Genomic DNA, 115,343 nt, shown 5'->3' on the forward strand with positions numbered 1-115,343 from the left:
TTTTTCAAAGTTTAGAAAAGATTTTAACTACCGACATGGATACAGCCCTGATTTGTTCAGAAAATTCACTGCACTACGACTATACCCTCGCCTGCGCTTTTCATAAGATGCATGTCATTGTCGAAAAGCCGCTAGCCTTAGAACCAGAAAATGCTAAACGCATGATTCTTTCATGTCAGGAGAATGGTGTGAAGCTTTTCGTGGCACAGCCTGTTCGCTATGCTCAAACTATCATTGATTTAAAAGAAAAATTTGATAGTGGCGAGTTGGGTAAAATCATTGCCATTGTTGGAACCAATCACGGCAAAAATCCAGGCGGGTGGTTTTTGGACAAAGAATTATCCGGCGGAGGCGCTTTGCTGGATCATCTGGTCCATATCATCGACTTATCAAAATGGCTCTTTCATTTTGACATAAAATCTGTTTATGCCCGGACTAACTGTCACAATTATTCAGATATTGAGGATTCTGCCTTACTGCATATCAACTTTACCAATGATGTTTTTATGAGTCTTGATACATCTTGGAATCGACCAGATAATTATCCTGTTTGGGGAGATGCTGCCATGAAAATCATTACCGAAAAGGGTTACCTTTATGTCGATGGCTTTGGTCGTCGTTCTGAAGTTTATCAGCAAGGAAAGTTACCTATTTATAGTTTTTATGAAAAAAGTATGGACTACTCCATGTTAGAGGACTTCCGACGGTGTATTGACGAAGATCTTCCTGAGACAATTAATGGTGCCGATGGTCTTTATCCAGTAGAAATAGCTAATTTAGCGTATCAATCTGTCCAACAAAAACAATTAATCACTTTGTCAGCTACCCAAGCGACTGACAAAAAATAGCTAAATAAGTCTTGAAGCATCTAGTCCAATAAGTGCAAATAAAAATGCGAGCTGACCACATCTTTAAGTGTAATCAGCTCGCATTTTTCATAGTAACAGGTGCTAATTTCTCATTTTGCACCCGTCATTAGTTACTTTAAATATGTTCAATCGTTTCTTGATCGATAGATCGTTGGGCTGCTAAGGCCAAACGCCCAGCTTGAACACTGGAAGTCAGATTGGAAACTGGACTTTTCCCAGTGTTGATAGCCGCCAAAAAGTCTGCCAACTGTTCCTCATCCCCTGGTTCCATTTGTTGCTCCAAGTGCTGGTTATCATAGGTCAACGTCTCTGCTTTTAGACGATCATGGATCACAATTTGATTGGTAACATCATCAAAATACAGTTCTCCCTTGGTCCCAAAGAAATGGAATTCTCGCTTGTAATAAGCCGCAAATTGGCAAAGCTGATAAGTCGCTTTCGCGCCATTCTCATATCGGATCATCACAGTTTGATGATCATCTACATCAATTTCACTGTTGAAGACACAACTATCAGGCCAATTATCAGACCAATTGATATTTTTTTCCTTGGCTAAATTTTGAATACTTTCTTCACAGACATCACGGATTTCACATTCATGACAATGCAACGTATCAGGAACCGGCCGGCCAAATTTTTCAATGGCCCCCACTTCTCCAAAAACAGCCAAATCTCCAAAAGCTACAACATTTTTCGGATCACTATCTAAATACCAGTTGATTAAATCTAATGAGTGAGTCGCTTTTTGTAACAAAAGCGAGGTCGCCTTTGCTCTAGTACGATGCCAATCATGAAAAAAGGCATAGCCACCATACTGAATATGATCAATGACATCTGCCATAATAACTCTGCCAATGATCCCACTAGTTAGAAAATCTTTAACTCTACTAAAAGTCCGCGCATAGCGTAAAACATAGCCGACTTCAAATACCTTATTATAGCCCTGTAATTTCTCTTCAATCAATGTGATTCTTTCATCACTGATTTCTAACGGTTTTTCACAAAGAATGTGCTTATCTGCCTCGATTGCTGCCAAAATGATCTCGGCATGCGTATCATCTGGCGTTGCAATAAAAATCGCATCAACTTCTGGATTTGCCAATACTTCTCGGTAGTCCGTAGTGTTAAGGACCCCTGGAAATAAATCAAAATGGTGGCCTAACGCATCACAAACCATCTTAATTTCCACATCTTTATGTGCTTGAATCGTTCGTAATGTGTATTTATAGCCGCGGTTACCCAAACCGATAATACCAAACTTTACTGTCATACCACTACCTCCCATCTTTTTCAAGATAGCGCTTTCTCCATATGGTGTCAATCAGAATTAGAAAGATTATAGGGTTTCCTTAGCAAACTCTCTCAGGCCAATAAAAAAACAGCTTATTCGTTGCTCAAAAGCATAACGAATAAACTGTTTTAAAAAAATCTAAGTAAGCTTAGCGCCCTATTATTCCGCTGGTGTTGCTTCAAATTCACCGGTTTTGCCGATTTCAGCGTAGTCGTCTAAAATCATTTCTACATAGCTTTTGAAGGTATCAGAAGAATGTGTTGCTCCAGTCACGGCTTCGACTGCGCTAACTTTTTGGTCTTTCAATAAGGCATCGGTTAATTCTTTGCTATATTTTTCAGGATATGTTTTAGTTTCTTTTTCCATATTGGCTTTGTAATCTGCATCTGTTGATTTCAATTTACCGTCTTTATTGACACTATCGAAAGTTACGGCAGCGATTTTATGGTCTTTGATGGTCAATTCGACAAAGTCTTTCCAGCCTTGTTCGCTGAATTCTGGTGCAGTCAATTTGTAAGTGCCATCTTGATATAACGGTACGATTGCTTCATCAGTCGTACCTGCTTCAGCATTTTTAGCTGCTGCTTTAGCTAATGTATCGAAGTTACGGCTCGAGTGAGTGGCCCCGCTGACTACATCAATGCGGTTAGCATCTTGGGTTGCCACTAATTCTTCCCCTAAACGAGTAAAGGCTTCTTTCGGTGTGAATTTGTTAGCTGCTGCGAAAGCTTCTTCATAGTTTTTATCGTCAGAACGAATTGCGCCATCGGCATTCGTATAATCATATTTTGCCGTGGCAATTTTACCGTCTTTAACTGTCAATTCGACAAATGCCTGCCAGTCCCGGACATCGGTCCGGTCGAAGGTCGCTTTGTACGTGCCATCCTTATAAGCAATATCAGAAGCACTGGCTTCCGTCATCGCTGGCAAACCACTGGCAGCGCTAGACGCTGTTGTTGATTCTGCCGTTGAAGCTGTTCCCTTATCATTTCCGCCACATGCTGCTAATAACCCAACACTTAGCAATGCGACTAATCCTAATCCAACCTGTTTTTTCATGTTTCTTCCTCCTTGTGATGTTATGAACAACTCATTCTACCAAGGAGCGACACCGCTCTCAATCTCAATATTTCACAGAAAAAATCGAAAAATAGATCGCTTCTAATCGACTAAGCTCCCCTCAAGTTGCTTGACAATGTCGATCAGAAACGATCTACTGTTATTTTTTGAAAAAGTAAATTGGTATCCCAATCAAAGTTAAGGCAATGCCTGTTAACGCTAAAAGGGGCGTTTTCAGCAATGTCATCACCAAAATAAAGAGGCCTCCACCAATTGCGATCAATGGGACTACCGGATAAAGTGGGACTTTATAAGGTCTCGGGCGATCAGCCTCTCGTTTTCTTAAAAGAAAGACCGCGATAAAAATCAAAATGCTAAAGAGCCACATGACAAAAACTAACATATCCGTCAAAAGATCAAAACTGCCTAGACACATCATAATTATCGCAATTGTCAGTTGGACCAAGGCGGTATTACGCGGAACCGCAAACCGATTCAGTCGGCTTAAAAAACTGCTAAAAGGCAATTCATGCTCCAAAGCCATGGCGTAAGGTACACGGATTCCAGTCATGGTGTAGCCATTCAATGCACCATAGACGGAGATCAGAATACCAATCATGACGATTTTCCCACCTTGTGTACCAAATAGACGGACAGCCACATCAGAGGCGGCGTTTAGATTGCCACTGATAGCACTCAATGGTAGGGTCCGCAAAAACACAAAATTGATGACTAGATAGACGAACGTCACAAAACTCAAGCCGATAATAATCGCTCGTGGTAAGTCTTTCTCTGGTCGGCGCATCTCGCCAGCCATCGCTCCTACCCCCAGCCAACCATCATAAGCAAATAATGTTGCTAGTAAAGCCCCACTCAGACCGCCCCAAGAATTTCCGGCAGGTAGTAGTGAAAAAGTCACTGGCGTTTGAGGAGCGAACAGTAAGCCGGCAATCACGATGGCGCCAATGGGCAAGAGTTTAATCAGCAAAGTGCCTGACTGGACCCAAGACGCTGCTTTCGTTCCTAGTAGGTTGATGCCGGTCACACTGACGGCTGTAAGAATGGCTAAAGGTATTAGCCAGCCAAGGGACCAGCCAAACAAGTTAAGTAGTTGGGTGGCAAAAATAATACTAAGTGCCGCAATATTGGCTGGAAAATAAACAATCATTTGCGCCCAGCCTAGCAAAAAAGCGGGCAATTTACCATAAGTCAATTCAATGTATTTGATGGCACCACCAGTTTCTGGAATAGCCGTTGCTAACTCAGCTACCGTCAAGCCGGCGCAGATTGTCAAAAAACCGGCTAAGAGCCAGACTAATAGCGTCATACTGGCTGACTGGGTTAACGCCACAACTGCCGCTGCTTTAAAGAAGACTCCGGCACCAATAACCGTCCCCATCACGGTTGAAAAAGCGCCTAAAAAGCCAATTTCACGTTTCAATTTTTTTGTTGTCACCTGCTCGCTCCCTTGCTCATTTTTTAGTTATATTGTCGTAATAAGCAATAGTATACAGAAAATATTCTGAAAACACCACTTTGAACAGACACAACTTATTTTATTTTTCTCATACTTTCTGCTTGCTCTGGGACGCGTTTCATACTTTACACTAAGGCTACCAATAAAGAGGAGGCACTATCATGAACACCTATCTTAAAATCGACGGACCAAAGGAAACCCTGCTTTACGCACAAATCACCTGTGAAAATGGTCAACTGCATATAACCAATACCGATCCTCTACGTAAATCCTATCAAGAAGTGATTCCCTTAACCGCCATCCAACGCCTTACTAAAGATACCTTCTGGGGTGGGCAACGGATTACTTTCCAATATGAAGGAAATTTTTATACCTTCTATGAATGCGGCTTAGGTGTGGTAGACTATTTAGTAGAAAGTCTCAATCTGTAGGTGAAGAAAATGGCAAATATTCGTGATATCGCTCGTTTGACTGGCTATTCCGTCTCTACTGTCTCGCGGGTGATCAATCAGCATCCCTATGTCAGTGAAGAAAAGCGGCAGCATATCTTGCGGGTTATGAAGGAGTTAAATTACATTCCTAATTCCACCGCGCGCCAATTAAGCTATGGCAAAACGAAAAATATTGGCGTGATTATCCCCTTTACGAATCACCCTTATTTTGACCAGCTATTAAGCGGGATCACGAAAGCTGCCTTTGAGTCACAATATAAAGTCACTTTATTGCCCACGAATTACGATAGTGCAATTGAAACCGATTATCTTGATCAGTTTGCCGCCAAAGAGTTTGATGGCTTAATCATTACGTCTAGAGCGAATGCCTTTGAAAAAATTCTGAGTTATCAACAATATGGTCCGATTATTTTTTGTGAGGATCTAGACGAAGAAAATATCGGGTGTGTCTTCATTGACCGAGAACGCTCCATCCGCGAAGGCTTACTCTATCTCCGGGACCAAGGTTGTCAAAAAATCGGCGTCACGTTAGGGCGGAGTGGCAAATTAAGTAAGAACTCCAAAATCACGGTCCGACTTTGTCAGGAATTACTACCAAATTTTCAAGCGGAAGATATTTTATGGGACTGCTTGGATTTTGCTGATGGTCAAAGGGCCGGCAACTATTTTGCCAATAAGGGTGTCGATGGTATTTTTACCAATGGGGATGGCGTTGCAGCTGGTATCGTGGACACACTTGAGGAAGCTGCACCACTTTTGGTAGGACGCGATAATCTGATTATTAGTAAGTTTCTAAACATTACCACCATTGATCACCATTTGCCCCTTTGCGGCGAATATGCCTTTAAGTTATTTATTACCAACAGCCAGGAGCATCTGCGAGTCCCGTACACCTTTATCAAACGTAACGCACTGTAAAAAAACACAAGTATGGTCCTCTGACCGTACTTGTGTTTTTTGCTAATGTGTAAAGCCGTAACGTTTAATCTCTTTTTTCTCATGGTAACGTAGATGCGCCTGCTGCAATTCTGCCAAAGCCGCGTTGAGATCTTGGATAAAATCATTGGCCATATTCATACCAAAATCACCGCGAACTACTAACCGCTGAATCACTAATTGATCGAGATTTTTAGGTAGCGGATACGCCGGTACTTGCCAGCCACGCATTAAGAGACGGTCGGCTAAATCATACAACGTCCATTGAATCTTGTCCGGATCCTTCAGTTGATAGCAAACCAAGGGCAACTCTTCTCCGCGATTGATGAGCGTAAAAAAGCCCGTATCTTCGATGGCTTGCGCCAGGTAAAGGGCCACTTTATGCGTCCGTTCATGAATCAAACGATACCCTTCAAAACCATAGCGGATAAAATTATAATACTGTCCTAAAAGTTGCGAGGCACTATGGGAGAAATTGATGGCCATGGTAGGCAATTCGCCGCCTAAATAGCTGACTTTAAAGACCAGTTCCTCCGGTAAAAAGCGTTGCTCGCGCCAAATCACCCAGCCAACACCTGGATAGACCAAGCCATACTTATGACCCGAAGCATTGATAGACACAACGTTTTTCAACTGAAAATCCCAAACAAGGTCAGGTGACAGAAAGGGTGCGTAAAACCCGCCTGAGGCTGCATCAACATGGATACCAAGAGGGAACTGACTTGTTTGGTTATGAGCCTCCACTAAGGCATCTAAGCCTTTAATATCATCGTAACAGCCAGTATAAGTGATTCCTAAGATTCCTACGATACCGATTGTATAATCGTCCACTAAATCCATTACTTGATCCAGATCCAGTGACAAATGCGCTTCGTCAATGGGAACTGTCCGTAATTCAATATCCCAATACACACAGAACTTTTCCCAGCAGACTTGATAACCTGATGAAATAATCAAATTAGGCTTACGATCCATTGCTAAGCCTTGTTTCTGAGCATTTTCCCGCCATCTAAATTTCATCGCCATGCCTGCCAGCATGCAGGCTTCTGATGAGCCGATTGTAGAAGTGCCAGTAAAATCATCTGGTGCATGCCATAGGTTGGCGATCATATTGACGCAACGATTTTCAATCTCAGCCGTACGAGGATACTCGGATTTATCAATCACATTTTTTTCTAAGGTCTGACTCATGAGCTGGATAGCTTCCGGTTCCATGTAGGTTTGACAAAAAGTTGACAGATTTTGTCGCGCATTCCCTTCATCCAACAACTCATCTTGAATCAATTGGTAGGCAATCCGCGGTTCAATTGATTGATCGTTCAACCGATATTTTGGTAGATCCTTGCCTTCCATTTCTGAGCCAAAAATCGGTTCTAAATAATCCGCTTCTTGGCGGTCGCTTTTCCCATATAACATTTGATCACTCCTCTCATATTCTACCTTACGCTACTTTGAAAACTTTTTCAAAAGATAACAAAATGGAGCGGATGATAACGGGGAGAGTCCAACAAAAAAACAGTTCTAGCACCGAATCATTGCTGAAAATTCTTCTAAAAAAGACCTGCGACAATCGTTGTCACAGGTCTATTCTTACGCAGAATGAGCCGAATCGAGTAATTCTTGCGCATGTTCTAATGCTAATGGCGTGATTTCGGTCCCTGCCAACATGCGCGCGATTTCCCCTACCCGTTCTTGGGGTTTCAAAATATGCACGCGAGTTTCCGTCCGCTCACCGGTGATTTCTTTGGCAATAAAATATTGTGCATCAGCCACCGCCGCAACTTGAGGTAAATGGGTGATACATAAGACTTGCGAATTCTCAGCAATTTGATGAATCTTGTCTGCAATTGCTTGGGCAACGCGTCCGCTAACGCCAGTATCGACTTCATCAAAGACGATACTGGTAACACCTTGGCTTTTAGAGAAAATCGTCTTCAACGCTAGCATCACGCGGGATAATTCCCCACCTGAAGCAACCCGCACCAAGGGTTTCAAAGGTTCCCCCGGATTTGTGGTGATGTAGAATTCGACTTGGTCTAAGCCGTCCTCATGAAACTCACCCTCAGGAACAGCCGAAAAACGAACCTCAAACACCGTTCGCTCCATATACAACTCTTGTAGTTCTCGCAAAATATCCTTTTCTAAGTGTCCGGCAATTTCATGACGTAAGTTTCGTAACGCCACTCCAGCAGCCTGTGCTTGCTGCTCTTTTTCTGCCAACAAAGCGGCCAGCTGTTCTGTCTTGCCTTCCAGAAAATCCGCATCAGCCAATTCACGAGAAATTTCTTCTTGATAATCTAAGATTTGTTGAATACTGTCGCCATATTTGCGTTTCAATAAGCGAATGACTTCTAAACGGGATTCCACCTCATTCAAACGATTTTCATCCCACTCTAGTCCATCCATCTGCCGCGAAAGGTCCGTCGCCGCTTCTTGCAGTTGATAGTAACTGCTTTGGATTGCATCTGAAATCTGTTGATAAGCAGGATCGAGGGTTTCAATGCTGCTCATTTCATTCATGGCAACCCCAATCTGGTCCAGACTGCTGCTATCACTATTAAGGGCCTCATAACTAACCGCTAAAGCTGAAACGATTCGTTGATAGTTCGCTAGTTTTTCCCGTTCCTCCATTAGCTGGTCATCTTCCCCAACTGTCAAAGCGGCACTGGTGATCTCATCTAACTGAAAATGCAGCATATCCATGCGTTGAGCAAATTCTTTTTCGTTTTTTTGACGATCCCGGACTTTCTTGCGAATCAGTTGCAACTCTTCATAGGCAATATGATAGCGTTCCTTCAATTGTAGGAGTGGTTTGCCACCAAATTCATCCAGCATCGCCAAATGACGATCCGCATGCATCAGCTCTTGGTGCTCATTTTGTCCGTGGATATCGACTAAATATTCACCAATCCGGCGTAAATTGGCAATATTTACCAAATGACCGTTGACGCGACAGACATTCTTGCCAGAGGCGGTAATATCCCGCTGCACCACCAATTGGTCTTCATCAAATTCAATCCCCAGCTCCACTAATAGATTCTTGATTTCTGGATTTTGCGGTAGGCTAAATAGCCCCTCCAAGGTACATTTACTGGCGCCTTGGCGAATAAAATCAGCCGAGCCACGACCACCAGCCAATAAACCCATCGCATCAATAATAATTGATTTTCCGGCCCCCGTCTCACCAGTCAAAACGGTCATACCTTGCTGAAAGCTCAACTGTAACGAAGAAATAATGGCAAAATTTTTAATAGATAATTCTTCTAACATTTCAACACCTCATTATAGGTATTCCAAAAACGCATTTTTCAACTTCTCAGCGCCCTCTTCGGTACGCGCCACCATCAAGATATGGTCATCATCCGCCACGGAGGCGAATAACAGCTCACCAAAACGTTTATCAATTAAGTTGGCGATAGCTGAAGCATTACCAGGAATCGTTTGTAACACGACAAACTTTTCCATTTGATCAACGGCCACGAAGGCATCCCGCATGATTTTCTCTAAGCGCTGGGTCACATCTTCCTTGGTTTCAGCCGGTAAACTGTAATGATAGCTCCCATTTGGTCCCGGTACTTTGACTAATTTCATTTCCTTAATGTCACGGCTGATTGTCGCCTGGGTGACTTCAATACCCTGCTCTTTTAAAATACGTACAAAATCTTCTTGTTTCTGTATATCGTACTCGGATAATAATCGCGTGATCAAGCGATGTCGATCTTTCTTTCGCATGTCATCCGCTCCTTTACTTCATTCTCGCATTTATCATAACGTATTTTTATACAGAAGGAAAGCTGCGACGGTTGCTTTTATGACTGTTTAAACAAAAAGAAAACCTTCGTTTCTGCCATAAGTTGCAGGACAGACGAAGGTTAGCGTTTATTTTTCTAAAGATTGGTGTGCCGCTTGCACCACTTGCGAGGGATCAACCAGTACTTCCTCATCGGTGGCAGTTGGCTTCACTAAATGCAGTAAAAACTCAATGTTCCCTTCACCACCTGTGATGGGGGAATAATCTAGGCCTTGAACCATAAAGCCGGTTTGCTGCGCAAAGGCGATAATTTCTTTGATGACCATTTCATGGACTTCAGGATCACGCACAATGCCCTTTTTCCCTACTAACTCTTTGCCGGCTTCAAACTGAGGCTTGATTAAGGCGATGACGGAACCACCTTCTTTTAAAATGGCAAAAAGTGGGGGGAGGATTAAGCGCAGTGAGATAAAGGACACATCAATAGTCGCGATATCTGGGGCACCCTGGTCAAAATCTGCCGGTTGGCTGTAACGGAAATTTGTCCGTTCCATCACCACAACCCGCGGGTCTTGCCGAATCTTCCAAGCTAACTGATTGTAGCCGACATCTAGGGCATAGCTCATTTTTGCGCCATTTTGCAGTGCCACGTCGGTAAAGCCGCCAGTAGAAGCGCCAATATCTAAAACAGTCTTATCCTGCATCTCAATGCCAAAAACTTTTAAGGCTTTTTCCAGCTTCAATCCACCACGGGAAACATACGCTAAGCCACCGCCTTTAGTATGAAGGGGTGTTTCCAAAGCAATTTTTTCCCCCGGCTTGTCCAGACGTTCATTTTTATCGTTATACACAAGTCCCGCCATCACGCCGCGTTTGGCTTTTTCCCTTGTTTCAAACAAACCTTGTTCAAATGCCAATACATCGACACGTTCTTTTTTCATCTCAATACTCCTTCAATTCCAATTCCTGTAAAACTTCTCGTAACAACTCGCCTTGAAAACTAGGTGCCTCTTCTAAAGTCAGAACCAGTTGGCGGGCCTTAGCTAATTGCTCTTGTAATGCCTCTTTAGCACCAGTGATTCCTAGTAAACTAGGATAGGTACTTTTGGTCAATTCCGCATCACGTCCAGTATTTTTACCTAGCTCCGCTGAACTAGCTAAGACATCTAACAAGTCATCGCGAATTTGAAACGCTAGTCCAATAATTGCGCCTAAATTAGCCAGCTGTTGAACGACTTCTTCCGGTTGCTCAGCTAAAATACCACCCGCTAATAAAGCAAAACGTAATAATGCACCGGTTTTGCCTTCATGAACCGCCATCAACGCCTCAAGATCCAGCTGCTGCTCTTCACCTAAAATATCACCCATTTGGCCGGCTACCATGCCCCCAATACCTGCCGCCTGTGACAATTGCTGAATCAAAAGAATTTTCTGTTCTGCTGGTAAAATCGCCAACGATAACTGTTGAAAAGCCGCCGTTAACAAGCCATCCCCGGCCAAAGTAGCGGTAGCTTCGCCAAAAACGACATGGTTGGTCGGTTTGCCGCGTCGTAATTGATCGTCATCCATCGCTGGTAGATCATCGTGGATCAAAGAATAGGTATGGATCATCTCTAAAGCTGCTGCCGTTTGATACATGCCCACCGTCAATTCTTTTTGAAAACTAGCAGCGGTGGTCAAGACTAATAAGGGCCGCAGTCGTTTGCCACCCGCCTCAATAGAATAGGACATTGCTTCCGTTAGCCGCGGACTTTGACTATATTCCTGTAAAAAAGACAGCATTTCCTTTTCGATTTTAGGAATTTGTTCTTGGCGAAAGCTAGTCAAGCTCATGCTTCTGCTCCTTCAAAAGGAACCTCTTCCTGTCCGTCCATCATTTTAGCTAAGGTTTTTTCAGCCTTCTCAAGGGTATCTTGACATTGTTTACTTAATTCCATGCCTTTTTGAAAAGCTGCTAAAGCTTCTTCTAGCGGCACATCGCCTTTTTCTAAACGGGTCACAATTTGCTCTAGCTCATTTAGAGAGGCTTCAAATGATTGTTCACTCATGATTTTGCTCCTTTTCCATTACTTGTGCTTGCACTTGGCCATCGGCAAAATGAACCGTGATTTCATCAGCTACGGCAAGCTCCGCAACGCTTTTTAATACTTGGCTCTCCTTCGTCGTATACGTATAGCCCCGTTGCATGATTTTGAGGGGACTTAAGAGATCCAGTGCTTGAATGTCTTGATAAAATGCTTCCTTTTTCTTTTCTAAAAGTCGCTCCATCGCATCTCGTAAAGCCTTGTCAGCATATAAGGTGCGCTGTTTATTTTCTAAAACTCGGTTTTTAGGAGTCGCTAATTGCAAGCGATGATTACCAAGTTGCCAATCCTCACGCTTTTGGAGAAACAGCTGGCGCATCGTTTGGCCTAAACGTAAGCCTAATTGATCCAGCTTTTGACTTTGTGCCTCATAAAGCCGTTCCGGTTGCCGAAAGACATAAGCATCCCGCAAGCGTTGATATTGTTGCTCTTTTTGTTTGATTAAATGCAGCAATGCTTGTTCTAAACGTGTACGTTTTTCTTTGATCTTCACGACCTCTTCCGTCAAAACCGGTACCGCTAATTCAGCTGCGGCGGTAGGCGTAGCCGCTCGAACATCTGCCACTAAATCCGCAATGGTGGTATCTGTTTCATGACCGACAGAAGAGATGATGGGCGTCTTAGCCTCGGCAATCGTTCGTGCCACTAGTTCTTCATTAAAGGGCCACAAATCCTCAATTGAACCACCACCGCGCCCAATAATCATGACATCAAAGTCCGCTTCATCTGCGCGCTTGATATTTTTCGCAATATCATCTGCCGCTTGCTCCCCTTGAACCAAGGTAGGATATAGGACGATTTGAGCAATGGGATACCGCCGCCGGGCAGTGGTAATAATATCTCGGATCACCGCACCACTAGGGCTAGTCACTACTGCGATTCGTTTAGGAAACCGTGGTAGTGGCTGTTTAGGCAAATCAAATAAGCCTTCTTGTAACAGCTTGGCCTTCAATTGCTCATAAGCCTGATAAAGAGCCCCCACACCGTCTGGCTCCATATGTTCAATATAAATCTGATAGTTACCACTGGCTTCGTACAAGGAAATACGGCCAACTACCAGCACCTTCATGCCTTCTTCTGGCTTGAATTTAATTTTTTGAAAGGCGCCTTTAAACATGATGGCTGAAATTTTAGCACCATCATCTTTCAGGCTGAAATATTGATGCGCATTGGCCCGCGGGCGAAAATTGGAGATTTCCCCCGTAAGATATACGCGCTCAAGATAAGGATCTGCTTCAAATTTTCGTTTTAGGTATTTCGTCAATGCCGTGACGGTTAAATAATCTTGTGCCATAATTGCCTCACTTTGCTGCGTCAATCGTCTGTTTTAACAACATCGTAATCGTCATCGGTCCAACGCCTTTAGGGACCGGCGTGATCAGACTGGCGATTTCGGCCACTTCGTCAAACGCCACATCTCCCATCAACTTGCCATTTTCATCCCGGTTCATGCCCACGTCGATGACCACTGCCCCCGGTTTAACAAATTCTTTGGTAACAAAGCGTCCCTTCCCAATAGCCACAACTAAAATATCGGCTTCTCGCGCAACTGCTGGTAAATCTCTCGTACGGGAATGAGTCATAGTAACGGTGGCATCTACCATTAGTAACAGTTGTGCCATCGGCTTTCCGACGATATTACTCCGACCGATTACCACGGCATGTTTCCCTGCTAAAGAGACATTATAGGCCGCCAACATTTTCATAATCCCATAAGGCGTGCAAGGAATCTTATCAGGATCTCCAATCAACAAACGCCCCATATTGACGGGATGGAAGCCATCCACATCTTTTCGAGGATCAATGGCTAGTAAAACCCGTTCACTGTCGATATGTTTTGGTAAGGGTAACTGTACTAGAATTCCGTGGAAGGCTGGATCATTGTTGTAAAGGTCGATTTCAGCTAATAATTCTGCTTCTGAAATTGTCTCCGGCAAACGTTCCACGCGTGAACGAATCCCAACTTTTTCTGCAGCTAATTCCTTATTACGGACGTAGATCTCACTAGCAGGATCTTGTCCCACGAGGAGGACCACCAATCCTGGTCGAATTCCGCGTTTCTCCAACGCGCGTACTTCTTCTTTCATCTCTGCTTGCATTTTATCCGCTAGTTCGCGGCCATTCATAATCGTCATGCAGCGACACCTCCTCAACTAATGGCTTTATTCTATCATAGCTTTCCTAGAAAAAAGATAAAGTTGCGTTAAAATACCGCCTTTATTCCAAATTTCATTAAGAAACTCCGTTTTTCAGGTCACGAAAAAAGACTCGAAATTATTCCGAGTCTTTCATTACATTTGACAACACACCATTGATAAAGCGGCGTGATTGATCATCACTGAATTCTTTAGCCAATTCTAAGGCCTCGTTTAGAGCGACCGTAGCGGGCACATCGTCCACATAACGCATTTCAAAAATAGCCATGCGTAAGATCACTAAATCCATTTTAGCTAAACGATTTAATGTCCACTTAGCACTTAGATGCTTCGTGATTTCTTCATCCAATTCATGCTGCTTTGCACAAACGCCGCCTACCAATGTATCCAAGTACACGGGGACAAAAGCATCGCCTTCTTCATTCAGTAATTCTTCATGATCCAGCAAAAGTGCTTCCCGGATCGCATCTTGTTTTGATAAGTCCACATTGAAATCCAGTGGGAACAATGCTTGTAGGGCTTTCTCACGAATTTCGTGACGGCTTAATTCTTTACTCATTTTCTTCCTCTTCATCATTGAATAATTCATCATAGTCAGGTGTTGCTAGTTTTTCTGGCACAACAGCTACGATATGAACATTGACCTCTGCTAAATCGAGATCGGTCATAAATAGAACTTGCTGTTTCACTCGTTCTTGCATTTCCAGTGCTACTTTAGGCACTGAAACGCCATAGTTTAGGTAGCAATAGATGTCGATTTTCAAACCATCTTCTTCGATTTTCAAGTAGACTCCTTTACCGTGGGAAGCACGACCCAACAATTCGGTCACATTGGAAGCAAATGTCCCTCGCATCCCATAAACACCTTCAACTTTAGAAGCTGCGATCCCAATAATGATCTCGATGACTTCTGGCGCGATGACGATTTCGCCCAAGTTGTCTTTATTTTCAATGACTAAGTTACGTTCTTCTGCCATCTTGATCCTCCTATGCGCGAGACACGTAAGTCCCGTCGGTTGTATTAATAATCAATTTATCGCCCTGGTTTACAAAGAATGGCACGTTGACATTCAAGCCTGTTTCCATTGTTGCCGGTTTTCCTCCACCAGAAGACGTATCCCCTTTGATGTTTGGCTCTGTTTCAGCGACTTCCAACACCACCGTGTTTGGCAAGTCTACTCCTAAAATTTCTGAACCGTACATGATGACATTGACTTCCATGTTTTCTAACATATATTTCAACTCATCTTGAATTTGTTCTGTTGGGATCTCAATTTGTTCATAAGATTCTAAATCCATAAACACATGGTTGCCACCAGATTCATACAAATATTGCATTTTACGATTATCGATCTGGGCTTTTGCCACTTTTTCACCGGCGCGGAATGTTTTTTCCTGAACAGCACCTGTTCGCAAATTTTTTAATTTCGAACGGACGAAAGCAGCTCCTTTGCCGGGTTTCACGTGTTGAAAATCTACGACACGCCAAATTCCGCCATCAACTTCAATAGTTAAACCTGTTTTAAAATCATTTACTGAAATCATGATCGTTTCCTCCTACTCTCCGACTAGGCAGCAGACTGCCTCCTACCCTCTTAGTTTACCATTTCTTCAGATAACACGCTATAACGAAAGGTGCCTTAGAGAATGATCAATTCTTTCGGTGAATGTGTCAAGACCTGGTTCCCTGTTTCTGTGATTAGCAAATCATCCTCAATCCGAACGCCGCCAATACCTGGTAAGTAAATTCCGGGTTCATCTGTGATGACATTGCCAACAACAAATTGTTTTTCAGCCAAACGAGAAACGTTAGGACCTTCATGGATCTCTAACCCGATACCATGACCAGTGGAGTGACCAAAAGCATCTCCATAACCTTTTTCAGTAATATAATCCCGCGCAATGGCATCTAATTGGACACCAGTTAAGCCAGGTTGCGCCGCATCTAGAACTTTTAGCTGAGCATCCAATACGATTTGGTAAATTTCTTTCAATTTTGCGCCTGGATCGCCAATAGCAAATGTCCGCGTCATATCAGAAACATACCCTTGGTAGTAGCAACCAAAATCTAACGTGATCAAGTCGCCTTTTTCAATGACTTTTTCACTGGCAACCCCGTGAGGCATAGCCGAACGCAAGCCGCTAGCGACAATCGTGTCAAAGGAAACGCCGCTGGCACCTAAAGAACGCATATAGAAATCTAGTTGGTTCGCCACTTCGATTTCAGTCATGCCTGGTTTAATCATCTTCAAGACATATTCAAAACCTTGATCCGCAATCGCACAAGCTTTTTCAATAATGGCGATTTCGTCTTCATCTTTGACTTCCCGTAATCCTTCAATCATGCCCGCTACTGGGATCAAATCGCAAGGAACGATTTCTTCTAATTGACTATACGCCGCAAAAGTCACTTGAGTTTCTTCAAAAGCCAAATTTTTCAGTTGGTCTTGTTCAGCAATTTTTACGATTTCATCAAAGATAGGTCCTTGGTTTTGCACGATTTCATAGCCTTGTGCTTGGGCGGCCGCTTGTTCGGTATAGCGGAAATCAGTGACAAAATAAGCCTTCTCTTGGGTGATAACGGCTAAGCCAGTTGTTCCAGTAAAGTTAGTCAAGTAACGCAGGTTGTACATGCTAGTCACTAAAAAAGCATCCAACCCATCTTTTTTCATTGCTTTACGTAAATTATCTACTCGGTACATATTCTCCATCCTCTCTTAAACAATTCATGGCTATTATAACAAAGTTTCGCGTTTTAAGGGGAAAGAGTTGTCCGAAGCTGTATGTTTTCTTAAAAGTTTTAAGAAAGAACCAAGTCCAGTGACAAGATCTTAGGGTTAGCTTATGCTTAAAGTAAGGAGGTCTTTATGAAAGGACGACAGATTATGACGCTAATTATTAGCTTGCTGCTAGTAGGATGCAGTCTCATCCTCTACGCACATTTTATTGAACCCAAACGACTTGTGGTGGGGCAACATTCCTTAACAGCCAACAAACAATCCAGTGAAACGGTGCGCATCGTTCAGTTTTCCGATGTCCATCTTAGCCGGTTCTTCACTTTAAACGATTTTGAAAAAGTTATTCACAAAATAAATGCTCAAAAGCCTGATCTCGTTGTTTTTACCGGGGATCTTTTTGACAATTTCAGTCAATATGGTCCTAGCGAAGCAGCTGATTTGCTAGGACAGTTAAATGCACCCTTAGGCAAGTTTGCCGTCTACGGGAATCACGATTATGGTGGGGGCGCCGCTCAAGGATATCACCAAGTAATGAATGCCGGCGGTTTTACGGTCCTTTTAAATGAAGGACGGACAGTCGCGACAACTGGCGGGCACCAGCTATTTTTAGCGGGCGTGGATGATGGTCTGTTAGGCAATGCCGCCTTACAGGAAACTTTTTTGACAATGCCCAAAAGTGATTACAGTATTTTATTAGCCCATGAGCCCGATTTAGCCGACTACTTGACTAACGAGAATGTTCAGCTGGTCCTCTCAGGACATAGCCACGGTGGTCAAGTCAAACTGCCTTTCTTTACCGTCAAAAACCAGTTAGCCAAACACTATACTGCAGGCTTTTACACATTAGAACGACCTCAACCTACCAAGCTTTACGTTTCCAGCGGTATCGGTACTACCGCGTTACCACTACGTTTTGGAGTGCCTCCTCGCATTGAATGCTTCGATATCAACCTATAAAAAAAGCGACTGTTCAGTGAACAGTCGTTTTTTTACCAACTTGCTTTTTTGACGCCAGGAATCTCACCTAAGTGAGCGTGTTGCCTGAAGTTGACCCGAGACATACCAAATTTACGCATATAACCACGCGGACGACCATCAATCAAATCGCGATTTTTCAAACGATTAGGATTAGCATCCTTAGGTAATTTTGCTAAACCAGCATAGTCCTTGTTGGCTTTTAATTCTTGACGTAATTCAGCGTATTGAGCAACTAAAGCTTGTTGTTTTTTAAATTTTGCAATTTTTGATTTTTTTGCCATAAAAGCTCCTTCTTTATAAAGTGTAATTGTTCCGTTTTGCAACTATACTACGAAGTAAGCTTTTTGGCAATCATTCTGTCTCGCTACACTTAAACTGTTTCTTTGACCATCAAATAGAGGAAATAAGGTGCCCCAATAATCGCCACGACTGTCCCTGCTGGAAGTTCGCCAGTTCCCGGCAAAAGGCGGCCGACTGTGTCAGCAGCTAACAAAATCAACGCGCCTAAAATAGCCGCCGCTGGAAAAAGCTCCCAATGTTTTTTGAAGCCTAAACGACGGGCGATATGAGGGGCAATCAAGCCTAGAAAACCGATGCCACCTGCCACTGAAACGGCTGCTCCAGCTAAGGCCGCCGCCAGTAATAGTAAACGACTCCGACTTTTTTTCACCGCTATGCCAACAGAAATACTCGTTTCGTCCCCTAATTGCATAATGTCTAACACTCGGTGTTGGCGCCAAACTAATGGGTACAGCGCAAGCAACCAAGGTAACAAAGCCCAAACAAAGGTCCAGTTACTTCCCCAAATACTTCCGGCCTGCCACAAAGCCGCAAACCGATATTTTTCTGCGTCAATCTGACTCGTCACTAATAAGCTGATGGCTGTAATCCCGATGCTTAACACCACCCCTGTCAAAACCATACGCAAGGGTGTGATGCCAATCCGCGGTTTATAAGCAGCCGCAAAAATCAACCCAGCACTAAGCAATGCCCCTACTAAGGCAACGAAAGGGAGTAATAAGGGGACGTTGCCACTGGTTTCAACAAAACTGATGAATAGCAGCACGGCCAAACCAGCCCCCGCGTTAATCCCTAAGATACCTGAATCCGCCAATGGATTCTGTGTGATACTTTGCAGAATCGTGCCACTGACACCTAAGGCACTGCCCGCCAGAATCGCAATCAAAATCCGTGGTAGCCGAAAATCAATGACTAAGAGCTGTTGCGCTTTAGTGCCCTCACCCAGAAAAACTTGCAGCAAAGCTGAAAAGGAAATTGCCAACTTGCCATGCGTTAAACTAACTACAATCAAGAGCCCAATCAAGAGCACACTACCGAAAAGCCAAGCTTTTTTCATCCGCCGATTCCTCCTTTACGTGACAATAATAAAAAGAAAGGAATCCCAATCACCGCAATTAAGATACCAAACGGGGTTTCAAAAGGCGGGTTGATGATCCGTGCTAAAAAATCAGCCCAAATCACCAACAACGCACCGCCAGCAATCGAAAGCGGCACTAATTTCCGGTAATTATCCCCCACTAAGCGGCGCAAAAAATGAGGGACGATCAACCCGACAAAACTGATAGCACCGACTAAAGCTACTGCCGTCCCCGCTAGCAATAAGACAACCAAGCTTAGCAACAACCGCAGACGTTGAGGGTTTTTCCCCAGACTGATGGCCGCCTCATCACCAAATCGTAAAATGGTAACGGAAGAAGCATTCATAACTGCCAATAAAAGAGCAACCATAAAAATAGGTGCTGCCACTTGTAATTGTGACCAGGTAATAACAGCCACGCCGCCTAACGTCCAAAACAGTAAATCTTGGCCCAAATCAAATTGTAGGGCTAGTGCCTGACTTAAGGCTACAAATAGCGCACTGATACCGGCACCAACTAATGTCATTCGTAGGGGTGACATTCCGAGCTTCGTCTGCTTGGCTACAAAAAAGATCAAGCCAACACTAATCCCGGCTCCCAGAATGGCAGCCACAAAAACCAGACTTTGCGAAGGGGTATGAAAAAAAACGAAGGTTAAGGCCAGGCCTAAGCCCGCACCAGCGTTGATGCCCAACAAACCTGCATCCGCCAAAGGATTATGCGTAACTCCCTGCATCAAGGTGCCACTAGTGGCCAAGGCTGCGCCAACTAACATACCACCTAATAATCTTGGCAGACGCAGATTGCGAATAATCTGATGAAGCTGATTACTTTTATCGAAGTCAGTGAAGGACTGCCAGACTTCTGCCGTTGGCACTTTAACTGCTCCATTCACCAGAATCAAAATGCTAGAAACAGCTAATAAAACAAGCCCCACCAGCAACCATAAAGCCAGATTGCTGCGCCATTCTCGCATCATACCGTCGACCCCACTTCGTAGCTCACCATAAGCGGACGCTGACTTTTAGCATGACAAATAATTTCCGCCGTAATATCAAAAACTTCTTTTAACAAGGGCTCAGTAATCACTTCACCAGGTGTCCCTTCTTTTACAATCCGCCCCTCTTTCATGGCGATAATCTGATCAGAAAAACGTGAAGCCAAGTTAATGTCATGGATTGTCATGATGATTGTCTTTTTCCGTTCCATATTGATCATCTTCAACACATTTAAAACTTCTAATTGATGCGCCGGGTCCAAATAAGTAGTCGGTTCATCTAGTAAAACGATGTCGGTATCCTGCACTAAGGCCATTGCAATCCAAACCCGTTGCCGCTGTCCTCCTGAAAGAGTTGCTACCGATTGCCGCGCAATGGCCGTCAAGCCCGTCACCTCAAGAGCCCATTGAATCGCCTTTTCATCTTCCTTATCTAAACTGTGCCAACCAGATTGATAGGGGTAACGACCAAAAGAAACCAAATCAAAAACTGATAAGTCGATTTGCGTCTCAGAAGTCTGTGACAAGATTGCCAACTCTTGGGCAATTTCTTTACTAGAATATTGATTCAATTGCTTACCATTCAATAAGACTGAGCCTGACAAATTTGGCAAAATTCGAGCAATGGTTTTTAACAATGTGGTTTTGCCACAGCCATTCGGACCAATAATGCTGGTAATTGTGTCGCTTTCAAAATGATGGTCCAGCCCTTGACTTACAACTGTCCGATCATAGCCAGTCTCTAATTGATTGATCGATAAAATATCCACAAAAAGTCATCCTTTACAATTATGTACAACATTGAGAATTATTCTCAATACTCGCCTTATTATAAAAGAGCCTGGGATAAAAAGCAATTTGAGCTAAACTCCAAAACAAATTGACTTTTCTTCCGCCATAATAGATAATGAGAATCGTTATCAATTAAAAAATTTAGAGGAGTTTGTTATGAAGAAAATAGTATTTGGGATTGCTGCGTTTGCAGCTAGCGCCTTACTTTTAGCCGGTTGTGGCGCTGGTAGTTCTGGTAATTCTAGTAGCTCCACCACTGAAAGCTCGGCGGCTACTGAGCGCACCTTGACGGATAGTCTAGGACACGAAGTCACTGTTCCAGCAAAACCGAAGCGCATCATCGCGAGTTATTTGGAGGATTATCTAGTTGCGTTAGATGAAAAGCCCGTTGCACAATGGACAGTCAACAATAGCAGTATCCAACTCTATCTACAAGATGAATTAAAAGATATTCCCACGATTGACTATGCCTTACCTTATGAAGATGTTTTAAGTTTTGAACCAGACCTTCTTTTAATCAGCAGTTCCGGTTTGGTAGAGGGTGGCAAATATGATGAATATAGCAAAATCGCGCCAACTTACGTGGTTAAAAATGGCGAAACTGTCAATTGGCGTGAACAATTAGCCGATGTCGGAAAAGTTTTAGGGAAAGAAACCGAAGCAAAACAAGTCGAAGCTGATTATGACGCTTTAGCGAAAGAAACTAAAACAGCCCTTGAGAAAAAAGGCGATCAATCCGCGGCTGTTTTATGGATTGTCAATAATCAAGCCTTTATGGTGAGCGAAACACGTTCTAGTGGGGCGGTTTTATACGGTGATTTGGGGATGACCGTTCCTGGACTTGTCAAAGAAATCAGCCAAGAAGCCACTGCTGACTGGAATGCTGTTTCTTTAGAAAAATTATCGCAACTTGATGCCGATCACCTTTTCATCGTCAACAGCGATCCTAAAGCCAGTCTTTTCCAAGAGGATCTTTGGAAAAATATTCCGGCCGTTAAAGCTGGCAATGTGCATGAATTTGGTCCAGAATCAAGCTGGCTATACAATGGTCCAATTGCCAATACTAAAATGATTGAAGACGTGAAAAAGAGTCTCTTAAACTAAAAAAACTGTCAGGTACGGCTTTAACAGCACGTTCCTGACAGTTTTTTTATTATTTAGAAAAGATTACTGAACCAATTGCCAAGGCCTCTAAAGAAGTCTTGGATTCCTTGCCAAAGATTGGTGAAGAAACCTTGATTATCCTGTAAGGTTCCTTCTAGCTTTTCACCAAAGGAGCCTAATTGGTCTCCCAATTGATTGACGGTATCTTTAAAACCTTCGCTGATTTTATCCAATTGAGCTAACGATTCTTTATCTAAAACACCATCGGTTGATTGATATCCTTCAGCTAAGGTCGTCAATTTTTGTATATCTGCCTCACTGGCATATTGGCTAAGATTATTTTTAGCTAACGCATCATTGACGATTTTTTCAATGTCAGCTTTGGTGGCTAGTTCGCCTTGCTTTTCTTTGATTTCAGCTAATTCTTTTTTGATGTCTACTAAAGCTTGACTGACTTGCGCTTTCCAAGCTTCTTCCGCTTTCGCTTTTTCATCAGCACTTAGATCGCTATTTTCAGAATTTGCCTTATCAATAATATTGCTAGAAACTTCAGTTGTCGTGTCCAGCTCATCTTGGGCCAACTGAGCCCGGTCTGCATCAACAGTCTCTCCATTGACTTGGAAAGCCTTATAAACCCCCGTTAAGGCACTTTCTCCCGTGACAGGGACAACACTGGCGACTTTAACCGTAGCATCCGTGATACCGGCGGTTACTAGGGGATTTTTGTATTGGTCAGCGGTAATGACTGTGATATTTTTAGGGGTTACAATCTCAACGTTAATCCCTTTGCCCTTGTCTTCTCTTTTTACGACCACGGAACTGATCATGGCACTATCATCGCCACTACCTGAACCAAGATAATGGATCAAATCAGCGCCAGTCGCCGTATCGCTTTTGACCTCATCTTTAGTAATCCCTAATAATTTCATGGTTTCGTCGATTTGGCTTTGTGAAAGCCCGGCACCAGCTACAAATGTTGGTTTCCCCCAGCGCTCATCGATTGCGGTGGTTTGACTGTCCTGACTATCCGCCCAAACTTGACTGGTGGGAACCGCGGTTGCTATTAAAAGTAGGGCAGCCACGCCTAATACTATTTTTTTCATGATAAATCACACTCCTCCTCTTTATCATAACGAACCTATGGAAAATTGCCACGAACTCAGGCAGTCTTTTAGTAATCATTTACTTTCGTTATAAATACTTAAGAAAAGAGCAGGACCCGCGACTCTTGACAAGCCTCGGATCCAGATTCTTAGTAATATTGCAGATCGCTTCCTACCGAAGGATAGGCCATAATCAGCTGATTGATTTTTTCAGTTGGAACTTTCAAATTGATGATCATGGTCATTAAATTGATCCATTCATCTGCTTTTTCGTTTAGGGTAGCTGCGCCGACAATATTGCCAGCCTGATCTTTGATGATCGTGGCAAATGCCGCTGGGTCATTTGTTCTAAAATAATTGTACCAGCTAGTCATATCCACTGAAGAAATCGTATACTCTTCGCTTTGTTCAGCTGTTTGCCGGGTAATCCCCACCTGCGCCAGTGTTGGAACCGTAAAGACGGCAGTCGGAACTTGTGGGTAGTGAATTGGTTCGGTATTACCGGCAAAGTATTGGCTAAGGTAGCGACCTTCAAAGCCCGCAACAGGTGTCATCTTGGGTTCTTTTTTGGCGATACAGTCCCCCATGGCAAAAATATGTGGTTGCGTCGTTCGTAAATATTCATCGACAACGACGCCTTTAGCGCTATGCTCAATGCCTAATGCCGTTAGACCTAAACCGTCTACATTGGCAATCCGGCCAGTTGCACAGACAACAGCGCCCACTTCGTAAGTTGCTTGATCGGTCTTTAAACGGAAACCAGTGGCTGTTTTTTCCAGACTTTCCGTTTGTTCATTGTAGCGAAAATGGATACCTGCTGCTTGCAATTGCGTTACTAATTTTTCAGCCAACTCTTGATCAAAGCCCCGCAATGGTGTCGCATTATGATGAACTATGGTTACCTCAGCACCGCAGACATTGGCTATGGCGGCTAATTCAAAACTAATATAACCGGCCCCTAAAAAGACGATTTTTTTAGGCAATTCTGCTAAAGCTAAGAAATCTGTGCTGGTAAGAAAATGTTCTTTTCCAGGAATATCTAGTAACCGTGCCCGCTGTCCCGTTGCTAAAATGATGGTTTCCGCTGTCAGTTCCTCAGTACCTATTTGGATTGTGTGGGCATCCTTTAAGACAGCACGTCCTTGGTAATGATCAATGCCGCTCTCTTCAAAGCCTTTGATTCGATCGGGCGAAATAGGATCCGTGTAAGTCTTTTTAAAAGCCATTAACTCTGACCAATCAATCGCCGGAACTTCCCGAAAACCTTTCCCAACTAAGTGCTGAATTTTCCCTCGTGCTTCTTCCGCAGCCATCAAGATTTTTTTAGGATCACACCCTCGGTTAGGACAAGTCCCGCCCCAGAGATTTTCTTCTGCCACTGCTACTGTCTTACCGGCACTTTTTAGATCGAAGGCCAACGATAAACACGCTGGTCCGCTACCGATAATGGCTACATCAACTTTTTTCATTGCGCATCCTCCTTTGAATCTGCTAAATAACGTAAGACATCTTGCGCCGTCAGAACCGTTTCTGCATCCAGGCGTACGCCGCCAGCTTGGGCCAGTTGACTAAATAATCCGCTAATTGGGGTCGTAGTCTGAGCTAGTGGCAGCTCGCTAGCCGTATCGTGACTAACATAACCTTGCTCTTGTAAAAAGCTTACGGGTTGTCCTTCTGGTTGCCAAGTTTTTTCTGTTCCTTTGAAAAATTCTGCTACAAAGGCACTCTTAGGGTGTAACGCGATATTTTCAGGCGTATCACACTGGATCAACTCTCCTTCATGCATCACCGCAATGCGATCGCCTAATTTCATCGCTTCATTCATATCATGCGTGACAAAGACGATGGTATTTTTAAATTGTTTGTGCAGATCCAACAATAAATTCTGCAGCTGATCCCTGGAAATCGGGTCCAAGGCACTGAAAGGTTCATCCATCAAGACCACATCTGGTTCGGCTGCCAAAGCGCGCAAAATCCCGACTCGTTGTTGTTCCCCACCTGATAGTTCACTTGGCATGCGTTTGGCATAAACGTCAGGTTCTAAATGGACCGCCTCTAAGAGACTGCGCGCTTTGGCGTTGCGTTTTTCTTTGGACCAGCCTAGCATTTCGGGGATAACTTCGATATTTTCCAAAACCGTCATAGTCGGAAAAAGCGCAATTTGTTGCAACACATACCCCATCTGCCAACGCAGTTTTTGAATATCGTACTCTTTGACACGCTTGCCTTTAAAATAAATATCGCCATCCGTCGGTACTTGTAAGGCATTCATCATTTTAAGTGACGTCGTTTTGCCACTACCAGATGAGCCCACTAAGACAAAAATTTCACCGGTTCTAATTTCAAAGGAAACGTCAGCTAAGGCCTTTTTGCCATTAAATGTTTTGCCGACATGATCAAAAACAATCAATTCTTTCATTGCTGACCACCTCCGATCAAGCCTTTTTTCACTAAATAATCATGAGCTACTTGGTCTGGTTGCTGGCCTTCTACATTGACCGCATAGTTCATATCAATCATCTCATCCTCGGTAATCTGTCCCTTTAATTTTTCCAAACTAGCTACGATTTTAGGATGCTTTTCCGCAAAATCTTGCCGTAATACGGGAGCTCCCTGGTATGGCGGGAAGAGATGCTGATCATCTTCTAAGGTAACTAAATCATACTGCTTGATTTCACTATCAGTCGAGTAGGCATCGATGAGGTTGACATCGCCATTGTTAATGGCGGTATAGCGTAATGCCGGTTCCATTGAACTGACTTCAAAATTCAATTGATATTTTTCTTGGATACCCTTGTAGCCGTCACTACGATCAATAAACTCTAACGTAAAACCGGCATGCAGCTGATCCTGCACTTTAATCAAATCTGAAATTGTTTTTAGCTCATGCTCTTCTGCAAAGCTCCGCTTAACAGCTAAAGCATAGGTATTTTGGTAGGCCATCGGAGCCAAAAAGTCCATCTGGTATTGCTCAGCTAACAATTTTTTGGCTAGCTCATAGGTCTCCTCCGAACTGAAAACCTGTCCTTGTTGGGCCTTAGGAACCTCAACTAACGACTCCAGCACGGTACCTGTAAACTCTGGATAGATATCAATTTGATTATGCTCCAACGCACTAAAAAGAAAAGAAGTCTTCCCAAAGTTAGGCTTCAGCTCGACCGTCACATCTTCTGTCTCCGCTTCAATCAATTCTTTATACATGTTGATTAAAATATCTGGCTCTGCTCCCAGTTTGCCGGCAATCGTGACGGTTTCTTTTTGGAACATCTGTGATTGAGATAACCCGATCCCACCTAATAAGAGAAACAGTGCCGCTAAACTGATTAAGGTCGTCCGAGGACGCGCTTTTTGCAGCAAACGGATAGCTGTACTGAAAATGATTGCTAATAAAGCGGAGCTAATCGCCCCAATCAAAATCAGATTCGTATCATTGCGGTCGATTCCCAGTAGGATAAAGGTCCCCAAACCGCCAGCCCCAATCAAAGCCGCTAAAGTAGCTGTCCCAATAATTAGGACCAACGCAGTCCGAATCCCGGAAATAATCACGGGTAACGCAATTGGTAGCTCTACTTTTCGCAATTTCCGCATGCGGCTCATCCCGAAAGCATCCGCCGCCTCCTCTAAGGATGGATCAATTTCACTTAAGCCAATATAAGTATTTTGAAAAATTGGTAATAGAGCGTAAATCACTAACGCAATAATAGCTGGTGGCGTTCCGATTCCTACAAAGGGAATCAATAGCCCTAGTAACGCCAGTGACGGAATCGTCTGCAAAACACCAGTGACTTGCAGCATAACTTCGGCCATTTTTTTATACCGTACGAGCCAAATCGCCAAGGGAATCGCAATCAGCATCGCTAAAAGTAATGCAATCAGCGAGATACTAATATGTTCAATTAAGGCACTTGCCAATTGTTCTTTACGTTCAGTAAAGGTTTGTATCAATGAATTCATAATTGCCTCCTGTCTTCAATAATCTGCTAATGTAGACTACTCCTTCATTGTATCGTAGAGGCTTAAATAATTCGAAAGATACGGTTTATTCAGGACACAAAAAAACGCCACCCGGCAGGTAGCGTTCAACAGTGAGCACCAACCGTTAGACTTCGACTAACGGAAGGCGAAAACTTTTTATTCTGGCAAAGCATTACGCTCTGCTAATTCTTTGAACCAGTGACCGCTTTTTTTCACGGTCCGTTTATAATTATCCTCTAAATCAACACGGTAGAAGCCGTAACGATTACGGTAACCATTCAGCCATGACCAGCAATCAACAAAGGTCCAGGCTTGATAACCAAAGCACTGACTGCCGGCTTCAATCCCTTGATGCAGGTAATTTAGATGGTCGATCATAAATTCAATGCGATAGTCATCTTGAATTTCTCCTGACTCATCCATAAAGCGCTCCTCGTCAGCGACACCCATCCCATTCTCAGAAACATACCAAGGAATATTTCGGTACTCATCTCGCATCATGATTGCGACATCGTATAACGCCTCTGGATAGATTTCCCAGCCGCGGTAAGGATTGATTTTCTTATCCGGCCAGTCATAATGTGCAAATAAATCACTCACGTCTTGGGCTGGCTGTTTAGGATTCGTCGGTGCTTGTACGCGACCTGGCTGATAATAGTTTAAACCAATAAAGTCGACAGTATTCGCTGCCATCCGTGCTTTATCTGCCGCTTCCGTTACCGGCAACAGCTCATTTTCAGCTAAAAGTGTCACTAATTTTTCCGGTACTGTCCCAAAAACAGCTGGGTCTAAAAAGCTCTTGATATTTAATAAATCAGCATTTTCTTTCGCTTTTAAATCAGCCGGCTCGTCACTACGACTGTAGGCTGGCGAAACATTCAGGATAATACCGATTTGGCCCTTTGGCATTACTTGTCGGAAAGCTTCAACTGCCGCAACATGCGCCATCAACGTATGATAGCCAACTTGGACAGCTTTTTTAAAATCATGAATTGCGGGATAATGGTAGCCGTACAAATAACCGGATTCAATATGCACCATTGGTTCGTTGAATGTCGTCCACATATCAACTAAATCACCAAATTGTTCAAAAGCTGTTTTGGCATAAAAACCAAAGGCCTCGACAGATTCCCGGTTTTCCCAGCCACCTTTTTCCATCAACCACCACGGCATATCAAAATGGAACAGGTTCATGATTGGTTTCACGCCGGCCTCATTCATTTTGGTAAAATAGTCTCGATAAAATGCGACTGCCTCTGGATTTAGCGTTTTACCATCAGGTAATAAACGGGTCCAGGCAATCGACGTCCGGAAAGAATTCATGCCGATTTTCCGCATCCGCTTAATATCATCAGCATAAAACTCGTACATGTTGGACGTGTTTTCAGGCCCTTGATCAGCGTTGAATTTTTCAGGTGCTAGTTCAAACCATTTGTCCCAAGTTGAAGGTGACTTGCCATTTTTAGAACTATGGCCTTCTGTTTGCGGTGCTGAGGCAGCTGCGCCCCATAAAAAGTTTTCTGGAAATTGTTTCATGTTGGTTCCTCCTATATTAAATCGGCTGGATTGATTCCTGCCAAAGAATATCATTTTGTAGTGTAACCGTAACGGGTTGCTCACCTTTTAGCTGAGCCAAAACCATCAACGTCGCTTGACGACCCATTTCATTTAACGGCTGCCGAATAATCGTCAACTTAGGCGTAAACAGCTCACTGGCGTCAAAATAGCCAAAGCTAGCGTAAGATAGCTCGGTCCCAATGGGAATATCCGCCTCTCTAATTGCCCGTAAGGCTCCCAACGACATATTATAGTTGCAGACAAAAACAGCAGTGACACCGGCGGCTAACAGCTTCGTCATTTCTTGAAAACCGCTTTGGCGAGAATAATCACCAAACCCTACCCACTTTGAAGCTACTGGTAGCTCGGCCTGTGCCATCGCATCATAATACCCTTTCAAACGTTCTTGGGCCGTATAATCACTTTGTGGAGATGCGATGATACCAATTTTACGATGGCCAACTGCAATCATCTTCGTAATGACTTGTGCCACGCTTTCCCGCTCATTTGTCAACACACTAGGAAAGAGTTGCTGCGCTGGATTAACGATGGAAACACCGACATTTTTCTTAGTGGTAAGCCAATGATCTTCCGTTTCAAAGGTAATCAGACCATCTACACCACGAGATTCTAAAAATGCTACTTTAGCCTGGGCCCGCACTGGATCACCATTATGACTTGTAATCAATAAACCATAGTCATGCTCATCGCAAACCTTTTCGATTGCCCCAACTACCCCAGCACTAAACTGACTTTGGAGATTATGCACCAGCAGTCCTAAGGTCATACTGTGATTGGCTTTTAAGCTTTTCGCAAAAAAATTTTCTTGATAGCCTAACTCTTCGATGGCTTGTTTAATTTTTTCGGCGTTTTGCGCCCGAAGTTTCTGCCCGTTCAAATAGTTGGAGACACTGCCTACCGAGACTCCCGCATGCTGAGCAACCTCTTGAATTGTCGCCATGCCAACGCCTCCTTTCGCAAGCTTAGTATAAACGATAACTTGAAACGATTCAAGTTTAAGTTAATTTCTCTTCATGTTTTCTTAAGCATCTTCAAAAACTCTTCGCATATTTTTTAGCTTTCGTTTAGTTTTATTGGTTATAGTTAGCACATAATCAATTGGTGGATGAAACTTGGTGTTAGACTTCATGAGACAAAGCCCATTGTTTCATTTATTAGGTGCAGGTTCGATTCCTGCCATCCACGTTCACCGCATTCATTCAAAATGAAAGAAGGACTCCCTATGAAATATTGGCTCTCGCTCGTTTTTCTGCTATTAACAATTGGACTTTTCTTAACCTCCGCTTTAGTTGGAAGTCATATCGATCCTAACGGAATGTTAGTAGAACCAGCTTTTTTCTGCATTCCTTTGGGCTATCTCAATTTGTTCCTTTTTGTACTGACTTTTGTAGGCGCCCTACGATCAGCAAAAAAACAGCCTCATTCTCCCAAAAAGTAACGCTGCATGGTATACTTTCTCTATTAAGGAGTGAGTCTATTGACACTGATTGCAATCATTACCGGCATTGCTGCGCTAGTTCTTTACAGCTTCGTTACCAATGCTACGATCCCTTTGATTCTGGCCTGCGTGATTCAAGGTGCGCTTTTACTATTTACGATTATCGCTGCCTTTCTTTACCATGGTCCCCGCTCGCGCCGTAGCTATGATGGTGGCTGGTACTCTATTTGGACATTACGCTTTGGTCTGATTATGTTTTCGCTACTAGGCAATTTGGCGATTTTTGTCGTCTATCTGCTAAAGCTAGCTGGTATTATTACCGGAATCTAAAAAAAGCCATCCTACCGCGGTAAGATGGCTTTTTTCATTTGACCACTAATACATCACAAGGGGCATGGTTAACGATATAGGCCGTGGTTGATCCCGTAAGATTTTGCTCGCTTTCTCCCGTGATACCCATGATAATTCGATCCACAGGTTCCACATCTGCCGCGAACTGTTGGATACAGCGGGTAGGCTTACCTTCTTGTAGATAATAGCTCACTTCTAATTCTGGGTATTGCTGCTTCAGCTCTTGTTGCAAGTCTGCTAAAGCCTCTTCCAAGAAATCACGCGTTTTCTGAATGATTTTAGGATAACCAGTAACTTCAAATAAATAATCTGGCGTTTCCAATACTCTAAATAAAATCAGGCGTGCCCTAGACCGTTGCGCTTCTGCTACTGCCTTTCTCACCACTTTATCTGCTTGCTGCGACCCATCTAACGCCACTAAATAAACTGCTGTCATGACACTCCCTCCTCACCTTTATTATAACGTGTTTTATTTAAAAAGAGAGAATTTTTTTCGTAAATATGATGTATTTATCAGTTTCGAGTGACTTCTGGAAAGAATAGCAAGAATATAGCAAAAAAAACAGCTCTAACTCTCATATATCAAGAGTTAGAGCTATTTAATAATTAAGCTTCTTGTGCTACTGGATAAACTGAAACTTGTTTTTTGTCGCGGCCTTTACGTTCAAAACGTACGACGCCGTCAACTTTAGCAAACAATGTGTCGTCTCCACCAATACCAACGTTTACGCCTGGATAGATTCTTGTACCGCGTTGACGGTAAAGAATAGAACCACCTGTAACGGTTTGGCCATCAGCGCGTTTAGCACCTAGACGTTTGGATTCAGAATCACGACCGTTGGAAGTAGAACCGCCCCCTTTTTTGTGGGCGAAGAATTGTAAATTCATTTTTAACATAGGTCTGCACCTCCTAATGGATTGTTTTAATGTCGATAAATTCAGGATTTTCCGCTTGGACAGCTTGTAATCCCAATAATAAATTTTCTAATAAGATCTGTGAAATGTTGGTCTGTTCTCCCGTGATGTCACGGCGCATTTCAACATAGAGCTGACCACCATTTTCGTTGTCCATCTCTACCAATGGTTCGATACCAGACAACGCTTCAATCCCATTTACGGTACTGAAAGCTAAAGCAGAAACAGCAGCACAGACAATATCACTTCCGTAAGGACCCGCTTCTGCGTGGCCACTTAACTCAAACGATGTGATGTGTCCTGACTCATTACGTTTAAAAGAACCTTTAATCATAGGAAGGCCTTCTTTCACAAGAATTTAGAAATTACGCGTTGATCGCGTCAATCACAACTTTTGTGTATGGTTGACGGTGACCTTGTTTACGGTGAGAGTGTTTTTTAGGTTTGTATTTGAAAGTTACGACTTTCTTTTGTTTGCCGTGTTTTTCAACAGTACCTACAACAGTTGCACCTGCTACAGTTGGCGCACCAACTTTAGTAGATTCACCACCAACTAAGATTACTTCGTCAAATGTTACTTTTTCGCCAGCTTCAACGTTTAATTTTTCAACGTAGATTGCTTGACCAACTTCAACTTTGACTTGTTTACCACCAGTTTTAATAATTGCGTACATGCGTAAAGCACCTCCTTCATTAGACTTAGACTCGCCATCCCAAGTGACATTCCGTGCTTAATACTTGTTCTGAGCGGTTGTAGCTGTGGAGTCCACAATTACAACATTAGTATCATATCAAAATTAGCCTGCAACGTCAACTGCTTTCGATTTTCAGCTATGCAGGCAACCTATTAAAGAAAAATAACAGCCAAACATAGAAACTTGATTGACATCACGGCATTGTTTTTCTATAATATTCATGTTGCGTCTGTTCCAGTAGCTCAGCCGGATAGAGCATTCGCCTTCTAAGCGAACGGTCGGGGGTTCGAATCCCTCCTGGAACGTTTTTAAACGTCCAAAAGTCTTTCATATCAGCACTTTACCTTATGCGTGTGCCAAATATGTGCCAAATGACTTCCTTTTTTTTATCCACTCTCTTGCGTATCTATATGTAGGAGGGATTGCAATGGTAAAAATATTTGGACGCAAAATCTACATCGGAACGTCTTGATACTTATCAATAAGGCAGATACTTCACTAGTAGTGAAATATCTGCCTTATTTTTTTATAAAACGACTCTACTAATTGGTTCAGTAGAGTCGTTTTAGCTTCAGCCTATTCATCTAACAAACGCTTTTGTCCCTCTAAGTTCATGATTTCAGAAACTTCTTGCGTCACTTCTAAACAACCTAAATACTCATCAGCTTCCCGCAGAGCAAAGTAGCGGATATAGATTTTTTTACCCCGCATATCGATCCAAAAATCAGCGGTATCACGGACACCACTACGAAAATCATCCAAAATTTGTTGGACCATGTGCATACTTTTTGGTGGATGACAATTCACCACTTCGCGACCAATAACCGATTTCGTACGAGGAAAGACCCGTTCTTTCCCTTCTGAATAGAAACGCACCCGGTCCTGGGCGTCCACAAAGGTCAGATCCACCGGCAAGGTTTGAAACATAGCAATCAATTGATTCATTTTCAATACGCCCGTTGGTAAGACAATACTATCTTGGCTTCCTTGTGTTGCTTCCCAATCAAAATGAGGCTCTTCTGGCTCAGAAAGATTTTCTTTAATGGCTTCCGTCGTCATCTTTGCCCGCTGAATCGCTGCTTGTCGCTCAGGCTCAACTTCCTTTTCTTTTGCCAGAGCCGCTGCACTGGCTTTCCATGGTAGTGGTTCTGGAATAAAAGCATAGCCAATGTCTTCGCTATCACGGGCAATTTTTTCCCAATCTGCCAAAGAAAAGACATCTAGGGTCATAGGAATCATGATTTCTTCTTCTTTGAAAATCATTTCTTCAATTTCGGTCAACGCGGCCTCCAGCTTTTCTCTCAGTGGATTCACTGCCGCCCGCTCGTTTTCCCCATAGGCAATTACTTCTTTAAGGGCTTCACGAATACTGTCATCGACACCCCACATAACTTTGGGCGGTGCGCTAATACCGTATTTTTCCATGTAAGAAAAAATCAGCGTTTCTTTACGAGTATAGTGCTTGTCAATCTGTTGCAAATCCTTTAGGGCTGTCAATAACCGTTCCTTAACTGACCAGTCGCCTTTTTCTAATTTAGCAAATGTCCAGCGGATCTCATCATCAATTAGTGACTGAATCACTTTATTTTCTAGCTTCAGCGTGTGAACCGGATGTCCTGGTTGTTCATGTTCGTAATTGGAACGATGGATATCGGTAATTGAGCCTTTAAAGACTGCAGCGTGCACATTACATAAACGCTGAATTTCACTGGGATTTAAGCCACTTTGAATCAGCTCGCGTTCGGCTGCCGTGATTTCGGTGACATCAACACCATCAAAGGATTCATTAAATAGGCGTTTCGCCTCTTCAAATTCACCGCCGGCGTGTAGTAGTTGCAATATTTCAACGATTTTTTTCTGACGTGCTACTGTGTTGGTTTCCATCAGGTCCTCCTATAATGACGAAGCCTTGTGCTTCGAATGTGGCAATAATTTCAGGCAATGGGATTTTTTTAAGCCGCGCTCCTTTGGGAAGCGTCATATATCGCCCCACGGTATTCAGCATTGCCGGGTTTTCTAAATCCTTAAAGCCTAACCCCACCATAATCGTCTTAATTTCGGGGTATTGGCTAATTAAGGCGTAGACAGATTGATTCAGATCAAGTTCTTTCAAAACAGCTGCCTCCTCATAGCAATTGATTCTAATTGAGAATCATTCTTACCATACTGCGCTTTACGAGGGAAAACAAGTCCTATCGTGCGTTCTTTCACGAATTAGAGTTTTCCCTTACAAGAGGTTACTTTCTGTCACAAATTATAAATAAATCAAATTTTATGACAAAAAAATGACAAGTTTTATTATATACTGAAAGTAACACGAGGAGGAGATGAAAATGAAAAGGGGTATTCGTTGGGTAGTATTTGTAAGTGCACTTTTTGTATTGATGGCCTGCAGCAAAAGTCCGAAAAATGAGTTTATTGATGCCTATGAAGCACTGAGTACGTCCGCCCAAAAAGGTGGCGATTTTGAGCTGACCTTTGATGACTTCCAGATGACAGATACAACGGGAACCGCTTGGGCGAATCTATTGGGTGAAAGTATCAAAAATATGAATGTAAAGGGTTCTTACCAAATCGCAGATGATAACAGCTACGCTATGGATATGACTCTAGAAGCGCTGGGTCAACAGTTACCTTTAGAAATCAGCGGTAAAGGTGAGGAAGCATATCTTTCTACTAGTTTCATTGAAGGAATGGTCAACGTCATGAATGGCTTTGGTGTTCCGATGGATGTCGATCAAGCCCAATTAACAGCATTGTCTGGCAAATATATTACGGTGGAATCAGCCGACGCGGATGGTAGTCTGGATATTACCGCAGCGGTCCAAGAAGGGAAAGAAAATCAAAAAGCCTTTATTGAAATGATGAAAAAGGCTGCAGATGATCAATTTAAAAAGGATGGCACTACCTTGTCTCATACGTTCACCAAAGAAGAGCTGACTGAGTTCGCAACCAGTGATTCTTTAGATGAAGAGACACAAGCGACAATAGAACAAGCAACCGTTATTGCCACCATCAAGGATAAGAAAACCTTAGCTTTAAAAATCGATCTGGCCGATGCGGAGGCTGGCATCACTCTGGCCATGAAAATCGCTGTAACTCCAAAAGCTGTCAGCGGTACGATTACCTTACCGAAAGCAGACGAAATCGTGTCGGAAACAGAGGTGCAACGGCTATTTGACAGTACTGGCTTAGCAGAGCCTGACACAACAGATACTGACCTGTCTGAGGCGGTCCTTTCCGATGCAGATTTTGAAGAATTTTATCAGCAAGTGGCTGACAATCTTGATTCGCTTCCACTAGACTATCAAGAGGAGTTTTTAAATGATGCCCGCAATTACTTAACCGATGAGCAATATAAAAAGTTACAAGAGCTGTTTGATCAACAACTATAAAAAAAACGCTGCTGAGAAACTATTCCCAGCAGCATTTTTTTACATGAAGTTTGTTACGATCAAATTAACCAAGAAAAGGGCCGCAATCACAAGTAAAGCTGGTTTTGTTTGACGGGCACGCCCGCCGACCAATTGCAGTAATGTGTAAGCAATAAATCCATAAGCCAAGCCATCGCCGATACTCCCAGATAAAGGAATCATCAAGCATAAAAATAATGCCGGAAACCACTCGTAGAAATCAGCAAAGTTCAGTAAGCGTAAATCCTGTAACATCAAGAAGCCCGTCATCATAATCAGCGGCGCAATCGCTTGGTCAGGGATGTAGGATAAAAATGGCAGTAAAAACAACGATAATCCAAAAAGAACAAAGACGACGGTCGATGTGACCCGCGTACGTCCGCCATTTTCAATCCCTGCTGCACTTTCTGCCGCGGGAATTGTTGGACTAGTGCCTAACAAACTAGAAATCACCACTGATACGCCCGTTAAACGATAGGCTTTTTCTACTTCTTCTTTTGGTAAAAACGATAGTAAGCCGTTTAGTAGACCGAGCGATTCAAACATCAAAATCATTAATAATGAAAAGACTGCTAGCCAAAATTGGCCTGTCCCCACAAATTGAAAGTCCATCGCAAACAGTAACTGGCCATAATCACCAAGGTGGGACAAGCTAGCTCCGGCCAAACCTTCTGCTTGAATCCCCAATAAATTTCCTACAATAGTAATCACTAGAAGAGCAATAAACATCCCACCGCGAACTTTTTTCATGACCAAAATCACCACGAATAGAAAGCCTAATAAGGTTAACAGGGTATCAATTTGATTTAATGGCGCAATACTTAAAAAGCTATGTTCGCCTGCCACAAGTAGATGTCCTTTTTCCATTCCAATCATCACTAACAATAATCCGATACCACTAGTAATACCGTGTTTTAAACTCTCCGGCACACTTTCATTGATGATTTTTCCTAATGGAGTCAAAGTGATTCCTACAAAAAGGAGCCCTGCCACAAGACTCACTGCCAGTGCCTGTTGCCAAGTAAAGCCCATCGAGCTAACTAACGTGTAGGTAAAAAAAGCATTAACGCCCATACCTGGTGTAATCACAATCGGGGTATTTGCTACGATGCCGACTAAAAAAGTCCCCGCCATCGATGCAAAAATAGTAGCAAAGATACTTAGTAACGGCGGCATACCTGCCTCAGTCAAAATCAATGAATTAACGACCATAATATATGAAATCGCAAAAAAGGATGTAATACCGGCGATCAATTCTTGTTGCATCGCTTGTTTTCTCATCATTATTCCTCTACTCCTTTCATCAGCCTTTCTAGTATACCGAGAAAAAGCCTGCACCTCTTCTTAATTTTCTTCTCTTACTGCGAAAAAAATTAAGAATTTTTCCCCAGTGCTGTATCCATAAGTGACGAAATGACAAATCTTCGTTAAAATGAAGACAAGAGTACAAAGGAGTTTACTTAAATGGCTACTTTTTTATCGAAAGCTGATCAAAAGAAAGTGCAACTGATTCATCTCTTGCTGGAATCAGATGACGCCTTACATATAGAAAGTATTGCGCAAGCGTTAAGCGTGTCCAAAAAGACCGTCCAACTTTATCTCCATGAGTTTGCAGCACGGCTGGCACCTTTCCCAGAATTCCAACTCCAACAGCAGGAAAACCGCATCTACCTTTACCGAACTGATGATGCCGCCGTTGACGAGCTTTATTTACAATACTATCGTGATTCCTATAATTATAAGCTCATTGACTGGTCGTTTCGCTATCCCAAGGCTAGTATCGAGGATTTGGCTGAAGAAGAATATACAAGTACCTCCACCATCTATCGCTATGCACGCCTGCTACCGGAATTTTTAGCGCCTTACCAGCTGGAGTTTCGTAAGAGTCTATTGCAGCTGCGGGGGAGTGAAAATCATTTGCGTGCATTTTATTACTTTTTTTACTGGGAATCGGCCTTTCGCGATAGTTGGCCCTTTCCGCAAGAGCAATCGAAAATTCAGCTACTAGTGAAAAAAATAATGGCGCTCAGTGATCAGGTTTGGAACATACTCCAAGAACGTCAAGTGGCTTTTTGGTTGGCCATTACACTACAACGAAAAGGGCAGCATTTCGAGGCGCTTTCCTCAGGAACATTTGCGCCAGTAGAATTTCAAAAAATTTTGCAACCAGTATTGCCTTTGACTGATATCCACTGGCTTTATGAACATTTAACAATGTTAGGCTTTCTAGGCAGCCAGTCATTTGATGCGCTATTGGCCCAGTTTGCTACCATGCGCTCAATAATCCCTGCCCTTAGGTTAACGGAGCGATTTCAAGAGGCTATTTCCCATTATTTTCCCCATTTCCCTTTCGAGGACAATAAAGCAGAGCTCTATCGCATACATTATCAATACACGAATATGTCTAAAGGGCAGCCTTCGCTCTTTTTTCCTATTGACTACGCAACAGTGATTGAACAGGAAGCACCCCAAGCTTATACCGTTTTACAAGCCTTTTTGAAGGAACTGTTACAAGCGACAGATGAGCCTCTGGATATGCTGCTATATCATTACTATTTCTTACTTGAAAAAGATGGTCTTTGGCAGACAGGAGCGTCTTTCGTTAACCTCTGCTTACTCCACGACCGGGACCATAGCTATAAAGCTTGGTGGCAACAAGAAGTACTACGGCGCTTTGGTACCCGACGCAACATCCGTTTTACGACAGAACAAGCAGCCGATTTGGTCGTCGCTAATTACCCAGTAGTGACCGAAAAGCCGCTTTTATTGATCCGCGACTTGCCAACAGAACGTAATTGGCAACAACTTGAACATCGAATTTTAGCGTAAAGGAGATGGATGCATGCTTTATGAAGAAATCATGATGGATAATCCCACATTGGCAAAATATTACTTGTTTCAATATCTTTCTAGCCAAGAACCTGACGTTATTCAGGTCAATGCGGTGGCAGAACGTTTTCAGCATACTTATCAGCAAACCTATAATCTATTGACGGAGATTGATTTTGAACTAGGTCAGTTAGATGCCACACAAGCTCCTTTACTGATTCGCAATGGGCGAATTGATCTGCGAAAACTCCACGTAACGTTGGACGAGTATCGTTATGCTTTGTTACTGGAAAGTCTTCCTTTTCAGTTTGTTCTCTACCTGTTACATAATGAAAAAGGTACGATTGAAGATTTTTGCCAGCAAAACTTTGTCAGCCGCTCCACCGTCAATCGAAAGCTGAAAAAAATCAACCAGTACCTAGCGGATTACGGTATGCGCTTTTCATATAATCCTGTTGATCTGTTAGGAGATGAGCGTATGATTCGCATCACGCTTTTCTATTTTACTTGGCTAGGAACACGCGGCGTTGCTTGGCCTTTTTCGATTCCTAAGGAGCAAGTCTATCCCTTGTCAGATCACTATATTCGCTATTTCTCCATGGCAAATAGTTTTATGGGACGACAAGAACTACTGTATTTTGCTACGATTTTCGAATTGCGGATTTCGCAAAATCACTTAGTAGCTTATGATCATAAATTTGATTTTCTTTTGGAAGATACCCCTTATTTTGATATGACTAGTTTGAATGATTATAAGGGTCTCTCCGCCGAGGAGGCGAAGGGCGAATCTAGCTTCATCTACTTTCTCGCTCATTTTGCGCCTTATTTTACCACCAACAAGGATCCCTTATTGCAAGATACCTTGGCAAATTTTGCGAGAAAACCCAATGTCGTATGGGACTTTTCCAAAGCCTTTTTCGATTTCGTAGAGACTTCTGTCTTAACGCCGGATCAGCTAGCTGCCGAACGAGAACTATTACTAGGTAATTTACTAAACATCACCCTAGCTTTCTATATTTTTGAGAATCGCTTTCCTAATATGCATTCATTGATGTTAAGACCAAGACCGCAATCCAATAGCACCCGCCATCTGCAGCAGCTAGTTCTGGGATTTTTTGAAGACAAATTAGCCCAGGAAGCATTTCAAGTGTACCGCAAACCAGCTGAACAGATGTGTAAATCTTATCGCAACCTCCTATCGCCTTATTACTTCGCGTTGCCATTTAACTCTAAGTTAAATGTTGCACTGGCATTGGAGCATAATCATTTGATTGTAGTGACCCTAGTGAATCTATTGGAAGACTTGAGTTTTACTGAAATTTTTGAATATGCCCCAGAAGAAGTCGAGCATTACGATTTGATTATCAGCACTTCGCAGCAATTGCGAAAAGAACACCCTCAAATTCCTTTTATCATCTGGAATTTTAATGATCAGGACACCGAAGTCTTAGAGCTCTATCAAAAATTACGAAATCTGTATATCCAGAAAAATCGAGTGGATCGGACGCTGGAATTTTAACGTTGATTCGATTTTGTCTAGTTTTAAAATAGTAGCAAGAAAGGACCCTTATGAATCAAAAATGGCAAGAGGCCTTAATTTATACCTTTAAAAGGGAAGATACCACAGTATCACAGCCCGTATATGTCATGAAAGACAGCTATGAAAGACAAGCAACAGACCCTGAATATACTTATCTTTATCAAGAGGACTTTGAATCTCTGCTACGGTTTCCTATTGCAACGAAAAATCGTCGTAGTAAACAACTGCTAAGTTGGCAAGAAAGCGAGGCCCTAATTCAGAAGATTGCCTATGGTGTATTGGCCTTTACCGCCGATGGGATTCCTTATAGCGTTGCCCTCAATCATCTCTGGTTAGAAGGCCAATTGTATTTCCATTCTGCCTTGACTGGCTACAAATTAACAGGCTTAACTGTCCCTGTCAGCTATTTGATCGTAGAAGATTTGGGAATCAATGAAGCAAAACGAACCCACAATCACGCCTCAGTTTATCTACAGGGACACTTAGAAAAGGTCAATGACGAAGCGACCAAGCAGAAAGTGATGCACACCATGCTACAGCAATTAACACCTTCCCAGAAGATGTCGATTCCACCCCAAATGTTGCAGCAGGTTATGATTACCACCTTGCGTCCTCAATATATAATTGGGAAACAGCATGTGCGGTAAGATTACTTAAAAATTACTTTTAACGGCTACTAAAAAGAAAAGACACACAAGGAGATTATTACATCTGTCCCTTGAGTGTCTTTTTGTATTCTTCTGCAAGTTTTCTTATTAAATAGAAAGTGTCATTTCTGCTAAAAGTGTTTGCGTCTGAGTCTCATTCCCGTCAGAGTGCAGGTAAACTGTTGCGTTTTCAAACCCGGTTGCTTTGACCTGTATCTTACCTTCAGAACGACTCGCAATAATCTCTGCAACTTCGTTCCCATGAGTATCATAAACTTTTTGAGCAACCTTCGCTCCTGCCTCTATGTTGAAAAGATGAACGGCTACCTTTTTACGATAATCATATTCTGCTTGTGTTGGTTCCATACCTACAACCACTATGCTATTAGGCTTAACAAGCAACGGTAAATGGAAATAATCATAAGTCTCAGAGTACCATTTTCCGCCTTCATAACTTTTTCCAGTTAAAAAGTCTGTCCAGTAGCTCGAAGTTTTAGGAACATAAAAATCAGTACGGCCTTCTTTATTAAAGATAGGTGCCACTAATAGCGAACGTCCCAGCATGTACTGTTGATCCAAATCATGTGTAGTACGGTCCTCTACAAAATCCAAGACCATTGGACGCATCATTGGACTGCCATATTTCGTACTTCTAACAGATTCAGCTTGAAGGTATGGCATTAAGGAAAGTTTTAACTTAGTAAAACTTCGTGAAACATCTACGGCTTCTTCGCCATACAGCCATGGCACTTTATACTGCCAACTACCGTGGTACCGACTATGAGAAGATAGCAAACCAAATTGAGTCCAGCGTTTATACAAATCAGGATCTGCACCCGCTTCAAATCCCGAAATGTCATGGCTCCAATAGCCGAAACCACCAAGACCAAACGAAAGACCTGCTCGTAATGATTCTGCCATTGAAGGATAATCAGACGTGCTATCACCGCCCCAATGAACGGGATATTTTTGTGATCCGACAGAAGCAGAACGCGCAAACAACACCGCTTCCCCTACCCCTTTTTCTTCTTCCAATAAATCAAAAACTACTTGATTATAAAGTAAGGCATAAAAATTATGCATTTTTTCAGGATCTGCTCCATTATAATAGACTGCATCTGTTGGTATCCGTTCGCCAAAGTCTGTCTTAAAGCAATCGACACCCATATCTAAAAGTGCTTTTAGTTTGCCAGTATACCATGCAACAGCCTCTGGGTTTGTAAAATCAACAATGGCCATTCCAGCTTGCCACTTATCCCACTGCCAAACATCGCCATTTTGTCGTTTTAAGAAATAGTTATTTTCCATACCCTCGTCAAATAATGGAGACTTTTGTCCAATATAAGGATTGATCCAAACGCAGATTTTCAGCCCTTTTTCCTTCAAACGACGTAACATTTTAACTGGTTCCGGAAAAGTCCGTTCATCCCAAGTAAAGTTACACCATTCATATTCTCGCATCCACAAACAGTCAAAATGAAAAACTTCGAGAGGAATGTCACGTTCAATCATCCCATCAACAAAGGAATTAACCGTTTTTTCATCATAATCAGTTAAGAAGGATGTACTTAACCATAGACCAAATGACCATGCTGGTGGCAAGGTTGGCTTTCCAGTTAAATCAGTATAATTATTTAAAACTGTTTCCAGTGTATCCCCAGCAATCACAAAGTATTCTAAGCTTTCACCCGGTACACTAAACTGAACCTTCGATACTTTTTCACTGCCAACTTCAAAACTAACTTTATCAGGGGAATTTACAAATACACCATAGCCATTATTGCTAACGTAAAACGGGATATTTTTGTATGCTTGTTCGGTCCCAGTACCTCCATCAGCATTCCAAATATCAATTGTTTGACCGTTCTTCACAAAATTGGTGAAGCGTTCACCTAATCCGTAAATTTTTTCGCCCACACCAATTGATAACTGGTCGCTAATATGAGCCCCTTTCGACGGGTCTGTTACGTATGCTTTCGCTCGCGGATCACTAGAAACAATTCGCTTACCTTTATAGTAAAAGGTCGAAGTCAATGATTCTCCTTTAGTGATCTCAACTGTTAGGTCCCCAGATGAGTAACGATAGACCTCCGCCGTTTCCTCAATATCTGGTGTAATGGCGCGAGTCACCAATTCAAAATCGGGTGTTTTTGGTTGAATACCTTTATAGTTGTAAAGTTTTACACCAATAACATCTTCATGAGGAGTAGAGATTTCCATTGTCAAGAGACCCCCATCCAAAGTTGCCCCACGATGTGCAATATAAGAGTATGGCAAATAGAATACCATCTTATTTTCTTTTACTAACATATCATATACATGAACTGCATATTTTACATCATAACCCGGCTGGATCATCCAGCCGCCATCTGAATATTTCATGAATTTTCCTCCGTTCGTGTGATAAGATAAAGTGCCCCAATCAATCCTGCGTCATTATGGTGAAAACAAGTTGTAACTGGCACTTTAAAATCTTGCCAATAAGGAATTTTGCCTAACCCACATTCAATATATGGCACAAGCCGGCTATTTTGGCTAATACCACCGCCAATCAAAACTTTCTCTGGATTCAGACTGACAACAATGTTAAAAATACCTATTGCAACTTGATCTGCCCAATCCTGAATCATATCTAATGTTTTCTCGTGATTATCGGCAAAAATCATTTCCCCAGTAACATTTTCTATTGAATGAATTTCTTGATATCTCGCTACTAAGGCTCGAGTTGAAGCTAAGTCATGTATGGTTTTATAGCCCGAATTACCGAAATCAGTAATCATCATTCCTAATTCGCCAGCCCGAAAAGACTGACCATGCAGAATTTCATTATTTACATAGATTGCACCACCCACTCCAGTTCCGAGAGTGATTAACACAAAGTTTTGATTGTTTTGAGCAGCCCCATTAAACTTTTCGGCTAAAGCAGCGCAGTTCGCATCATTCTCTATATATATAGGGTAGCTATAATCTAGAACTGCTAATAATTCTCTTTTAACATTCGTTCCATGTAGGGACGTCAAAGCCCCCGCTAGAATAGCTTCTCCTGATACAGGATCAACGAATCCTGGAAAACTAATCCCAATTCCTTCTATTGAAAAATTCTTTTCAAATTGTGCTATTATACGGGCTAGCGATGAGAAGAAAGCAGATTTAGTCGCCTGCTCTGTTTTTAGTTTTCCTTTCACAATGACTGTTCCGTAACGATCAAAGGCTCCATATTTTATAAACGTGCCACCTATATCAAAGCAGACATACGTCATCTTGGAATCTCCTTCCTTTATAATGTTAGCGCTTTACAAACTGATTATACTGAATTTTCAACTTCCATTTATACCGACTATATTAGTCTTGTTTCAGTCAAAATTAGTCATAAAAAAACAGCAGCTTACTGACAAGCTGCTGTCAGACTATCGATTACAACTTACTTCGAAAGTCATTGGGTGATTGTTGATAAAACTGTTTAAATTTTTTATAGAAGTAGTCCACATTTTTATAGCCTACTTGTTCCGCGATTTCATAAACCATCAAGTTTGAGTTTTTTAATAATGCCCCGGCTTCATCCATACGAATCTTTTCTAGATAACCCAAAAATGTTTCACCAGTCTTTTTCTTAAATTTTTTCCCAAGATAGGCACTGTTATACCCAAACTGATCAGCTACTGATTTTAAATTCATATCTTGTTGATAATTTTCTAGCATGAATCGTAAGATATCTGTGATAATATCCACATTATTCAGAGAACGAGCAATCTCCCACGAAAGTTTTTCAAGCGTATTTTGTAATAACTCAAACAACTCTGATAAATTTTCAGTTTCAAACAATTCTGTTTGTAGCTGTTTATCCGAAAGCGGTAAATCTTCAGTTGTATGTTTCTGGAGCTCTTTTAGCAACTGACTCATATCCTGACTAACCTGCCATTTGAGATCTTCTTCATAAGCTAAATCGTAAATAAAATTATTGCAATAAGACCTTAATGTCACGGGGATATCGGTATTGGCTAAAACCGCTTCAACAAGCTCCAGAAGGCAATTGTCATTATACGTTACGGATTGTTTTTCTCTCACAAGGAACTCCGGCGTAATTAGCTGGTGAGGGAAAAGAAACTCCATTTTTCTAAGATGTCTGAGTTCACCTGCCAATCCTTGTAAACTTTGTTTTGCCGAGACCCAACCAATTCCCACTATGGAATCTCCATGAGGAAACTTCAGGGACAAGCGCTCTTCTAAAGCTTGATTCTCTGCTAGTAGAATCAAATAGTTGCAACCAAAATTATTCAGCATTACCACAGGATAACGTTCCACTAGACTTGTATATGTTTTTTTAGGCAATTGCCCTTTAAAACTAAAACAGTAGAGCTCTTCAAAGTTATCTAGCCCCGTTTGATCATTGCCAAAAAGTTTAGCAGATAACTGATGCTTTAAGTGTTCTTCATTCATAAGCGCGTCTTGTTGTGCTATTTTATCTAACAACGCCATTAGCTCTTCCTCATCCACGGGTTTTAAAAGATAAGAAACAAAGCCTAATTGGATTGCCTTGCGTGCGTATTCAAAATCTGAATAACCTGAAAGAATAATGGCTTGAAAGTTTGCGCCAGCTTCTTTTGCTTGCTCGATCATTCGTAAACCATCGATTTCTGGCATTCGGATATCTGTAATCACCAGATCTGGTTGCCATTCTCGAATTTCTTTTAATCCTTTGCGTCCGTTTTCTGCTACTCTAATGTCTTGATAGCCATAATACTCCCAATCAACAATCCATCTCAAGCCTTCTCTGATTGCCTCTTCATCGTCTATAATCAATAGTTTTTTCATTTTTATCCCCCATGATTCGCTATTACAAAAAGCCCATTACATGAAGCCAAGTCTCGAATAAATTGATCCAAGACTGAACATTAGGTTCGATACCATAACCTTCTTTAGTCATCGTTTCAGTTGTCCCTAGACCAAGCCCATGTCCTCCTTTAGCAAAAATATGCAATTCAACAGAAACACCATTTTGCTGCAATGCTTCCGCAAATGTTAGACTGTTTTGCATTACAACCAGTCCATCCTCCGCAGTATGCCATAAAAAAGTAGGCGGAGTGTCAGGTGAGACCAATTTTTCTAATGACTGGGCATGACTATCTTTTTCATAGTTGCGGCCTAAAAGATTTTTAAACGAATCCTGGTGTCCCCATGGTTCTGATGAAATCACAGGATAAGAGAGTAACAAACCATTTGGACGACAAGTTGGAAAGTTTAAATCACTCAAAACTTCGTCTTGCCACATGACACCAAGACTAGCAGCTAAGTGTCCCCCAGCAGAGAACCCAGCCACAATAATTTTGTCGGGATCTATATGCCATTCTGCAGCATGCTGGCGAATCAACTGGATACTTTTAGCCAATTGTCGCAAGCTTGTGGGAAAAACAGTTGGTGCAACACTGTATGTTAGCACAAAAGCATGCAGTCCCTTTCCGATCATTGCATTCGCAATCGGTTCTGCTTCCCGAGCTGAGACCATCCCATAACCACCCCCAGGACAGATTACAATAGCGGGTCTTTTTCGCTCTAAATCCATTTCTGCATAATTCTCAATAATATATGACTCTAATTGTGCCTCATGATTCCCACTTACGACAGGAATGGTTTTTCTGATCATTTTGTTATTCCTCATTCAATTTTTATTTGATAAGCTATAGGATAATCTTCTTCTATATTAGGAACAGTTACTTCAAGTCCATCTTTATTCTGACGCCAACGGATCTTTGCAGAACTACCTAATAATTGAACATCTTTTATAATACCATGAAATCCAGGTGAATTTTGGTCGGATGTTATTTTTAAAGCGCGTATCACTGCCTTCTCAGTCGTTGGGGGTTCCATAAAGAAAGCATAAACCGAGTCACCGTTGCTAGTAAAACGAATGTCTTTTTCGGAATAAATAGTCCTGCTTTGTTCCAGAAATTGCCCATCATACGTTAGCGTTGGTCCTTCACCTTGGCAGCGCCATACTTTGCTTTCATAGATTCCTTCCCCATTTTTTGCTAACCATTTTCCTATTTCTTCTAATATTTCCCGATCCTTTAGCGGGAGAGAACCATCTCCTTTGGGACCAATGTTCAGCAACATATTGCCATTTTTTGCGACAATATCAATTAGGTTTTGTAAGATTTCTTTAGCTGACTTATAATCTAACGTTTCTGTATAGCACCAAGAATCACGTGCAATGGCTGTGTCCGTCTGCCAATAAAAGGGTTGCGCATTCGCAAATTTCCCTCGTTCAATTTCTGGGATACCACTGCCGAACATCATGGCGTCGTGTTTATAGCAAATAGCTGTAGGTATGCCCCATGCTACTCCGCGATTATAGTAATAAGCTGAAACGATTTTTAGATTTTCTTTAAATGCTTCATGTTGAATCCACCAGTCGAAATATAAGCATTCAGGTTGGTACTGATCGATAATTTCACAAGTGCGTAACAGCCAATCATCTAAAAATTCTTGTGTCGGATATGGTTGACTAAATAGCTCTTGATTATCTGGTTCTGGCATAGCCGGCCAATAAAAATCACCCTTTTTTAAAGGCTCTGTTACATCACTATTAAACTCTTTGCCATGTCCAAAAAAGAACCAGTGCTCCGCTCGATGGGAGGAAGTGCAGAAGTGTATATTCCGCTTTTCAGCTGACTGCTTTAATTCTCCCAAAATATCTCGATGTGGTCCCATATTTACGCTATTAAATTCAGATAGCTGGCTTTGATATAACTGAAAGCCATCATGATGTTCTGCTACTGGAAAAAAATAACGTGCACCAGCTGATTGAATTGCATCTAACCACTCTTCTGGATCAAACTTCTCTGCCGTAAACAAGGGGATAAAATCTTGATAGCCAAATTGATCTTGCGGGCCGTATGTTTCACGATGATGGTAATATTCCGGTGAATTTTGGATATACATATTTCTGGAGTACCACTCATTATTAAACGCAGGAATGCTGTATAAACCCCAGTGGATAAAAAGACCAAATTTTGCTTTAGTGAACCAGCTTGGAACTTGAAATTTAGCTAAGCTTTGCCATTCTGGCGTGAATGGACCTTGATGAGCTACTTTCAATATCTCTTGCTTATATTCAGCTTCCGACTTCAATAGGCTAACCCCATTCCCTCTAACCAACTTTTCGCAATCAATTGATGACCAGCTAATGAAGGATGAACGCGATCCATACTAAGTACATAAGATGATTGCACTTGTAAAAATCGATCGATTGCGTCTTGTACATTAATAAACTGACATTTGTATTCAGATGCCGTTTTTTCAGTAATTTGATTATATTTAGTCAGCATTTTACGCATTGGATCATCTAAACTGGCTTCCATCATAAAGGCAGATAAAAAAATGATTTTTGTTTTATCTCTATCAACCTTTCTTATTATTTTAGCAATTGTTTCTGCAAACATCTCCTCCGAAATTTGTGACTCCTGGCTAAAAACACTGTCAAAGTGTCGCCAAACGTCATTTATTCCGATCATGATTGTAACAATATCTGGATTCAAAGCTGTCACATCAGTATCCCAGCGCTCAAATAAGTCAGTAACACGGTCACCACTCACACCTTTATTGATAATCATTAGCTCTTTTTCAGGAAAAAAAGCGGTTGTAATACTATTAATTAAATTAACATAGCCTTCTCCCCATGAGGACCAAGTTCCTGGCTTTGCCTCATAATTACGATTTGCATCCGTGATAGAGTCCCCCACAAAAAGAATACGATCACGATTAGTTGTCATCATCTGTCCGTTCCTCCAATAAATATCGTTATCTTTTTCTGCAAAGAAAGATCATGAGGCGTATAAACAGTTTGTAACTGCTCAATGCCTCATAATCTATTCTTAAAAGATATTCTTAGTTTGCCATAACTTCTTCTCGCGCTTTATTTTGATCCTTAGCATTCTGCATATCGACTGCTAAAACATCTTCATAGCCTAAGCCATTTGCTGTATCTTGCATTTCTTTTTTCAGTTTATTGAATTCTGACTCATCTTTGGCAAAAATCATTTTCCATGAATATTCTTTTATTGATGAGCCTACTTGATTCCGTAACGTGGCAATTTCAGAACTGTCCTCTGGTGTAACGTAGCTGGCACCTGGAGCCACTGCAATTTCCTTTGTCTTTTCAAGATATTCTACAGCATTAACTGCGCCATCCATTTCTTTCGACCAATTCTCTTTTAGTTTATTCGTTGTTGCTGCTGCATAACTATCCCATTGATTGAAATTGTATGGTGCTTTGGTATCAGGATTTTCATCAATCAATAATACTGTATTCACATTTAATGCAGATCCGCCATCTTTATAACTGCCGCCGCCAAATTCTTCTGGCACGTCTGCGTCACCATCAATCAAAGCTTTCTTCCCAAGATCTGTCAGTTGCGGTTTACCATCTTCGCCTTTTTCCCAAGTCAAGCCTTCAGGTCCAGAACCGCCTACTGTTTGAGAAGCATTATCCATAATTCCTTCTGGAGAATATAACCAATCAACAAATTCAGCGATGCGCTCAGGATCGTCTGCTTTTGATCCTATTCCGATGAATAAGTTTCCGCCATTAGCTTTGGCACCGTTTGAGTAAATTGTTTGATCTTTGATAGGTGCCAACATGTAACCAATTCCTTGATCCATTCGTTCCGTCGAGTTAAAAGCCGATTGACCTAGCCAAGGGAACCATGAATATAAAACTTGTCCTGCTTGGAATTTTGAGAACAACGTATCGTAGTTTTGTGTTGTTGATTCTGGGTCTACAAGTCCCATTTGATTAGCATCAAAATATAGTTTAAGTGCCCGCATATACTCGGAGTCGTCCGCCAAAACGCTTTGATAGTCAGAACCGTCTGCTTTCGCTAGAGTATAGCCAACTGTGTCATAACCATATAGCTGTGCTAATTGAACTGCACTAGACATGTAGTTTCCATCCCAGTCACTAAAGAGCGAGAAACCGTACACTTTTTTACCTGCTTCTGTTTCGCTATTTGCTTTTTGCATATCAGCCAAAACAGGCAAGAGATCTTCCAACGTTTTCATTTCTGGATATCCTTGTTGCTCATATAAGTCCCAACGCAAGTAAGCACCGATGTTCAAGTCTAAGCCTTCAGAAGGAGTATTTGCAGGTAAATTTGATACCTCAGTTGGAAATCCGTATACGCCATCTTGGTCTTTATTTAGATGTTTCACTGCTCCATCATAATTTTTCAGATTAGACATTTTTTCGTAAAGATCCGAAGAATCGTATAATAGGCCGCCTTGTACCAATTCATTATATTCTTTTCCTGTATTGATAATAATCAGATCTCCTAAATCCCCCGCTGCGGTCCGCGTTTGATATAATGTATCACCATTCCCCGCTACGTTGGGCGCGATAATATTAAGCTCGATATTGAACTTGTCCTTAACAATTTTAGCAAACCAACCCTTTTGAATTCCCATATAGTTGGCAACACTATCATATACATCAATTGTCAACGTTTCGTTTTTGTCTACTGAACTACTACTTTTCCCCGATGCGCCAGTGCTACAAGCGGCTAGTCCCGTTAAAGAACTTAAGCCTAATAAACCTACTGCTACAATTTTTGCCCATGTTTTTCTCATTTGTTCTCTCCCTTTCGCTTTAACCTTTCACCGCACCCAACATAATACCTTTAACAAAGTAACGTTGGAAAAGCGGATAAATGAACATGATTGGTAATACAACAATAACTGAAACAGTCATTCGAATCGACGTTGGCGTCTGAGCGGTTGCAGCCGAAGCAATACTAGCCACTGCGCCGCCAGAGTTTTTCACCATTTGTGCTAACGAGTTCGCTTGATTGATATAGGTGTATAGCAGGTACTGAAGCGAATATAATTTTTGATCTGTAATGTAAATTAACGTATCTTGGAACGAATTCCATTGTGCAACCGCCGAGAAAATTGCGACTGTTGCCAGGATAGGGGTACAGTTAGGTAAAATTACCTTAAAAAATACTTGTAGGATGTTGGCTCCATCGATTTCTGCAGCCTCTTGTAGAGAGCGCGGAATCGATTCAATATAGGTTTTTACCAAGATAATGTTAAACGGCTGCACGATTGCAGGTAATACATAGACCCAAAAATTATTCGTCAATCCTAAAGTCTTCATCGTAATAAACATCGGAATTAGACCAGCATTAAAATACATAGTAATGATAATGAAACGATACCAAAAAGTCCGTTTCCACATTTTTTCTTGTGTGAACATAAACCCTAGAAAAGCAGAAGCTAAAACGGTACAAGCCGTCCCAATTACTGTCCGAGCTAGAGAGACAACCGCCGCCAGACTTAACCCATCTAACTGAAGGACTTGTTTATAATTTTCAATATGAATACCCGCTGGCACAAAACGAATATCGCCTAATGCGCTTAACTCATTATTACTGATTGAGTTGATAATCAGATAATAAAATGGATACGCACATATCAATGTAATTACCGCAAAAAATGTATAGTTAAGAATATTGAATAGGATATCTTCTTTGGTACGAGTGACTTTTTTTGCAGTTTTCTTTTTACTATGCCCTTGCTTTAATGATATTTCCATTTCTCTACTCCTTTACTAAATAATTGATGTGCCACGGATTTTTTTAGAGGCAAAGTTTACAACCGCTAATAATGCCACACTAATTACACTTTTCAGCATACTAATAGCCGTTGCCAACGATAAACTATTTCCGCCAAGACCAATATTGTATACATATAAATCTAGAACTTGAATATGTTCTTTATTGAAAGCATTTTGAAAAACAAAATATTGATCCATTCCATTGTTCAATAAATTAGCGATAGAAAGCATCAACATAACAAGATAGGTGGGTAAAAGAGCCGGTAGAGTGATGTGTCGCATCAATTGAAAACGATTGCCGCCATCGATTCGAGCCGATTCATATAGCTCCGGATCAATTCCTGCAATTGCCGCTAGGTACATGATGGCCCCCCAGCCAAGTCCTTTCCAAACATTCCATAAGCACATCATCAACCAAGTATGATTGTCACTATCCAAAAACTTTAAAGGATCCGTAACAAAACCCCATTCTTGTAATAATGTATTGACTAGCCCAGTGTTAGAAAACAAGCTGAATGCAATGGTATAAACCAGTACCCAACTAATGAAGTTTGGTAAGGTTGTAAGTGTCTGAACAATATTTTTAAACCACTTACATTTTACTTCATTTAAAAGAATTGCAAATCCTACCGGTAAAACTGAGGTAGCAATTCCTAAAAAGCTCATTGCAAAAGTATTTTTCATCACTTGCACAATTTGATCAATCTGCGTTTGACTAGATACCAACATTTTAAACCACTTCAGACCTACAAATTCACTTCCTGATAATCCTAATGCCGGTTTATAATCATACAAAGAATAAATCCACCCATGAAGTGGAAAATAGGCAAACAAGAAAACAAGTACCAGAAATGGTACGATCGTAAAGAACATGATTTTACCTTCGCGACTCACTCGTTTGCTAATTTTCTTTTTTGGGATTTTTTGTTGCAGTTCCATCTTTTCTCCCCCTCATCATTTGTAACCGCTTTACATAAATGATAATATCATCTACTTCTCACACTGCCACCCGACAAAATAGTACTTGTTTACCATACAAAATAGACTTCTTTTGCTATAAAAATAAGCTCAAACACCCCAAAGTATTGGGTTGTAAGCGTTTGTAAAAGGTATTCTTTAAAAGGGAGACAATTCTAATTGACGTCTAAAGATGCTAAAATGGAAACAACTTTTAGAAGAGGTGACACAACTATGAAATTCAATCCTGACAGTTCCTTTTTCAAAGGAATCACACTTGCTAGTCAATTTATCGCACTTAATTTTCTGTTTATTTTAAGCTGCCTTCCAGTCCTAACAATTGGTGCCGCCACAGCGGCTATGCTGGATGTCAGTCTGCGATATGCAGATCACGAACAAGGGTATCTTTTAAAAGGCTACTTTAATAGCTTTATAAAAAACTGGCGTAGAGCTACCATCATCTTTGCCTGCTTTGGAGTTCCCATCGTTCTGCTAGTTCTTGCCTCATTTTTCTGGTTTTCCTTACAAAATATCTTGGGCACTATTATTGGTCTGTTAGCTGCTTTCATCGCGGTGTATTTTTTTATCTGCTGGCTAGTAGCCACTAGTCTAGTTGTTCGTTATGAAACGCCCATCAAACAGCTACTAAAAAATGCGCTACTGCTTCCAATTGCTCATCCAGTGAAAATCGGTGCACTCTTTTTGATTCCCCTGACACTGTTTTGTTTAATGATTTTAATGCCTGGATTTAAAATTCCGATTCTATCAGTCGGATTTGCCTTTTCCTTTTATTGCAGTGCATTTTTACTGCTTTCAGTCTTTCAACAGCACAGCTAAAGGAGCACTGCTAATATGATAAAACGAAAATGGATACGCTCTTTATCTGACTATTCCATTCGCCAGCAGCTGTTTATTATTTATCTACCAATTATTTTTCTTTCAACCTTAGTGATTGGTGGAAATCTCATTTATGATTCCTATAAACAGCTTAAAAATAGTTATCAAGATTTAGCTATGACTGATGCACTACGCGTCCGTTCCGTCATTTTTGAATCAACTAATACATTCAAGAATATTGCGCATTCGATGTCTACAGATACTGATCTCCGAAATCTATTGAGTCATAACTATCAAGATTATGGGGAAGCCATTCAAGCTATTAATCACTATACATATATTGATCGCTTGCAAATTCAAGAAACTTCAATCCATAGCTTGAAAATTTACACTAGTAATACTACTTTAGCTAATCATAAAAATTTCTCTTTATTGACAGATGCTGATAAGAAATCAACTTGGTTTCAACAAGCTTCGGCTCGTTCTGATGAATTTTGGCGTCTGCAGCCCTCCACAGATTCTTTAAACCGGCTGATTTTATACAAAGCACTACCTTTGCCTCTCTCAGATAAAAAAGCCATTTTAGCTATTACGATGGATTACAATTTTCTGCGAAATCGCATCAATAATTCTAACTATGAAGATCAGATTTATTTAAATAGTTCACATCTTTTTTATAGTGATTTTTTGCATAATCTAGGGGAAAGGCCTGTTAAAGTCACCAAAGACAAAGTTGACCAAACTCAATTTATTGAAGTTAATAACCAACAACTACTAGTTGCCTCGACAGCACTCTCACTTGGAAACGATACTGACACTTTATATATCAACTCGATTGACCGACTAGCTTACGCTAACCTACAAAGTAATATTTTGAAGTGGGCTAGTCTTTTAGGTCTTGTACTATTTACAACTTTTATTCTAGTATTAATTTTTGCGAATTTCTTTGTTGATCGCGTCAAAAAGTTACAATCAGCCGTCTACCATGCCGCGCTTGAAGACTATGAGTTCTTCGGCAATATCTCTGGAAATGATGAAATTTCAAAAATTTCTTTAGATTTTCATACGATTGTCCAAAAAATCAAAAAGAACGAAGAAGCGATTTATCAATCACAAATCCATGAACAAGAGCTGTTAAACCAGCAACAGCAGATGGAATTTAGTATTTTAGCTAGTCAGATCAATCCTCATTTTCTTTTTAATACATTAGAAACGATTCGTATGACGGCTTTGAAAAATCAAGATCGAACAGTTGCAGACTCAATCAAGTTATTATCTAAATCTATGCGGTATACATTAGATAATGAAGGAAAAAAAATCACCCTTCTGGCGGATGAACTTCAGGCAATTGAAGTATATGCTGCTATCCAGAAAATGCGATTTGGTGATCGCGTTAATCTCTATTATCAAATTGATAAACAAATTGACCCCACGAAAATGGTACTTTTGCCGCTTTTGATACAACCTTTAATAGAAAATGCCATTAGCCATGGACTCGAAGGATTAACACGGCCTGGAAAAATTCTTCTGCAAATTCAGAAGGATGGGGAAACGTTGATCATTACTGTTACGGACAATGGTGGCGGCATCCCAGCTGAACGCTTAACACGCTTACAAAAGGATATTGAGCAAAATGATCTTGAAAATACCAAAAACATTGGACTCCGAAATGTTAATAATCGAATTAAACTCTTTTATGGTAAAGAATATGGTATGCAGATTAGTAGTCAGCTTAATGACGGAACCACGGTCAGACTCCAGATAAAAATAATGACTACTTCATTCCAATAAAAAAGTATCAGAGCATTTATAAACTGAAGCGCCCCCCAAAAGTAAGATTCATAGTCTAACTTTTGGGGGGCACTACACTTGCTCTGATGCTCTTTATTTATTTATTTACAATGATTTTGACATCATAAGGTGCCAGCTCAATATCTCTCTCAATATTTTTCCCAGTAAGTAAATCGATTCCGTCAAAAGGTAATGTGCATGCTACATTCTGATCTAAATGATTCAACACAAAAGAAAAAGTTTGACCATTCTTTTCCCTATGTTTAATTTCAATTCCAGTCGGAGTGTTGATTTCAGGGATATCCAGCTGATTTAGAACTTGTTCAACTAAATACGTCATTCCGGTACCCGTCAACATGGTCCCAACATAGTAGGCCTGACCCGCGCCAACGCGATTGACTGTAATTACGGGACTATCTTGGTAAAATTCCCCCGGCCCATATTTTGCCAAACAAGTCGCCCCTCGCAAATGCAAAATATCACAGAGCATTCGACAACCAGATTCCGTACCATCCTTAAAAATAACCTGATATTCTCGCTCAGGAGGCAACGCGTCAAACTCTTCAACCCAGATTCCCAAAAGGTCTTTTAAAGGACCAGGATAACCACCTAAATGAACATTATCCGTTTCATCCACTAAACCACTCATCATTGTTGTTACAAAATGACCACCATTCATAACAAAATCGGTTATTTTAGCTGCTTGTTCGTTGGTTATCATATACAAACATGGTGCAATCACAAGCGTATACTTACTAAAGTCTTCATGAAGCCCAATCATATCAATATCAATATTTCGTTCATAGAAGCTCTGATAGTAATGATGAATTTGTTCCACATATCTTAACTCTACTGTTGGTCCACTAGCATACTCTAGTCCCCAGTATGTCGGCCAATCAAAAATAATTGCCACTTTGGCAGGAGTTCGGCTATCCAATAACGTATCTCCCAACTTAGCAAGTTCGGTACCTAGTTGTGCCACTTCACCAAAAACACGAGTATGTTCAGTCCCTACATGATCGATAACTGCCCCATGAAATTTTTCACACGCACCTACTGAACGTCTCAATTGAAAGAACTGTACCGTGTCTGCACCATGAGCGACAGCTTGATAACTCATATTGCGCATTTGTCCCGGCCGTTTGAGGGAGTTATATGGTTGCCAATTTTGCTGACTAGGGGTTTGTTCCATAAGCATAAAAGGTTGCCCTGATTTTAACCCTCTCATTAAATCATGAGTCATAGCAGAAAAGCTTACTGGCGTATTATAACTAGGATAACTATCCCAAGAGACGATATCCATCTCTTTGGCAAACTTAAAATAGTCTAGTCCCTTATACGTTCCCATCAAATTAGTTGTTACTGGTGTTAGTAAATCATAGGCACGTATTGCAGCCTTTTCATCTTTAAAGTTTTGAAGAATAGCGTCTGACATAAATCTGCGATAGTCTAGAGAAATTCCCGCAAAAGCGGTTTTTTCAGTTCCAATCGCATCACCCAGTGCATTAGGAACTACGATTTCCTCCCACGAATAAATAGTATGGCTCCAAAACGTCATATTCCATGCCTTGTTTAAGGCGGAAAGCGTCGTATATTTTTTCTTTAACCAAACGCGAAACGCTTTAGCACAATTTTCGCAGTAACATTCCCCACCATATTCATTGGAGATGTGCCAACAAGCGAGATTATCCAAGTTTGCATAACGTTCCGCTAACTTTCCGGCCAATTGCGCACTATACTTGCGGAATACTGGGCTATTGGGACAAGCATTATGTCGATGACCAAAGCGATGTGCTCTACCTTCAAAATCAGTGCGGTTCACATTGGGATAGCGATGGCTCATCCAGGCTGGTAAGGCCGCAGTGGACGTTCCTAAAACGATTTGATAATTATGAGCTATCAACATCTCGATAATTTTATCTAACGTAGAAAAATCATATTGTTCCTCACTTGGTTGTAATTGAGACCATGAAAAGACGTTTATTGTAGCAGAATTAATCGATGCTAAATTCAATATTCTCATGTCTTCTAACCAAATCTCCTCCGGCCATTGTTCCGGATTATAATCCCCACCAAATAGCATATTTTTGAAATAGGACATTTTATGATTCAGCCTCCTGTAATAATTCCCCATTTGTAGCAATAATTTTTTGGTACCAATAAAAACTATCCTTAGGTATACGTGCTAAATTCTTCTCATCATGTTCATCACGATCAACATAAACAAAACCATAACGTTTCTTATAGCCATTGAGCCAACTTAGCAAATCTGTAAAGGACCAAGCACAGTAACCAATGATTTCAACGCCATCTGTAATCGCCTTTTCCAGTTCTAATAAATGTTCTTCTAAGTATGCAATTCGGTAAGAATCGTGAATATGCTTATCAGGAGTTAGCAAATCAGCAGCACCTAGCCCATTTTCCGTAATAAAGATAGGTAGATCGTAACGTGATTGGATTCTTCTAAGTGCAATTCTGAATCCAACAGGGTCAATTTCCCAACCCCAATCCGTCTTCGTTAGATATGGATTTTCTACACCATTAAACATCGGCGTTTCTGGAGTCAAAGCTTGTTGGGATTTAGGCTGCATCAAGTAGGGATCGGTCTTCGAAAATTGCTTCTCCGTATCATCTTTTTTTTCTAATCTATTGGTTTTAACGGTCCCGCCATGATAATAGTTAATACCTAGGAAGTCTGGTCGTACACTCTGTAAAAGAACTTCATCCTCGGGTGAGACTTCCGGGGCAATGCCTAGATTTTTCAATTGTTTCATGACGAATTTAGGATATTTACCTGTACAATACACAGATAACCACCATTCGTTGTTGAAGGCTTCAGCATTTTCCGCCGCCAACACATCACTAGGGTCTGCAGTCAAGGGATAGATAGGACCATACCCATAACTAGGGCCAATTTTTCCTTGAGGAACAAGCTCTCTAAATAACTTAATGGCAGCTGCATTTGCTAAATTCACTATATGATTTGCGGCATACATTCTTTTTAGGTCTGTAACAGCTGGTGGATGAGCAGCCCAACGATAACCCAATGGAATGAAAACATTTTGTTCATTCATTGTAACCCAATACTGGACTTTATTCCCCAACCGTTCATAAAGCGCCCGACAGTATTTTACAAATGCATCGATTGTTTTTCGTGACTCCCAACCACCATAGCGTTCCTGCAATGATGCTGGCAAGTCCCAATGATACAGAGTAAGAACTGGTTCAATATTATTTTCAATTAACGCATCGACTAACTTTTCATAGAAATCTAGTCCTAGAGGATTGATTTCACCATCCCCATCTGGAATGATTCGGCTCCAAGCGACACTGAATCGATAAGCTTTTAGCCCCATTTTTTTCATTAATGCTACATCTTCCAAAAAAAGATGATAATGGTCTACCGCTACATCGCCATTCGTGCCTTCAAAGGTTTTACCATCAATACGAGCGAAATCATCCCAAATAGACGGCCCCTTCCCATCTTCCCTCCAAGCGCCTTCTATTTGATAAGCAGCAGAAGCAGCACCCCACAAAAAATTTTCGGGAAATACATCTAGTTTTTTATGATACATGATTTTCCTCCTGTACGTTTCTTTGCTGATATTCAAACCATTCACAATACACGGGTGCTTTCATATCTTGACCATTTCCTGTCGCATACAAGGCAATATAGGGCCCTGTAAAAACACCGCTAACTTCTGTTGTTAAGTATTTTGTTTCTCCAGCACTTAACTTCGTTAATCTATTTTTGTCCATTCCAGCATACAACTGGTAGCTATCTGTACTTCCTACTATTCTAAGGTAAACTGATTCACCAGAGTATTCTTCCATTTTTACATTAGAAAAAGGACCAACCTGTTGTCTGGTACCAACCAGCAAATTACCATCTCTTTTGCATACGAAAATATCGTAGTGCGCTTGTCGATTCAAATAAATGCTTAAACCAAACTCTTCCTTATCTATCAAATCTGGAAATTTGAATTTTGCAGTAGCAGAAAAATCAAAGTGTTGCTGACGACGACCCAGCCAAGATACGTTTGCTTCTTGGTTGAGATCAGCAGCCTGACCTTGCAGTACTAGTCCATTTGAAGAAGGATGGACATTTTTCTTATCATACTCATACAGCGAATTCCACTCCATGCCAATTGTGGTTTGAAAGTCATCATAGTGGACAGTCTCTAAACTCTGCTCCGACTGAATAGCACTTGTTTCGACAACTTGTTCTAGGCTGCCCTCATTGCCAAACTTAGGCCAGTCACCATACCATTCAACAGGTACTAAATTTGTTTCTCGTCCTAGCAAATGCTTTCTTGGGAAAAAGGGTAATGGTCTGATACCTAGACAGACAGCCCACCAATTTCCCAATATATCCTGAAATAAATCAGCATGGCCAACCGCTTGAATTGAATTTGGCAAACTTCTATTTGTTAGTACTGGATTACTTGGACAGCTCTGATATGGCCCGTAGATGGATTTGCTTCTAGCCATGGTGACCATGTGTCCATAGCCAGTTCCTCCCTCCGCGATCAAAAGGTAATAAAAGTTGTCTTTTTTATACAAATGTGGCCCTTCAGGATCAGCCGCTCCGGTTCCGTTCCAGATTTTTTTAGGTGAGGAACAGTGACCATTTGTTAGATCAATTTCACAAGCAAAGATTCCTTCTGATGCCCCACAATAATAGACTTTCCCATCATCATCTAAGAAAAGTGAAGGGTCGATACCTGGCAGATCCAACCAAATCGGATCTGACCATGGACCGGTTGGATCCTCTGCCCAAATCAGAAAATTGCCAGACTTAGGCATATCTGGAGAGACATTCGTACAAATAATATAAAACCTACCAGCAATATAACGAATTGTAGGTGCATACAAACCAAATGCATTTGGTATTTTTTGCGATAGTTGTAACTGCTCTTTTCGTGTGATTGCATGACCAACTTGTTGCCAATTCACTAAATCTTTACTATGAAAAATAGGGATACCTGGAAAATATTCAAATGAACTCGTAACTAGATAATAGTCCTCTTTTACTAAACAGATGCTAGGATCAGGATAAAATCCTGTTAATATTGGATTTTCATACTTCATGTAAGCGCCTCCTTTATAAGTTATAAAGTATCATGATTTACAGATGATGATTACCAACAAAGGAGACATCTTTATGTATAAATTAGACATTTAGTAACATCTATTTCCCGTCGGCGAATAAATATTTTGCGAAACAAAATATGTGCCCTATCAGTATATTCAAATACTAATAGGACACATATTTTCAGTTTAGACTTATTTGCTTTCTATTAAGTTCGGTAAAGCGAGCCTAGTGCATGCTGTTGCATACTAGGTAACTTCTTATTTCTAAAAATAACAGTTACGTTTTCTAAATTTTTAGATTCTACACTATAGCTATCCGTCGTTGGCTCAATCGTAATCTCTCCAATTAATTTGCCAGTATTATCGCATACCGTAGTTGAAACTTTTTCAGTAATTTCAAATGCGTGAACAGTAATATCTTTTCCATAATCATATGATGCAGTGGTCTCATCATTCCCCACAACAATTAGACTGTTCTCCTTAGCCAATAGCGGGAGATGGAAATAGTCGTAATTTTCTTGGTACCATGCGGCACCACTATATTGTTTATTCGTCAGAAAATCCGTCCAGCTACCGGCAGGCAGATAAAACTGTACATTTCCTGTTTCGTTAAAGATAGGGGCCACCATAAGATTTTCGCCAAACATATACTGTTTGTCTATCGTATGAACAGTATAGTCACCTTCAAACTCCATAACTAATGGCCGCATCAGCGGTACCCCAGTCTTAGAAGTAACTACCGCTTCTTTATAGATATACGGCATCAGAGAGTTTTTCAAGCTCGAGAATTTTTGGGTAACTGCCGCTGCCTCTTCTCCAAAATTCCAAGGCACTCGGTATTCAATATTCCCGTGATACCGACTATGTGTTGATAGCAAGCCAAACTGCGTCCACCGCTTGTAGATGTCCTCTGAGGCATTTTCTTCAAATCCGCCGATATCATGGCTCCAAAAACCAAACCCAGACATGACAAAAGAAAGTCCACCACGTAAGGATTCCGCCATAGATGAATACACAGATAAATTATCGCCACCCCAATGAACTGGGAATTTTTGTGATCCCACAGAAGCTGATCGTGCAAAAACAACCGCATTGCCTTCCCCTTTTATTTCTTCTAACAGTTCAAAAACAACTTCATTATAAAGATAGGCATAGTAGTTATGCATTTTTACTGGATCTGAACCATCATAATAAACTGCGTCTGTCGGAATACGTTCTCCAAAGTCTGTTTTGAATGAATCAACACCCATGTTAACCAATTTTCTTAGCTCTTCCTTGTACCATGCTCTAGCTTCTGGATTCGTAAAATCGATAATTCCTTGGCCAGCTTGCCAAAGATCCCATTGCCAAACATTGCCATCAGCTTTTTTCAAAAAGTAGCCTTTTTCTTTACACTCTTTGAAAGCTGTGGCTTTCTGCCCAATATAAGGATTAATCCAAACACAAATTTTCAAACCTTTGTCATGTATTTTTTGTAATAATCCTTGAGGATCTGGAAACATCTTGCGATCCCATTCAAAACCACACCACTCAAATTCCTTCATCCAAAAACAATCAAAGTGAAAGACATCAAAAGGAATCTCACGCATTTGCATTTCATTGATGAATTTCATAACTGTTTCTTCACTGTAATCCGTCGTAAAAGAAGTAGATAACCATAGTCCAAACGACCAAGCAGGTGGCAATGCTGGTTTCCCTGTTAAGTCTGTATATTTCTGTAAAACTTCTTTCATTGTTGGTCCATAAATAATGTAATATTCAAGTTTTTCACCTTCAACACTAAATTGTGTGCGCGAAACATTTTCAGAGGCTACCTCAAAAGAAACGTTCTCCGGATGATTAACAAAAACCCCATAGCCTTTGTTTGTTAGATAGAAGGGAATATTTTTATAAGCTTTTTCACTGCCCGTGCCACCATCTTCATTCCAAATATCAACAGTTTGACCATTTTTAGTAAACGCTGTAAATCTCTCTCCCATGCCGTAAACATATTCATAGGGATCTAGAGATAGCTGCTCCCGCATATAATGCTTGCCATCTATTCCTGAAATTTCCGCCTGGGCTTGTGGTTTAGAAGAGGTTAACAGTCTATCCTGCCCAAAGAAATCTAATTGAAATGCACCAGTTTTAGCGACTTGTGCAGAAATATTACCAGATCTGAATATCAAACTATCCGTCTCATCTAAAATCTCAATTTGTGGTTGTTGATTATTCAGATTGAAATCAGGGGTTAGATCGTTAACATCATGGTGAATAAGCTGAACCTTGATAATGTCTTCTTGCGGAGATTCTAATTTCAACGTTGTCATGCCAATATTCAGCGTATCGCCCCGTTGTTCGATTTTTTTATACGGTAAATACAGGGTAAGGCTATCTTCATCAATTTGATAATCTCGACATTCTTTCGGATAGTTCAATGTATAGCCTTGTTTTGTCAGCCAGTATCCTTCTGTAAATTTCATGAGTTCCTCCTATTTAACCGCCCCATCAGATATTCCCTTAACGACGTGTTTTTGTAATAATATGAATAAAATGATAATTGGTAAAATGACAATTACTAATGCTGCTAATGCTAAATGCCACTGCTTATTAAATTCACCAAAGAAATAGAACATCTTCAAAGGTATCGTATACATTCCCTCTTTGTTGATACTCAATGATGGTAGCAAATAATCATTCCAGAACCACAAGGAATTCAATACAATGATCGTAACTGTCGTAGGCTTTAGCAGTGGGAAAATAACCTTCCAATAAATTTGAAATGTACTTGCCCCATCGATGATTGCCGCCTCATCGAGTGACTTGGGTACACCGCGTAATGCACCATAATACATAAAAGTGGCCATACTTGTTGCCAAACCTAAATACATAATCATCAATCCCGGGCGATTTAGCATGCTTACCTTACCAAACAGCGAAATCAAGGGAATCATAATTCCTTGAAATGGAATCAATAGCCCAATAGCAATCACAAAATAGATGATGCCGCTCAGCCTACTTGTGTTTCTTGATAACGCATACGCTGCCATAGAAGAAACAAATATAATAAGGATTAACGACCCAACAGTAATTAAGAGAGAATTCATAGCACTTCTCAGAAAGTCTAACTTATCAATCGCAGTAGTATAATTACTGAAATCGATTCCTTTAGGCAGACTCAATGTATTTTGAAAAATCTCTGCTTTTGTTTTAAATGAGTTGATTACAATCAGGAAAAAGGGATAGAACCAAATAAGTGAAAAAATAATCCCTGTACAGATCACCGCAATTTTTTTGTATGCTCTTTTTGTTTTCATCAAGCACTGATCTCCTTCTTACGAGTAATTGAAATCTGAATCACTGATATAATGACAATAATCACTAGAAAAATAATTGCTTTTGATTGTGCAAAACCCATTTTTCGCATAGTGAATGCCTCATTGTAAATATTCATTGCTGCCATTTGGGTAGAGTTATAAGGTCCACCTTGGGTTAATGCCAAGTTTTGATCATAAATCTTAAACGCGTTGGATAACGTTAAAAACAGTGTTACCGTAAATGCCGGCATCAACATAGGCAGTTTGATTTTAAAGAATGTTTGCAAAGGGGAGGCGCCATCCATATCGGCAGCTTCTAAAATCTCTTCCGAAATGTTGTTAATAAATGACACATAAATCAACATCATATAGCCACTCATTTGCCAGACAAATAGAATCACTAATCCCCAAAACCCTGTTTCAGGGGTACTTAGCCAGCCCTTAAAAAAATCGATTCCGGTCAAATCAGCAATACTTGTAAATGCTTTATTGAAAATAAACTGCCAGATAAATCCGAGAATGATTCCGCCAATCAAATTTGGCATAAAAAAGACCGTTCTGAAAACAGTGGTCCAACGGCCAAGTTTTTGCGTTACTAACGTGGCAAGTCCTAACGCAATCACATTGATCAATATTACACTGACCACCGAAAACTTTGCGGTAAATAGGAGACTATCAATAAAACCTTGATCTTTGAATGCTTTTATATAATTATCAATGCCAATAAAGTTGCCGACAGTATTTCCATTCCAATCGGTCAATGAGTAATAAGAACCAACCACAAGAGGAATGAATAATACGATGCCCAAGCCTATTAGCGCTGGCAATAATAAGAGCCAAAATGATTTTGATTTATTTGTTAACATTGTTGTCCCACCTTTTAGAATTGAAGTCTGCTAATCTCAGTTAATAAAAGTGACAGGTTCGTCAGATTTTTGACCAGACGAACCTGTCGCTATCTATTTCAACAGCTTTCTATTCACGTTCGTCCTTCCATGTTGTTTTTAGCGTATTACTGAATTCATCCCAAGTAATTTGGTCTGCAGTATATGCTTGGATCTGTACACCAATCACATTCTGTCCAAAGCCATCAGGATATGAATTGTGAACCCACGGAACTGTTTTGCCATCTGCTAGATAGCTATAAATCTTGTTAGATAGTGGGTCGGTGATAGCGTCACTAGAGAAGTTGGTATAGGCTGGAATAAACTCAAAATCATTAATGATTACATCCATCGCCTCGCTATCGGTATACATCCAAGTTAAAAACTCAATCGCAGCATCAATTTTTTCTTGATCTTTGTCTTTATTAACGCCCCAATACCAAGCAGGTCCTGCCACAACCTTTCCTTCTGATGGATTGGCGACAAACATTGGCACGATATCAAGTTTTTCCTTAGCAAAACTTGGGTCTAAACTATTTAATGTCGGTACAATCCAGTTACCTTGATGCACAATTGCTGCTTTTTCACCAGCAAATAGTTCTTCTACTGAAGTGCTGTAGTCCATTGACTCTAATGGTCCAGCGTTATACTTAGCGGCTAAATCAATATATTGTTTCATTTGATCCCCATAAGTAAAATTCAACTCTTTTGCTTCGTAGGTATCTACCAAACTATCCTTAAATTCTGGCGCAATAAAGTTAGAACTAAATTGGCTAGTAACCCACGTTTCTCCACCACTAAAAGCAAAAACTCCTTCTAAGCCCAATTCAGATTTCTTAGAATCTAAGGTTTTTACGGCTGCTTCAAAATCTGAAAAAGATTTAATGTTTGCTACATCAATACCAGCTTTTTTAAAAATTTCTTTATTAACAAGCCAACCGTATCCTTCAATGTTCATTGGAACCCCTAGAACTTGGTCATTGAGGGTTGCACCCTCCAGTGTTCCTTCAATAGCATTTTTTGCAAGCTCGGTATCGCTTAAGTCATACAATTTATGTTCCCATGTTTGCGTGTCGGATAAACCACCTAACATAAAAATATCGGGCTCATCACCTGAAGAAAACTTAGACTGCATAGCAGCCGTAGCATCCGTGCCACCACCAACCGTTGTCATATTGATCTCAATGTCACTATGACTCTGTTCGAACTTAGCGACTAAAGCATCCATTTGCTCCGCAGTCTCCGTCTTGATATTGAATACTTCCAAGGTGGTTTTTCCTTCGCTACCACTTTCGTTTGAACTTCCACATCCTGTCAATCCTAGTAATGCTACTGCAATTGCTGATATAAATAATCGCTTCTTCATTTTTTCCCCTCCAATATTTCTTTTAAAGACATTTCCAATTATATTGATTAAGTTATTGACATGTAATCGCTATCTTAGTATAAATATATTAAAATATTGACTTTTAGAGCTTGAAGGAGACTTTTATGACCAAAACTCATGTTTTTTCACCTAATCCCAGTGAAAAAGATATCGATCACTCTCTTAAAGAAATTACCGAACATGGCAATAGTCTTTTTCCTATTGCCGTCCACTATACGAATCATGAACCTAATAGAAAAAATATGATTCATACTCATTGGCATCGAGAAATAGAGATACTTTACATTGCAAGTGGTAAAATGGAAGTCATTATTGAAGGGAAGCACTTTATTGCCGAAAAAGATGACATTATTTTTATCCCTCCCAATCTATTACATGAAGCTATAAATTTTGAACAAAATCCTTGTGCTTTTTTTGCAATCGTATTTGATTCATTTTTTATCGAAAGTCACTTTTCCGATATCGTCCAACAGTCTTATATTGATCCGATTATTCAACACACCACCTCACATATTTTCCAAGCTACAGATACTTTAATGTCAATTGAAGATATGCGCATGTCTGTTACAGCTATAATCGAAGAGTTTGCTTTAAAAGAGCCTTATTATGAGCTATCGTTAAAAGCAAATCTATTACAGTTTCTTCGTTGTATATATCGAGAAAAAGACAACTTATTTAATTTTGATCTATATTATGAAAGTAAAGATGAACTCACCTCTTATCGCTGCAAAAAAATTGTTCTATTTATTGAAGAGCATTATCAAGAACATATTTCTCTTGAGATGATTAGCAACCATATGGGTTTTAGTAAAGAATACTTCTGTCGCTTCTTCAAAAAAAATTTTCGGATGTCGTTTTTCAAATATCTAAATGAGTCGAGAATAAAAAAAGCTGAGTATTTATTATTAAATACTCAGCATAAAATTATAGACATTGCGTTTGAAACTGGCTTTGAAGATGCCAATTACTTCACCACGGTATTCAAAAAAGAAACTGGTTTAACCCCGTCCGCTTATCGAAAAGCCCCCAATAACTTGACACTTCTATAAGAAAGCGAACGAGTCCGCTCGTTCGCTTTCTTTTAAGAACAATAAGGCAACAACTTAGCGGCCATTTCTTTAAAGTTCAACTGATTGACTGCTTCTAATTGTGTCACTGTTTCTGCTGAAAAATTGGGATTCATCCCACCACAGATACTACTGCTGATGGCGCCAATCGTATCCGTGTCCCAGCCAAGAGAGGCACTCAGCTGTGCGGTTTTAAGTGGGTCTCCTTGAGCCATTTGGACAATCGCAAAGACACAAGGAATCGTTTCAATGGTTTCAACACCACTACCTACTTCTTCATACAGGCGTGCTAAAATGGTGCGTTGATCCGTTTCCTCTGCCAAGATTCTTTGCGCTTGTCGCATTCTAAACCGAAGCGATGCGGCAGGAAAATCATAGCCATACGCTTCAGCCACCGCTAAGGTATCATAGGCTAGCTGCCACAGTTCGGTCATTGAAGTGCCACCCCGGACTACATAACTCACCGCCGCTGCCACTGCACTAGCCCCAGCGATGGCAATTTTAGTATTATGCGTTGGTAAACAGATTTGATAAACCCGTTCTACTAACTGTTCTAGCTGACGATAATCACTAATGATGCCCACCGGCGCGATGCGCATGGAAGCTCCGTTAGTAGTGCCGGCAATACCGGTTTCGGTTAGCGGCATGCCCTTGGCAATCTTTTCCAAGGCTTTCAATGTCGAGGGCCCAGATACGTATGCTGAAACACCTGATTCATTGTTCCACTTTAGCAACTGATTGACATAAGCCTGTGCGTTAATCTGCCCGTTATTCGCCACAATCATCTCATAAATCATGACCGTATTGATGGTATCGTCCGTCACTTCTCCTGCCACCATTTTGCGGCCAAAGGCATCATGTTCATCTGAAGGTAGTAGCTCCTTGATACCTTCTGGATATAGACGAAAGATTTTTTCTTGCGACCAACACTCCGTTGGCATTCCCATGGCGTCCCCTAACGCACCGCCAACTAAGACACCCCAAATTCGCTCTTTCATCATCTTAGTTGCCCTCCACTGCAAATGCAATTTCCTTATTTTGAGCAAAAGGAATCACCGTTAACAACAAGTCAGTGTTTTTGACTTTTGTTTGTTCGGTCATCATCACATCTAAATATTCTTGAGCATTAGTAATTAAAATAACGGTTTCGGTGTCGTAACCAGCAGTCAAAATAGCAGCTAGATCAACTGTGCCTAACAACTGTCCTTGCTGAACTTTTTGGCCTGGCACTACTTCCACCGCAAAACCAGTACCCTTTAGTTCAACCGTATCAATTCCCACATGGATCAAAACTTCGATACCGGAAGAACTAGTGATGCCTATTGCATGTCCGCCGGGAAAAACAGTCGTAACAGTTCCGCTGACAGGTGCACGTAATTCCCCTTCAGTCGGTGTAATGACGATCCCTTTGCCAATTTCTCCTTTAGCAAAAGTGGCGTCTTGTGAAGCAGCCAGTGGTTTCACTGTACCGGTAAAAGGCGCTAAAATCTCTTCACTATGAATTAAGGAATCTTTTGGCTCATGGGCAACTTGTTCACTAAAGGTAAAGTATGTTAGCAAGAACGCCACGGCCATAGTCGCTGCCGTCGCTAAAAGTGCTAGATATAGTCCAGTCATACTGCCCGTTTCTGGATTGATGAAGGCCACAAAACCTAAGGCTCCGAATGAGAAAGTATACATTTTTGCTGAGAATAACGCTAAAATGACCGAACCAACTGCACCCCCTAGCATTGAGAAAGCAAATCGCTTTTTGACAGGTAAACTAAAACCATAAATGGCCGGTTCAATAATACAGAAAATCCCTGAGATCATCGCGGGAATTGCCAACGTCTTGGTCTCCTTAGAGCGAGTCCGCAAGAAGACCGCTAAGACTACCGCGGTTTGGGCAAAGTTAGCGGTAAAGGACATAGGAAAAATGTAATCAGAACCTAACGTCGCTAGGTTGTTGATACCAATCGCAGATAGTGGCCAATGAAGACCTAGGATAACCAGTGGTTGATACAACAGCGCAACGACGATGGAGGTTACGATTGGCGAAATAGTATAAAGACCTGAAACACCAGCTGAAATCAATTGGCTCAGGACATTGGTCACTGGTCCGATAAATAAAATCGATAAAGGAACGGTAATCAAAATCGTCAAAAATGCATTTAAATTATGGGCTAAGATTGCCGGAATCACGCGCTGCAAGAAACGTTCAACTTTAGCACCAACAAAGGTCATAAAGATAACGGGAATCACGGTATATTGATAACCATTAGCTGGGAATAAAATCGGAAGCCCAAAGAAAGTCTTATAAACCGGCGTTTCAAAAAAGGAGCCTTGAAAAAGGGTATACAGTGCCTCATTGGTGGTTAAATTTGTCATCAGTTCGGGAATCACCAACGAGGCCCCCAACATCATGCCCACATAAGGGTTCAATTTAAACGCCTTTGCACTGGTATAGCCTAGTGCTACCGGCAAGAAATAGAAAACCGTTTGGCCCATTGCATGCAAAATAATATAGGCTCCATCATCAGTATTCAAAACATTCAAAACAACTAACAATGCTAAAATTCCTTGAAGTAATCCCGAAGCCGTCAAAATACCTAATACTGGCGTGATCACTTTCGTAATCGTATCAATCAAGCTATTTAAAAAACCTTTTTGCTCCTCGGGTGCGTTATCCGCGAGTCCTAAGGTTTGTTGCAGTTCTTGATAGACTTGTGCAACATGAGTTCCGACTACAATTTGGTAGCGTCCGCCGGCAAACTGGGCCGTCATGATATCTGGTGACTTCAACAGCTCTTCTTCCTTAACCAGCTCATCATTTTTCAAAGTAAAACGCAGCCGCGTCATACAATGGGTCACGGTAAGAATATTCTCCTTTCCGCCAATTTGTTGCAAGATAAATGTGATCAATTGTTGATATTTCATTTTCTTCATCCCTTCTGAGTGATATAAAAAAGGCAACACCCAAATAAGAGAACGAATTCTCTTACTTGGGTGTTGCCTGCTTAACCAGTTACAATCCCTTATTTCATTAACCGCTGTACGTGAAGTATCAGATACATTTCCTCTTCTGGATATACCTCACAGGCCAATTTTTCCTGTAAGTAGCCAGTGACCAAGGCCACTGCTTCAGCTGCTTGTGGATAAAATGTTTGGACCTGTTCATACATGGGGGGTACTTCCTTCAGCCGTGCTTTTTGGCTGGTGATACGCTGAATAAAAAAGCGTAGATGTGTGACAAACCGCATATAGTTGAGGGAATCCTCATCTAGCTGAATACCTAGTGCATCTTCCAATAAAAGCGATACTTTTTGAATGATCTCCGTTGTTAATACGGTTTGATCCATCGCTTCTTTTTGCTGGCCATTCACAAAATGGAGGGCGATAAAGCCTGCCTCATCTTCTGGCAGTTGGATATTTTCATCATAATTGATCAGCGCCAGCGCCGACACCGCTGCTTGAAATTCCTGCGGATAGAATTTTTTGATTTCCCATAATAACGCATTTTTGACTAAATGACCTTCCCGAAAACGATGCAACGCATAATTAATATGATCCGTCAGTCCGATATACGTTAATTCACTAAATTGGCAATGGAGCTCCTGCTCCGCCTGTTTTAAAACCTTATTAACTAGTTCCAAGTGATTAACAGGTACCTCATCCAACAATTGCACAAATCGTTCACGCGTTTCCGAAGAATCCACCACAAACACTTTTTCAATCTGTCTTTCGTCAATTACTTGACCGGTTTTCTTGCCAAAGGCGATACCGCGACCTAATACGATCCGTTCCAGCCCTTTATGATCGCCTACCAAAACAGTATTGTTATTAAAAACTTTTTTGATGTACAAGGTTTCGCCACCTAGCTTTTAAAATGGAACATCAAAATCATGATGTTCATCCACTAGTATAGGGATATTTCAAGAGAAGTCAACAAAACTTCGAGGTTTTTTTGTCATTTTCTTTATGAAAACGAATAAAAAACGAACATTACTACCTGACTCGCTTTTGGTTCGTCTGTTATTTTTTAACAATTAAAAAAGCGACATCTCAAATGAGACATCGCAGTTTGCTGAATTCTTTTTAAAATGAACGGTAGACATATTGATTTGCTGGTGCCGCAACCGGCGTGACATTGGTTACTTGGACCACCGGTATTTGCCGTTTAAATGGTTCATAGTAATTCATTGCCAGAGTACCTTCCAATTGGACCCAATCATTGTCGTTAAAATCCATACTCTTAGGTGGTTGAATTAGTAAGCCAAAGACTCCGGAATCGGCGACACAGTGGATAATTCCAAAGCGAAAGGCAAATAAATCCGTCCGCGCCTCTTGCTGCGCTTTATAAATAAAGCCGGTATAACGAATCTTTTTCCCCATAAATTCACTAGGATAATTATAGATTAGCTCCATCACTTCTAAATAGTTACTATCCGTGATTTCTAACGTATCCCCTTGATAGTGACTCATGGCCTCATCCATCTGTGTTTTATAGTCATCTTTGTTGAAATACATACTGGTGTCTGGTTTTAAATATTGTGTCTGCATTTCCGGGTCCCCCACTGACTCTTTACTAACTGGAAACTGAAAACCCTTCGCTTCCACAATGGTGGTATCCAAACTAACCGTTGGAAACAGCAGCCCTACTAGTAAGGGTACCGCAATCACGCCGTAGCCCAATATTTTTTGCCAACCTTTTTTGGGAGTGTGATGGTGATGACCCTCATGATGCGCATGCTCATGGTCATGTTCCCCGTGGTCATTACGAACCCATTGGATCAGTTGCACCAACGCCAAGACAAAAGCCAAAATCATGGACAAGATAGCCAAATAACGGTAATGAACGTTAATATATTGATCTAATTTACCTGAAGACTGCAAATACATCATCAGTTCAACATAACCAGCTAAAATAAAAAATCGTATCATCTTCTTCTCCTTAAATCATCACGGCGTATAGTGTAACTGCCGCAGCTGTCAATCCAACAAATTTCAACATAAAGCTACCTTTAAAGTAACGCTTCATCATCAACAGATTCTTAATATCCACCATTGGACCGAAGACTAAGAACCCCACCACTGGACCAGCACCAAACAAACTCAATAAAGAAGAGCCGATAAAAGCGTCCGCTTCTGAACAAAGGGATAACGTCACTGCTAACACAATCATTACCAAAATCGCTAAAATCTTGGTAGAGCCTAGTTGCAACATTAGGCCCGTTGGCAAATAGGTTTGCATGGCCGCCGCAGCTAAGGAACCAAAGACTAGGTAGCGACCAGTATCAAAAAATTCATCCGTGCCATGGGTCAACACTGACCACGCCCGGGCGCCAATACTTTCAGCTTGCGGTTCTTCATGAACAACTGCGCATTGTGCGGGTGGCAACTCCTTCAAAATGCTTTCTTGACGGAAATAAGCCAACCACGTGCCAATCACTAAAGCCACCACAAAGCTACCTAATACCCGCCACAGTGCAAATTGGATATTATTACCAAATGCGATAAAAGTAGAGAAAATCACGATTGGATTGATAATCGGTGCTGTCAACATAAAAGCAAAAGCAGTATGGGCCGGCACATCTTTTTTCATAAACTGGTTAACAATTGGTACGATCCCGCATTCGCAGGAGGGAAAGAAAAAGCCTAGACCACAGCCTACGACTACTGAAAGAAATTTATTCTGCGGTAAAATTCGCCGGACCCGCTCAGGCGTTAAAAATACTTGTAAGGCTCCCGAAATGATGCAGCCTAATAAGACAAAAGGCAAGGCTTCAATGACGATAGACAAAAAAATCGTGCCCATCTGCAAAACGGAGCTGGGTAAAAAATCAAACATTGCGGTCCTCCCATTCTTGAAAATTCAACTAAATATACGCCGTTTTTTGCAAATACGCAAGTCCGTCAAAATGAATTTAAACTATCTGTAAGAAATATCACAAAATAACGATTGTATCATAAAAAAAACCGGCTTCCAAAAGTTAGCTGTTAGTCTAACCTTTGGAAAGCCGGTGCAGTAATACCATTTTTTAATTTTCAAATGCGCTTATCAGAGAATTTCAGCCGTTCCAATTTCTTCTTGCGGTTTGATTATTCCCGTCTTTACTAAGGTCAAACCACTGATTTTTTCATCATTCGTAAATACTACGACTACATCCGTAGCTTTGCCAGCCGCTTTCACCGCCTTCAAATCCATTTCTGCCAATAATGTTTGCGGCGTAACTTCGTCTCCCTCACGAACTTTGATATCAAAAGGTGCGCCTTTTAATTTGACTGTATCTAAGCCCATATGGACCAGGACTTCTGCTCCAGTTTTCGTTAAGATGCCGATTGCATGTTTTGTTTCAAAAATACTTGTAACTTTCCCAGCTACCGGTGCATAGATTTGACCTGATGTTGGTCGAACCGCAAAGCCATCCCCCATCATCTTTTTAGAAAAGACGGGATCGGCTACCTCACCAATGGCAATCACATCCCCAGCCGCTGGTGCAAAAATTCTTTCTGTTTCCGTCGCATAGACAGTGGTTGTAGCAGACCCAGCCGCCACATTTTGAATACTCGCACCTGCTGTTGCAAATTCTTCAGCGTACAGATTACCAGTAACTTCATCAACTGGATCGATTTTATTAAAGATACCCTGCCGGCGGAACACCACGGTCAAGCCGAATGGAACCACAATCGCAATTCCCATGGCGATGCCAAAAGCCAGCCAACCGCCACCTTCTGTACCATTGATGGCCAAAATACCTGGCAAGCCGCCAACGCCAATAGCATTCGCCCGCACGCCCATTAAATTATTGAACATACCTGCCAAACCTGAACCAATCATAGCTGCGACAAATGGATAAACATATTTCAAATTAATCCCAAACATCGCTGGTTCAGTAACACCCAAGTAACAAGAAATAGTTGCTGGAATCGAAACTTGTTCTTCTTTTTCGTTGCCACGATGTAAGAAAATCACCGCTAAGACGGCCGAACCTTGCGCGATATTAGACAAGGCAATCATCGGCCACAGATTAGTTGAGCCAAAGTCTGCAATCAACTGCATATCAATAGCATTAGTCATGTGGTGCAGACCTGTAATAACCAATGGCGCATAGAGTCCCCCAAAGATAAAACTGAACAACCAGCTGACTGATGAAGTCAAACCAGCATTTACAATGGCCGAAATGCCACTACCTAGCCACCAACCAAATGGTCCTAAAATAATATGGGCAGCTAAAATTGTTGGTAACAAGGACAGTAATGGTACAAAAATCATGGACACTGCTTCTGGAATTCGTTTGCGCAACCAGCGTTCTAAATAGGCCAGCATAAACCCAGCTAACATTGCTGGAATCACCTGAGCTTGATACCCAATTTTATCAATCTGTGCAAAACCAAAATCCCAGAACGGAATATCAGCAGCCGCTGTACCACCCACGGCATAAGCATTCAGCAGTTGCGGTGAAACTAGCGTGATCCCTAAAATAATCCCCAGTATTTGGGTCGTCCCCATCTTACGTGTCACACTCCAGGTGATACCCACCGGTAAGAAGTGGAAAATTGCTTCACCTGGTAGCCAGAGGAAATCATTGACCCCGTTTCAAAATACCGAATTTGAAACAATCGTACCATTACCAAAGTCAATTCCTTCTAGTACATTGCGAAAACCTAAAATCAACCCGCCGACAATAATTGCTGGAATAATCGGTGTAAAAATTTCTGCTAAGACCCCAATAGCACGTTGGACGGGATTTTGATTTTGTTTAGCCAGTGACTTGCTCTGCTCCTTAGAAACACCTTCAACTCCTGATATTTCTGTAAATTCATTGTAAAAAGTTGAAACGTCATTGCCAATAATAACTTGAAATTGGCCGGCATTGGTAAACATCCCCTTTACGCTAGGAATGTCCTCAATTGCTTTTTCGTCGGCCTTCTGCGGATCGTTTAAAACAAATCTCATTCTTGTAGCACAGTGTGTAACTGCTGCGATATTTTCCTTACCACCAATATCCTTCAGCAACTGCTCGGCATCATGCTGATACTTACCCATTCTGTCCCCTCCTAATTATTAACTTGTATATATAAGTTGTTGAGCTACTTTTATAATAACGCTTACAAAATGAATATGCAACTTTTTTTTAATAAAATACAAAATATCTTGTCTGCTTTGACCAAACGACTAAAAATTTAATCGTTTATTTTCATTGTTATATCAACGTTTTTATAACAATTAAAATTTTTAATCTTCCTATTACTTATGAAAAACATTAACAGGACTGCTTTTAGCCCAGCGACTGAAATAATTAAATAAATATTGAAATCACTTTCATTTCACGTTATGATTAACTTACATGTATAGACAAGTTAAGGAGGGAGCATATGAAACACGCAACGATTCAAGTAATAGAGCAAGCCTTGCACTTTACAGGACCAGATCAAAAAGCCATTTCTTTTGACGATACCAACATTAAAGTAATTCAACAGTTATGCGACGAGCAACAGCTTATTGGGGGCACGATTGAGTCCAGCCCTATCAATGTAACCACGACTAACGGACAGCAAGATCTCGCTCATTGGCTCAGCGAACAATTGAATCTGCCTTTCGCTTACCAAGCCGAGGATCTCGCTCAGGCCCAAGCAGATTTCCCATGGATCCTTCGTTACAGTGGCTACACACCAGGTAAAGATGAGTACTCCGTTGAATCTTTGTTAACTATTGGTAACGGCTTTCTGGGGTTACGAGGGACTACTCCTGAAATGGAAATTGCTGATGAAAATTATCCGGCGACTTATTTGGCCAGTTTATACGATCAAGCTGCTTCGAAAGTTGGCGATCGCACGATTTACAATGAGGACTTTGTCAACGCGCCCAATTTACAAAAAATTTATTTACTGATTGATAATGAAAAAATTGACATCGCTAATAATCATATACTGTCTTTTGAACGGGAATTAGATTTACGAACAGGACTCTTTCAATCAAAAGCCTTAATTGAAACACGGCAAGGTAAGCAGGTCTTGATTACCTCTAAAAAAATCGTCAGCATGGCCGCAAAACATTACTACAGTATCAGTTATCAAGTCACTCCTGTGAATTTTTCCGGAACACTCACATTAGTAGCAGAGGCCGATGGCGCGGTTTACAACTATAATGTTGCTCGCTATCGCAGCTTAACACAACGACATTTGACGATTGATAAATTGGCAGCAAATGGCGCTAACGCTTTGCTGGTTGCTAAAACAAAACAGTCACAAATCACTATTAGCCAGCATTCAACCTTGCATAGTGAGCTAGATTTAACTAATTTAGTCATTGAACAAACTGACGAAAAAATCCAGCAAAAGTTGACCTTTTCAGCTAGTGAAGGAACCGCCTATACCTTAGAAAAAACTGTGGCTGTCTACCAAGCGCGACCTCACGAAAAGCTACCAGACGTGGGACTATCCCTTGCGAGTCTCCCTAACTTCAATGCCTTATATAGCGAATCAAAAAAAGCCTGGCGAAAGCTTTGGCGGGAAGCCGGTTTGAAAGTTGAAGGCGACCTCATGTCACAAAAATTACTGAATTTGCATACGTACCATTTGCTATGTTCGGCGTCGCCTAATGGCAACCAAGGACTAGATGCCTCGGTCACGGCCCGAGGTCTACACGGCGAGGCTTACCGCGGACATATCTTTTGGGACGAGCTCTTCATTCTGCCTTTTTATATTCTTCATTTCCCAGAAACCGCTAAACAGCTGTTACTTTATCGTTATCATCGCCTCGCGGCCGCTAAAAAAGCGGCTAGCGAAGTCGGTTATGAAGGAGCCATGTTCCCTTGGCAATCAGGCTTAGATGGTTCTGAAGAGTCACAAGAGTTACATCTAAACCCCATTAGTGGGGAGTGGAAAGAAGATCATAGTCGCCGCCAACGCCATGTTTCCTTAGCGATAGCCTATAATGTTTGGCAATATTGGCATAACACCCGTGATCGCGAATTTATGATTGATTATGGACTGGAAATAATGTTAGAGATTGCTGCTTTTTGGCGGAGCATTGCCCAGTGGGATCCTCAAACAGAGCGCTACATCATTGAAGGCGTCATGGGACCTGACGAATTTCATGAAGGCTATCCTCATAGCAAAACTGGTGGTTTAAAAAACAATGCTTACACGAATATGATGGTGGTGTGGTTATTTGAAGAAGTAGAAAAATTGCAGCATTATTTTCCTCAAGAATTACCACTCATTACGAATCAAATTGGTCTAACTTCCGAAAAGTTAGCCGAAATTGGCAAAATTCGGCAAAGATTACAACTAGAAATAGACCCCGCAGGCATCATTGCTCAATTTGAAGGTTATTTCCAGCTGCAAGAATTAGACTGGGATTACTACCGCGAAAAATACGGCAATGTCTACCGCATGGACCGCATTTTAAATGCAGAAGGTCGTTCAGCCGATGAGTATCAGGTAGCCAAACAAGCAGACAGTTTGATGATCTTTTACAACCTAGCTAAAAATCAAGTAGATAGAATTCTACATGATTTGGGCTATAAGCTACCTGACAATTATGTTGAAAAAAACCTGCACTACTATCTAGCTCGTACCTCTCATGGCTCAACGCTTTCTCGAGTAGTTCATGCACAGTTAGCGGCAATGGTAAAAGAGGACGCCTTAGCTTGGCAACTATACCAAGAAGCTTTGACCTCTGATTACCAAGACATTCAAGGTGGCACAACCGCTGAAGGAATTCACGCCGGCGTGATGGCGGCAACGCTATTTATCCCATTGACCACCTTTGCTGGGATGGATATTCGCGAACAGCAACTGCACTTCCAGCCGCGGATGCCCCAAGCTTGGCAAAGTCTCTCTTATAGAATGACTTTCCAAGGTATCCGCTACAAGGTTTCTGTAAGCCATGATGCCCTTGTAATCAGCCCAAGTCACCCGACAACTATATTAGTAAATCAAACTGCTTACTCCTTAAATGCTGGAGAAGCAACCACGATTTTCTATAAGGAGGTACTATGAAGAAAGGCTTTATTTTCGACCTAGATGGCGTGTTAACTGACACGGCAGAATTCCACTACGAAGCATGGTCTTGGCTAGCTGAAAGCGTAGGAATCACCATCGATCGTATGTTTAACGAAGAATTAAAAGGAGTTAGTCGCGAAGAGTCTTTGGAAAAAATTCTGCACCTTGGTGGAAAGGAAGACCTCAATGAACGTGAGAAACGTCAGCTAGCTGCCCAAAAGAATACTCGCTATGTTGCTTTATTAGAAAATTTGACACCAGATTCACTATTACCCGGTGTGGCTGACTTTTTACAAGCAGCAAGAAATCGCCAGATCCCTTGTGTATTAGCATCCGCTTCAAAGAATGCCCACTACATCTTAAATAAGCTCGCAATTGATGAATATTTTATTGGCATTGTCGATCCCAGTACCTTATCAAAAGGTAAGCCACATCCAGAAATTTTCTTAAAAGCTGTCGAGCTATTAGGGCTTGCGCCCGAAGAAACGATTGGCTTTGAAGATGCTATCGCAGGAATCGCAGGCTTAAAAGCGGCCGGAATTTATGCAGTAGGAATTATATCTAACGAAAAGCTGCCAAGAGCTGATTTATGTGTCCCTAGCTTTTCCAAACTAGATATTGACGAATTACTGAAAAAATAGGATGATGGAGAAAACGTTTTGACAGGAGGCGCAAGATGAATAAGTTCAAAGAGATCTTTCTAGACTTAGAACAGAAGATTCTTTCAAAAGAATACCCACCTCAAACTATGCTACCTAGCGAAAATCAGCTAATCAAAATGTATGGCGTCTCCAGAGAAACTATTCGGAAAGCCTTGAACCTGTTACGAAATGCTGGTTATATCCAAAAGCAGCAGGGTAAAGGGTCCATTGTACTAGATTTGAATCGCTTTGATTTTCCTATTTCCGGTTTAACAAGCTTTAAAGAACTACAACAAGCCCAGCATATTTCTAATGAAACTAAGGTAGTAGAAATTAGGAAAATCGCCGTTTCACCAACTCTCCATAAAATTACGGATTGGCCAGTAGCCTCAGAAGCTTGGAAGCTAGTTCGCCAACGAAAAATCAACGGTGAGGTCGTGATTTTAGACAAAGATTACCTCGATGCTAAGATTATTCCGACTTTACCTGAAAAAAAAGCCGAAGATTCAATCTATGAGTATTTTGAACAAGATTTAGGATTGGAGATTGCCTACGCTCAAAAGGAGATTACGGTCGACCCTGTTAATAAGGAGTTACGGGATCTAATGGATTTACCCGCGGATGATACCCATGTGGTCACCGTTCGCAGCCTAGTCTATCTTGACGATACTCGCTGCTTTGAATACACTGAGTCTATTCATCGCCTGGACAAATTTCGTTTCGTTGATTTTGCGCGTCGTAGAAAAGCATAATTTCCCTAACAGTCGCTAACCACGACTGTTTTTTTAAGCAGGAAAATTGACTTACTTTTTATAAGGAAGTAAGCTTTAATTGCAAAGGAGGCGTTACAATTGTTTGAACCGATCCATTCTTTGGAACGTTTAGATGAGGTCATCGAAACAGAACCTTTCGCGCTGATCTATGTTTCATTGCCAACTTGTAGTGTTTGTCATGCACTCTTGCCGCAATTAGAAAGCGCCTTGAAGGAAACTGCCTTAAAGGCTTACCGCATTGATGCGCATGAACTACCACAAATCGCTAGCCGTTTAGAAATTATGACGGTACCCGCGGTGCTGTTTTTCGCCCATGGTAAGGAGTACATTCGCGAGGCCCGCTTCGTCCAAGTAACAAAATTAAAAGAACAAATCAATATGCTGATGGAAGTCGCTTAACCAAGGAGGAAGAAGAATGAAAATTGCTTTGATTGGAGCCAGTGGTCATGCTGGTTCAGAGATTTTGAAAGAAGCCGTTGACCGCGGCTTAGATGTAACTGCCGTAGTCCGCAATAAGGGAAAGCTAAAACTAGACGTTCTCACAATTGAAAAGGACCTATTTACTTTAACAAAAGACGATTTAGCTCCCTTTGATGTCATTGTGGACGCGTTTAATGCCCCTGCTGGCAAAGAAACACTTCATCAAGATTCTATCCAACATTTAGTTGACCTATTGCAAGGCAGTGGCAAACGGCTAATCGTCGTTGGTGGTGCTTCTTCCTTGTTCTTAGATGCCGACCGTACCAACCGTATGATTGACGGTGTCGCACCAGATGCACCTTTTTATCCAACCGCTCATAATATGTGGTTAGGGTTGAAGGATCTTTTGGACAGTCAGGATCTTGATTGGACCTACTTAAGCCCTGCCGCTTACTTCAATCCTAATGGAGCTAAAACAGGTGAATTCAAGCTTAGTGATGACCGCATGATCCATAATCATGCTGGTAAAAGTGAAGTTAGTATGGGCAATTACGCCATCGCTTTAGTGGATGAAATCGAAAATCCGCAACATATTCAACAACATTTCAGCGTAGTGGACGCGTAAACAGGACTAAGATAAAAGATAAAGACCTTCAGCAACTAGTTTTCGTTAGTTGCTGAAGGTCTTTTTTTAAATGGCAAAAAGCTCGGTGGCGTGATCAGGATCTGTGTCGAAAACTTCGAACGTCTCTCCCACACCCAAGTCATGTTCCCGCAAGGTGTTCTCCATTGTCAGGTGCGCCAGCTCTTTCATATTATTTTCTTTACTCAAGTGTCCAAGATAAATGCGTTTCGTTTGATCCGTCAAAATATCGGTCATGACTAAAGCACCATCTTCATTGGACAAATGTCCTTTATCGCCTAAGATACGTTGCTTCAAGCTCCATGGATATGGCCCCATTCGTAGCATCTCCAAATCATGGTTACTTTCCACTAGGTAAGCATCTGCCCCCTTAATAACGCCACGCATCCGATCACTACAATAGCCCGTATCCGTCAACATCACAAAGGACTTGTTATCCTTATAAAAACGATAAAATTGCGGTGCTGCCGCATCATGAGAAACGCCAAAACTTTCAATGTCCAAATCGTCAAAGGTTAACACTTTACCCATTTCGAAAATATGCTTCTGTTCAACTGCGACATTGCCAATCATCCCGTCCATCGCTTGCCAAGTTTGTTCATTCGCATAGACATCTAGTTTATATTTCCGTGCCATAACACCAACACCATGAATATGATCTCGATGTTCATGGGTCACCAAAACGGCATCCAAATCTTCCGGCTTACGACCGACTTCTGCCAACAGGGACGTAATCTTTTTGCCACTTAAGCCTGCGTCCACCAGCAGCCGTTTCTTTGGTGTTTCTATGTATAATGAATTGCCAGTACTACCACTGGCTAAAATACTCACGTGAAATGCTGGTGTTGCTGTCACATTCATCGCTCCCCTTCTTCTACCTCATTCATTATACATACCTTTGTTGCATTTGGAAATGGTCAAACTCAAGAAAGCGAGTTCATTATGAAAACTTAATGCCCTCGTTATTTTTCTGAAAACTGTGCCAGCCACTGCGTCATCAGCTTGGCAATTTCTTGCTGTTGTGTGGCGTTCGTAATCGTGGCCGTGCCATCTCCTGATTGTTTACCGTAGCTGCCAAAGCCCGCATGATTCCCCCCAGAAATTTCCTCATAAACCGTTGTTTTAGGTAAAAAACGTTTAGCCGCGTCATAACTTTCCCAGTTTAAAACTTGATCCTGACTAGCAGTTAACGACAAGACCGGCAAATTTTCCGGCAGTTTGCCTTTTTCATCGGGATAACTGGCTAAAAAAATCATGCCCTTGATTCGTTCTGGATGATTGTGGATAAAACGACTCGCCATGACGCCCCCCAGCGAATGACCTACCAGTACAAAATCCTTTTCTGGAAAAGCAGCCAAAACTTTTTCCGCCTGATCTGGTGCTAAAACAGCTAAATCTAAGGGAACTTTCAGTAAATAGACCGAGTGTCCGGCCTGGGCTAGCTGCTGCGCCCAAATACTATAACTGGCGGAATCCACTAAAGCACCTGGATACACAATCAGCGGAACCTTATCGCCGCCTTCAAAGGCCAAATATCCCTTTTGATCAATTGCTGTTTGACTAACCTCTGCGGCCTTTTCCGTTGGATGATGAAAACTCGCTGCCAAAAATAGACCACTAGCTACTAGCAGCATGGCAACTCCTAACGCTAACCACCGCCAAATCTTACGTTTCATATAGACTCGTCCTCTCCTTTCTGATAGTTCAGTTATTATACCATGCACTCTGAAAAATTAGCCTTTTAGAGGTGTCTAACATTTAGCCTATTAACTAAGTTAATCACTTCGCCGTGCCTTATAATCAAACCATTTATTGTTGAAGAAATTGCGATGGATACGGCATTAATTTACAAAAAGTCCCCCGACAAAAATTTTGTCAAGGGACCTTACAACGTTGCCTAATTTTTCTTTCGCTTCCAGCCGATAAAGACTGCTAACCCAATCAACGCTATTCCTAGTACAAAATAGAGACTAGTACTTTGCTCGTTAGTCGCCGGGTATTGGCCAGGCTTTCTTGGGGTCTTATTGTCAGTTTTTGGTTTCGCTGGTATGGCACGATTGATGATTGGTTGCAACACAACTTGCTCCGGTTCACCAGCGGCAGCTGCCGTGATTTCAAAGTTAACCGGTTCCTTTTGTAATTGATAACCTTCAGGCGCTTTTGTTTCCTCTACTGTGTAAGCACCTGGTGCCAAATGCGCTAACGTGACTTGGCCCTTTTCATCAGACATAACAGTTGCGATCTTTTTGCCTTGATGTGTGACTTCAAAAACGGCACCTGCTAAGACCTTGCCTGTTTCATCTGTTTTTTGCCAGATTACACTGCCTTGATAATTAATCATCTTCAGCTTAATAGTGTTAGGCTTGCCGGCGCTTTCCTTTTCGATTGTAAAGGTCACCGGGGTCGTATTCCGAATATAACCTGTTGGTGCTTGGGTTTCGATAAATTGGTAATTTCCCGGCGCTAAATCAGTGACGGATACTTGGCCATTTTCATCTGAAGTCAGCTTCGTTGCGACTGTTGTACCCGCGTCATTCACCACATCAAAAACGGCGCCCGCTAAGCGGTTACCTGTATCATCTGTTTTTTCTAGCAACGCTGAACCACGATAATTGACGAAATCACCTAATTCAATAGGTTCTGGATTGCCTAACTGCGGTGTCACTTCAAAAGCTTGTGGAGTGGTTTCTTTAAGATAGCCCGCTGCCGCTGCCGTCTCCACTAAGACATATTTGCCTACTGAAAGACCCTTCGCATAAATTTCGCCGGCCTCATTTGAAATGATTTCCTGTACTTCATGGCCTTCGCGGTCTTGGACCGTTAGAGGATCACCTACTGCTTTACCATCTTTTGCGACGTAAATCGCAAATTTGGCGCCAGCTAGTGCCGTACCGTCCTCATTAACCTTCCGTCCCACAACTTCGGCTTGATAGTTTGTAAAATCCATTTCATCCGTTATATCGGTTGTTCCTTCAGCTTGTACGACAAAATAAATCGGTTGACTATTCAGCACATAACCTGGCGCTGCTTTCGTTTCTACCAGTTTATAACTGCCAACACCTAAATCATCCAAATCTAATTCGCCGGTTTTTGGTACAGTAATCGTGCGGACTAATTGTTCCTCCCCATTCACGATCCGTGAAAGTTCAAAGGTAGCACCTGCAACGGAACCCGCTGAACCAACTTTAGTAATGACAGCTTTTCCCTTGAAGTTTTGGAAATCGCCCATATCAAAGACTTGTGGATCCCCCGTATAATGATCTGGAATCACGACTTTGATCAACGCTGGATTAAGAATATACGGCGCACCGTCATGGTTTTGCGGTGCTTTGGTCTCTTGGAAATAATAGGTACCTGGTGCTAACTTACTGAAGGTGACCTGTCCCTGACTATCACTAGTTGCTTTTTCAATTGGTTGTTGATTTTCATCCAATAAGGTAAATTCAGCACCTGAGAGTTCTTGTCCTTGACTATCAACCTTCCGAATCTTGAATGCCCCTTGATAGTCAGTAAAAGTCCCGGCGTCAACCACCGTTGGCTCGCCTGCAGCAGAGCCGCTGATCTCAAATGGTTGCAAGGTATCATTAAGCAAATAGCCGGTTGGTGCTTTCGTTTCCTTGAATTGGTAATGACCCGGTGCTAGCCCGTTGACCGTTACTTCCCCTTTTTCATTGGAAACCAGCCCACTAGCAATTTCCGCGCCCTCAGATGTCAAAACCGCAAACTCGGCATCTTTTAAAGGATTTCCGGTAGCATCTTTTTTCACTAATCGAGCCGACCCTTGATAATTTTTGAAATGTTCAGCAGCTATGACTGTATTAGGTTTGCCACCATGTTCTGAATCAATTGTAAAAGGAATAGGTGTTGTGTTCAAAATATAGCCTTGCGGTGCTTTCGTTTCAACAAATTGGTAATCACCTGGCGCTAAGCCATACGCTGTGACCAGTCCCACAGCATCTGATTGCAAGCCTAATTGTTGCGGAACATCTTGCCCTTTAGCATCAACCACCTTGAATTCTGCGCCTTCTAGACCATTTCCTTCAGCGTCTTCCTTCACCAGACTTGCGCTACCACGGTAATTGGTCATGGTGATATCCACTTCCGGTATTTGACCGTTGGATTCCTCATACACGAAAAATACATGGGGTGACTCGTTTAGAATAAACCCATCTGGTGCAAAAATTTCCACAAAACGGTAAAGTCCTGGCGCCAGATGATCCACTTCCAAAAGACCGTTGCGATCCGTTTGATCATTTTGCAAAGGGACTTCTTTCCAGAAGGAAGAACCCGTAATCTCTGTGGTCAATTGCTCTAACTTAAAGCGCGCGCCTATCAAAGTATTTTTTTGTTCATCGATTTTTTTCAAAATGACTTTGTTTGTCTCGTTAACGACAACTAAAGGCTGTGCCGCTTCGGCAGAACTATCCGCTGAAACCGTAACGGTTTTGCCAGCCGCTAGTTCATCAGAAATCGTATAGCCTGCCGGCGCAACAGTCTCCACTAATTTATAGTCGCCATAAGGTAAACCACCAAAAATTATACGGCCTTGCTCATCAACGGTCCCTTCTCGCAAGATATGTTCCTGTGCTAAATCCCACAGTTGGAAATGTGCCCCGGTTAATGGTGTACTGCCATCTTCACTGGTTTTTTGAATCACAATCCGACCGCGTTGACCATTAGCACTGCCGCCGCTGTTGTCCACTTGAACCAAGACATCTTTCCCGTCATCGCCTTCAATAACCTTACTACCAGTCCCACTAATATGCACATTATTCGAAACCGTGTCTTGTTTTCCGGTGACGCTGGAAAGAATCAAACTTCGATATTCCATATAATAGGCAGTCTCAATATGCGCCATTTTAACTGTTAAGGTCTGCTGTCCCGTTGCATTATCCGTCGCTAGTTCAACGGTATAATCTTCTCCCGCAGTCAATGGATGGTCTCGGTCTGGTGTGATATTTCCATCAGCATCAACCTTTGTTGCATAAATCGTGACTGATTTTTCATCTAGTACTTGATTGATAGAAGGCTGGTCAGTAATCACCACATCATCTAAAGTCGACTGCGCCCCATTGATCATTAAGTGCCATAAAACGTAATTCGGATCATCCGGATCTTGTACACCATCTTTTTGAACAGACTCACCGCCGTGTTGGATAGATACTTTCCCCGTTACTTTGCGGTCATCGCCACCATTTGTATAGTCCGCCACATTGTTGTAGCTGGCAGAACCATCAATAACTTTATCTGCTAATGACGTTTTAAAAATCACCGCATAAGTCTGCGCAACTCCTTCTGGAAAGTCCACCGTCAAGGTATGATTGTTCTCCTTTTTCGGTTCAACAATCGACGGCATATCCTCATTAACAGCTTCTCCGCTGATATGAACACTTCCATCGGGATTGGTTTGTGCCTTATAGACCTTCACACTTCCAGAGACATAAGCTTGATTATCCAGAATTGGATCAGTCAATTTTGCCCCCAATAGCTGATTCGCACTAAGATTCACAATAACCGTCCAGGTGATTTCTTTAGTCACCGCGTTATAAACGCCACCTTTTTCCGCGTTTAAGGAGAAGGGATCATGTGGTTTAAACGGTTTTCCATCCTCTGAATGTTGCTCATTGCCATCTTTGTCTGTCCAGTCGATTCCCGCATGATTTAAAAATGAATCTGGTCCGGTTTCGCCATCAGGATCCAAATCAGAAACATCAAAATCAGTCGTGTAACGGATGATAAAATGTTCCTCTGTTTTAGCGTACTTTCCCTTTAGCTTGATGGTAAAGCCCATTTCCTGGTGATGCTCATTGGTTTGAACTTGTAATTCATAGTCCTCCGGTGCGAAAAGCTCTGTGCCGTCCGCCGTTTCAATCGTCAATTGATAGTTCGTTTCAGTCGTGTGCGAAGGCGTTAGCCAGAGTCCCGGTACAGGTGAAAAGGTATCCGTGATTACAGCATCTTCCATATAGTACCCGTTCTTGTTGACTTCTAGCGTCCAGTCAACAGTCTTGTTGGCATAATCAGGTTTGCCTAATGATTTGACAATATTTTGCTGAACTGCCGTCCCATCACTACCGCTTTCTTGACCATCGCCACCGGTATCAACTACGACTTTATTGTCAACATTCGTATCATCAGTTACTAACGTATCAACTTTCGTTTTGTAGTCGATTTTCACGGCATAGTCGATATTATGTTGAAATTTCAGTACAAACTTATTCTCGGCCTCATCAAATTCAACTACATAATCATCAGGCGTTTTCAACGGATCCCCTATGACTTCATTCCCATCTTTGTCAAATGCCACTTTGTGTACAACTAGCGAATCCGGCTCAAATGCAAGATTATCACTCATGGTATCCGTCAGAATAGCCTGGTCTTGGCGAATATTTTTTTCACCATAATTGTATTTGATTTCCCATGAAAATTCTTGATTTTTCGAATCATAACCGGCCTTGTCCTTTTCGATTAATTTGCCGTAATTATTAGTCACCGTAGCTTCGGCACTAATCCCATCTGTCAGCTCATCGCTGGTAAGAACTGCCTCATTTTCAAAATGAACTTTGCCGCCCTTATCTGGAATAGCACTGTTCGCGATATCTGTTTGATACACTAAACGATATGCCTTGTTTGTCTTGCCTTTGATGGTGACATTTCCGTTAGCATCTACCGTGTAGGCATCAGCTGGCAACTTCGTCCCGACCTCCTTAACGGTGCCATCCAGATTCATCACTAACTCATATACTTCCACCGAACGATAATCAATACCATCAGGCCAATTCTCCGTTACTTTCAAATTGGTATGATCCTTCATTGCCTGATTAATGTCTACCGTCCATTCCACTTGGCTTGGATTAGGGGTGCGGTCAAATTGGCCTTGCTTATCAATCTCAGTCTCAGTGGCGGGACGAATGATGACATCAACCGGTGGCAAGTCATCTTCTGTTGGATAATGGATTGTGATGTCTCCCGGTCCATCAATATGGTTCGTTTCAAAATGACTCTCAAAATAGAAATCACCCTTAATATCGCTAGACTCCGTCACATCTTCTGTAAAAGTAAAGCGGACAGTACCATCTTTTCCCACAAAATAAGTCGCGTAGGTATGCCCTTCACTATCCTTCAATGCCCCTGACATTTCTCGATTGGGTACCAATTCTGCCGGCAAATGAAATTCAAAATAATCGCCCGCTTTGATTTGTTTACGGACGTCCTCTGGAATCTTCCAGTCATAAGTCAAACGAACGGTGGCATCCGCTGGAATTGGTGGTGTCAGTGGTTTACCGTCCTTGTCTGTAAATAAAATATTACTGTCTGTTAAAATTGTCCCCTCGCCGTCAGGAAAATACGTCCGAATATCTGTCCCCTCCGCCGCTTTTGTCTTAGCTGGAGCCTTTTTATCCTTTGGAGAATCCGATTTTTCAGTCGCATCCGTAGATGAAGTCGTTGAAGAACTAGTAGACTCTGTACTTGCAGACGAATCTGTGGTAGCCGTCGTTTCAGCCGGCTCTGATTCCCCAGTGGATTTGGTTGTTGCAGTTATTGCCTCTTGACTAGACTCAGTCGTTGCTTGACTCTCAGAGTTAGTCGTTGATGAGACAGCTGGCTGCCAGACAGCTTTTTGGTCATTGTATGAAATCGTGACCGTTTGATCGCCACTAGTACCATGTAAAACTAATTTATCCTCACGAGCCTTATCAGCTTTTTCAATGTGAATCTCGTTCTTATCAACATCAAGGGTCAGCTTAGGCTCAGTTTTTCCTGAAGCCCAACTAACCTCACTCACATCTAAATTCGAATAGCGAAAAACAGCTTCTTTTCCTTCCGGAATATTAACTGCTAGATTCAGTTGCGCATTTTTTTCTTCCAGTGCGCCCACCTGCCAATCTGGCGAGACCGTTTCAGCCACCGCAATCAAGGGCATAAACGCTTGTATCATCAATAATAAACTCATAAAACCGTAAAGCAATCGGTGTCGCATTTTTTCCTTCTTCATTTCAACCCACTCCTTTTTGATAATAATTCTTAAGTTACATCATCATTAATAAGGATAGGCTCTTTCGTTGAATAAACAATCGTTTTTCTCAAATTATTACTATAATCTAAAAAATTTTGACAACCGTATTTGGACAGAGTTTTCATGTGTTTTCAATCTGTTTTGTTACGCACTTAAAAATGATCGTTAAATAAAAAATAAGATTAATTAAATGAATAGTAATTATTGGAAGAAACAGCAGATGGAATCCTATTCAACAACAACTAGTTTGTATATCCTTATAATATTTTCAACTTTCCATTTGTATTTATATACAAATGGATAACATTCATATTTTTATCATTTTTATTATCGTACACTCATTAACAAAGTGTAATTGGTAGGAGCTTTTATATAAATTGAGTAAGTTTCACAATCTTACAGAAACATAAGTAATCCTTATCCACCAAATTATATGGTTTTATTAAAATTTGCAGTTGCCAGTTACGTTAGTTTGTGAAAACAATATCGAATTATTTGACGAATAGTATTTTTTCTAGAAATTTAAAAATGAGAAGTTTATCAGTGGATACCAAAAAAGAACCTCAAGAGGTTCTTTTTCTGGAGGCTTAACGATAGATAGAGAAGATGTGTTTATCATTTTGGTAACCCGAGTGAATATTACGTCATAGAATTGTAATTAGTACGCATGATTTCTATTTTAGTTCTTGGTATGAATAGCGATGATAAAATTAAGTATATCAAGGGATTGGGCAGAAAAATTTTTAATCCACGCTCTTCAAGTGAGGAGCGACTTGGAATTTGATAACTTCCTTCTTGAGTCGTTTATTTCAATCCACGCCCCTCAAGTGAGGAGCGACATCATATGGCAATGAAAATCAACAAGCTTGAAATTATTTCAATCCACGCCCCTCAAGTGAGGAGCGACCGATTGCTGAGTTAGACAACCTAGAATACTTTTGGATTTCAATCCACGCCCCTCAAGTGAGGAGCGACACCCTTTCTTTGGCCTACTTTTCATCTGGTTACGAATTTCAATCCACGCCCCTCAAGTGAGGAGCGACGCTACGTTAGTTGATGGGAGTGTGGAGGAAGTATATTTCAATCCACGCCCCTCAAGTGAGGAGCGACGCTTCTTTTTTGGTGGAAGTAGGTGAATCATGAAAATTTCAATCCACGCCCCTCAAGTGAGGAGCGACGCCTTAGAAAGTGACTACTTACCTGACGAGTGGATTTCAATCCACGCCCCTCAAGTGAGGAGCGACTTATTGATAATATGCCAGCTCACAAAAGCTATCTTATTTCAATCCACGCCCCTCAAGTGAGGAGCGACTTTTTGAAAAGCGCAATCAACCCCATCTATACCATTTCAATCCACGCCCCTCAAGTGAGGAGCGACGATATCGAAAGGTGGCTTCTTATGAATGCTAAAAGAATTTCAATCCACGCCCCTCAAGTGAGGAGCGACTCAAAAGCAAATACGCTATAAGTACAATACGGATATTTCAATCCACGCCCCTCAAGTGAGGAGCGACATTACTTTTTTTGAGCGCACCACCACGAAGGATGAATTTCAATCCACGCCCCTCAAGTGAGGAGCGACATTGGCACAAGTCAGAAATTGGCAACGGTATTTTTATTTCAATCCACGCCCCTCAAGTGAGGAGCGACAACAGAAGTTAAAAAGGAGGACGACGACAATGAAATTTCAATCCACGCCCCTCAAGTGAGGAGCGACGAGATACTTCAATCGGAGCTGATACGCAAGGGCAAATTTCAATCCACGCCCCTCAAGTGAGGAGCGACCCAAGGCGTACAGGCTTATAACCTTTCGTATTCGATTTCAATCCACGCCCCTCAAGTGAGGAGCGACTTCTTTCTCTCCGTCGTATTTCAATTCTTTGAAATATTTCAATCCACGCCCCTCAAGTGAGGAGCGACATATCGTTGTTTTCCACGTCCCAAGCTCCTAGCCATTTCAATCCACGCCCCTCAAGTGAGGAGCGACCATACCACGGTTCATAATGGTTATGATAATGGTATTTCAATCCACGCCCCTCAAGTGAGGAGCGACTTGCAATGCACGCTATTTTTACTGACTGCAAAACATTTCAATCCACGCCCCTCAAGTGAGGAGCGACTAACCGTTAACCTCATTATGCAACGTGCCGTCAGATTTCAATCCACGCCCCTCAAGTGAGGAGCGACCAAAAATGACCTCAAAAAAATCGTAGAAAGATGATTTCAATCCACGCCCCTCAAGTGAGGAGCGACGTGATTATACAGCGGGGTATTGGTCAATTATGGGCATTTCAATCCACGCCCCTCAAGTGAGGAGCGACTTTAATGTTCATCCCGAAAATATCGTTAGCAGTTTATTTCAATCCACGCCCCTCAAGTGAGGAGCGACTTTAAATGTTGACGTTTAACGGTTACGTTGGGTATTTCAATCCACGCCCCTCAAGTGAGGAGCGACCTAATTTTTTTATTGTAAACACCAAGGGCATAGGATTTCAATCCACGCCCCTCAAGTGAGGAGCGACGTCAGCTAAAACTTGTTTTAGACCGTTGACGTGTTATTTCAATCCACGCCCCTCAAGTGAGGAGCGACTTAAACACTTTAACCATCTATCAAACCTCCTTTTAATTTCAATCCACGCCCCTCAAGTGAGGAGCGACACTCGCTAATAACTTAGATGATTCAAACGAAGTAATTTCAATCCACGCCCCTCAAGTGAGGAGCGACCAAAAGTGTGGGACGGTGGGGACTTGCACACAGATTTCAATCCACGCCCCTCAAGTGAGGAGCGACTTTTGACTTGCCTTGACCCACCTCGTTTAGTAGCATTTCAATCCACGCCCCTCAAGTGAGGAGCGACCCGCCGAGGATGCTTACCAAGAGCGAGTTGAAATGATTTCAATCCACGCCCCTCAAGTGAGGAGCGACTTATCCACCCGCCGCTTATGATACGGGCGTGGGCGATTTCAATCCACGCCCCTCAAGTGAGGAGCGACAGAGTCTGATTAGTAGTGATTTGTATGCTTTACAATTTCAATCCACGCCCCTCAAGTGAGGAGCGACGTTTCTACCAGTTCCACGGATCAGGTAGGAGGAATTTCAATCCACGCCCCTCAAGTGAGGAGCGACAATCTCCCAACGATACATCTGCATCGTTAAAAAGATTTCAATCCACGCCCCTCAAGTGAGGAGCGACAGATTCTAAATTAATTTGTCCAAACGTGGTGGAGTATTTCAATCCACGCCCCTCAAGTGAGGAGCGACCAATCCAATTTATGGAGAAAATGAAGGCAGACGTTATTTCAATCCACGCCCCTCAAGTGAGGAGCGACGCAAAAATAAAGAATTTCATCTATATTTTTGTTTCTTATTTCATATTATATTTGTTTTCGATGTTTCAGCATCCGTATTTTCTAATAATACTCTAACTAACACATAAACTAATGGTGCGAATCTCTTAGAAATTTTATGTGTACCTTTGATTCGCACCACTTTTCTTTTTTAAAAAATTAACGTTTCTTCTACATTTATAGACTCTTTCGCTCCAAAATGTTCCACTTTACTCTTGTACTGTTTTCCTAGACGATAGATTCTTAATGAGTCTTCTTGATCATCCACGACAGCTAAAAGCTTGATTTTCATTTGCGTATATTCCGTCTGGTTAACGACGCATTCGAACACCGAATTTTGAACACGAATTCCATAATTTTGACAAATCTTCGCAACCTTTCTCAGTCTCCGCTTTCCTTCTTTTTCCACTGTTGAAACGTCATAAGTTACTAGTATCATCAAAAAAAACCACCTACTTCCATAAAAAAGGAGGGTATTCATCTAAATCACCGCGCAAGTATCGCGCTAATAATAATGCTTGAACATGTGGGACCAATCCCCACTGAATTTTTTCACCAAGAAATGGGTGCTGTAATTTTTCATTTTTCCTAGACTGCCAGGAATCAAAAAAAATCTTTCGTCCTTCATCGGTCAAAAGGACGGCACCACTCTCTTTTTTGAGAAAATGCTTGCCAGTAAGTATTTTTTTATTTATTAAATTGAGACAAAAACGATCTGCATATACTCCCCGAAGTTCTTCAACTAGATCTAAGGCTAAAGATAGTCTTCCTGGCCGATCTTGATGAAGAAAGCCTACATAAGGATCTAATCCTACCGCTTCTAAAGCTGCTGCACAATCGTGGGATAGCAATGTATAAGATAACGATAGTAGTGCGTTTACAGCATCCAAAGGCGGCCTTCTACTTCGACCGTTAAATCGGAACTCTTCTTTTTGTTGAAGAATCATCTGATCAAAAACATAAAAATATCTACTAGCGAGTTGGCCTTCTACTCCCCTTAGCGCATCCAAGTCTTCTATTTGTTCTCGGATAGTCACTATTCCCTCCTTTAGCTCACAAGAAATTCTTTTAAACAATGCTTCGTCGATGCGCAGTGCATGGTCTCTCGTAAAGCGTTCTAATATCCAACGCTGATTGAATAATTTACCGATAATAAAATTTTTTGCGATAGGTAAACTGTCTATTTCTGTTTCAGATATTAGGTACTGCTTTTTCCTTAATAGAACATTGCCAAAGGTCGGTCCTACAACACGACACCGGAATTTGCCGCTAGAGGATAAGAAAGATACCGCAATGTTTCGTTCCATACATTCCGACATCAATGCTGGACTCATTCCCACATAGTTATTAGTGACAATTCCTTCCAAATTATGTAAGGGAATCCTTCCCACTGCAGTATCCTCATTCCATACTACTAGGTTGGCACCATCAAGGCGTAAATATAGGTGCGGTGTTGTGATAAAAACTGTATTCAATAGCTTTTTCATTCCGCTAGTCTCCGTTTCATGTATGTCTCTACAGATTCTTTTTTGGATAAAACGGGTAAACACAAATCCTTTAACGAACAACGCTCACATTTTTTGGTGATTTTTACAATTGGTGTCCAACGCTTCTCCCAGTAAGTATGCATCTCCCTAGTAATATCACGTAACATTGCCACTTTATGTGTATCAATATCGATTGATAGACGATTTCGAGTTTCAAAATAAAACAATTCGCCAACGGTAATATCGGCCGCAAGCATTTCGTTTAAGCAAAATGCCTGCGCCGTCACTTGTAACTCGTCACTTAAATCTATTTTCTTCTTTCCTCTTTTATACTCCACTGGATTCACACGAAATTTATCTTGATATTTAGGTATGAAAACACCTTTTTCATCTCGAATAAACTCCACCACGTCACAGATGCCACTTATCCCAAGTTCGCGAGAGTGTACAGGAAGTGCTCTAACGATCAGACGATCATTTCTTTTTTCCCGTATAAATGGCTGATCTGCCTTTTCATGAAGATGACTACCTTCAACTGTCAACATGTTTTCAGCCCATTGTTGTTCAATATGAATCAGAGCCCACTGTCTTTTACAAAAAACAAAATGTTGAATACCTGAGATCATCAAAAAATCATCTTCTTGATACATCATTAAATACCTTCTAATTCCTGAACTGCTAAACCTTCTAACTCGTCTACCACGATATTGTAGTCATCAATTGAGTGTGGTACATCAATCTCCTCCTTCTTGGTTAACTGAACAGAACGATGAACTTTTGCGGAAGGATATTTTCCTAATTTACTTGGATGTTTCCACCAAAAAACTTTTTCTACCGCCATCGAACCTTCTGGTCTAGCTGCAGAAGCATCATTTTCGAATAATGACTGCAAGGCTTCTAAAATTTTTTCTGCATCTTCATCACTAAATCCAGTCTTTGCTGCTAACTGAGGATTGATACTGCCATTGAAAACATATAACCCGTTTGTTACAAAGTGTTTTGTTCCCATTGTGTCTGAACCCTTGCCATCACCTGGAACCGAGTTGACACTTTTCGTTATTTGCATTGAGTTGATTTCAACTGGCTCAATACTTTCGGCTAATTGAACAGAAACTGGTCCTCTGACGCCTACTGATACCTGAGAGCCGGAAAAAGCAAAAACTTGCCCAAAAGCGCGGACGTCAAACCACTGTGCTGCCGCAATACGAGCAAAGGCGTCTACATCTGCTTTTTTCTTATCCTTCAAGATTTGTTTTAACTCTTCGACACTTTCTGCCCTGTCTTTCAGATTTGTATACCCATCATCTGAACGATCAGTTGACTGGATAAAGATAGCCTCACCCATATCTTGCAATCGATTTCTGATTTTTCTTTTGATTGCGACATCGGAGACTTCTCCATACCCCTCAAAATCCTGTCTAGGACGGTTTCCATTTAAGGGATCGCCATTAGGGTTCGCATTTTTTACAGAAAAAACCACTTTAAAATCGTATTTGTTCTCCAAACTCATCTTACTCATCCTCCTTGGTAGGTGATTTATGATAAATATCAAATTCTTGACTATAATATCCTAGTAGATAACGACCATCTAAGGCCTTATCTGTATAGGTCGTTTCAGTGAAAGCATCCATGATTTCGTCAAATAAACGATTGTAAAAGATTTGTTTGCCCGGTGACAATCGGTTGATGTAGGGCTGTAAGTTTTTTCTAATAATCAGCCACGTTTTTACTGGATGGGTACTATAGGCGCTCATATATCGCTCTGCATTAGTTGAACGATTTGATGAACCCTGCACGTTTAACGCATCTTTTTCAAGAATATGCGAGACAGCTAGCAATCTGCCGAAAAGATAGTTTCTCTCTTTACTTTCTTTATTTAAGCTCACGGAACATCCTCCCTTTTCTCTAAAGTAATAATTGTTCGTCATGGAACAGGCCACTGTCAGTGCTTTACGCCACTGCCAGTTTTGTTCAAAGCTTTGTGGATTTGATACACGATGAACGAGTTTTTGAACTAAATCAAAAGGTACTTTTTTCCCTTCCACTACACAGGTGAATAAAGCTGTTGTTGCATTATTTAAGATGGCATCGTTGGCCTTCTCACCAAAAGCAGCTATTGCAATATCATACAAGTTTGGTGCGCCATAATAATAATTTGGTTTCTTATTCACAAAATAAGTATGCCGCCAAGCAGACTGCTCATGCCATTTTTCAATTCGTTGTAAATATTGCTTTTGGTCCGTTGAATTGTAATAGAGTATTCCTAAACGGCCTTTTGTTGCATTATCCAATATCATGATATTCACTTTGGCGTGAATCGCCAGTTCGTTATTCTTCCCATAAATCGTTGCTTTTACAAGTTCCGCAAATTCTTCTTGTGTTTTATCAACCGCATCAGCAAAAAGTTCAGCGAGTTCGTCTGCTTCAGCAAACTCATTCCCGCCAGCTAAGGGAGTAAGCTGTTCCGGTAATTCTTTCCCCCATACCAAATAGACTCGCCCATCACGAATGATACCTTGCTTTGCAATCAACCATTTCAATGCACTATGAGCTTTTTGCGAAACAACATAGCCAACACCAGCTGCTTCTTCTTTTTTAGAAAAACGACCTCTATAAGTAAATCCGATATTGTCATTAGCAGATATCAGTTTTCCCATATCTCCTGCATAGCGCAATCCCGAGGTATGATTTGCTGTAATACGCATCATTTTTCCTGTAACATAGTCCAATCCTTCATTGCCTATTGAAAATTCAGCAATGGCAGAATTGATCACCTCTTCATCTTCCCATAAAGGAACTTCTTCGTCTGTTCCCTCTGGGTCATGAATAGTGAAACGGATCATCGCTGTTGATTGATCCCCAACTAAAACGTCAAATATTTCTGGTTTAAATCCCTTTTCTTCGGTTAACTCCTTTGACCACTTTAAAATCAACTTTCCTTCTTTATCTAAAAATAAGATTCCTTGTTGGACCAGATCATGGATCAAACTATTTTTTTGAAGGTAGATGTATATTGCGTTAATTTTGTAGTTGTTTTCTGACCACTTTTGCAACTGAGTCATGTAGAGTGCATGAGGATCATCCTTTTTCTTCTTCATATCAACAAAATTTTTGTAGTCTCCTGCCACATATTTTAGTCCATCATGGAGTGGATGAGGTGCAGCCGTATTTGCGCGGCCGGCTGATCCTTCCGTGACTGGTATAATAGTGGGTGCCTCGTCTTTACTTAAAACTCTAGCGGAAAAGAAACGTCCATCTGGAGTTACTTGAACTTCAATTTGAATGTTTCGATAGGCATGTCCCACTGGCAGTAAAGAAAAGCGATGTTGCCCTCGAATCAGGACTTTTCCCACCTGATCTTTATTATCCTCATAAGTTTCATACAAATCACTAATCCACGTCATATATCATCCACCTCCAGCTCTTCTATCAACTCTTCAGCTAGCTGGATATCTTTCAAAGTGATTTCTTTTGCAGCCATCTTCTTCAGTGGTCTCACTACCGCGCATTCTTCCGGTCGCGGAAAACGAACGATCCCTTTCTCCATTTTAGGCTGCCATAGACGTACCCTTAGCTCATCGATTCCTGTCTCATCAGGATAGTCTAAGCCATGTACCATTGTGCCAAAAAACTGCGGATAATTATCTTGATCATAGGCCCCCGGCTTTTCTCCATATTCACAAGGTTCGACATATCCTTGGCACTCTCTTGTTCCCAGAAATATATCTCTTCTGCCGCCTTTCGCTAGAGATCGTTTTAAAATTTGATAATGTTTATTTTCGTTGTAGTCTTTGCGTAGATCTGGTCGATTCTTGTTAAATTCAAAGTGCGCTTTCACTTCGTAAACAGGATTTCTCAGATAGCTATAATAAGCTAGGTTACTACTGTTCAAATTAGTGAAAACCATTGGACGCATTCCTTTTGATTCCATTTGGATTGGATTTACAATGCGGACTTCATCAATGTAATATATCAAGGTTGGCTTCCAGTAAATCGATTCCACAATGCCTTTTAAGGCTTGATATGTCGGAATCGGATAGGTACTTTTTTCCCCCCCTAGTCGAGTCAAAGGGTCTGTAAACAGCGCATATTTCCCAAAGACACGAAAACTGATTTGATTTTTCAAGTATATTTCCTCCTCTCGAATTTAGTAAAATGAATTTATCTTTCTATTTAAATACTAACAAAGACACCAACTATATAAAAGCGCTTTCTAAATTTAAAAACTGTAACTTCCATGAGAATCGCCTTCAATGTTTAGGCCAAAGTCTTTATCATAGGCTTGCTGGTGTAAAACATATATCCCCGCGGGAGTTAGCGTGATTAAACCAGATTTTTCCAATTGCTCAAATTCATGTTGATATAAGGTGATACTATTCCGTTGTGCCCTTTGATACCATCGTTTATCAAAAATAACGTCTTTTGAACCACTTAGCTCTATGATCATTTCCTCGCCTTCGTCAAATTCCACTAGCACGCTATCACCTTGCTGTTCAATAACGTTAAAGTGTTGGGCAATTGTTTGACTGCTACTAACCATTAATGTTGGTGGAAGTTCATTCATTTTGCTTACATAAAACTTTTTTCTATTAAGATTTTTCCCCATCAATTCGTATAAACTATTTTTCCCGCCATTAAAGAGATAATCCGACTCATTAGCTTTCTCAACTCTTGCATAATAGCGGTTAAAAAATTGTTCTATTAGCTTAGGATCCAATAAACTAGAGTCTTCATGATTAAACTCGCGATCCTGAAGTAACTCCATTGTGATTAAACTTTTTGTTTTAATTTCTCGCATTTTATCAATATTTTCCAGTTCCTTCACAAGATTTACTAAATAAACCGGCTGCTGTACGTCTGATTCCCCATTTCTATTACAGCGCCCCGCTGCTTGCGCTATTGAATCTAAACCAGAAATGGAGCGAATAACCGTAGCAAAACTAATATCTACCCCCGCTTCAATCAAAGGTGTTGTTACACAAATAATGTCCTGGCCCTTATCTAAAGCTTCACGTATGCTTTCCAATTTGGAAGTACGATGATTGGGACTCATAGAGGTAGACAAATGGAAAACTTGCTTGCCTCGATCCCTAAGCTCTTGAAAAATCGTTCGAACGGCTTTTTTTGTATTTAAGATAATCAATAAATTTCGATTATCTTCTAGCAGTTTTTCCGAAAAATCTGCTAACTCCTGGGCAGACCAATAAGTGGGTTTCGTATAATCTATGACTTTGACCCGTTCAAAAGCCGTACTTGCTGATGCTAGGTCAGGTACAATTTCAGCGTCGCTTTCCAGCGGCAATTTCACTTTCCTATTTTCTAATGTAGGTTGTGTTGCTGTACAAAGTAACGTCGTCGTATTTCCGTACTCCTTCAAGAAAGTAATCAAACTATTGAACATAGACAAACACTTTGGAGGAATTGACTGGATTTCATCGAAAATAAGAATACTATCTAACAACTGATGAATACGTCTGGGATTACGAGTTGATCCAGAAAAAACATTTTCAAGGAATCGAACCATTGTTGTTACAATGATAGGACTATCCCAGTTATCCTGCATCTTTGCTTGCTTTCGCTCGCTGTCTTCAGACTGATCATCTTGCTCGCTTACCAAATTGGAATGATGCTCAAGAATAAAATCTCCTTCAGAATCTTGTAAATGTTTTCGAAATACTCCAGCATTTTGCTCAATAATTGAGCTGTAAGGAATAATATAAATAATCCGTTTTTTCCTTTTTTTCGTAGCATGATTAAGCGCGAAACGCATACTACTCAATGTTTTACCTCCACCTGTCGGAATAGAAAGACGATAGATTCCCGTTGGTCTATCTGCCGCTTGTAGACAAGCGTCCGCCATCTCTTGTCGTAACGTATTGATTTTAGTTTCTGGCCCTTTTCTAAAGGTCTCAAAAGTAGTTTCAAGTGTGCTCGCTAGTGACTCAAACAACACAGATGAGTCAATCTGAGAAACACTATTAAACTCTTCAAATAATTGTGTATTACGACGATCTCCATCCAAAAGAGCACTATAAACCAGCTTCAAAAAATAGAATTGATCTGTCTGATACTGATCACTTTTGGGATTCCAATCATGTTCAACAGCTATTGTTTCCAACTCTTTGCCAGCGATTCGTACCAATGATTCTAATTCAGATTGTGACGCAACTTCCTCAAAAAAGTGGGCACATACGTCGTCATATTCAGGAAGTTCTTTTTCATATCTTGTACTAAATGGGACGGAAGCATCCCCTTCACCTGAAATAAAATCTAGCAATCCTCTTGAACTATGGTGAGCAAATATAGAATTCGCAATCATTTCTATCGATAACCGTTCATATTTATTCGTTGCCTTAATAGATAAAATGATTTTCCCACCATATGTCGAATGATCTACACTTCCCCGTACCACAGCCAAACCAGCATGAGCATCAGATAAATATTGTTGAAACGCATCCGTATATTTACCAGCATCATGCAATAATCCAGCTAAGTAACAAGTTGTCGCTATACCCAAAGATGAGCCATTATCTTTTGAAATGTTGGCCGTTTCTTTTAAATGTTGTACCAGTGGCTGTTTTGCACCATCACTTGTCCTAAAATGTGCTATATACAATTTATTCACCTCACTGTAATTTTATAAAGCTCTCAAAGAAACCGTTTTCTTTAAGTCTAATATAAAATTCACCCCTTCACAAGTACGGTAAGATTCTTACTTATAGTTATATAACCCATCTGCATCATAACCACTGACTAAATTTCCGTTTAGAATTATGTAAATAGATTTAATCGATTCCATAATGCTATAATTGATATGTAAGGGATACCAATTATCATACTTTGAGTCTTTACTAAGCTGCTAGTGCGAACCTGAGGTACACATATTATCCCTAGTGATTCGCACCATAAATTTAGAGTTTATTAGAACTATATGTTAAATACGTGCTACTAATCAAAAATTCTTATTATTTTAGTAAAGAAAAACTAAACAAAATAAGGAAATTATGCCTTATTTTGCAGTCGCTCCTCTTATGGGGAGCGTGGATTGAAATGACCCAATAGGGTTTATAATAAGAATGTAGATAAGTCGCTCCTCTTATGGGGAGCGTGGATTGAAATACACATGTAGTAGGCAATGGGCAAGTGATCCAAACGGTCGCTCCTCTTATGGGGAGCGTGGATTGAAATTTTCAACGAACGAACAGCTCAAACAATTACAGCTGTCGCTCCTCTTATGGGGAGCGTGGATTGAAATATTAGTTATACCACTTAATGAAAACATATCTGTTTGTCGCTCCTCTTATGGGGAGCGTGGATTGAAATATCAACTTGAAGAGTATCGCCTTGAATATCCTAATTGTCGCTCCTCTTATGGGGAGCGTGGATTGAAATCGCTTTGAAAGATATTCTTATCTTAACAAGTGACAGTGTCGCTCCTCTTATGGGGAGCGTGGATTGAAATAGGGTATATTGGTTGGGGGCTTGCAAAATTACTTGTCGCTCCTCTTATGGGGAGCGTGGATTGAAATAACACGTCAACGGTCTAAAACAAGTTTTAGCTGACGTCGCTCCTCTTATGGGGAGCGTGGATTGAAATCTGAAAAGGCAAAAATCTTAGATATTAGCAACGTGTCGCTCCTCTTATGGGGAGCGTGGATTGAAATGCAATATTGCTGACACGGTTCGTCAGTAGCTTATCGTCGCTCCTCTTATGGGGAGCGTGGATTGAAATTTGAGTGGTTCGGGTTTTGGTGCAGGCACTGGGGTGTCGCTCCTCTTATGGGGAGCGTGGATTGAAATATTTCACGCCTCTTTTCGTAGTAAATCCAAATGGCGTCGCTCCTCTTATGGGGAGCGTGGATTGAAATAACGGCTGAGTAGCTCCCCTCGATGTTGCCGTCGGTCGCTCCTCTTATGGGGAGCGTGGATTGAAATTTGTAACATACAAGTTTAGTGGGCTGATTAATTCGTCGCTCCTCTTATGGGGAGCGTGGATTGAAATGCCATGATTATTGACGTAAATGCCTTACGCTATAAGTCGCTCCTCTTATGGGGAGCGTGGATTGAAATAATTGTCAGCTGATGTGATTATTAGTAAGTTTGAGTCGCTCCTCTTATGGGGAGCGTGGATTGAAATCTGTGTGCAAGTCCCCACCGTCCCACACTTTTGGCGTCGCTCCTCTTATGGGGAGCGTGGATTGAAATATATGCTTTAGGTGTTTATAACAAAAAAATTAGTGGTCGCTCCTCTTATGGGGAGCGTGGATTGAAATATCACTAGTGGCATGAGTGGATCGTCAATATAGTCGTCGCTCCTCTTATGGGGAGCGTGGATTGAAATTTTGGTTTTCCATAACGATTCCTCCTATGAATAGGTCGCTCCTCTTATGGGGAGCGTGGATTGAAATAATCTCTGAAAAAGCATAATGCTCCAGCAGAAGCAGTCGCTCCTCTTATGGGGAGCGTGGATTGAAATCGCACAAGCCTTATCCTCACGACCGCCGCTTTCGTGTCGCTCCTCTTATGGGGAGCGTGGATTGAAATCTCCCACTCTGTTAAATCGGTCGTTAACCGAACAACGTCGCTCCTCTTATGGGGAGCGTGGATTGAAATTGATACCCACTATGCTACGGACTCCGTCATTCGTGTCGCTCCTCTTATGGGGAGCGTGGATTGAAATATTTTTCACTTGCCATTCGGCCATCGCACCAGCAGGTCGCTCCTCTTATGGGGAGCGTGGATTGAAATGAGAATTGGCGGATGAAGGGAATATCACTAAAAAGTCGCTCCTCTTATGGGGAGCGTGGATTGAAATAATCGCCTGTTCGAGTTCAGCTTCACGAGTTTTGGTCGCTCCTCTTATGGGGAGCGTGGATTGAAATTACCTAAAAAATGACGGAATTTATCAGCTAGGAAGTCGCTCCTCTTATGGGGAGCGTGGATTGAAATGTTTTTAAAAGGAGATTGGAAATTACCATGGGAGGTCGCTCCTCTTATGGGGAGCGTGGATTGAAATATTTTTCAATATTTTCAGTTTCGACTCAGTAGTCGTCGCTCCTCTTATGGGGAGCGTGGATTGAAATAGATAGGCATAGACGTACGTATCGATTAATCCAACGTCGCTCCTCTTATGGGGAGCGTGGATTGAAATAGAAAGCTACTATGGAATATCGTCAGGAAATGGATGTCGCTCCTCTTATGGGGAGCGTGGATTGAAATTGTAGGCGGCACTCACATAATGAAATACTACAGAAGTCGCTCCTCTTATGGGGAGCGTGGATTGAAATAACATCTCCAACGCGCCACCACTCAATGATTCTAGTCGCTCCTCTTATGGGGAGCGTGGATTGAAATAAACAATAACTCTAGAATCATTCAACCACCTGCCCATCGCTCCTCATATGAGAACGATAGAAGTTCTTCATCGCAGGAATACCTATCGAGCTTAGATTTCCTCGTTGTACACTCGTGCTCTTTAGAAAGATAGCAAAAATACTCTTCAGTTATAAGAAAATCTACATACTCAAAATATTCTTTTAGACCTTTCCAGTAAAATCACGAAAAGACTTCTTCTTACCATACTCATTAGTGCTAGTATTGGTGCTACTTTCATTTTGACGAATTAGAAAAAGCTAGGAATACCTATGTATCAGCATTCCTAGCTTATTTTTCTCTATTACCCCACAGACCCTTCCATTTCATAACTAATCAAACGATTTAGTTCAACGGCGTATTCCATAGGTAATTCTTTGGTAAATGGTTCCACAAAGCCCATGACGATCATTTCAGTTGCTTCTGATTCGGTCAGGCCGCGGCTCATTAGGTAGTAAAGTTGTTCTTCAGAGATCTTGGAGACTTTGGCTTCGTGTTCAAGGGACACTTGGCTATTGTGGATCTCATTGAATGGGATGGTATCGGATTTTGATAGTTCATCCATGATAATGGTATCGCACTCGATGTGGGAGATGGAGCCGGCACTATCTTTGGCAAAGGTGACTTGGCCGCGATAGTTGACTTCTCCGCCGTCTTTTGAGATTGATTTTGAGACGATTGAGCTGGAAGTGTTGGGTGCGTTATGAATCATTTTGGCACCGGTATCTTGGATTTGATTAGCACCAGCGAAGGCGATTGATAACATGGTACCGCGTGCGCCTTTGCCGTCCAAATATACACTTGGATATTTCATAGTCGTTTTAGCACCAAGGTTGCCGTCAATCCATTCGACTGTTGCGCCTTCATAGGCTTTGGCACGTTTGGTTACCAAATTGTAAACATTGTCTGACCAGTTTTGAATGGTGGTATAACGGCAATAGGCATCTTTACGAGTGTAGATTTCCACGATGGCCGCGTGCAAACTATTGCTGGAATAGGTTGGTGCGGTACAGCCTTCAACATAGTGAACGCTGGCGCCTTCATCAACAATGATTAATGTCCGTTCAAACTGACCGGTATTTTCAGCGTTGATTCGGAAATAAGTTTGTAATGGTACGTCTACTTTGACCCCTTTTGGTACATAAATAAAGGTTCCGCCTGACCAAACAGCTGAGTTTAGGGCGGCTAACTTGTTGTCTGTTGGTGGTACGAGTTTTGAGAAATATTCTTTAAAGAGTTCTGGATACTCCTTCAAGGCAGAATCGGTATCGGTAAAAACGATGCCTAATTTTTCAAACTCTTCTTTCATATTGTGGTAGACAACTTCTGATTCATATTGGGCTGAAGCGCCGGCTAAGTATGCTCGTTCGGCTTCAGGGATGCCAATTTTTTCAAAGGTTTCTTTGATTTTATCAGGTACATCATCCCAATCGCGGGCAGGACGGTCGCTTGGTTTTTGATAATACTTAATGGCATTGAAATCAATGTCTGATAGATCTGGTCCCCAAGTTTGCATTGGCATCTTGTTAAAGGTTTCCAATGATTTTAAGCGGAATTCTAACATCCATTCTGGTTCGCCTTTGACTCGTGAGATCTCACGTACGACTTCTTCTGTCAGGCCTTCGCCGGTACTAAAGACTGGCTCTACATCATCGTGAAAGCCAAATTTATATTCTTCTAATTCTGGTACACCCATGGTCTCACGCTCCTTATTTATTGTGATATTGATGCGCGACGCCTTTGCCGTTTTCTTCGTCAGCGATAGCTCTGCCTAACGCCTTCCAGGCCAAAGTTGCGCATTTGATGCGGGTTGGAAACTTCGCTACGCCGGAAAGCATCGCGGCATCTCCTAATTCTTCTTCATTCGCTACGGGTTCTCCTTGCACTAGCTGAGAGAAATCAGCAGCCAAGGCTTCTGCTTCTGCCACTGTCTTGCCAATCACAGCATCCGTCATCATGGAAGCGCTGGCGGTACTGATGGAACAGCCGCTGCCACTGAAGGCGATATCTTTGATAACACCCTCTTGCACGTCTAATTCTAGCTGAATCACATCGCCACAAGTCGGGTTATTCATTTCAATTTTTTGCGTCGAATCGCTTAAGCTCCCGTGATGGTGAGGGTGACTGGAATGATCCAAAATCACTTGGCGGTACAGATTATCTAATTTAGAAAGTCCCATGTTGGAAAAACTCCTTTGTTGCGTAGATCGCGTCAACTAAGCGGTCTGCATCTGCCTTAGTATTATATAAGTAAAAGCTGGCGCGGGCAGTTGCCAGCACGTCCAGGTATTGTAGTAATGGTTGGGCACAATGATGGCCTGCTCGGACGGCAATGCCTTCCATGTCAAGTGCCGTAGCCACATCATGAGGATGTAGACCTTCTAGGTTGAAGGCAATCACGCCAGTATGATCAGCAGGATCTTGTGGTCCGTAAATGGTTAACCCCTCAATGGCTTGCAGTTTTGGCAGCACATAGGCTACCAAGTCGGCTTCATGCTGATGGATGGACGCTAAACCGATTGCTTCTAAATAGTCGATAGCAGCACCTAAACCAATTGCCCCAGCAATATTGGGGGTTCCCGCTTCGAATTTCCACGGTAATTCCTTCCAAGTACTGTCGTAAAGATGCACAAAGTCAATCATTTCACCGCCAAATTCGACGGGTTCCATTTGATCAAGCCATTGGCGTTTGCCGTAGAGGACGCCGATACCAGTAGGGCCGCACATTTTGTGCCCGCTAAAGGCGTAAAAGTCAGCATCAACGGCTTGCACATCAACCGGCATATGCGGGACCGCTTGTGCGCCATCCACCACCATCACTGCATCGTTTTCATGAGCTAGGGCGGCTAGTTCGGCTACCGGATTGATTACACCTAGCACATTTGAGACATGAGCGATTGAAACGATTTTGGTTTTAGCTGTGATTTTTTGGCGAGCATCTTCCATATCTAAAAAGCCTTCAGGCGTAATCTCAATATATTTCAAGACAGCTCCTTTGCGTTTCGCTAATTGCTGCCAGGGAATAATATTGGAATGGTGTTCCATATAAGAAATCACGATTTCATCGCCGGCCTCAACAAAAGCGTCGCCAAAGCTTTGAGCGATCCAATTCAAGCTAGTAGTGGTGCCGCGGGTAAACAGAATTTCAGCTGTTTCATTGGCGTGGAGAAAGTTTTTGACTTTCTCCCGAGCGCCTTCATATGCGTGGGTCGCCCGTTCGGCCAAAGTATGCACTCCACGGTGAACATTGGCATTATCCTGTTCATAATAAGCAGTCAACTGATCTAAGACTTGCTTGGGCTTTTGCGTCGTGGCCGCGTTATCTAAATAGACTAGCGGCTCATCGTTGACTTCCTGAAAAAGAATGGGAAAATCTTGACGCAATTTTTCTGCATCCATCATGCATTTAGCTTCCCTTCAATGGTTTCAATAAATTCAGTTTGGACAGCCTTGATCGGAATTGCGGTGATAACTGAGCCTAAGAAGCCGCGAATGACTAAGCGTTCGGCTTCGGTTTTATGCAAACCGCGACTCATTAAATAGTACATTTCTTCTGGATCCACTCGGCCCACACTGGCAGCATGTCCGGCGGTTACTTCATTTTCATCAATCAAAAGGATGGGATTGGCATCGCCACGGGCTTGATCGGAAAGCATTAATACGCGACTTTCTTGTTGGGCATCGGCCCCTTTGGCTTTTTTCAAAATATGACCGATTCCATTAAAGGTCAACGTTCCCCGTTCACGTATCACACCATGTTGAAGGATGTGACCAATGGTATGGGGGGCTTTGTTGGTGACGCGGGTGTCAATTCCTTGTGTTTGACGGCCACCACTGATAGCCACCACTTTCACCTCAGAATGCGCACCTTCGCCCACTAAGTCAGAATCAAAATCAGCTACGACATTGCCGTCATTCATGACCCCAATTGCCCATTCCACTGAAGCATCCTTCATAATATGACCACGGCGGTTAAGATAGGTTGTGACGTCTTTACCTAATTGGTCCACCGCTGAGAATTTCACTTTAGCGCCATTTTTGGCAACCACTTCCACCACAATGTTGGCAGCCGCTTTATGGTCCAATTCTGAGCCAAAGCGTTCCAAGTAGCTAAACTCGCTATGCTCCTCTGCCACGATTAAAATGTGTTTGAAGAAATGGTCACCACTGAGTTGGCGGAACATCGCTTCCAATGGTTCTTTGATGACGACATTTTTTGGTACATATAAGAAGACTCCGCTGTTCATAAAGGCTGCGTGAGCCGCTGTTAATTTATCTTCATTAAAAGGCACGGCTTTAGTCATATAGTATTGTTGCACTAAATCACTATGTTCAGTCATTGCCGTAAATAAATCTGTAAAAATCACGCCTTGCTCAACTAAATGTTGCGGTAATTGTTCAAACAAGGTATCGCGATCATATTGGACGATTAAAGGGTTGTCCCCCATCTCATCAAAGCTAGGCACACCAACGTAGCCCCGAAAGTTATCGCCCTGCCAGACACTTTCTTTAAAATCTAGTAGCGGCCAACGGTGAAATTTGACCCGTTCGATATGTGGCAATTCCAGGGTATCTACCAGCTTCAGTGCGTCTTGACGCAGTTTCAGCATCCACTCTGGTTCACCTTTAGTTAAAGAAAAAGTCGTGATGTTTTCAAGATAATCGTTAAATTCTGTCATGCACCTTGACCTCCTTACGCTTCTTCTTCTTTGTAGTCGATTCCTAATTCTTTACTGATACCGGCATAACCTTCTGCCTCTAAGCGTTTCGCCAAATCAGCATTGCCTGTCATAACCACCCGACCGTCCATCATGATATGCACTACATCAGGAGTGATATAGTTCAGTAAACGTTGGTAATGAGTAATGATTAGGGAACCAAATTGGTCGCCCCGCATTTCATTGACCCCTTTAGCTACAACTTTCAAAGCATCGATATCTAGCCCAGAATCAATTTCATCGAGTATCGCAAAGGTTGGTTCTAACATCAGTAATTGCAGGATTTCATTTCGTTTCTTTTCGCCACCAGAAAAGCCTTCATTTAAATAGCGTTCTGCCATTTCTTCCGGCATATTCAAAAGCGCCATTTTTTCGTCTAATTTTTTCAAGAATTGCATCACGGAGATTTTGTCATCTTCGTCCCGCTTAGCATTGATGGCTGCCCGCATAAATTCGGCATTGGTGATACCAGGAATCTCACTTGGGTATTGCATTGCTAGGAAAAGACCCGCACGCGCCCGTTCATCGACTTCCCATTCTAGGATGTTTTCGCCGTCCAGCAAAATTTCGCCTTCTGTTACTTCATAATTAGGATTCCCCATAATGGCAGCCGAAAGGGTTGATTTCCCGGTTCCGTTAGGTCCCATGATGGCGTGGATCTCGCCAGTTTCCATTTTTAAGTCGACCCCTTTTAGGATCTCTTTATCTTCGATCGAAACATGTAGATTTTTGATTTCTAAAACGGACATGTATGATTCCCTCCAACTTGATTTTTGATAGATACTTTTCCTACCTATTTTAGACTAATTGAGAATGAAATTCAAACGAGTCTGCCTGTTTTTTACGAAATTTAGCGCTTTTCCTTATAAAATCGTATCCGCACTGTTTATAATCGCTATAAAATAAGATTTTCTCTTATTCTCTTATTTTTTTCGAAATAACTGACCTGTTTTTTCATATAAGCTTCCTTTTTCATACTTTTTTCCCACTTCCTTTTCTTGATTTAATCGGCTTATTAACGTCAAAAGTTACCACTTTAGTGTCAACTTTTGACAAAAAGCGACCCTTATCATTTCTCAAAAAACGCTTTCTGTCGTATGCTTTTAGTAGGGATAGATTATAACGTTGTTGTTGTCGTTGGATTTATCTGGTTCATTCGTCCTAATTAGGTATAGACCTAATTAAATAAATACAAAGGAGTGTTGAAGATGGGCTTTATTTGGTCATTGATCGTAGGTGGTGTCATTGGCGCAATTGCAGGTGCTATTACTAGTAAAGGTGCCTCTATGGGAATTATCGCCAACATCATTGCAGGTTTAGTTGGTTCTGCAATTGGGCAAGCGCTTTTGGGTAGCTGGGGACCATCTCTAGCAGGTATGGCTTTGGTTCCTTCAATTGCAGGTGCTGTCATTCTGGTCGCTGTTGTTTCTTTCTTCTTAGGTAAGAAATAGCCAACCACTCTAGGAAGGAGGGTCTTTATGCGGAAAAGTACCAAGATCCTTTTGATACTAGGCTTGATTTTACTTTTCTTTCCGCTCTTTTTTACCTTGATTGAAAATCAGGCAGCAGGCTCCGCTAGCTTACACTTTATGTCATTAGGTGAATATCCGCTAGTTGGTCGCTGGATGCCGACTTTTCTCTTTTGGACTAGCGTTGGCTTTATGATTTTACTAGTGGTTGGCATCTTTATCATCCTATTTTTCCCGAAAGCGGAAAGTGAACTAGTATTGGAGAAAGAAAATGGTCGCTTAGTTATTCAACGGAAGGCATTGGAAAATTTTGTATTGCAGACAGTGAAAGAGGAACCGTTTATTGCGGATCCTAATGTAAAAGTCAAATTTAAGAAAAATCGCATCAAAGTACTGGTCAGCGGTAAAATGCGAAAGGTGTTCCAACTAACCGATCGCCAAGAAGAACTGACTGGTGCTATCCAAAAAAACATCGCCATGCTGATGGGAACCAAAGAAAATATTCTGACAGAAGTTACCTTTAAGGACTTCAATCATGAAAAACGGAATCCGCAGCAGCCACGGGTCGAATAAGGAGGAACAGCCAGTGAAGGAGCTATGGATACTCTATAAATATCCGATCATTTTTGGTGGAATCGGCTTGCTATTGGCAATTCTTCTGATTACGGTCGGCTTTTTGAAAACGATGTTGTTAATTATCTTTACGTTGTTAGGTGCATATTTAGGCTTCTATCTGCATTCGATCGGCTTTTTTGATCAATTTCGCAGATAAAAATAAAACTACTATTTTTAGGAGGAACTTGTAATGGAAAACAAAGACATGATGAAACAACCGACACCCCCAACTCCGCCAACACCAGACAAAGGTCCTAAACCACCAGTAAACAGTATCAAAGGCGATTTGACCTTCGATGATAAAGTCATTCAAAAAATCGTAGGTATCGCCCTAGAAGAAATTGATGGTTTATTAACAGTAGACGGCGGCTTCTTCTCCAACCTAGCTGGCAAATTAGTAAATACCGATAATGTTACTTCTGGTATCGATGTAGAAGTTGGTAAAAAGCAAGTAGCAGTCGACTTGGATATCGTAGCCGAATATGGCAAAGATATTACGAATATTTATGATCGTATTAAAGAAGTAATTGCTCGAGAAGTTAAAAAAATGACCGGCTTGGATGTCATCGAAGTCAATGTCAACGTGGTGGATGTTAAGACGAAGGAACAGCATGAAGAAGACTCAGTAACCGTACAAGACCGAGTATCTGATGCGGCTGAAGCCACTGGTGAGTTTGCATCGCGTCAAACAGATAAAGCCAAAAGCGCAATGAATAAAGCTGGAAACAAAATCAGCGATTCTGCGGATGATGTGAAACAAGACATCAACGAAGCGCGGGAACCACGCGTACAATAAGCCGAAAAAGACACGAACTTTAACGAGTTCGTGTCTTTTCTGATTGATTGACATCAGGTCATCCTCGATGCTTATTTTTTTACGTTTATTCTGCGTTGGCAGCCACAGGTTTCACTGAGCCATCCCATTTATTCAAGATCCAATCTTGCACGTCTTTTTCATGTAAGACTTCAATCAATTTCTTGATGCTGTCTTTATCTTTATCCTCTGTACGTACGGCAATCACATTGGCATAAGGTGAGTTGTCTTTTTCCAACAGAACAGAATCTTTTGTTGGATTCAAGCCAGCGCCGTAAGCAAAGTTAGCATTGATGGCAATCAAATCTGCTTCATCATTGGCATAGGCAGTTGCTAAAATATTAGGATCAATATCATGTTTGAAGGTCAAGTTTTTCGGATTTTCAGCAATATCATCAAACGTCGCTGTTTCCAATTCTACCCCGTCTTTGACTTTGACAAGTCCAGCGTCTTGTAGGATAGTAATAATCCGGCCCCAGTCTGATTCAGAGTTCGAGGTTAAGATAGTGGCGCCGTCCTTCAAGTCTTTGATATCATCAATGCGTTTTGAGTAAAGGCCCATTGGTTCGATATGAATGGCGCCAGCATTGGTGAAGTCGTAGCCATTATCTTTGATTTGTTTGTTCAAGTAAGGAATATGTTGGAAATAGTTTGCATCGATTTCGCCATCTGCCAAAGCTTTATTAGGCAAAATGTAGTCATCAAATGGTACGACTTGTAAATCAATGCCTTCTTCTTTCAGTAATGGCTTCACGTGCTCTAAAATCTCCCCGTGGGGTGTTGGTGATGCGCCGACTTTTAAGACAGTCAAGTCACCACTCTCCGCAGCTTTACTACTATCTGTCGTGTCGCCGCTACCGCCACAGGCAGCTAAGCCAAGTGTCAACAAAGCAATTGTTGCAAATCCAAATAATTTTTTCATCCTTTTTTCTCCCCTTATCGTTTATCTGTTTTGCGTGTCAGCGCGTCACCAACGCCCTGCACGATGAACACAATGATTAAAATAAAGACTGTTGCGACTAACGTCGTGGTGTAGTTGCCACGTTGATAGCCTTCTTGCCAAGCAACCGCGCCTAAGCCGCCAGCTCCAATAGCTCCTGCCATGGCGGTAAAGCCAATCATGGAGATGGTGGTAACGGTAATACCCGAAATCAAGGCTGGTACGCTTTCTGGAATCAAGACCTTCAAAATAATCTCCCAGTAACTGGCTCCCATCGATTCTGCTGCCTCAATGACACCCGCATCCACTTCACGAAAAGCAATTTCTACTAGTCGAGCATAAAAGGGTGCTGCCGATAAGACTAGCGCTGGCACGGCTGCTTTGGCTCCTAAGAAGGTACCTAGTAATATTTTGGTAAACGGAATAATCAAGACCAGTAGGATAATAAATGGTGTTGAGCGAAAAACATTGCTGATAATGGACACAATACCGTATAAAATTTTGGCATATGGTTTTTGTTTACGGCCCACGGTATAAAGAATCAGGCCTAAAATCAGACCAATCACAATTACTAGGACCATTGAAACCACCGTCATAAAAAGCGTATCCACAATCGCTTGCTTCATATTGTCCATGTTGACTTGACTAAAGTTGAAATAAGTTTCCATGATCCCTTTATCCACGACTGATCACCTCCACGCCGACATTTTGTTGTTGGAAGAAGGTCAAGGCTTGTTGAATCTGTTCATCTGAGCCAGTCAAAAGCACGGTCAATGAACCAAATGAGCCTTCCTTAGCTTGCTGCACTTTCCCATATACTACATTAACATCCACATCAAATTGTCTGATAGCCTGTGAGATGACGGGCTCATTGGCATTATTTTCGTTAAAGGTCAAGGTCACGATTTGTCCTTCAGGATTTTCGCGAATAAAATCAGCCAAGACTTCCGTCGGGTCTTCCTCCGGTTCCATTTCCTGTTGCACGAACCGCTTCGTCACTTCCTGTTGAGGGTGACGGAAAACGTCTAACACGGCCCCTTCTTCCACGACCGTTCCTAATTCCATCACGGCTACCTTATTGCAAATCTTGCGAATGACGTGCATTTCATGGGTAATCAAGACAATCGTTAGTTGTAGCTTGCGGTTGATTTCTAATAGGAGATCCAAGACCTCATCAGTTGTTTGGGGATCTAGTGCACTGGTTGCTTCATCACACAGTAAGATTTCGGGTTCATTGGCTAGGGCGCGGGCAATCCCCACCCGTTGCTTCTGACCACCAGAAAGTTGGGCGGGATAGGCGTCACCGCGACCTTCCAAACCAACTAACTTCAATAATTCTTCCGCTCGTTGGCGACGGCGATTTTTTTCAACGCCAGCTAATTCCAGCGGCAACATGATATTTTCTAAGATTGTGCGACTCCATAATAAATTAAAGTGCTGAAAAATCATGCCGATTTTTTTACGAAATGTTCGTAACTCTTTACCGGCTAACTGACTAACATTATGATTGTTTACCACTACTTCACCACTGGTTGGCTGTTCTAAACCATTCAATAAACGAACCAGCGTACTTTTACCAGCGCCGGAGTAGCCGACGATCCCAAAAATATCGCCTTGTTCCACCTGCAAATTCACTTGCTGAACTGCTTGAATGGTGCCTGCTTTTCCTTGAAAAGACTTATTGACCTGATGCAATTCGATCAATGCCATCTTGATTCACTACTTTCTAATTTCTTTTTAGGTACTAAAAAAGCTTCCGTCCCTCTACTACTTCTAGTAAAAGGACGGAAGCATAAATTCCGTGTTACCACCTTTTTTCGTCATTTCTTCGCAAAAATGACCTCAGCCAGTACTTGAACACTTCGCATACTGTGGTGCTGTAACGGGCACTCCCGTGATAGGCTTACATATTTGTTCACCTATTCTGCTCAAAGACCATCTTCCATCTCGATTCCATTGCCCTTTCTCAGCTAAACGGGGCTCTCTTAAAATTTCTTCGACATGTACTCTTCTTTTCAAAGCTTTCTGTATTGCTTGAAATTATAGCAACCTATTTTGGGATTGTCAAACGTTTTTATAGTTTTTCAAATTCCGTTTCATCTACGCCAGTCAAAACGACTAACCAAGCTTCCTTATTATCAGGATTATCCAAAAGGCTTGGATTTGCTTCGGCTTCCGTATTGATTTGGCTAACGGTTCCCGTCAATGGGCTGGTCAGTTCACTAACTGATTTTTCTGCTTCTAATTCTGCTAGGCTTTCATTTTTTTGAATCGTCTCACCTAATTTAGGCAAGTTCACAAAACTGATTGCGCCTAGATCATCTTGAATATCATTGGTTAGGCCGATACGATACTCGTCCCCAGTTTTCATGACCCATAGGGTATGCTCAACTGTTTTCATGTTCTTATCCATCACTATTTGGCTCCTTCATAGTCGGTTTCTTTGAATCCAATCGCCACCAACTCGCCGTCTTTGACTAAGATTGGGCGTTTGATTAGCATCCCGTCTTTAGATAATATAGTCGCCGCTTCTTCTGGTGTCAATTCATTGACCTTGTCTTTCCAACCCTGTTCACGGTATTTGATTCCGCTGGTGTTGAAAAAACGGCGTACCGGCAGATCACTAGCCTGCATCCACTGTAAGAGCTGACTGCTAGCTGGTGGATTTTCCACCATATCTTCGACTTGGACCGCGACATTATGTTTCTCCAACCAAGCCTTCGCTTTTTTACAGGTAGAACATTTGGGGTACCAGTATAACGTATACACGTGCCTCACTCGCTTTCTGCTTCACTCTTTTGGTAACGCATTGAAAGGATCAAGCCGACACCAATCATATTCCCTAGAATCGAAGACCCCCCTTGACTGATAAAAGGCAACGGAATCCCGGTTAGCGGTAAAAGACCAATGTTAGCGCCGATATTTTCAAATACGTGGAACAGGATCATCATAATGATGCCTGTGGCGATGTACGCATAAAATTCGTTGTTGGTATCGAAACACACCCGAATCATACGATAGATCAATATAAAGTATAACAAAATCACGAAACTACCGCCAATAAAACCAAAATTTTCGCCGATTACGGTGAAAATCATATCGGATTCACGGACGGGCACATAAACTTCACTGACATTAAAACCTTTACCTAAAATACCGCCGGAACCAATGGCAATCAGCCCTTGCGCCGGTTGATAGGAACGCCCTGAGGTATCGTGGAAAGGGTCTAGCCAAGAATCAATACGGGCAAATTGGTAATCTTGGAAACCAAACTTATTCAAAATATCGCGACCACCTTCAGTGGTAACTAAGAAAATCGTCAAGCCTCCCAAGACCACAAAGGTTCCAATAACCGGCAGCACAATTTTCCATGAGATTCCCGACATCAGGAAAACCCCACCAAAAATCGCCACAAATACCAGCATAGTCCCAAAGTCTTTTTGCATTAGAACTAGGCCTAGAACAGGTAAGGTTACTAAAAAGAGCTTACCAATCAACCAAAAATCGCTTTGGGTAGTCCGCACGCGATTTTTCACGTTATGCTGCGTCACCACATAGGCCATCATCAAGATATAGGCAATTTTCATCAACTCAGAAGGCTGAAAGGTCAGTGGACCAATTCGCAGCCAGTTTTTAGAGCCGGTATCGGCGGCTAATGAGCGGTCATAAAATTGTAGTAAGAAAACCATCAAGCCTAAACCTGCCGCATAGAAAACTGGGGTCAGCTTCCATAAAAGCTTCGAGCTGAAGTGCATCAAGATAATGACGGCAACGCCCCCTAATAAATACCAAAGCCCTTGCTTCAATAAAGGCATCATAATTGCTGGATGTTTTGGATCATGGCTTAGCGCAACATATAATGAGAGCATCCCAATCAATGAGAGCAGGAAAACCGGCAAGATCACGCCGTAATCAATGCGGTTATCTAAATTTTTTCTATTCATGTGTCATCCCTTTTCTACCTTTCATCTGGAAAATCTCCATACTGTTCCTTATTATAGCGGTCTCGTTTTAGAAAAGAAAGTGGCACTCTTCTATTTGACAAAAACTTTACTTTCACCCGCATATCAGCCTATCCACTGAATCATCGTTAAAAAACAGCCTTCATTTTTTCATCGCAAGAGTTTCATAATTTTGAAATACGTGCATCACAAAAAGTTCACACCTTCTTAGTACTATAAATATGTACCCAACAAACCCAAACAAACTTTTTCATTTTCAACTCCTTAGAGCCGGCTGCGATGCCGGCTCCCTTTTTTGTCTAAAAACATCCTGACTAGTCAAGGGACGCTTTTTGTTTTACAATAGGAAAGAAAAAACGACCAAAAAAGGAGAGACATCATGGGTAAATTTCAAGTTATTGATCATCCACTGATTCAACACAAGTTAACGATTATCCGCGACAAAAACTGTGGCACAAAGGTATTCCGCGAAGTAGTCGACGAAATCGCAATGTTAATGGCATACGAAGTATCACGGGATATGCCGTTAGAAGATATCGTAATTGAAACACCAATCACTTCTACCACGCAAAAAACGTTAACCGGTAAAAAAGTTGCTATCGTTCCAATTTTACGTGCCGGCATCGGCATGGTGGACGGTATCTTGGAACTGATTCCCGCAGCCAA

The 115,343-nt window shown here is 41.5% G+C and carries 98 protein-coding genes, 1 tRNA gene, 1 pseudogene, 2 CRISPR repeat arrays and 2 other annotated features (2 of these 104 running past the window's edge); of the genes and pseudogenes, 25 read left to right on the forward strand and 75 right to left on the reverse strand.

What is annotated here, in order from left to right; genetic code table 11:
* A protein-coding gene (locus tag ECA01S_RS05870; protein ID WP_067392548.1) for a Gfo/Idh/MocA family protein crosses the window boundary here: on the forward strand, positions 1-848 show its 3' portion. It extends 145 nt beyond the left edge of the window; only the last 848 of its 993 coding nucleotides appear in the window; the start codon falls outside the window, past its left edge; it ends in the stop codon at positions 846-848.
* 136 nt (positions 849-984) lie between these two features.
* Here the strand turns inward: ECA01S_RS05870 and ECA01S_RS05875 are convergent, their stop codons facing one another.
* The 3 genes from ECA01S_RS05875 to ECA01S_RS05885 all read right to left on the reverse strand — a co-directional run bounded on the left by ECA01S_RS05875 (position 985) and on the right by ECA01S_RS05885 (position 4,618).
* A complete protein-coding gene (locus tag ECA01S_RS05875; RefSeq protein WP_067392551.1) occupies positions 985-2,139 on the reverse strand; it encodes a Gfo/Idh/MocA family protein in 1,155 nt (384 codons plus the stop codon).
* A gap of 180 nt (positions 2,140-2,319) precedes the next feature.
* On the reverse strand, positions 2,320-3,219 hold the full coding sequence (locus tag ECA01S_RS05880; RefSeq protein ID WP_067392554.1) for an FMN-binding protein: 900 nt from the start codon (positions 3,217-3,219) through the stop codon (positions 2,320-2,322).
* Between the two features lie 160 nt (positions 3,220-3,379).
* A complete protein-coding gene (locus ECA01S_RS05885; RefSeq protein ID WP_067393180.1) occupies positions 3,380-4,618 on the reverse strand; it encodes an APC family permease in 1,239 nt (412 codons plus the stop codon).
* Between the two features lie 239 nt (positions 4,619-4,857).
* Between ECA01S_RS05885 and ECA01S_RS05890 the strand changes: the two genes are divergently transcribed.
* Together ECA01S_RS05890 and ECA01S_RS05895 are read left to right on the forward strand one after the other, a co-directional pair.
* Positions 4,858-5,127 (forward strand): hypothetical protein, encoded by a 270-nt coding sequence (locus ECA01S_RS05890; protein WP_067392557.1) that lies wholly within the window; start codon positions 4,858-4,860, stop codon positions 5,125-5,127.
* Positions 5,128-5,136: 9 nt separating this feature from the next.
* Positions 5,137-6,066: a LacI family DNA-binding transcriptional regulator gene (locus ECA01S_RS05895; protein WP_067392560.1), complete on the forward strand. Its 930-nt coding sequence runs from the start codon at positions 5,137-5,139 to the stop codon at positions 6,064-6,066.
* Positions 6,067-6,108: 42 nt separating this feature from the next.
* Here the strand turns inward: ECA01S_RS05895 and gad are convergent, their stop codons facing one another.
* The 12 genes from gad to ECA01S_RS05955 form a co-directional block, all read right to left on the reverse strand.
* Positions 6,109-7,500 carry a glutamate decarboxylase gene (gene gad, locus ECA01S_RS05900; RefSeq protein WP_067392563.1) on the reverse strand — a complete coding sequence of 464 codons (1,392 nt, stop codon included), beginning with the start codon at positions 7,498-7,500 and terminating at the stop codon, positions 6,109-6,111.
* 174 nt (positions 7,501-7,674) lie between these two features.
* On the reverse strand, positions 7,675-9,354 hold the full coding sequence (gene recN / locus ECA01S_RS05905) for a DNA repair protein RecN (protein WP_067392566.1): 1,680 nt from the start codon (positions 9,352-9,354) through the stop codon (positions 7,675-7,677).
* A 12-nt stretch (positions 9,355-9,366) separates the two neighbouring features.
* Entirely contained in the window at positions 9,367-9,816 is a 450-nt protein-coding gene (gene argR / locus ECA01S_RS05910; RefSeq protein WP_067392569.1) for an arginine repressor, read from the reverse strand.
* A 147-nt stretch (positions 9,817-9,963) separates the two neighbouring features.
* The gene (locus ECA01S_RS05915; protein WP_067392572.1) at positions 9,964-10,776 is read right to left on the reverse strand and encodes a TlyA family RNA methyltransferase; all 813 of its coding nucleotides are present in this window, start codon (positions 10,774-10,776) and stop codon (positions 9,964-9,966) included.
* Position 10,777: 1 nt separating this feature from the next.
* A complete protein-coding gene (locus ECA01S_RS05920) occupies positions 10,778-11,662 on the reverse strand; it encodes a polyprenyl synthetase family protein (RefSeq protein WP_281176655.1) in 885 nt (294 codons plus the stop codon).
* A 2-nt stretch (positions 11,663-11,664) separates the two neighbouring features.
* Entirely contained in the window at positions 11,665-11,883 is a 219-nt protein-coding gene (locus ECA01S_RS05925) for an exodeoxyribonuclease VII small subunit (RefSeq protein WP_067392579.1), read from the reverse strand.
* Positions 11,876-13,213, reverse strand: a complete 1,338-nt coding sequence (gene xseA / locus ECA01S_RS05930; RefSeq protein ID WP_067392582.1) for an exodeoxyribonuclease VII large subunit — start codon at positions 13,211-13,213, stop codon at positions 11,876-11,878. Before xseA ends, ECA01S_RS05925 begins: the two co-directional genes overlap by 8 nt.
* A gap of 7 nt (positions 13,214-13,220) precedes the next feature.
* Positions 13,221-14,054 (reverse strand): bifunctional methylenetetrahydrofolate dehydrogenase/methenyltetrahydrofolate cyclohydrolase, encoded by an 834-nt coding sequence (locus ECA01S_RS05935; RefSeq protein ID WP_067392585.1) that lies wholly within the window; start codon positions 14,052-14,054, stop codon positions 13,221-13,223.
* Between the two features lie 139 nt (positions 14,055-14,193).
* The gene (gene nusB, locus ECA01S_RS05940; RefSeq protein ID WP_067392588.1) at positions 14,194-14,634 is read right to left on the reverse strand and encodes a transcription antitermination factor NusB; all 441 of its coding nucleotides are present in this window, start codon (positions 14,632-14,634) and stop codon (positions 14,194-14,196) included.
* Positions 14,627-15,052 carry an Asp23/Gls24 family envelope stress response protein gene (locus tag ECA01S_RS05945; protein WP_067392591.1) on the reverse strand — a complete coding sequence of 142 codons (426 nt, stop codon included), beginning with the start codon at positions 15,050-15,052 and terminating at the stop codon, positions 14,627-14,629. The genes nusB and ECA01S_RS05945 overlap by 8 nt, the downstream gene beginning before the upstream one ends.
* Positions 15,053-15,062: 10 nt before the next feature.
* Complete coding sequence (gene efp, locus ECA01S_RS05950; RefSeq protein WP_067392593.1) at positions 15,063-15,620, reverse strand: elongation factor P; 558 nt, start codon at positions 15,618-15,620, stop codon at positions 15,063-15,065.
* Between the two features lie 95 nt (positions 15,621-15,715).
* A complete protein-coding gene (locus ECA01S_RS05955; RefSeq protein WP_067392596.1) occupies positions 15,716-16,777 on the reverse strand; it encodes a M24 family metallopeptidase in 1,062 nt (353 codons plus the stop codon).
* 165 nt (positions 16,778-16,942) lie between these two features.
* Between ECA01S_RS05955 and ECA01S_RS05960 the strand changes: the two genes are divergently transcribed.
* Positions 16,943-17,770, forward strand: a complete 828-nt coding sequence (locus ECA01S_RS05960; protein WP_067392599.1) for a metallophosphoesterase — start codon at positions 16,943-16,945, stop codon at positions 17,768-17,770.
* Positions 17,771-17,802: 32 nt separating this feature from the next.
* Here the strand turns inward: ECA01S_RS05960 and rpsN are convergent, their stop codons facing one another.
* From rpsN to ECA01S_RS05980, 4 genes are all read right to left on the reverse strand, one after another.
* Positions 17,803-18,072, reverse strand: coding sequence for a 30S ribosomal protein S14 (rpsN, locus tag ECA01S_RS05965; RefSeq protein ID WP_067392602.1), 270 nt, complete (start codon positions 18,070-18,072; stop codon positions 17,803-17,805).
* Positions 18,073-18,161: 89 nt separating this feature from the next.
* Positions 18,162-19,148: a FecCD family ABC transporter permease gene (locus ECA01S_RS05970; protein WP_067392605.1), complete on the reverse strand. Its 987-nt coding sequence runs from the start codon at positions 19,146-19,148 to the stop codon at positions 18,162-18,164.
* Positions 19,145-20,149 carry a FecCD family ABC transporter permease gene (locus ECA01S_RS05975; RefSeq protein ID WP_067392608.1) on the reverse strand — a complete coding sequence of 335 codons (1,005 nt, stop codon included), beginning with the start codon at positions 20,147-20,149 and terminating at the stop codon, positions 19,145-19,147. Before ECA01S_RS05975 ends, ECA01S_RS05970 begins: the two co-directional genes overlap by 4 nt.
* A complete protein-coding gene (locus ECA01S_RS05980; RefSeq protein WP_067392611.1) occupies positions 20,146-20,937 on the reverse strand; it encodes an ABC transporter ATP-binding protein in 792 nt (263 codons plus the stop codon). Before ECA01S_RS05980 ends, ECA01S_RS05975 begins: the two co-directional genes overlap by 4 nt.
* A 178-nt stretch (positions 20,938-21,115) precedes the next feature.
* On the opposite strand from ECA01S_RS05980, the gene ECA01S_RS05985 reads away from it, so the two are divergent.
* The gene (locus ECA01S_RS05985) at positions 21,116-22,063 is read left to right on the forward strand and encodes an ABC transporter substrate-binding protein (RefSeq protein WP_067392614.1); all 948 of its coding nucleotides are present in this window, start codon (positions 21,116-21,118) and stop codon (positions 22,061-22,063) included.
* A gap of 53 nt (positions 22,064-22,116) precedes the next feature.
* Here ECA01S_RS05985 and ECA01S_RS05990 read toward each other — a convergent pair whose 3' ends face one another.
* The 6 genes from ECA01S_RS05990 to ECA01S_RS06015 all read right to left on the reverse strand — a co-directional run bounded on the left by ECA01S_RS05990 (position 22,117) and on the right by ECA01S_RS06015 (position 29,659).
* On the reverse strand, positions 22,117-23,166 hold the full coding sequence (locus ECA01S_RS05990) for a DUF1002 domain-containing protein (protein ID WP_067392617.1): 1,050 nt from the start codon (positions 23,164-23,166) through the stop codon (positions 22,117-22,119).
* A gap of 149 nt (positions 23,167-23,315) precedes the next feature.
* Positions 23,316-24,635 (reverse strand): dihydrolipoyl dehydrogenase family protein, encoded by a 1,320-nt coding sequence (locus tag ECA01S_RS05995; RefSeq protein ID WP_067392619.1) that lies wholly within the window; start codon positions 24,633-24,635, stop codon positions 23,316-23,318.
* Positions 24,632-25,585, reverse strand: coding sequence for an ABC transporter ATP-binding protein (locus ECA01S_RS06000; RefSeq protein ID WP_067392622.1), 954 nt, complete (start codon positions 25,583-25,585; stop codon positions 24,632-24,634). The genes ECA01S_RS05995 and ECA01S_RS06000 overlap by 4 nt, the downstream gene beginning before the upstream one ends.
* Entirely contained in the window at positions 25,582-27,120 is a 1,539-nt protein-coding gene (locus ECA01S_RS06005; protein WP_067392625.1) for an ABC transporter permease/substrate-binding protein, read from the reverse strand. The genes ECA01S_RS06000 and ECA01S_RS06005 overlap by 4 nt, the downstream gene beginning before the upstream one ends.
* A 177-nt stretch (positions 27,121-27,297) precedes the next feature.
* A complete protein-coding gene (locus ECA01S_RS06010; protein ID WP_067392627.1) occupies positions 27,298-28,677 on the reverse strand; it encodes a glycoside hydrolase family 1 protein in 1,380 nt (459 codons plus the stop codon).
* 16 nt (positions 28,678-28,693) lie between these two features.
* Positions 28,694-29,659 (reverse strand): LacI family DNA-binding transcriptional regulator, encoded by a 966-nt coding sequence (locus ECA01S_RS06015; protein WP_067392630.1) that lies wholly within the window; start codon positions 29,657-29,659, stop codon positions 28,694-28,696.
* A gap of 282 nt (positions 29,660-29,941) precedes the next feature.
* Between ECA01S_RS06015 and ECA01S_RS06020 the strand changes: the two genes are divergently transcribed.
* Together ECA01S_RS06020 and ECA01S_RS06025 are read left to right on the forward strand one after the other, a co-directional pair.
* The gene (locus ECA01S_RS06020) at positions 29,942-30,157 is read left to right on the forward strand and encodes a DUF3955 domain-containing protein (protein WP_067392632.1); all 216 of its coding nucleotides are present in this window, start codon (positions 29,942-29,944) and stop codon (positions 30,155-30,157) included.
* Positions 30,158-30,196: 39 nt separating this feature from the next.
* Positions 30,197-30,487 (forward strand): hypothetical protein, encoded by a 291-nt coding sequence (locus tag ECA01S_RS06025; RefSeq protein WP_067392635.1) that lies wholly within the window; start codon positions 30,197-30,199, stop codon positions 30,485-30,487.
* 34 nt (positions 30,488-30,521) lie between these two features.
* On the opposite strand, the gene ECA01S_RS06030 is transcribed toward ECA01S_RS06025, so the two are convergent.
* The 4 genes from ECA01S_RS06030 to rplU all read right to left on the reverse strand — a co-directional run bounded on the left by ECA01S_RS06030 (position 30,522) and on the right by rplU (position 32,097).
* On the reverse strand, positions 30,522-30,944 hold the full coding sequence (locus tag ECA01S_RS06030) for a universal stress protein (RefSeq protein WP_067392638.1): 423 nt from the start codon (positions 30,942-30,944) through the stop codon (positions 30,522-30,524).
* A gap of 170 nt (positions 30,945-31,114) precedes the next feature.
* Entirely contained in the window at positions 31,115-31,405 is a 291-nt protein-coding gene (gene rpmA, locus ECA01S_RS06035) for a 50S ribosomal protein L27 (RefSeq protein ID WP_067392640.1), read from the reverse strand.
* A 13-nt stretch (positions 31,406-31,418) separates the two neighbouring features.
* Positions 31,419-31,757, reverse strand: coding sequence for a ribosomal-processing cysteine protease Prp (locus ECA01S_RS06040; protein ID WP_067392643.1), 339 nt, complete (start codon positions 31,755-31,757; stop codon positions 31,419-31,421).
* Positions 31,758-31,788: 31 nt separating this feature from the next.
* On the reverse strand, positions 31,789-32,097 hold the full coding sequence (rplU, locus tag ECA01S_RS06045; protein ID WP_067392645.1) for a 50S ribosomal protein L21: 309 nt from the start codon (positions 32,095-32,097) through the stop codon (positions 31,789-31,791).
* 17 nt (positions 32,098-32,114) lie between these two features.
* Positions 32,115-32,186, reverse strand: a sequence feature (ribosomal protein L21 leader region).
* A 163-nt stretch (positions 32,187-32,349) separates the two neighbouring features.
* Here rplU and ECA01S_RS06050 point away from each other — a divergent pair.
* A tRNA-Arg gene (locus ECA01S_RS06050) sits at positions 32,350-32,423 on the forward strand.
* 271 nt (positions 32,424-32,694) lie between these two features.
* On the opposite strand, the gene ECA01S_RS06055 is transcribed toward ECA01S_RS06050, so the two are convergent.
* Positions 32,695-34,002 carry a DUF438 domain-containing protein gene (locus ECA01S_RS06055; RefSeq protein ID WP_067392648.1) on the reverse strand — a complete coding sequence of 436 codons (1,308 nt, stop codon included), beginning with the start codon at positions 34,000-34,002 and terminating at the stop codon, positions 32,695-32,697.
* Positions 33,962-34,231 carry a DUF1858 domain-containing protein gene (locus tag ECA01S_RS06060; RefSeq protein ID WP_067392651.1) on the reverse strand — a complete coding sequence of 90 codons (270 nt, stop codon included), beginning with the start codon at positions 34,229-34,231 and terminating at the stop codon, positions 33,962-33,964. The genes ECA01S_RS06055 and ECA01S_RS06060 overlap by 41 nt, the downstream gene beginning before the upstream one ends.
* A gap of 220 nt (positions 34,232-34,451) precedes the next feature.
* Here ECA01S_RS06060 and ECA01S_RS06065 point away from each other — a divergent pair, with 220 nt between their 5' ends.
* Positions 34,452-35,513, forward strand: a complete 1,062-nt coding sequence (locus ECA01S_RS06065) for a hypothetical protein (RefSeq protein WP_067392654.1) — start codon at positions 34,452-34,454, stop codon at positions 35,511-35,513.
* Positions 35,514-35,552: 39 nt separating this feature from the next.
* Here the strand turns inward: ECA01S_RS06065 and ECA01S_RS06070 are convergent, their stop codons facing one another.
* Positions 35,553-36,815, reverse strand: a complete 1,263-nt coding sequence (locus ECA01S_RS06070; RefSeq protein ID WP_067392656.1) for an NCS2 family permease — start codon at positions 36,813-36,815, stop codon at positions 35,553-35,555.
* A 180-nt stretch (positions 36,816-36,995) separates the two neighbouring features.
* On the opposite strand from ECA01S_RS06070, the gene ECA01S_RS06075 reads away from it, so the two are divergent.
* From ECA01S_RS06075 to ECA01S_RS06085, 3 genes are read left to right on the forward strand one after another with little or no spacing between them, the layout of a single operon-like run.
* Positions 36,996-38,360: an AcpB/EbpR/MafR family transcriptional regulator gene (locus ECA01S_RS06075; protein WP_067392659.1), complete on the forward strand. Its 1,365-nt coding sequence runs from the start codon at positions 36,996-36,998 to the stop codon at positions 38,358-38,360.
* A gap of 13 nt (positions 38,361-38,373) precedes the next feature.
* Positions 38,374-39,879: a helix-turn-helix domain-containing protein gene (locus ECA01S_RS06080; protein WP_067392662.1), complete on the forward strand. Its 1,506-nt coding sequence runs from the start codon at positions 38,374-38,376 to the stop codon at positions 39,877-39,879.
* Positions 39,880-39,929: 50 nt separating this feature from the next.
* A complete protein-coding gene (locus tag ECA01S_RS06085) occupies positions 39,930-40,547 on the forward strand; it encodes a pyridoxamine 5'-phosphate oxidase family protein (protein ID WP_067392665.1) in 618 nt (205 codons plus the stop codon).
* 108 nt (positions 40,548-40,655) lie between these two features.
* On the opposite strand, the gene yicI (ECA01S_RS06090) is transcribed toward ECA01S_RS06085, so the two are convergent.
* The 9 genes from yicI (ECA01S_RS06090) to ECA01S_RS06130 all read right to left on the reverse strand — a co-directional run bounded on the left by yicI (ECA01S_RS06090) (position 40,656) and on the right by ECA01S_RS06130 (position 52,095).
* On the reverse strand, positions 40,656-42,929 hold the full coding sequence (gene yicI, locus ECA01S_RS06090) for an alpha-xylosidase (protein ID WP_067392668.1): 2,274 nt from the start codon (positions 42,927-42,929) through the stop codon (positions 40,656-40,658).
* Entirely contained in the window at positions 42,926-43,807 is an 882-nt protein-coding gene (locus tag ECA01S_RS06095; protein ID WP_067392672.1) for an ROK family protein, read from the reverse strand. Before ECA01S_RS06095 ends, yicI (ECA01S_RS06090) begins: the two co-directional genes overlap by 4 nt.
* Positions 43,808-43,961: 154 nt before the next feature.
* Positions 43,962-45,359: a response regulator gene (locus ECA01S_RS06100; protein WP_067392675.1), complete on the reverse strand. Its 1,398-nt coding sequence runs from the start codon at positions 45,357-45,359 to the stop codon at positions 43,962-43,964.
* A 22-nt stretch (positions 45,360-45,381) separates the two neighbouring features.
* Complete coding sequence (locus ECA01S_RS06105) at positions 45,382-46,188, reverse strand: alpha/beta hydrolase (protein ID WP_067392678.1); 807 nt, start codon at positions 46,186-46,188, stop codon at positions 45,382-45,384.
* An 11-nt stretch (positions 46,189-46,199) separates the two neighbouring features.
* On the reverse strand, positions 46,200-47,675 hold the full coding sequence (locus tag ECA01S_RS06110) for an alpha-L-fucosidase (protein WP_067392680.1): 1,476 nt from the start codon (positions 47,673-47,675) through the stop codon (positions 46,200-46,202).
* Positions 47,672-48,319, reverse strand: coding sequence for an SGNH/GDSL hydrolase family protein (locus tag ECA01S_RS06115; RefSeq protein WP_067392682.1), 648 nt, complete (start codon positions 48,317-48,319; stop codon positions 47,672-47,674). The genes ECA01S_RS06110 and ECA01S_RS06115 overlap by 4 nt, the downstream gene beginning before the upstream one ends.
* A gap of 112 nt (positions 48,320-48,431) precedes the next feature.
* Entirely contained in the window at positions 48,432-50,168 is a 1,737-nt protein-coding gene (locus tag ECA01S_RS06120) for a type 2 periplasmic-binding domain-containing protein (protein ID WP_067392685.1), read from the reverse strand.
* Between the two features lie 19 nt (positions 50,169-50,187).
* Entirely contained in the window at positions 50,188-51,135 is a 948-nt protein-coding gene (locus ECA01S_RS06125) for a carbohydrate ABC transporter permease (RefSeq protein ID WP_067392688.1), read from the reverse strand.
* A gap of 15 nt (positions 51,136-51,150) precedes the next feature.
* On the reverse strand, positions 51,151-52,095 hold the full coding sequence (locus ECA01S_RS06130; RefSeq protein ID WP_067392691.1) for an ABC transporter permease: 945 nt from the start codon (positions 52,093-52,095) through the stop codon (positions 51,151-51,153).
* Positions 52,096-52,314: 219 nt separating this feature from the next.
* On the opposite strand from ECA01S_RS06130, the gene ECA01S_RS06135 reads away from it, so the two are divergent.
* Both ECA01S_RS06135 and ECA01S_RS06140 read left to right on the forward strand, forming a co-directional pair.
* Positions 52,315-52,950 (forward strand): YesL family protein, encoded by a 636-nt coding sequence (locus ECA01S_RS06135; RefSeq protein WP_169792763.1) that lies wholly within the window; start codon positions 52,315-52,317, stop codon positions 52,948-52,950.
* 15 nt (positions 52,951-52,965) lie between these two features.
* Positions 52,966-54,741, forward strand: a complete 1,776-nt coding sequence (locus tag ECA01S_RS06140; RefSeq protein WP_067392695.1) for a sensor histidine kinase — start codon at positions 52,966-52,968, stop codon at positions 54,739-54,741.
* A 97-nt stretch (positions 54,742-54,838) separates the two neighbouring features.
* Here ECA01S_RS06140 and ECA01S_RS06145 read toward each other — a convergent pair whose 3' ends face one another.
* From ECA01S_RS06145 to ECA01S_RS06175, 7 genes are all read right to left on the reverse strand, one after another.
* Complete coding sequence (locus ECA01S_RS06145; protein ID WP_067392697.1) at positions 54,839-56,842, reverse strand: beta-galactosidase; 2,004 nt, start codon at positions 56,840-56,842, stop codon at positions 54,839-54,841.
* 1 nt (position 56,843) lies between these two features.
* Entirely contained in the window at positions 56,844-58,316 is a 1,473-nt protein-coding gene (locus ECA01S_RS06150) for a glycoside hydrolase family 1 protein (protein WP_067392700.1), read from the reverse strand.
* Complete coding sequence (locus ECA01S_RS06155) at positions 58,306-59,832, reverse strand: glycoside hydrolase family 43 protein (protein ID WP_067392703.1); 1,527 nt, start codon at positions 59,830-59,832, stop codon at positions 58,306-58,308. Before ECA01S_RS06155 ends, ECA01S_RS06150 begins: the two co-directional genes overlap by 11 nt.
* 209 nt (positions 59,833-60,041) lie before the next feature.
* Positions 60,042-62,297 carry an alpha-xylosidase gene (gene yicI / locus ECA01S_RS06160; RefSeq protein ID WP_067392705.1) on the reverse strand — a complete coding sequence of 752 codons (2,256 nt, stop codon included), beginning with the start codon at positions 62,295-62,297 and terminating at the stop codon, positions 60,042-60,044.
* A 9-nt stretch (positions 62,298-62,306) separates the two neighbouring features.
* Positions 62,307-63,131 carry a carbohydrate ABC transporter permease gene (locus tag ECA01S_RS06165; RefSeq protein WP_067392707.1) on the reverse strand — a complete coding sequence of 275 codons (825 nt, stop codon included), beginning with the start codon at positions 63,129-63,131 and terminating at the stop codon, positions 62,307-62,309.
* Positions 63,131-63,997, reverse strand: a complete 867-nt coding sequence (locus ECA01S_RS06170; RefSeq protein WP_067392710.1) for a carbohydrate ABC transporter permease — start codon at positions 63,995-63,997, stop codon at positions 63,131-63,133. The genes ECA01S_RS06165 and ECA01S_RS06170 overlap by 1 nt, the downstream gene beginning before the upstream one ends.
* A 109-nt stretch (positions 63,998-64,106) precedes the next feature.
* Positions 64,107-65,381, reverse strand: a complete 1,275-nt coding sequence (locus tag ECA01S_RS06175) for an ABC transporter substrate-binding protein (RefSeq protein ID WP_067392712.1) — start codon at positions 65,379-65,381, stop codon at positions 64,107-64,109.
* A 125-nt stretch (positions 65,382-65,506) separates the two neighbouring features.
* On the opposite strand from ECA01S_RS06175, the gene ECA01S_RS06180 reads away from it, so the two are divergent.
* Positions 65,507-66,451, forward strand: a complete 945-nt coding sequence (locus tag ECA01S_RS06180; RefSeq protein WP_067392715.1) for an AraC family transcriptional regulator — start codon at positions 65,507-65,509, stop codon at positions 66,449-66,451.
* 32 nt (positions 66,452-66,483) lie between these two features.
* Here the strand turns inward: ECA01S_RS06180 and ECA01S_RS06185 are convergent, their stop codons facing one another.
* From ECA01S_RS06185 to treP, 6 genes and pseudogenes are all read right to left on the reverse strand, one after another.
* A complete protein-coding gene (locus tag ECA01S_RS06185; RefSeq protein ID WP_245631200.1) occupies positions 66,484-67,470 on the reverse strand; it encodes an ADP-ribosylglycohydrolase family protein in 987 nt (328 codons plus the stop codon).
* A gap of 1 nt (position 67,471) precedes the next feature.
* The gene (locus ECA01S_RS06190; RefSeq protein WP_067392718.1) at positions 67,472-69,385 is read right to left on the reverse strand and encodes a beta-glucoside-specific PTS transporter subunit IIABC; all 1,914 of its coding nucleotides are present in this window, start codon (positions 69,383-69,385) and stop codon (positions 67,472-67,474) included.
* Positions 69,386-69,483: 98 nt separating this feature from the next.
* Positions 69,484-70,311 carry a BglG family transcription antiterminator LicT gene (licT, locus tag ECA01S_RS06195; protein WP_067392721.1) on the reverse strand — a complete coding sequence of 276 codons (828 nt, stop codon included), beginning with the start codon at positions 70,309-70,311 and terminating at the stop codon, positions 69,484-69,486.
* A gap of 232 nt (positions 70,312-70,543) precedes the next feature.
* Positions 70,544-71,389, reverse strand: coding sequence for a TIGR03943 family putative permease subunit (locus ECA01S_RS06200; protein WP_067392724.1), 846 nt, complete (start codon positions 71,387-71,389; stop codon positions 70,544-70,546).
* Between the two features lie 10 nt (positions 71,390-71,399).
* Positions 71,400-72,296 (reverse strand): permease, encoded by an 897-nt coding sequence (locus tag ECA01S_RS06205; RefSeq protein WP_067392727.1) that lies wholly within the window; start codon positions 72,294-72,296, stop codon positions 71,400-71,402.
* A 210-nt stretch (positions 72,297-72,506) separates the two neighbouring features.
* Positions 72,507-74,495, reverse strand: a pseudogene (gene treP / locus ECA01S_RS06210) (PTS system trehalose-specific EIIBC component).
* Positions 74,496-74,824: 329 nt separating this feature from the next.
* Between treP and ECA01S_RS06215 the strand changes: the two are divergent.
* The 5 genes from ECA01S_RS06215 to ECA01S_RS06235 all read left to right on the forward strand — a co-directional run bounded on the left by ECA01S_RS06215 (position 74,825) and on the right by ECA01S_RS06235 (position 79,917).
* Complete coding sequence (locus tag ECA01S_RS06215) at positions 74,825-77,455, forward strand: glycoside hydrolase family 65 protein (RefSeq protein ID WP_082703263.1); 2,631 nt, start codon at positions 74,825-74,827, stop codon at positions 77,453-77,455.
* Positions 77,452-78,099, forward strand: coding sequence for a beta-phosphoglucomutase (pgmB, locus tag ECA01S_RS06220; protein ID WP_067392730.1), 648 nt, complete (start codon positions 77,452-77,454; stop codon positions 78,097-78,099). Before ECA01S_RS06215 ends, pgmB begins: the two co-directional genes overlap by 4 nt.
* A 35-nt stretch (positions 78,100-78,134) precedes the next feature.
* Positions 78,135-78,851 carry a trehalose operon repressor gene (gene treR / locus ECA01S_RS06225; RefSeq protein ID WP_067392733.1) on the forward strand — a complete coding sequence of 239 codons (717 nt, stop codon included), beginning with the start codon at positions 78,135-78,137 and terminating at the stop codon, positions 78,849-78,851.
* A gap of 99 nt (positions 78,852-78,950) precedes the next feature.
* On the forward strand, positions 78,951-79,271 hold the full coding sequence (locus ECA01S_RS06230) for a thioredoxin family protein (protein WP_067392736.1): 321 nt from the start codon (positions 78,951-78,953) through the stop codon (positions 79,269-79,271).
* Between the two features lie 16 nt (positions 79,272-79,287).
* Complete coding sequence (locus ECA01S_RS06235) at positions 79,288-79,917, forward strand: NAD(P)-dependent oxidoreductase (RefSeq protein ID WP_067392739.1); 630 nt, start codon at positions 79,288-79,290, stop codon at positions 79,915-79,917.
* A 66-nt stretch (positions 79,918-79,983) separates the two neighbouring features.
* Here the strand turns inward: ECA01S_RS06235 and walJ are convergent, their stop codons facing one another.
* The 15 genes from walJ to sufC form a co-directional block, all read right to left on the reverse strand.
* The gene (gene walJ / locus ECA01S_RS06240; protein WP_067392742.1) at positions 79,984-80,796 is read right to left on the reverse strand and encodes an exodeoxyribonuclease WalJ; all 813 of its coding nucleotides are present in this window, start codon (positions 80,794-80,796) and stop codon (positions 79,984-79,986) included.
* A 101-nt stretch (positions 80,797-80,897) separates the two neighbouring features.
* The gene (locus ECA01S_RS06245) at positions 80,898-81,611 is read right to left on the reverse strand and encodes an alpha/beta fold hydrolase (RefSeq protein WP_067392744.1); all 714 of its coding nucleotides are present in this window, start codon (positions 81,609-81,611) and stop codon (positions 80,898-80,900) included.
* 221 nt (positions 81,612-81,832) lie between these two features.
* The gene (locus ECA01S_RS06250) at positions 81,833-87,931 is read right to left on the reverse strand and encodes a SpaA isopeptide-forming pilin-related protein (protein ID WP_067392747.1); all 6,099 of its coding nucleotides are present in this window, start codon (positions 87,929-87,931) and stop codon (positions 81,833-81,835) included.
* A gap of 761 nt (positions 87,932-88,692) precedes the next feature.
* Positions 88,693-91,282: a CRISPR direct-repeat array (repeat unit 33 nt; unit sequence ATTTCAATCCACGCCCCTCAAGTGAGGAGCGAC).
* A gap of 169 nt (positions 91,283-91,451) precedes the next feature.
* Positions 91,452-91,742 carry a CRISPR-associated endonuclease Cas2 gene (gene cas2, locus ECA01S_RS06255; protein ID WP_067392750.1) on the reverse strand — a complete coding sequence of 97 codons (291 nt, stop codon included), beginning with the start codon at positions 91,740-91,742 and terminating at the stop codon, positions 91,452-91,454.
* 10 nt (positions 91,743-91,752) lie between these two features.
* Positions 91,753-92,787, reverse strand: coding sequence for a type I-C CRISPR-associated endonuclease Cas1c (cas1c, locus tag ECA01S_RS06260; RefSeq protein ID WP_067392752.1), 1,035 nt, complete (start codon positions 92,785-92,787; stop codon positions 91,753-91,755).
* A complete protein-coding gene (cas4, locus tag ECA01S_RS06265; protein ID WP_067392755.1) occupies positions 92,784-93,440 on the reverse strand; it encodes a CRISPR-associated protein Cas4 in 657 nt (218 codons plus the stop codon). Before cas4 ends, cas1c begins: the two co-directional genes overlap by 4 nt.
* Positions 93,440-94,297: a type I-C CRISPR-associated protein Cas7/Csd2 gene (gene cas7c, locus ECA01S_RS06270; RefSeq protein ID WP_067392757.1), complete on the reverse strand. Its 858-nt coding sequence runs from the start codon at positions 94,295-94,297 to the stop codon at positions 93,440-93,442. The genes cas4 and cas7c overlap by 1 nt, the downstream gene beginning before the upstream one ends.
* A gap of 1 nt (position 94,298) precedes the next feature.
* The gene (gene cas8c, locus ECA01S_RS06275) at positions 94,299-96,191 is read right to left on the reverse strand and encodes a type I-C CRISPR-associated protein Cas8c/Csd1 (protein ID WP_067392760.1); all 1,893 of its coding nucleotides are present in this window, start codon (positions 96,189-96,191) and stop codon (positions 94,299-94,301) included.
* Entirely contained in the window at positions 96,188-96,913 is a 726-nt protein-coding gene (cas5c, locus tag ECA01S_RS06280; protein ID WP_067392763.1) for a type I-C CRISPR-associated protein Cas5c, read from the reverse strand. The genes cas8c and cas5c overlap by 4 nt, the downstream gene beginning before the upstream one ends.
* A 93-nt stretch (positions 96,914-97,006) precedes the next feature.
* A complete protein-coding gene (locus tag ECA01S_RS06285; protein ID WP_082703266.1) occupies positions 97,007-99,412 on the reverse strand; it encodes a CRISPR-associated helicase/endonuclease Cas3 in 2,406 nt (801 codons plus the stop codon).
* A 394-nt stretch (positions 99,413-99,806) separates the two neighbouring features.
* Positions 99,807-102,141: a CRISPR direct-repeat array (repeat unit 33 nt; unit sequence GTCGCTCCTCTTATGGGGAGCGTGGATTGAAAT).
* A 322-nt stretch (positions 102,142-102,463) separates the two neighbouring features.
* Positions 102,464-103,855 carry a Fe-S cluster assembly protein SufB gene (gene sufB / locus ECA01S_RS06290; protein ID WP_067392769.1) on the reverse strand — a complete coding sequence of 464 codons (1,392 nt, stop codon included), beginning with the start codon at positions 103,853-103,855 and terminating at the stop codon, positions 102,464-102,466.
* 13 nt (positions 103,856-103,868) lie between these two features.
* Positions 103,869-104,339, reverse strand: coding sequence for a Fe-S cluster assembly sulfur transfer protein SufU (gene sufU, locus ECA01S_RS06295; RefSeq protein ID WP_067392772.1), 471 nt, complete (start codon positions 104,337-104,339; stop codon positions 103,869-103,871).
* Positions 104,326-105,561, reverse strand: coding sequence for a cysteine desulfurase (locus ECA01S_RS06300; protein WP_067392775.1), 1,236 nt, complete (start codon positions 105,559-105,561; stop codon positions 104,326-104,328). The genes sufU and ECA01S_RS06300 overlap by 14 nt, the downstream gene beginning before the upstream one ends.
* Entirely contained in the window at positions 105,558-106,838 is a 1,281-nt protein-coding gene (gene sufD, locus ECA01S_RS06305; protein ID WP_067392779.1) for a Fe-S cluster assembly protein SufD, read from the reverse strand. Before sufD ends, ECA01S_RS06300 begins: the two co-directional genes overlap by 4 nt.
* A gap of 14 nt (positions 106,839-106,852) precedes the next feature.
* The gene (gene sufC, locus ECA01S_RS06310; RefSeq protein ID WP_067392782.1) at positions 106,853-107,626 is read right to left on the reverse strand and encodes a Fe-S cluster assembly ATPase SufC; all 774 of its coding nucleotides are present in this window, start codon (positions 107,624-107,626) and stop codon (positions 106,853-106,855) included.
* A 459-nt stretch (positions 107,627-108,085) separates the two neighbouring features.
* Here sufC and ECA01S_RS06315 point away from each other — a divergent pair, with 459 nt between their 5' ends.
* The 4 genes from ECA01S_RS06315 to ECA01S_RS06330 are packed head-to-tail and all read left to right on the forward strand — an operon-like array spanning position 108,086 to position 109,757.
* Positions 108,086-108,328, forward strand: coding sequence for a GlsB/YeaQ/YmgE family stress response membrane protein (locus ECA01S_RS06315; protein ID WP_067392787.1), 243 nt, complete (start codon positions 108,086-108,088; stop codon positions 108,326-108,328).
* Between the two features lie 27 nt (positions 108,329-108,355).
* On the forward strand, positions 108,356-108,919 hold the full coding sequence (gene amaP, locus ECA01S_RS06320; protein WP_067392790.1) for an alkaline shock response membrane anchor protein AmaP: 564 nt from the start codon (positions 108,356-108,358) through the stop codon (positions 108,917-108,919).
* Between the two features lie 13 nt (positions 108,920-108,932).
* On the forward strand, positions 108,933-109,118 hold the full coding sequence (locus ECA01S_RS06325; protein ID WP_067392793.1) for a DUF2273 domain-containing protein: 186 nt from the start codon (positions 108,933-108,935) through the stop codon (positions 109,116-109,118).
* Positions 109,119-109,151: 33 nt separating this feature from the next.
* Positions 109,152-109,757 carry an Asp23/Gls24 family envelope stress response protein gene (locus ECA01S_RS06330; protein WP_067392795.1) on the forward strand — a complete coding sequence of 202 codons (606 nt, stop codon included), beginning with the start codon at positions 109,152-109,154 and terminating at the stop codon, positions 109,755-109,757.
* An 85-nt stretch (positions 109,758-109,842) separates the two neighbouring features.
* Here ECA01S_RS06330 and ECA01S_RS06335 read toward each other — a convergent pair whose 3' ends face one another.
* The 6 genes from ECA01S_RS06335 to ECA01S_RS06360 form a co-directional block, all read right to left on the reverse strand.
* Entirely contained in the window at positions 109,843-110,697 is an 855-nt protein-coding gene (locus ECA01S_RS06335; RefSeq protein WP_067392798.1) for a MetQ/NlpA family ABC transporter substrate-binding protein, read from the reverse strand.
* Positions 110,698-110,711: 14 nt separating this feature from the next.
* Positions 110,712-111,398 (reverse strand): methionine ABC transporter permease, encoded by a 687-nt coding sequence (locus tag ECA01S_RS06340; RefSeq protein ID WP_067392800.1) that lies wholly within the window; start codon positions 111,396-111,398, stop codon positions 110,712-110,714.
* Positions 111,391-112,425 (reverse strand): methionine ABC transporter ATP-binding protein, encoded by a 1,035-nt coding sequence (locus ECA01S_RS06345; protein ID WP_067392803.1) that lies wholly within the window; start codon positions 112,423-112,425, stop codon positions 111,391-111,393. Before ECA01S_RS06345 ends, ECA01S_RS06340 begins: the two co-directional genes overlap by 8 nt.
* A 67-nt stretch (positions 112,426-112,492) precedes the next feature.
* Positions 112,493-112,743, reverse strand: a binding site (T-box leader).
* 46 nt (positions 112,744-112,789) lie between these two features.
* A complete protein-coding gene (locus ECA01S_RS06350; protein WP_067392805.1) occupies positions 112,790-113,128 on the reverse strand; it encodes a glycine cleavage system H family protein in 339 nt (112 codons plus the stop codon).
* A gap of 2 nt (positions 113,129-113,130) precedes the next feature.
* Complete coding sequence (locus ECA01S_RS06355; RefSeq protein WP_067392808.1) at positions 113,131-113,484, reverse strand: arsenate reductase family protein; 354 nt, start codon at positions 113,482-113,484, stop codon at positions 113,131-113,133.
* 5 nt (positions 113,485-113,489) lie between these two features.
* Positions 113,490-114,659: an FtsW/RodA/SpoVE family cell cycle protein gene (locus ECA01S_RS06360; protein WP_067392810.1), complete on the reverse strand. Its 1,170-nt coding sequence runs from the start codon at positions 114,657-114,659 to the stop codon at positions 113,490-113,492.
* A 397-nt stretch (positions 114,660-115,056) separates the two neighbouring features.
* Here ECA01S_RS06360 and upp point away from each other — a divergent pair, with 397 nt between their 5' ends.
* Positions 115,057-115,343 carry the 5' end (the start) of a uracil phosphoribosyltransferase gene (upp, locus tag ECA01S_RS06365; RefSeq protein ID WP_067392812.1) on the forward strand. It continues 343 nt past the right edge of the window, so the window shows 287 of its 630 coding nt (coding positions 1-287); its start codon is at positions 115,057-115,059; its stop codon lies beyond the right edge, outside the window.

The organism is Enterococcus canis NBRC 100695 (genome assembly GCF_001544375.1).
In the GTDB taxonomy this organism is placed as follows: domain Bacteria; phylum Bacillota; class Bacilli; order Lactobacillales; family Enterococcaceae; genus Enterococcus_H; species Enterococcus_H canis.

Excerpts from the sequence above, each read along its gene's own strand:
- ECA01S_RS05875 (WP_067392551.1), bottom strand. The coding sequence starts at position 2,139 with ATGACAGTAAAGTTTGGTATTATCGGTTTGGGTAACCGCGGCTATAAA.
- ECA01S_RS05880 (WP_067392554.1), bottom strand. The coding sequence starts at position 3,219 with ATGAAAAAACAGGTTGGATTAGGATTAGTCGCATTGCTAAGTGTTGGG.
- ECA01S_RS05885 (WP_067393180.1), bottom strand. The coding sequence starts at position 4,618 with ATGGGGACGGTTATTGGTGCCGGAGTCTTCTTTAAAGCAGCGGCAGTT.
- ECA01S_RS05890 (WP_067392557.1), top strand. The coding sequence starts at position 4,858 with ATGAACACCTATCTTAAAATCGACGGACCAAAGGAAACCCTGCTTTAC.
- ECA01S_RS05895 (WP_067392560.1), top strand. The coding sequence starts at position 5,137 with ATGGCAAATATTCGTGATATCGCTCGTTTGACTGGCTATTCCGTCTCT.
- gad (WP_067392563.1), bottom strand. The coding sequence starts at position 7,500 with ATGTTATATGGGAAAAGCGACCGCCAAGAAGCGGATTATTTAGAACCG.
- recN (WP_067392566.1), bottom strand. The coding sequence starts at position 9,354 with ATGTTAGAAGAATTATCTATTAAAAATTTTGCCATTATTTCTTCGTTA.
- argR (WP_067392569.1), bottom strand. The coding sequence starts at position 9,816 with ATGCGAAAGAAAGATCGACATCGCTTGATCACGCGATTATTATCCGAG.
- ECA01S_RS05915 (WP_067392572.1), bottom strand. The coding sequence starts at position 10,776 with ATGAAAAAAGAACGTGTCGATGTATTGGCATTTGAACAAGGTTTGTTT.
- ECA01S_RS05925 (WP_067392579.1), bottom strand. The coding sequence starts at position 11,883 with ATGAGTGAACAATCATTTGAAGCCTCTCTAAATGAGCTAGAGCAAATT.
- xseA (WP_067392582.1), bottom strand. The coding sequence starts at position 13,213 with ATGGCACAAGATTATTTAACCGTCACGGCATTGACGAAATACCTAAAA.
- ECA01S_RS05935 (WP_067392585.1), bottom strand. The coding sequence starts at position 14,054 with ATGACGATTATGAATGGCCGCGAACTAGCGGATAAAATGCAAGCAGAG.
- nusB (WP_067392588.1), bottom strand. The coding sequence starts at position 14,634 with ATGAGTAAAGAATTAAGCCGTCACGAAATTCGTGAGAAAGCCCTACAA.
- ECA01S_RS05945 (WP_067392591.1), bottom strand. The coding sequence starts at position 15,052 with ATGGCAGAAGAACGTAACTTAGTCATTGAAAATAAAGACAACTTGGGC.
- efp (WP_067392593.1), bottom strand. The coding sequence starts at position 15,620 with ATGATTTCAGTAAATGATTTTAAAACAGGTTTAACTATTGAAGTTGAT.
- ECA01S_RS05955 (WP_067392596.1), bottom strand. The coding sequence starts at position 16,777 with ATGTACCGAGTAGATAATTTACGTAAAGCAATGAAAAAAGATGGGTTG.
- ECA01S_RS05960 (WP_067392599.1), top strand. The coding sequence starts at position 16,943 with ATGAAAGGACGACAGATTATGACGCTAATTATTAGCTTGCTGCTAGTA.
- rpsN (WP_067392602.1), bottom strand. The coding sequence starts at position 18,072 with ATGGCAAAAAAATCAAAAATTGCAAAATTTAAAAAACAACAAGCTTTA.
- ECA01S_RS05970 (WP_067392605.1), bottom strand. The coding sequence starts at position 19,148 with ATGAAAAAAGCTTGGCTTTTCGGTAGTGTGCTCTTGATTGGGCTCTTG.
- ECA01S_RS05975 (WP_067392608.1), bottom strand. The coding sequence starts at position 20,149 with ATGATGCGAGAATGGCGCAGCAATCTGGCTTTATGGTTGCTGGTGGGG.
- ECA01S_RS05985 (WP_067392614.1), top strand. The coding sequence starts at position 21,116 with ATGAAGAAAATAGTATTTGGGATTGCTGCGTTTGCAGCTAGCGCCTTA.
- ECA01S_RS05990 (WP_067392617.1), bottom strand. The coding sequence starts at position 23,166 with ATGAAAAAAATAGTATTAGGCGTGGCTGCCCTACTTTTAATAGCAACC.
- ECA01S_RS05995 (WP_067392619.1), bottom strand. The coding sequence starts at position 24,635 with ATGAAAAAAGTTGATGTAGCCATTATCGGTAGCGGACCAGCGTGTTTA.
- ECA01S_RS06000 (WP_067392622.1), bottom strand. The coding sequence starts at position 25,585 with ATGAAAGAATTGATTGTTTTTGATCATGTCGGCAAAACATTTAATGGC.
- ECA01S_RS06005 (WP_067392625.1), bottom strand. The coding sequence starts at position 27,120 with ATGAATTCATTGATACAAACCTTTACTGAACGTAAAGAACAATTGGCA.
- ECA01S_RS06010 (WP_067392627.1), bottom strand. The coding sequence starts at position 28,677 with ATGAAACAATTTCCAGAAAACTTTTTATGGGGCGCAGCTGCCTCAGCA.
- ECA01S_RS06015 (WP_067392630.1), bottom strand. The coding sequence starts at position 29,659 with ATGGCGACAATTCAAGAGGTTGCTCAGCATGCGGGAGTCTCGGTAGGC.
- ECA01S_RS06020 (WP_067392632.1), top strand. The coding sequence starts at position 29,942 with ATGAAATATTGGCTCTCGCTCGTTTTTCTGCTATTAACAATTGGACTT.
- ECA01S_RS06030 (WP_067392638.1), bottom strand. The coding sequence starts at position 30,944 with ATGACAGCAGTTTATTTAGTGGCGTTAGATGGGTCGCAGCAAGCAGAT.
- rpmA (WP_067392640.1), bottom strand. The coding sequence starts at position 31,405 with ATGTTAAAAATGAATTTACAATTCTTCGCCCACAAAAAAGGGGGCGGT.
- ECA01S_RS06040 (WP_067392643.1), bottom strand. The coding sequence starts at position 31,757 with ATGATTAAAGGTTCTTTTAAACGTAATGAGTCAGGACACATCACATCG.
- rplU (WP_067392645.1), bottom strand. The coding sequence starts at position 32,097 with ATGTACGCAATTATTAAAACTGGTGGTAAACAAGTCAAAGTTGAAGTT.
- ECA01S_RS06055 (WP_067392648.1), bottom strand. The coding sequence starts at position 34,002 with ATGGAAACCAACACAGTAGCACGTCAGAAAAAAATCGTTGAAATATTG.
- ECA01S_RS06065 (WP_067392654.1), top strand. The coding sequence starts at position 34,452 with ATGAAAAGGGGTATTCGTTGGGTAGTATTTGTAAGTGCACTTTTTGTA.
- ECA01S_RS06070 (WP_067392656.1), bottom strand. The coding sequence starts at position 36,815 with ATGATGAGAAAACAAGCGATGCAACAAGAATTGATCGCCGGTATTACA.
- ECA01S_RS06075 (WP_067392659.1), top strand. The coding sequence starts at position 36,996 with ATGGCTACTTTTTTATCGAAAGCTGATCAAAAGAAAGTGCAACTGATT.
- ECA01S_RS06080 (WP_067392662.1), top strand. The coding sequence starts at position 38,374 with ATGCTTTATGAAGAAATCATGATGGATAATCCCACATTGGCAAAATAT.
- ECA01S_RS06085 (WP_067392665.1), top strand. The coding sequence starts at position 39,930 with ATGAATCAAAAATGGCAAGAGGCCTTAATTTATACCTTTAAAAGGGAA.
- yicI (WP_067392668.1), bottom strand. The coding sequence starts at position 42,929 with ATGAAATATTCAGATGGCGGCTGGATGATCCAGCCGGGTTATGATGTA.
- ECA01S_RS06095 (WP_067392672.1), bottom strand. The coding sequence starts at position 43,807 with ATGACGTATGTCTGCTTTGATATAGGTGGCACGTTTATAAAATATGGA.
- ECA01S_RS06100 (WP_067392675.1), bottom strand. The coding sequence starts at position 45,359 with ATGAAAAAACTATTGATTATAGACGATGAAGAGGCAATCAGAGAAGGC.
- ECA01S_RS06105 (WP_067392678.1), bottom strand. The coding sequence starts at position 46,188 with ATGATCAGAAAAACCATTCCTGTCGTAAGTGGGAATCATGAGGCACAA.
- ECA01S_RS06115 (WP_067392682.1), bottom strand. The coding sequence starts at position 48,319 with ATGATGACAACTAATCGTGATCGTATTCTTTTTGTGGGGGACTCTATC.
- ECA01S_RS06120 (WP_067392685.1), bottom strand. The coding sequence starts at position 50,168 with ATGAGAAAAACATGGGCAAAAATTGTAGCAGTAGGTTTATTAGGCTTA.
- ECA01S_RS06125 (WP_067392688.1), bottom strand. The coding sequence starts at position 51,135 with ATGGAAATATCATTAAAGCAAGGGCATAGTAAAAAGAAAACTGCAAAA.
- ECA01S_RS06130 (WP_067392691.1), bottom strand. The coding sequence starts at position 52,095 with ATGGAACTGCAACAAAAAATCCCAAAAAAGAAAATTAGCAAACGAGTG.
- ECA01S_RS06135 (WP_169792763.1), top strand. The coding sequence starts at position 52,315 with ATGGAAACAACTTTTAGAAGAGGTGACACAACTATGAAATTCAATCCT.
- ECA01S_RS06140 (WP_067392695.1), top strand. The coding sequence starts at position 52,966 with ATGATAAAACGAAAATGGATACGCTCTTTATCTGACTATTCCATTCGC.
- ECA01S_RS06145 (WP_067392697.1), bottom strand. The coding sequence starts at position 56,842 with ATGTCCTATTTCAAAAATATGCTATTTGGTGGGGATTATAATCCGGAA.
- ECA01S_RS06150 (WP_067392700.1), bottom strand. The coding sequence starts at position 58,316 with ATGTATCATAAAAAACTAGATGTATTTCCCGAAAATTTTTTGTGGGGT.
- ECA01S_RS06155 (WP_067392703.1), bottom strand. The coding sequence starts at position 59,832 with ATGAAGTATGAAAATCCAATATTAACAGGATTTTATCCTGATCCTAGC.
- yicI (WP_067392705.1), bottom strand. The coding sequence starts at position 62,297 with ATGAAATTTACAGAAGGATACTGGCTGACAAAACAAGGCTATACATTG.
- ECA01S_RS06165 (WP_067392707.1), bottom strand. The coding sequence starts at position 63,131 with ATGAAAACAAAAAGAGCATACAAAAAAATTGCGGTGATCTGTACAGGG.
- ECA01S_RS06170 (WP_067392710.1), bottom strand. The coding sequence starts at position 63,997 with ATGTTAACAAATAAATCAAAATCATTTTGGCTCTTATTATTGCCAGCG.
- ECA01S_RS06175 (WP_067392712.1), bottom strand. The coding sequence starts at position 65,381 with ATGAAGAAGCGATTATTTATATCAGCAATTGCAGTAGCATTACTAGGA.
- ECA01S_RS06180 (WP_067392715.1), top strand. The coding sequence starts at position 65,507 with ATGACCAAAACTCATGTTTTTTCACCTAATCCCAGTGAAAAAGATATC.
- ECA01S_RS06185 (WP_245631200.1), bottom strand. The coding sequence starts at position 67,470 with ATGATGAAAGAGCGAATTTGGGGTGTCTTAGTTGGCGGTGCGTTAGGG.
- ECA01S_RS06190 (WP_067392718.1), bottom strand. The coding sequence starts at position 69,385 with ATGAAATATCAACAATTGATCACATTTATCTTGCAACAAATTGGCGGA.
- ECA01S_RS06200 (WP_067392724.1), bottom strand. The coding sequence starts at position 71,389 with ATGATACGATTTTTTATTTTAGCTGGTTATGTTGAACTGATGATGTAT.
- ECA01S_RS06205 (WP_067392727.1), bottom strand. The coding sequence starts at position 72,296 with ATGTTTGATTTTTTACCCAGCTCCGTTTTGCAGATGGGCACGATTTTT.
- ECA01S_RS06215 (WP_082703263.1), top strand. The coding sequence starts at position 74,825 with ATGAAACACGCAACGATTCAAGTAATAGAGCAAGCCTTGCACTTTACA.
- pgmB (WP_067392730.1), top strand. The coding sequence starts at position 77,452 with ATGAAGAAAGGCTTTATTTTCGACCTAGATGGCGTGTTAACTGACACG.
- treR (WP_067392733.1), top strand. The coding sequence starts at position 78,135 with ATGAATAAGTTCAAAGAGATCTTTCTAGACTTAGAACAGAAGATTCTT.
- ECA01S_RS06235 (WP_067392739.1), top strand. The coding sequence starts at position 79,288 with ATGAAAATTGCTTTGATTGGAGCCAGTGGTCATGCTGGTTCAGAGATT.
- walJ (WP_067392742.1), bottom strand. The coding sequence starts at position 80,796 with ATGAATGTGACAGCAACACCAGCATTTCACGTGAGTATTTTAGCCAGT.
- ECA01S_RS06245 (WP_067392744.1), bottom strand. The coding sequence starts at position 81,611 with ATGAAACGTAAGATTTGGCGGTGGTTAGCGTTAGGAGTTGCCATGCTG.
- ECA01S_RS06250 (WP_067392747.1), bottom strand. The coding sequence starts at position 87,931 with ATGAAGAAGGAAAAAATGCGACACCGATTGCTTTACGGTTTTATGAGT.
- cas1c (WP_067392752.1), bottom strand. The coding sequence starts at position 92,787 with ATGAAAAAGCTATTGAATACAGTTTTTATCACAACACCGCACCTATAT.
- cas4 (WP_067392755.1), bottom strand. The coding sequence starts at position 93,440 with ATGATGTATCAAGAAGATGATTTTTTGATGATCTCAGGTATTCAACAT.
- cas7c (WP_067392757.1), bottom strand. The coding sequence starts at position 94,297 with ATGAGTTTGGAGAACAAATACGATTTTAAAGTGGTTTTTTCTGTAAAA.
- cas8c (WP_067392760.1), bottom strand. The coding sequence starts at position 96,191 with ATGACGTGGATTAGTGATTTGTATGAAACTTATGAGGATAATAAAGAT.
- sufB (WP_067392769.1), bottom strand. The coding sequence starts at position 103,855 with ATGGGTGTACCAGAATTAGAAGAATATAAATTTGGCTTTCACGATGAT.
- sufU (WP_067392772.1), bottom strand. The coding sequence starts at position 104,339 with ATGGGACTTTCTAAATTAGATAATCTGTACCGCCAAGTGATTTTGGAT.
- ECA01S_RS06300 (WP_067392775.1), bottom strand. The coding sequence starts at position 105,561 with ATGATGGATGCAGAAAAATTGCGTCAAGATTTTCCCATTCTTTTTCAG.
- sufD (WP_067392779.1), bottom strand. The coding sequence starts at position 106,838 with ATGACAGAATTTAACGATTATCTTGAAAACATCACGACTTTTTCTTTA.
- sufC (WP_067392782.1), bottom strand. The coding sequence starts at position 107,626 with ATGTCCGTTTTAGAAATCAAAAATCTACATGTTTCGATCGAAGATAAA.
- ECA01S_RS06315 (WP_067392787.1), top strand. The coding sequence starts at position 108,086 with ATGGGCTTTATTTGGTCATTGATCGTAGGTGGTGTCATTGGCGCAATT.
- amaP (WP_067392790.1), top strand. The coding sequence starts at position 108,356 with ATGCGGAAAAGTACCAAGATCCTTTTGATACTAGGCTTGATTTTACTT.
- ECA01S_RS06330 (WP_067392795.1), top strand. The coding sequence starts at position 109,152 with ATGGAAAACAAAGACATGATGAAACAACCGACACCCCCAACTCCGCCA.
- ECA01S_RS06335 (WP_067392798.1), bottom strand. The coding sequence starts at position 110,697 with ATGAAAAAATTATTTGGATTTGCAACAATTGCTTTGTTGACACTTGGC.
- ECA01S_RS06345 (WP_067392803.1), bottom strand. The coding sequence starts at position 112,425 with ATGGCATTGATCGAATTGCATCAGGTCAATAAGTCTTTTCAAGGAAAA.
- ECA01S_RS06350 (WP_067392805.1), bottom strand. The coding sequence starts at position 113,128 with ATGGATAAGAACATGAAAACAGTTGAGCATACCCTATGGGTCATGAAA.
- ECA01S_RS06360 (WP_067392810.1), bottom strand. The coding sequence starts at position 114,659 with ATGAATAGAAAAAATTTAGATAACCGCATTGATTACGGCGTGATCTTG.